The sequence below is a fragment of the Angustibacter luteus genome, assembly GCF_039541115.1.
GTDB classification, from domain to species: domain Bacteria; phylum Actinomycetota; class Actinomycetes; order Actinomycetales; family Angustibacteraceae; genus Angustibacter; species Angustibacter luteus.
On the sequence record NZ_BAABFP010000005.1, the window covers coordinates 738,846 to 849,623 of the forward strand.

Sequence of the window (110,778 nt, forward strand, 5' to 3'; positions counted from 1 at the left end):
GCCGGCGGGCACGAGGTGCTCACGCTGCGCGGGCCCCTCGCCCGACAGAGCCTGCGGCTGGGCGTCCTCAGCCTGCCGACGGCACAGGACCGGCTGGCCTGGCTCGTCGCCCACGTGGACGAGCTGCCGGGCAGCGGGATCATCTACACGCTGACGGTCTCAGCAGCGGAGGACCTCGCGTCCCTGCTGCGCGCCAGCGGTCACGAGGTGCGCGCCTACACCGGGCGGACGGACCCCGCCGAGCGCATCGAGGCCGAGGACCTGTTGCGCCGCAACGAGGTCAAGGCCCTCGTGGCCACCAGCGCCCTCGGCATGGGATTCGACAAGCCGGACCTCGGCTTCGTCGTGCACGTGGGCGCACCCTCGTCCCCCATCGCCTACTACCAGCAGGTAGGTCGAGCCGGCCGCGCCACCGAGCGGGCTGACGTCCTGCTGCTGCCCGGGCGCGAGGACGGCGACATCTGGCGCTACTTCGCCAGCGCCTCCATGCCGCGCCGCGAGGACGCGGCGGCCGTGCTCGCCACCCTGCGGGCCAGCACCTCGGCCATGTCCACGGCGGCGCTCGAGACGGTCGTCGACGTCCGCCGCACCCGGCTCGAGCTGCTGCTCAAGGTCCTGGACGTCGACGGGGCCCTGACCCGCGTCTCCGGCGGCTGGACGTCGACCGGCGAGGACTGGTCCTACGACGAGGAGCGCTACGCCCGGGTGGATGCGGCCCGTCAGCGCGAGCAGCAGCTGATGCTGGACTACGAGGCGACGGCCGGTTGCCGGATGGCCTTCCTGCAGACCGCCTTGGACGACGACACCGCGGCGCCCTGCGGCCGGTGCGACCGGTGCGCCGGGGCGTGGTTCGACGCCGACGTACCCACAGGCGCCCGGGAGCAGGCCGACGGGCAGCTCGCTCGGGTCGGCGTCGAGATCGAGCCACGCGCGCAGTGGCCGAGCGGGATGGGGCGGCTCGGGGTCCAGGTCAGCGGTCGGATCGCCGCCGACGAACGCCCGCTGACCGGGCGGACCGTGGCCCGGCTGACCGACCTCGGCTGGGGGCAGCGGATCCGCAGCCTGCTCGACGGTCCGGATGCTCCGGCGCCGGAGGGGCTGCGCCAGGCGGTGGTGGCCGTCCTGCGGGACTGGGGCTGGCAGCGCCGTCCGGTCGCGGTGGTCTCGGTCCCGTCCCGTCGCCATCCCCAGCTGGTCGCGTCCGTCGCCGAGTTCGTCGGTGACCGCGGCCGGCTGCCCTATCTCGGTGCGCTCGAGCTGGTCGACGGCGGCCCGACCGGGGAGCCCGGCGGCAACAGCGCCTTCCGGCTGGCCGGCGTGTGGGACCGCATCAGCGTGCCAGCCGCGGTCGCCGACCAGCTGGCCGGGCTCGACGGCCCGGTTCTGCTCGTCGACGACCTCGTGGACTCGCGCTGGACGGCGACGATCTGTGCCCGCGCCCTGCGCCAGGCGGGCGCGGACGACGTCCTGCCGCTGGCGCTGGCCTCGGTCGGCTGAGCCGGCTAGCCGCAGGCCCCAGAGCCGATGCTGCTCAGCACCGCCTTGCGTACCGCGGCGCCCGAGCCCCCTGGGGGCGCCTGGATGCCGACTCCGTACCGCTGCGACCCCGCCGTGTACAACCACATCGAGTACGTGCTCGGAGCCGACGAGCCGGCCGCGGCCTTGGACGGACTGAGCGACCAGGACGGTGCGTCCGTCCCGTCGGCGAGCGCGACGGTGCCGTGCGTCGCGCGGCCGCTACCGGCCACCAGCCCGGTGTCCTTACCGAACCGGGCCACCAGCTGGTCCAGCACCTCACGGTCGCTGGCAGTCTCGTCCTCGGACCACGGGTAGACGGCGACGGTGCTCCATCGCGGGCTGCGGGGGGCGCGGTCGTACCGCAGGGCTGCCTGCGACTTCGGGCCCTGGACCGAGTCGCGGACGAAGCCGGCAGGCACGCTCAGGTGGACAGCCGCGGCGTCGGTGCCGGTCGTCGTGCACAGCGGGGAGGCCAGCGTCTCCAAGGGTTTCGCCGCCGCGGGAGCGGGATCGGTCCCGGCCGCTTTCGCGGCGTGGTCGGCGGCGCTGCAGGCCGCCAGGGTGGTGGGAAGCAGGAGTGCGAGGGCCAGGCACGTGAGCGCCCGGGCGCCAGCTGATGAGGACATGCGGCGCATTATGCCCGATTCCGGACACAGCGCGACAGCGTCGGAGACAGCCAGTCACGAAGCCCGGTGAGGCAGCCGTCAAGCGGCGGCGACGCGGGCAGCCTCGTGCGCCAGGACCAGAGCATCCGCATCAGCACACGCCACATCGGGCTGGACGCCGACGCCCTCCCAGTTGGTCCCGGAGACGGGGTTGACGCCGCGCCCGGTAGGGACGGTGACCTCGAGGTGCGGGTGGACGGTCCACCCCTCGTACGGCTGGGCTCCCCCACCGCTCGGCTCCCCCACGACGACGGCCCGACCCAGCTGCTGCAGGTCGTAGGCGAGCTCCTCGGCACCCGAGAAGGTGCGCCCGTCGATCAGGACGTAGACGGGCTTGGTCCCCCCGAAGCGCGCCCCCGGTACGTGCGGCAGCGTCCAGGACTGGTCGTCGCGCTCACGCCGTTCGCCGTCGCGCCAGTGCATCGTGTTCAGGTGGGTGCGCTCGTCGAGCAGGTAGCTGCAGATGAACGCCACCGTGTCCGGGTCCCCGCCGCCGTTGCCGCGCACGTCCAGGATCAGGGCGCTCGCGGGGGCGACGAGGGTGAGCGCGGCGGCCAGCGGCTGGGCGGCCCAGGCCAACGGGAACAGCGCCGGCGACAGCTTCAGCAGGGCCACCCCGCCATCGAGGAGCCGGACGAGCGGGACGCCACCCAGCGAGACGTCGAAGTCGCTGCGCATCCGGGACAGCGTGGCGGCGCCCTGCTCGGCGGGCACCGGCACGTGGTGGTGGCGCAGGCCGAGGTGGCCGTCCCCGTTGAGGGAGCGCAGGTCCTGCGTGACCAGATCAGCGAGCTGCTCGGCGTCGGCCCCGTCGTACCCGCCGTCGGCGAGCCGCTGACGCAGCAGCCGCGCCAGGTCCGCGCCGACGTCCGGGAAGACGTAGTGCTGGTCGACCAGGCGGGCGGACTCCTCGATGACCTCGGCGATGAGGGGCGGGCTGACCTGCTCCGTAACGGTGTTGGCGGGGCGGATGGTCGACGAGGTCATGCGAGAACTACAGCGCACCGACGGCTAAGTGTCAAGAATCCTGTACGCTTTGGACATGGACGACGAGCAGGTGGTGACGACACCCGCGCAGCACGCGGCACTAGGCCATCCCCTACGCCAACGGCTGCTGCTGGCGCTGGGGCAAGGACCCAGCACGATCAGCCGTCTCGCGGGCCAGCTGCAGGTCGGAAAGGGCAGCGTCGCGCACCACCTCAGGGTGCTGCGCGAGGCCGGCCTGGTGGTGGCGGCCGAACGCCGCCAGGTGCGCGGCGGCACCGAGCAGTACTACCAGCGCACGACCCGTCGCCTGGTCAGCGCGGACCCCCAGCCCTCGCACACCGCCGCCGTGCTCAACGCAGTCGCGACCGACATCGCCGCGTCGCCGGTCGAGACGACCTTGCAGCTGCGCCAGGTGCGACTGTCCGCCAAGCAGGCCCACCGGCTCACCGAGCTGCTGACCCGGCTCGTCGACAAGGTGGAGGAGGCTGACACCGACGAGCCGGTGCACGGCGTGCTCGTCGCGGTCTACCAGAAGGCCGACGAGCCCCGGGACCCGTCCTCCTGAGTCGAACGACCAGGTCAGCCGGACCGGGGGCGGCCACGACGACGCGCGATGGCCTCGCGCATGGGCGGGACGACGACCCCGGCCCGGGCCAGCCGGGCCCGCACCTTGCGACGGGTCACCAGGATGCCCGTCACCCCGATCGCCCAGATCACGTACTGCACGCACCAGGCGAGCTTGAACGAGTCCAGGTCGTACGTCGCGGCGCGACCGACCCCGCCACCGTCCGAGACCGCATCGAGCACCACGCCGACACCCAGGATGGTCACCAGGGATGCGACGAACCCCCCGATGTTCACGATGCCCGTCGCACTGCCCAGCCGAGCCCGGGGGTTGAAGGTGCGGGCGAAGTCGAAGCCGATCATCGAGCCCGGGCCACCGATCGCGAGGGCCCCGACGAGCATCAGCAGCAGCCAGAGCGGCGCCCGACCGGGCCAGGCCAGCACGGCCGTCCAGGCCAGCACGGTCACCGCGACGATGCCGAGCACCAGCCACGACCGGCGCAGCGGGTGCCTGGCCACCAGCCGGCCGAAGATCGGGCCCGCCGCCATGGCCGCCAGCACGAACACGGTCATCAGGGCACTGGCCGCGCGCGGGGACTGCCCCTCGCCGGACACGAGGAACGGGAAGCCCCAGAGCAGCGCGAACACGGTGCCGGAGAACTGGGTCGTGAAGTGGGTGAACAGGCCCAGCCGGGTCCCCGGGTGCATGAACGCGGCCGCCAGCTGCCGACCCACCTCGCGCATCGTGGGCGAGCGACGTAGCGGGCCGTGACCAGGTGGGGTGTCGCGGACGAACACGAACGCCAGCACGGTGACGAACAGACCCGCCGCTGCCGCCACCAGGTAGGTCGGCGTCCAGCCCGGCCCGTGCAGCAGCGCCACCAGCGGGATGGCGCTCAGGATCTGCCCGAGCTGGCCGGTGAGTCCGGTCAGCTGGGTCATCAGCGGGTTCAGCCGGGCCGGGAACCAGGCGACCACCAGCCGCAGCACGCAGACGAAGGTCATGGCGTCGCCGGCGCCGACCAGCACCCGCGCGGTGATCGCGCCGGGCATCGTCGTGGACACGGCGAGCAGCGCCTGCCCGAGCGACATGACCAGGCCGCCCACCACGATCAGCCGCTTGGAGCCGAAGCGGTCCAGGGCCACCCCGACCGGGATCTGCAGGCTGGCGTACACCAGCAGCTGCAGCACCGCGAACGTCGCGAGCGCACTCGCCGAGGCGTCGAAGCGCTCCGCCGCGGAGATCCCGGCGACGCCGAGCGACGTCCGCTGCAGCACCGCGATGACGTAGGCCGACAGCCCCGCGCCCCAGACCAGGAACGCCCCTCGAGGGATGCGGGCTTCGGTCGGAGGAGAGCTCACGCAGGCATTCTCCCGCTCTCCCCCGATGCCGCCGAGCCAGGTTCAGCCCGTGGACTCAGCCGGGCTTCAGCTGACCCGCTCCACCACGTGGCCACGCGCGGCCTGACGGGCGAGGTAGGTGTCGCGCTTGTCCTCGAACCGCGCGGCGGCGGCCTCGAGCTGGTCGAGCAGGTCCGCGAGCTCGGTGCGCGCCTGCTCACCCTCGGCGCTCAGGCCCTCGCGGTCCCACACCTTCCAGGTGCGCAGGACGGGCGCGAGCACCTCGTCCTTGTGGATGCGCAGGTCGTAGATGCCGGCCATGGCGATCTGGATGGATCGGCGGCCGAAGTCCTCGATGGTGTGGCCGGGCATCTGGAAGGTGGAGACCACGTCGCGCACCGCCTGGACGGTCTGGTCCGGTGCGATCTCGAAGGCCCCCGCCAGCAGGTTGCGGTAGAAGACCATGTGCAGGTTCTCGTCCTGGGCGATGCGCGCCAGCATCTGCTCGCAGTACGGGTCCTGGGTGTACTTGCCGGTGTTGCGGTGCGAGATGCGGGTGGCCAGCTCCTGGAAGGAGACGTAGGCGACCGAGCGCAGCATCTCGTCGTGGTCCTGCTCGAAGCCCTGGCCCATGTGGTTCATGCGCTCGCGCTCGAGCTGCTGCGGGTCGACGGCGCGGGTGACCAGCAGGTAGTCGCGCAGGGCGATGCCGTGGCGACCCTCTTCCGCCGTCCAGCGGTCCACCCAGGTGCCCCAGGCGCCGTCCCGGCCGAAGGTGTCCGAGATCTCGCGGTGGTAGCTCGGCAGGTTGTCCTCGGTGAGCAGGTTCACGATCAGCGCGGTGCGCGCCGTCGGGCTCATCTTGGATTGCTCCTGGGTCCAGGGCTCGCCCTCGAAGATCCCGTCGTAGTTGCGGCCCTCGCTCCACGGCACGTACTCGTGCGGGAACCACTCCTTCGCGGCACCCATGTGCCGCTCGAGCTCGCGCTCCACGACCGGCTCGAGCTCCTGGAGCAGCTGGAGCTGCGTGAGTTCCTTCATGGGGCACCACCCTACGTTGGCGTAACCTACGCTTCCGTAGGTTAGTGTGCCCGCTACCCGGGCGTAGGTCCAGCCCAACGTACTGCGACGCGCCGCTCGCAGGGGGAATTCACAGGACTCTCACGTGCCGGCTCGGTAGCGTCGCCCCCATGAGCGCCACGATCGTCGCCCGCGACCTCGCCGCCGGGCACGGTGCCCGAGCGCTGTTCAGCGGCCTGGACCTCGTGGTCGCTCCCGGCGACGTCGTCGGCCTCGTCGGTGCGAACGGCGCGGGCAAGTCCACGCTGCTCCGGCTCCTGTCCGGCATCGACAAGCCTGAGGACGGCCAGCTCTCGATCAGCCCGCCCGGCGCCCTGCCGGGCTACCTCCCCCAGGAGCTGGACCGACGTCCGGGCGAGTCCGTCCGCGACCTCGTGCACCGCCGCACCGGCGTCGCGGACGCCCAGCACCGCCTGCACGTCGCCACGCAGGCGCTCACCGAAGGGCTCGCCGGCGCGGACGACGAGTACGCCGAGGCACTCGAGGTCTGGTTGCACCTCGGCGGAGCCGACCTGGACGAGCGGGCCGAGCAGGTGGTGTCGGAGATCGGCCTCGGGGTCGGCCTGGACGCGCCGACGGCGAGCCTGTCCGGCGGCGAGGCCGCCCGGGCCGGGCTGGCGTGCCTCCTGCTGTCCCGGTACGACGCGTACCTGCTGGACGAGCCGACCAACGACCTCGACCTGGCCGGCCTGGCTCAGCTCGAGCAGTTCGTCCGCTCGGTGCGCGCGCCCGTCGTCGTGGTCAGCCACGACCGCGAGTTCCTGTCCCGCACCGTGAACCAGGTGGTCGAGCTGGACCTGGCGCAACAGCAGGTCGGCGTCTACGGCGGCAGCTACGACGACTACCTGCGCGAGCGCGAGATCGCCCGGCATCACGCGCGCGAGGCCTTCGAGCAGTTCGACCAGACCCGCGGCCGGCTCGCCGACCGGGCGCGGATGCAGCGGGCCTGGGCCGACAAGGGCACCCGGAACGCGCTGCGCAAGGCGACCGACGGCGACAAGAACGTCATCCACCACAACCGCGAGACCGCGCAGAAGCAGGCCGCGAAGGCCAAGCAGACGGACCGGTTGATCGAACGGCTGGACGTCGTCGAGGAGCCGCGCAAGGAGTGGGCGCTCCAGCTGGACATCGCGGCGGCCGGGCGATCGGGCTCGGTGGTCGCGACCGCGCGCGGCGCCGTCGTCCGCCGCGGCGGCTTCACGCTCGGGCCACTCGACCTGCAGCTGGACTGGGCGGACCGGGTCGTGGTCACCGGGCCCAACGGGTCGGGCAAGTCCACGCTGCTGGCCCTGCTGCTGGGCCGCCTCATCCCGGACGAGGGAAGCGCGGGCCTGGGCTCTGGCGTCCTGGTCGGCGAGGTCGACCAGGCGAGGGCGGCCTTCGACGGGCCGGACCTGCTGCTGCACCGGTTCGCGGCGCACGTCCCGGACTGGCCGACCGCCGAGGTCCGCACCCTGCTGGCCAAGTTCGGTCTCGGCTCCGAGCACGTCCTCCGCGCCTGCGAGACCCTGTCCCCCGGTGAGCGCACCCGGGCCGCGCTGGCCCTCCTGCAGGCACGCGGAGTGAACCTGCTCGTCCTCGACGAACCCACCAACCACCTCGACCTGCCCGCGATCGAGCAGCTGGAGCAGGCGCTGGACACCTTCGGCGGGACCGTGCTGCTGGTCACCCACGACCGGCGCATGCTGTCGACCGTGCGCTCCACCCGGCACTGGGCGTTGGACGGCGGGAGGTTCAGCGAGCAGCCGGCGGGGGCGAATCAGCCGAGGCCGTGACGAGCGAGCCGAGCGCGCGGATCAGTGCCGCGTCCTGCTCCGGCTGAACGGATCGCAGGTCGAGCAGGAGTGCGCCGCGCTCGACCCGGCCCACCACGGACGGCGTCCCCTCGCGCAGCGGCCGGGCCCACCGCGACGGAAGCTGCACGGCCCAGCTCGGCAGTGGTTGCTCCGGCGCGCCGCCGGCCCCGACCGCCCCGGCGGACGGCACCACCACGGGCACCACCGCCGGCTCACACCCGCTGTCCCGCACCGACTGCGCGATGCGTTCGGCCCGAGCTCGCAGCTCGTCAGCGTCGACCTCCAATGCCCGGACGACGGGAGCCACCGGCCCGCGCAGCGTCGCCTCCAGGGCGGCCAGGGTCAGCTTGTCGACCCGCAGCGCTCGGGCCAGCGGATGCCGGCGGAGCCGCTCGACGAGCTCGGCGCCGCCCAGCATCAGCCCGGCCTGCGGGCCGCCGAGCAGCTTGTCACCGCTGCCGGTGACCAGGTCCGCGCCGGCGCGCAGCGCGGTCGCGGCATCGGGCTCGTCCGGCAGCAGCGGGTGCCGGCGCAGCAACCCCGACCCGAGGTCGGCCACCAGCGGCACCCCCCGCTCGCGCAGCACCGGCGCGAGGTCCGCGACCGGCACGCTGGCGGTGAAGCCACGCACCACGAAGTTCGACGGATGGACCTTCAGCACCAGGCCGGTGTCGGCGCCGACGGCGTCCACGTAGTCCGCCAGCGCGGTGCGGTTCGTCGTGCCGACCTCACGCAGTCGCGCGCCCGTCGACGCGAGCAGGTCGGGCAGCCGGAACCCGTCGCCAATCTCGACCATCTCGCCCCGCGAGACGACGATCTCGCGCCCCGCGGCCAGCACCGTCGCGGCCAGCACCAAGGCAGCGGCCCCGTTGTTGACCACGTGCACCCCGCCGGCCTCCGGAACCGCCTGCGCCAGTGCGGCCAGCGCGCCGCGTCCCCGGCGGGCCCGGGTGCCGGTAGCCCGGTCGAACTCGACGTCCGTCGTCCCGGACGCCGCCACCACCGACGCCACGGCCGCGTCGGACAGCGCCGCCCGACCGAGGTTGGTGTGCAGCAGCACGCCCGTGGCGTTGATCACCGGCACCATGCCGGAGGCGTTGTGCGGCAACGCCTCCAGCACAGCCGGCACGACCTGTCCGGCGGGCAGCTCGGCACCGCGGACCCGGCCCAGCGCGGCGACCACCAGCTCCTTGACGATCCGCGGGCCGAGCTCGGCCACCGCCGCCTCGAGCCTGGGGTCCGCGAGCACAGCATCGGTGCGCGGGACGGAGCGGCGCGGATCCGTTGCGGCGGTGGACATCCCGGCAGCCTACGAGGTCCGGTGCACCTTGTGCGGCGCCGCCTGGGCCAGCGGCTTGACGACCAGCAGGTCGATGTTCACGTGGGCGGGCCGGGTCACCACGAACGCGATGGTGTCGGCGATGTCGTCCGCCGTCAACGGGTTCGCGACGCCCGCGTAGACGGCGTCCGCCTTGGCCTGGTCGCCACCGAAGCGCACCAGCGAGAACTCGTCCGTGGCGACCATGCCGGGCGCCACCTCGCTGACCCGGACGGGCCGGCCGTTGAGCTCGAGCCGCAGCGTCTGGGCCAGGGCGGCCTCAGCGTGCTTGGCGGCCGTGTAGCCGCCGCCGTTCTCGTAGACCAGATGGCCGGCGATGGACCCGGTGACGACCACGTGGCCGCCCGCCCCGGCCTCGAGCGCCGGGAGCAGCGCCTTCACCATGCGCACGGACCCGAGCACGTTCACGTCGTACATCCGTCGCCAGTCCTCCACGTCCGAGGTCGCGACCTCGTCCATCCCGAACGCGCCACCCGCGTTGTTCACCAGAACAGCCACGTCCGGCAGGTCCGCGGCCAGCGCTGCCACCGACGCGTCGTCCGTGACGTCCAGGGTGACGGCCCGGACGTGCTCGACCTCGCCGGCCAACGCGTCCAGGCGGTCCCGTCGGCGGGCCGCGGCGACGACGTCGTACCCTTCGGCCGCCAGTCGTCGGGCCGTGGCGGCACCGATCCCGCTGCTGGCTCCCGTGACGACTGCGACGGGTCGTGGGTGGGCAGACGTCGGCCCGGCCTCAGGGGTCATGAGGGAACCCTACGGCCGGGCCGACGCGGACGCTCAGGTCGCCGGTGCGGCCAGGAAGAACGACACCTGGCCGTCGTTCACGTTGGCGTCGAGGGTCTGCTCGTCGAGCAGCGCCGAGGCCTGCTGCTCCAGGTACACCTGCACGCCGTCGGCGTCGATGACGTCGTCACCGGGGACTCCGCCGTCCACGACGCTCAGCTCGAGTCCGTTCTCGCCCGGGGCGAGCCGAAGGCCGGCGTGCTCGGGCGCCTCGGGGGTCTGGGTGAGGCCGCGCACGACGTCCACTGCCTGATCGGTCAAGGTGAGCACGTTCGCTCCTGTCGATCGGGATCATTCGGTCACGTCCACCTTGCCCACGAAGGGGCGCCGCGAGTCAAACCGACCTGCCCCGGCCCTGCTCAGTCCCGGGCGTGTCGCGCGGCGCCGCGTGGTTGACTCAACCTCCTCGGGAGAACGGAGGCCTGGCGTGTCCAGGATCTTCGCGAGCCTGATCCAGGGGGACTTCAGTGGCGGCGACCACCGCAACTTCGAAGCCGTGATCTGGACCGGTGACCAGCTGCAGCACTGGTTCCGGGACAACAGCGAGGGCCATGAGTGGCGGCCCGGCCAGGTAGTCGTGCCGGCTGGCGCGGCCGGGGCCGGTTGCCTGATCCAGTCCGACTTCGCCGACGGCGACCACGGCAACTTCGAGGTCGTCGTGCCGATGACCAACGGCAACGGAGGGCTCGAGCTCGTCCACTGGTTCCACGTCAACACCGACGTCACCCTCCCCTGGCAACGCGCCGGCACCATCGCCACCAACGTCGCCGGACCCGGCTGCCTCATCCAGTCCGACTTCGCCGACGGCGACCACGGCAACTTCGAAGTCGTCGTCCCCGTCAACAACGGCAACGGAGGGCTCGACCTCGTCCACTTCTTCCACGACAACACCGACGTCACCCTCCCCTGGCAACGCGCCGGCACCATCGCCACCAACGTCGCCGGACCCGGCTGCCTCATCCAGTCCGACTTCGCCGACGGCGACCACGGCAACTTCGAAGTCGTCGTGCCGGTGCCCTGGGGCGACGGGCAGCAGCTCCGGCACTTCTTCCACGACAACACCGACGTCACCCTGCCCTGGCAACGCGGCCAGTTCGTCACCGACTCCGCGAACGGCTGGGCGAGCCTGATCAGCAGCGACTACGGCGAGGACCACCGCAACTTCGAGCTCATCGTGGAGGAGCGCGCGCAGAGCGTCATCGGCTACTTCCACCCCAACGAGGACGTCGGCGCGCCCTGGCTGCGCAACGGCGTGGTGCGGTGGGAGGAGTACCCCGTGAGCATCACGAGCACCCGCCGGATCTGCCAGCTGACCGGCGAGCACGACCGGACCGGCTGGGACGGCGAGGGCGACCCGCCGTTCGCCCACAACCGCACCGAGTCTGCCTACCGGGTCCGGGGCACCGACCTCGGCGTCTCGTTCCCGCACCGCGGCCGCACGTACTTCCTGTTCGGCGACACGCTGCGCAACAACCAGCCCGCGGACTGGGACAACCTCGACCTCGTGGCGTATACCCAGGACACCACCCCCGAGGACGGCCTCGACCTCGCCTTCTTCTGGGAGCCACCGCGGATCAGCGACGGCATCAGCCAGCGTGGTTTCGAGGTCCCGCTGGACGCGGTCAGTGCCGGCGACCACCTGTACGCGTTCTTCTCGACCGACCACCGCAGCTACGGCGGCAGTGAGCTCATGGGCCGCTCGGTGATCACCCGGTGTGACGACGACGGTTTCGCGTTCCGCCTGGTCCGTGAGCTGTCCCGGCACAAGCTCGTCAACGTGTCCGTCCAGCGCGGCCCGCTGGACGCGCGCGCCGCGGACGGCGTGGGGCTCCCCGCGGGCACCGACGTCCTGTGGATCTGGGGCAGCGGGCGCTACCGGTCGAGTGACGTCTACCTCGCCGTCGTGCCGTTCGCCCAGCTCGAACCCGGCCCGTTCGACGTGCGCTACTTCGCAGGGACCCGCACGTCCCCTCGCTGGAGCCGGTCCGAGGACGACGCCACGCCCCTGTTCCACGACGGCTCGGTGGGCGAGCTGTCGGTCCGCTGGCAGCCGGCCCTGCACCGCTACGTCGCGACCTACAACTCGGACAACCTGCGCGGCATCCACCTGCGCAGCGCGCCCGCGCCGTGGGGGCCCTGGACGACGGCACCGGTCATGCTCTTCGATCCATGGGCACTGGACGACGCGGCGGACCCGTGCTCAGGGCGCGGCCTGGGCCGCTTCATGCACCTTCCGTGGACGACCCGGGTGTGCGACCACGTCCAGGACGACATGTTCGGTCACCGGCGCGACGACGAACCCGGCGGTGAGTACGGGCCGTACCAGATCGCCGACCTGACCCGGGCTCGCGGCGGCGGCGCCGACATCTACTTCACGCTGTCGTCCTGGAACCCGTACCAGGCGCACCTGATGACCGCGTTCATCGACCCGGCGGTGCTGGGCTGAGGCCCCACGGCTCGTCGATGGTCAGGGCTCGTCGATGACGTGCACGGCGGCCTCCTCGGCCGACGCGCCGGCACCGTCGATGCCGGCGTCGTAGCCGACCAGGTCCTTCTCGGTGTCCTCGCCGAAGCCCTGGTCGGGGTCGACCAGCCGGCCCGCCCGGCGGTCGCCGACCTCGTCGCCCCCGTCGAAGCCGTCGTCCAGGTCGTCCACGGCGTCCGGGTCGTCACGGTCCGGGGCGACGTCGGCGAGCGGGTCGTCGAACGCGGCGCTCGGGTCCGGCTCCTCCTGCGCGATCCGCTGGTCGAGGCTCTCCCCCTGGCGCGCCTCCTCGAACGTCGTCCCGAAGGACTCGACGCCCCGGGGCTTCTCGGGTGGGCTGTAGCCCTCGTCCAACGGGTCGACCAGCCCGCGATCGTCCAGGCCGTCCTCGGCGCCGGGCTGGTCCTCGTCGTCGACGCTGAACACGCCGCTGCTGTCGATCTCGCTGTCAGGCACGTCTGTCATGACCCGAGCCTGCCACCATCGCGCCCCCGGCGCGCAGGGACCGAAGCCCCTGGACGTCGCGGACGGTCAACCCCAGGGCGTCCAGGTGTTCCAGCAGCGGCACGGCGACCCGGCGCGAGGTCTGCCAGACGTCCCGGACCGCGCCCACCGCGAACCCGGGTTGCAGGGTGCCCAGCAGGTCCGCTGCCCGCTGCCGCGCCAGGGGTGTCAGCACGACCCCATGGCCGCAGTCCACGAGCTGGCCGGCCCGAACGGCTGCGGCGACCTCGCGGCGACCCAGCCCCAGGTCAGCCAGCCGTTCCGCCGACGCCGCCGGCACCGGCTCGCCGGCCCGGTCCAGCTCGGCGACCAGCGCCGTCACCGCCGAGCCCACGTCACCTGGCAGGCGCTGCGGGTCGTCGTCCTCGCGCCGCACCCGTCCACCGGCGATCGTCAGCGGTGGCCGGACCAGCTGGGGCAGCACCTGCACCGACGGCAGGTGCAGCTGCGCGCGCGCCACCTCCAGCGGCAGACCGCGGTCCAGGGGGTGCTGGTCGTCGTGCCGGCCGACCAGGGCGCTCAGCCGCTCGCCGAGCTCGACGCCGTACCCGTCGTGCACCAGCCACTCCCCCGGCTCACCGAACTCCCCGACCTGCCGCGCCGGCAGTCCCATCGCCACCAGGTGCGTTCGCGAGACCACCCGCCGCCGAGCGAGCTCTTGCGCGACGTCCGGCGCCCCGGTGACCGCGGTCAGGTCCGCGGCCCGGGCGCGCGCCGCCCCGCGACGGCTCAGCGCCGGCGGATCGACGTCCAGGACCGTGACGCCGCTGAGGACCAGCCCGCGCCCGGGGTCTCGCAGCAGCCCGACGTCGCCCTGGTGCAGCGGCAGGGCGCGCTCGAGCCTCAGTCGCCACAGGTCGCCGGCCAGGGGGCGCACGTGGGCGGTCACCTGCGCCGATCCCAGGTGGAGCACGGCAGTGGTCGGCGCCCGCTCCGCCATCGTGGGGCACCGGACGTCGATGGTGTCGGTGCGCCAGAACGCTTCCGGCACGGTCAAGGCGTCACCCCGGCGCACCTGGTCGCGGGTGATCCCGCGCAGGTTCACGGCGACCCGGGCGGCGGCCTCGACCGACGCGTGCGACTGCTCGAGGCTCTGCAACCCGCGGACGGTCGCCGTGGTGCCGTCCCCCAGCGCGAGCCGGTCACCCTTGCGCAGCGTGCCGGCGCCGAGGGTGCCGGTGACCACCGTCCCGGCACCCTTGATCGAGAACGAACGGTCCACCCACAGACGCACCGGCGCGGTCCGGTCCGGCGGGGGCAGGCTGCGCACGAGAGCCAGCAACGCCGACCGGACGTCGTCCAGCCCCTGCCCGGTCCGCGCACTCGCTGCCACGACCGTCGCCCCCGCCAACCCGGTGTGCTGCAACCGTTCCCGGACATCCGTGACGACCGGTGCGGGATCGGCGAGGTCGGCGCGCGACACCACCACGAGCCCGTGCCGAACGCCGAACGCCTCGATGGCCTCCACGTGCTCCTGGGTCTGCGGCATCCACCCCGCGTCGGCCGCGACGACGAGGACGACGGCAGGCACCGGGCCGAGCCCGGCCAGCATCGTCGGGACGAACCGCTCGTGGCCGGGCACGTCGACGAACGCCAGCGTCTCGCCGTCCAGCGTCGTCCAGACGAAGCCGAGGTCCAGCGTGAGGCCGCGGCGCTGCTCCTCGGCGTACCGGTCGGGCTCCTGGCCGGTCACGGCGCGGACCAGCGCGGACTTGCCGTGGTCGACGTGTCCTGCGGTGGCCAGCACGTGCATCACCGCGCCAGCCTAGGTGGCGGAGGCGGACGGGAATCGAACCCGCCAGACCGAGGTGCTCGGTCTCGTCGGTGTTGAAGACCGCGGGGACCACCAGGTACCCAGACGCCTCCCCGCGACCGTCGTGCTGGCGGACCGCGGCAGGCCCGAGGCTACCGGGCCACCCGCTCCAACTCCCCCGTGATCATGCACGTTCGCCCTGGCGTCCGGGGCGAACGTGCATGATCACCGCGGGGAGGTGGGGTCAGTGGTCGCTGGAGGTCTTCCAGAGGTTGATGCCCGCCTCGATCGCGTGCCCGTCGATGGCCTCGAGCTCGTCGTCGCTGAAGCCGAGGTTGTCGAGCGCGGCGACGTTGGCCTCGAGCTGGCCGACGCTGCTGGCCCCGACCAGGACCGACGTGACCCGGTCGTCGCGCAGCGCCCAGGCCAGCGCCATCTGGGCCAGCGACTGCCCGCGCGCCGAGGCAATCTCGTTGAGCGCCCGCACGTGCCGGAGCGACTCGTCGGTGAGCAGCTCGGTCGACAGGGACTTGCCCTGGCTGGCCCGCGAACCCTCCGGCACACCGTCCAGGTACTTGTCGGTGAGCATGCCCTGGGCCAACGGGGAGAACGCGATCGCGCCGACGCCCTCGGCCTCCAACGTGTCCAGCAGGCTCTCCTCGACCCAGCGGTTCAGCATCGAGTACGACGGCTGGTGGATCAGCAACGGCGTGCCCATGGCCCGCAGGATCGCGGCCGCCTCGGCGGTCCGCTCCGGGGAGTACGACGAGATACCGGCGTACAGCGCCTTGCCCGACCGCACGGCGTGGTCGAGGGCGCCCATGGTCTCCTCGAGCGGGGTCTCCGGGTCGAACCGGTGGCTGTAGAAGATGTCGACGTAGTCCAGGCCCATCCGGGTCAGCGACTGGTCCAGCGAGGCCAGCAGGTACTTGCGGGAGCCCCACTCGCCGTAGGGCCCGGGCCACATGTCGTAGCCGGCCTTGGACGAGATGACCAGCTCGTCGCGGTAGGGCCGGAAGTCGGTGGCGAAGTGGCGGCCGAAGTTCGTCTCGGCGCCGCCGTAGGGCGGCCCGTAGTTGTTGGCGAGGTCGAAGTGCGTGATGCCCAGGTCGAACGCCCGGCGCAGGGTCGCCTGCTGACGCTCGAACGGGACGTCGTCCCCGAAGTTGTGCCAGAGGCCGAGCGACACGGCGGGCAGCTGCACCCCGCTTCGCCCCGTCCGTCGGTAGGTCATCGAGTCGTAGCGGTCGTCCGCGGCGCGGAAGGGTGCAGGGATCATGGCGCCAGTCTGCACCGGTCCGGCCAGGACGCACGACGGCCCCCCGCAGACTGCGGGGGGCCGTCGTTCAGTCTGACGAGATCAGATGGCGGTGACGTTCTCCGCCTGCGGGCCCTTGGGGCCCTGGGTGATCTCGAACTCGACGCGCTGGTTCTCGTCCAGCGAGCGGTAGCCCTGGCTCTGGATCGCCGAGTAGTGCACGAAGACGTCGGCGCCGCCGCCGTCCTGAGCAATGAAGCCGAAGCCCTTCTCAGCGTTGAACCACTTCACAGAACCCTGTGCCATGCCGTCTCCTCCAGGGGACGTACTGCGACCGACACTGTGCCGGTCTGGTGTGCGGTCATACATCCCCACGTTGGAGCTGTGGCCCTAGCGAGCGGAGCCCGTGAACATCAGCGCCCGGGGCGGATACGCCACCCCCAGCGCCGATCAACGCAAGAAATCTGAACTGCAGCACCGACTATTATGCCATGCAGGGGGCTCAGCGCCAGTGTTGTCACCCGGTCGATTCGCTCGAGAACCAGGTCAGGACAGGACCCGCAACCGGATGGTCTCGGGCATCTGCTCCAGGCGCTCGACGATCTCCGGCGTGTAGTCGGCGTTGACGTCCGTGACCAGGTAGCCGACGTCTCCGCGGGTGCTCAGGTTCTGCGCCTCGACGTTGACCCCGTGCTCGGCGAACAGGGCGTTCACGGTGGCCAGCACCCCCGGCACGTTGCGGTGCATGTGCGCCAGCCGGTGCGACCCGGCCAGGTCGCCGGCCCCGATCGGGGGCATGTTGACCGACAGGGACGTCGAGCCGCCCTGGGCGTAGCCGATCAGCTTGCCCGCGACGAAGCGCCCGATGTCCTGCTGCGCCTCCTGCGTGCTGCCGCCGACGTGCGGGGTGAGGATCACGTTGGGCAGGCCGCGCAGGTCGGAATCGAAGGGGTCCCCCTGGCGCTTCGGCTCGAACGGGAAGACGTCGATCGCCGCGCCGGCGATGTGACCGGACCGGATGTGCTTGCCGAGCGCCTCGGTGTCGACCACGAAGCCGCGGGACATGTTCATGAAGAACGAGCGCGGCCGCATCGTCGCGAACTGCTGCTCGCCGAACATGTCCTGGTTGCCCGGACGTCCGTCGACGTGCAGGGAGATGACCTCGGCGGTCTCGAGCAGCTCGCCGAGGCTGCCGCAGCGGCGGGCGTTCCCCATCGCCAGCCGGTCCTCGGTGTCGTAGAAGAACACCGACATGCCGAGTGCCTCCGCGACCACGGACAGCTGAGAGCCGATGTTGCCGTAGCCGACGATGCCCAGCTTGCGGCCGCGCACCTCGTGCGAGCCCTTGGCCGACTTGTCCCAGATTCCCGCGTGCATGGCGGCGTTCTTCTCGGTCAGCCGGCGGGCGAGCGCGATGATCGCGCCGATGGTCACCTCGACCACGCTGCGGGTGTTCGAGTACGGCGCGTTGAACACGGCGACGCCGTTCCCGGTCGCTGCGGTGAGGTCGATCTGGTTGGTGCCGATGCAGAACGCGCCGACGGCCTGCAGCTGCGGCGCGCCGGCCAGCACCTTCTCGGTCAGGAAGGTCGTCGACCGGATGCCGAGCAGGTCGATGCCGGGCAGGGCGTCGATCAGCTCGTCCTCGTCCAACGCTCCGGAGCGGGTCTCGACCTCGTGGCCGCTGGCTCGCAGCAGCTCGGCCGCGTCGGTGTGGATGTTCTCGAGCAGCAGTGCGCGCACGCCGTCTCTCCTGGAGCGTCGTCGGAGGTGGTACCTCAGGGTACGAGGACTGCCCGCAGGACGAGACGCCGGTCCACCTCGTGGACGCCCGTCGCCCTAGGCTGGGCCGGGTGAGCGAGGCAGACCAGCCGCCCAGCCGGCCCTCCGTCGTCCAGGACCCGGACGACCCGCTCGGCTACACGATGCTGGTCTCGGGGGTGCCGAGCAGCTACGTGCACCTCGGCGACCCCACCCGGCTGGAGTTCGAGTACGTGCGGTGGGCGGGCGACGTCATCGACGTCATGGCCGCCGAGGGCGAGCCCGTGCACACGGTTCACGTCGGAGGGGCAGGCTGCACCCTGGCCCGGTACGTCGCGGCGACCCGGCCGCGCTCCCGACAGATCGTGCTGGACGACGACCCCGCGGTGATCGAGCTGGCCCGGCAGACGTTCGGTTACAGCCGGCGCAGCGGCTTCCGGCTCCGCGAGGGCGACGGTCTCGAGGGACTGCGTCCGCTCGAGTCCGGGCACTTCGACCTGGTCATCCGCGACGCGTTCGCCGGCGACACGACTCCCGCGCACCTGACGACCACGGAGTTCGTCGGCCAGGCCGCGCGCGTGCTGAGCGCGGACGGCCTGTACGTGGCCAACATCGCCGACCGTCCCGGGCTCGGGCTGGTCCGGCGCGAGGTCGCGACCGCCTTGACGCTGTTCTCGCAGGTGGCGCTCGTCGGCGAGACCCAGCACCTGCGCGGCCGGCGGTACGGGAACGTGCTCCTGCTGGCCTCGCGGCGGCGGCTGCCCATCGCCGACCTGACCCGCCGGGTGGTCAGCGGTCCGGTACCGGCCCGCGTCGTGCCGCCCTCCGACGTCCGGCAGCTGGCGTCCGGCGCCGACCCGATCACCCCGCCCTAGGCAGTGGCCCGCGGGGGTAGCGCCACCGGCGCCACCGGCACGACCTGCCGGCGCAGCTCGGCGCGGCGCAAGCCTTCGGCGAAGAGGCTCATGTCGAACCACGTCGGGAAGGCGCGGGCCAGCCGGCTCGGGCCGATCAGGCGGGCGTGGCCGTCCGCGACGAGCTCGCGGAACGGCACCCGCCCGTTCAGCCACCGGTGCATCTGGGCCGTGTCGGCCTGGACGGCCAGGTCCACGTCGTGGCCCTGGTCCTCGCGGCAGACGGTGGCGCCGCTCGAGTCCACCGCGAGCCAGCCCTCGGCCGCGCCGGGCCCGGTCAGGGCGAAGTGGACGACGGTGCGCGTCGCCGGGAGCTTGGCCGGGATCGCGTGCTGGTGCAGCCGCCAGATCACGGACAGACCGTCGCAGTCCTCGTCGGTGGGGTCGCCGAACACCCACTCCGCCGCCCAGTGCCCCATCGCCCAGACGATCGGGGTCAGCCCCTCACCCGCCTCGGTGAGGACGTACCGCCCGGGCCGGCCCCGCGTCGAGACCTCGCGGCGCACGAGTCCCTGCCGCGCCAGCTGCCGTAGCCGCTGGGTGAGCAAGGTCCGGCTGATCCGCGGGATGCCGCGGTGGATCTCGTTGAACCCGGTGGCGCCGACCATGAGCTCCCGGATGACCAGCGGTGTCCACCGGTCACCGAGGACGTCGACACCCATCGCGATGGGGCAGTAGTCGGAGTAGCTCGTCCTCATGGCCTCCATGGTCGCCCGGCCACCGAGCGCTGGGTAGTGCATTTTCTGTACTGCTTGGCAGGCGTCGGCCGGGGCGCGCAGCACCGGATATGCGGTGCTTCAGGCGGTTTCGATCGCACGACGCGGGCCGACGGCGGCGGTACGGCATCGCCACTCGTCGGGGCTACCCGGTGCGACGGACGCTACGTGCGACGGACGGGCACCGGAGCCGTCCGCACCACGACGAGAGGTCTGTCATGCACTCCGCACTCACCGCCCCGTACGCCGCCGAGGTCGTCGCCAGCCGCCTGATCGAGGCGCAGCGACGTCACCACGACACCGGACGGCGCCCCCGCCGTCGGTGGATCCGACGCGGGCTCCCCCGGTGACCGCCGCACTGCAGCTGTTCGGTGCGACGGCCATCGGGGTCGGCCTGCTCGGGACGTACCTGGCCGCACAGCGACGCCTGGGCTGGCTGGTGTGCATCGCCTCGACGGTGATGTGGCGGCCGGCGCTCACCCAGGGGCGGCAGTGGGCGGCCGTCGCCAACTGCGGCCTGTCGATCGCGATCTGCCTGCGCAACTACCGCGCGACCAGTGGCCGGGACGCGCCGGCTCAGGCTCCGGGGTCCTCTTGACCGCCGGGGGCCTCGGCCTTGAGGTAGCGCTCCACCTCGGCGGCCAGCTCGTCCGCGGACGGCAGCTTCGCGTCGTCGGTCGCCAGCAGGCTGCGGCGCTCCTGACCGCCCACGTAGGCGTCGTACTGCTGCTCCAGAGCGGTGACCACGCGGGCGACCTCGTCCGAGCCGGCGACCTGCTCGGCAATGGCCTCGCGGGTCTGCTCGGCGGCACTGAGCAGGTCCGAGCGCGGGACCACGAGTCCGGCGTAGTCGCTGAGCGAGTCGAGCAGCACAGCGGCCGCATCGGGGTACGGGGTGTCGGACAGGTAGTGCGGCACCTGGACGACGAAGCCCAGTGCCGGGTGCCCGGCCTCGCCCAGCCGCAGCTCGAGGAGCGCGGCGGCCGAGCCCGGGATCTGCACGGTGCCCGGCCAGCTCTGGCCCTGCGGCACCAGGTCGGCGCGGTTGGCGTGCCCGATGACGCCGAGCGGACGGGTGTGCGGGACTGGCATCCCGATCGCGTGCAGGCCCACCGTGGAGGACACGTCGAAGTGCTCGATGAGCTCGGTCACCGCGGCGGCGAAGCGTTCCCACTGGGTGTCCGGCTCCGGTCCGCGCAGGAGCAGGAAGACCTGCCCGTCCCGGTCCCGCACGGCGTACAGCACCAGCTCGGGGCGCTCGAACGAGGCGTAGTGGTCGTGGTCGTACACCATGGCGGGGCGCCGCGACCGGTAGTCGACCAGCTGGTCCGCGTCGAAGGTGGCGACCGGCTCGTGCGGCAGGGAGCCGAGCAGGTGGTCCGCGACGAGGCGTGGGGCCGAGCCGGCGTCCACGAACCCGTTCAGCGCGTGCACCAGCACCGGGCCCGGGCCGGGCACGAGGTCCGGCGAGGGGTCGGCGAGCGTGTACAGGCTACGAGGGTCGAGCACGTGGTCCTCCGTCAGCGGCGACGTCGAAGGTGACCGGGTGGTCGCGGGTGCCGCCTGCCGTGGTCAACGCCGACGGCGGCCAGAACCATCCCTGCCGTCAGGCCGGGCGGCAGTCCTCGTCGCGCGACGTCACGGGCAGCGGGCGACCGGCGTGGTCGAGCCGGAGGCGACGGGGGTTGGCGACGCTCTGGCTGGTCCGGGGACGCTCGCCACCAGACGCGGCGACGATGGTGGTGTCCTGGCTCACGAGTGCCTCCCAGCGGTTTTCTGTTGAAGACTTGACCATTCTGGCAGACGCGGAGACTGCCTCCGCATCCGGGGCCCTCCCCGACCCTGTGGACAACGTCGGCGGCGACCCGCGCACCTTCTCTACGGTCGGTGACATGAGGACCCCACGATGAACGGTGCCAGCTTCAGCGTCGTGCCCGCCGTGCTCGAGGCGGAGGCATCGCGGCTCGAGGCCGCCGCGCACGCCGTCCGCGACCTGCGTGAGCACCCCGGCGTGCTCCGCGGGCGCGCCCTGGACAGCGGCGACGACGAGCTCGCTGCCGCACTGGTGGGTTTCGCCTCGGCCTGGCAGGACGGGCTGGACCGGGTGGCGTCGCAGGCCACCCGGTGGGCGCTGGTGATGCGTACGGCGCGCGACACCTACCTGCGAACCGAGCACGCGGTCGCGTCCATGTCCTGGACGGGCCGATGAGCGGGCCGGCCCGATGAGCGGGGCGCCGACCCTGGCCGAGGCTCCGCCGCGGGCGTTCCCCGGTGCCTCCTGCGGGGCGGACGTCGTCCCCGGGCGGGTGTCGAGGGTGCTGGACGTCGCGACCGAGCTGGAGCAGGTCTGCGACGGCCTGCTGCGGCTGTCCGCGTTGATGCAGCGGATCGCCGTCCCCGGCTGGCAGGGCCGGGCTGCGCGCTGGTGCCAGCACGCGATCTCGTTCGACTCGCGCCCGGTGGGTCGAGCCGGGTCCGTGATGGCCCAGGCCGCCGACCACCTCCGCCAGCACGCCGCCGTCCTGGCCCGGGCGCAGCAGGTCGCGCAGGACGCGGTGACCGCCGACCTGCAGGCCGCGCGGGTGACCGCCGACTGGGCGCGCGCGGGCGCCGCCGGCCGCGACCCGATGGCGGACACCCGGATGATGCTGACGGAACAGGTCGACCGCGCCCGGACCCAGGTCCGCGCCAGCGGGGCCGATGCGGCGGCCGCGCTCAGGTCGGCCCGTGACCTCGCTCCACAGCACTCGACGCTCCAGCGTCAGCTCAGCCGCGCGCTGGACTCCGCCGAGGACATCGACGTCGGACTGGTCAAGGGAACCGCCGACCTCCTGGCGCCTCTGCTGCTCACCTCCGTGCAGCAGACGGTGAACCCCACCGGCTACCGGGGTGACGATGCGGCCCAGGCGCTCCGGGGAGCCGCGACTCATCCGGGCAGGACCACCCGCGCGCTGCTCGACCTCGACACCTGGGACGAGAGCAAGACGGTGTGGGGCGCGAGCCTGGTCCCGGCCACGCTCGTCACCGTGGCGACTGCCGGCACCGGGTCGGCGGCTCGGCTGTCCACGTTCGCGGCGCGGGTGCACTCGATGGCGCCGGGCGCCGAAGGACTCGCACTGCGCACGGCGATCCGCGAGCAACGGCTGTACGGCCGCGAAGGGCTGAGGGTGCGGGACCTGACGCCGTACGCGAGCGAGCCCAGCCGGATCGGCACGGTGACCCGGCTGGCACCGCTGGACCACGCGGTGGCGAAGGCGGTCGCCCGAGACGCTGCGCACGCCGAGCCGGGCGTGACGCCACGGATCGAGCGGGTGGCCGACCGCCTGGGCGGCACCCGGGAGTACCCCGACACCGTGCTCAAGGGCGGGGCGTCGCTGAACCGGAAGCTCGCCGGTGACCTGGCCGGGGCCAGCGGGCGCCCGGCCCCGGTGGCCGGGCGGGTCAACGACGCCGTGCGGTACACGATCGTGTACCCCGACGACGTCTACGTCGCCCGATCGGTGCAGACCGTCGAACAGCTGCGGCACGAGGGGTTTCAGGTCGTCGAAGCCAAGTCGTTCTGGGGCAAGGAGCGCTACCAGGGGCTCAACATCACGGTGCGCGACCCGGTCAGCGGCCGGCTGCTGGAGGTGCAGACGCACACCGCGGACAGCTTCCGCGCCGGCGGCGAGACGCACGCCGACTACGACCTCTACCGGGACGTCGGTATCGACCCCGAGCGCAAGGCAGCGCTCGAGCGGGTGATCGGCGACCGCTACCGGCTGGTGCCACCCCCGCCGGGCATCGGTGACCTGCCGGCTGCACTCGCCCGGCTCGGCCAGGACGCACCGGCCACCTCGACCGCACCCGGACTGCTCAGCCACGACCCGCGCGCGGTCGCGCAGAACGCGGCGGCGACGCTCGGCGCCACCGGGGCGACGCGGGCGAGCGCGACACCCGCCGACGAACCGTGACCCGGTCCCCCAGCGGCGGGACCCGCGGGCGGGCCACGAGCCTCCCGCTCTGACAGGATCATCCGGGTCGAGTCGAGCGAGGGAGCGGACGAATGGGTGCACTGGACGGACGCGTGGCACTGGTCACCGGGGCGGCACGAGGTATCGGCGCCGCAACGGCACGTCGACTGGCGGCGGACGGCGCGAAGGTCGCCCTGCTGGACCTCGACGAGTCGGCTGCAGCCGCCACCGCCAAGGACATTGCGTCGGAGGTCTCCGCGGACGCGATCGGGGTCGGTGCGGACGTGCGGGACCCCGAGGCGGTCCAGCGCGCGGTCGACACGGTCGTCGAGCGACTGGGGGGTCTGCACATCCTGGTCAACAACGCCGGCGTGACCAGGGACAACCTGCTGTTCAAGCTCAGCGAGGAGGACTGGGACACCGTCATCGGCGTGCACCTGAAGGGCGCGTACCTGATGAGCAAGGCCGCTCAGCAGCACTTCGTGGCGCAGAAGCACGGCCGGATCGTGAACCTGTCGAGCGTCTCGGCGCTGGGCAACCGGGGTCAGGCCAACTACTCGGCGGCGAAGATGGGCCTGCAGGGGTTCACCCGCACCCTCGCGATCGAGCTCGGCCCGTTCGGGGTGACGGTGAACGCGGTGGCACCCGGCTTCGTGGTCACCGAGATGACCGATGCGACTGCGGCCCGGTTGGGCATCACCCCGGACCAGCTGCGGGAGGTGAGCGCGCAGGCGGCGCCGGTGCGGCGGGTGGGGTACCCCGATGACATCGCGAACGCCATCGCGTTCTTCGCCAGTGACGCCGCGTCGTTCGTCACCGGGCAGACGCTGTACGTCGACGGAGGCGCCAAGCTCTGACCTACGGACGCAGGGTCTCGTCCCGGGTGAGGCCCTGCTGGCGCAGCGACTCCACGATCCCGTGGCCGTTGGACGCCTGCACCCAGGGCACGTCGGCTGTCGTCGCGGAGACGCGCTGACCCACCCGGGGTGTCGGCGTCCCGTGCGTGAGGACCTGCTCGGTGAGGCCGAGCTGGCGGATGGCGACCAGGCGGATGTGGTCGGGCCGCGCCCAGGCGAGCTCCTCGTACAGGGCGGGGTCGTGCTGGCCGTCGTCGCCGACCAGCACCCAACGCATCTGTGGGAACTCGTCGACGAGCCGGCGCAGGGTCCGGCGCTTGTGGTCCTGCCCGGACCGGAACCAGCCGTCGGGGGTCGGACCCCAGTCGGTCAGCAGCAGCGGTCCGTCCGGGAACCCGCGCCGCCGCAGGAAGCGTTGCAGCGCAGGGGCCAGGTTCCAGGCACCGGTCGAGACGTAGACCACGAAGGCTCCGGGGTGGTGCCGGGTGAGGGTGCGGTACAGCTCGGCCATCCCGGGGACCGGCCGCCGCGACTCCTCGTGCCGGACGAAGGTGTTCCAGAAGGCCAGGAACGGTCGCGGCAGCGCGGTCACCAGGACCGTGTCGTCGATGTCGCTGATGATCCCGAGCCGCTCGTCCGTCCCGACGATGCGGATGGGCGCCTCCGCCACACCTGCTCCGCTGATCCGCATCTCGGCCGTGGTCCAGCCCGGTTCGAGCGCGACCTCGACCACGACGTCGATGTACCCGCCGCGGCCGGACTCGACGACCTGCCGCCGTCCGCCGACGTCCACGACGACCGGCACCCCGCCCAGCTTGGCGCTGACGAAGTGCCGCCAACCGCGGACCGCCACGTCGCTGCGCTGGCCCACCCCGGGCGGGGACAGGAGCACCCGGCCGAGCACGCGGGCGTTGGACGGCGTGCCGTAGCCGACGTAGGGGATGACCCGGGGACGCCAGCCGCGACGGAACAGGAGCCGGGCGAGAGCCCGCTCGAACGCGTCCTCGGTGCGGGCCGCACGGTGCATCTGCTCGTCCGCTGGCGTGCTCACGGCCCCACTCTAGAAGGGTCGCCGGGCGCGCACCGGGGAAGGACGGCCCGTACGGTGAGGCGGTGAGCGAGCGACTCGAGCTGGACGTGGCGGACCTGGACCGGTGGGCCACCTACCCGTGGCTGACGGCGGTGGTGGTCCCCCGGCCGATCGCCTGGGTGTCCACCCGGTCGGCCGCCGGGGTGACCAACCTGGCGCCGCACTCCTTCTTCACGGTCGCGTCCGCGGAACCACCGGTGGTCTCGTTCACGTCGGTACGCACCAAGGACTCGCTCACCAACATCCGTGAGACCGGGGAGTTCGTCGTGAACTTCGCCCCGCGGACCCTGGCCGAGCAGGTCAACCGGACCGGCACGGACTTCCCGCCGGACGTCGACGAGCTGGCGGCCGCCGGCCTCACCGCCGAGTCGAGCCGGTTGGTTCGACCCGTCCGGGTGGCCGAGTCGCCCGTGTCGCTGGAGTGCGTCTTGGCCGGCGAGCACTCGTTCCGCGACGAGCGGGACCACGGCAGCACCGTCGTGTTCGGGCGCGTCGTGCACCTGTCCGTGTCGCGTGAGGTGCTGGCCGCGGACGGCCTGCCCGACGTGCGCGCGCTGCACCCGGCCAGCCGGCTCGGTCGTGACCAGTGGGGAGCCCTGGGTGAGGTCTTCGAGCTGGCCCGCGAGCCGTACCACGAACCGGCCGAGAGGTGACCCGTGCTCAAGCCGACGGCCCGCCGTGCCGACAACTCAGCATGAGTTCTGCACTGCGCCATGCCCTGCGCGTTGGCCTGCGCCCTGGCCTGCTGCTGCTCGCCCTCGTCGGCGTGCTGGCGGGGCTGCAGTCCGCCACCACCACCGCGACGGCGACCGCGACGGCGTCGTCCTCGGCCGCCACGTCGGCCGCGGCTCCCAGCGCGCTGCACCCCTACAGCGACCCGACGGTGTTCCCGCTGCGCAAGCCGGCCTCGGTGTCCTGCGTGCTGTCGAACTGCCCTGGGCCGTACCACGGCCACTGGGCCATCGACTTCGGCGGCACCAAGGGTGACCCCGTGCACGCGGCCGGCGCCGGCGTGTTCCACGTCGGCGCGATCGACCGGTCCTGCCCGGACGCGGGCGTGACGGCCGGCACCTGGGCCTGGGTGGACCACGGTGCCGCCGGAGTCACGCGGTACAACCACCTGGACTCGATCGTGGCGAAGGACGGTGCGCTCGTCACCCCCGACACCGTGATCGGCACCATGGGGAACTGGGGCAACACCAAGCCCTGCCGGGTCAGCTACCTGCACCTGGAGTTCCGCGCGGAGCGGCTCAGCGGACCGTTCCGACCGATCCCGTCGATGAACGCCTGCCTGTCGGGCGTGCCGGTCGCCTTCCCGTCCGAGTTCGGGTACTCGTCCTGGAACTCCATCCCGGTGGACCAGGTCCACACACCAGCGGTGACCAGTGACTGCCTGGCGCCGGCGGCGACCCCGAACCGGCCCACGCTGAGTGCGCAGCGGGGTTCCCGGTCAGTGCTGGTGGTCCCCTCGGCGCGCCCGGCGGGGGTCGGGCTCGTGCGGATCAAGGCGGAGATGTACCACCCGAGCCTGCACGCGTACACGCTGCTCAAGTACCGGGACCTGCCGCCCACCCAGCGCGCGACGACGTTCGGTGGCCTGCTGGACGGGCGGACCTACCGGTTCAGCGCGGCGTACCACAACGCCTCGGGATGGAGTGCCTGGTCGACGACGCACTCCGCCATTCCCGCTTCGGTGCCGACCACCCCGCGGTACCGCGGTCTGTCGGCATCGAGCACCACGGTGAGCCACCTCTGGTACCGCAGCACCAGCCTGGGCACCTCGGCCGCCACCTACCAGGCAGCTCGGCGCTGCACGGTCGGCGGCACGTTGCGCCCGTGGTCGTACGCGACCGTGCCGACGCCTGCCATCAGCTACCAGTGGCGCAACCTGCCCCGCGGCACCGTCTGCCAGGTCACCGTGCGCGCGCACAACCCGGTCGGGTGGAGCGGCTGGTCCCCCCGGCACTCGATCCGCACCAAGCGCTGAACCGGACCGCGGGAACGCCGACGCCGGACGACGCGGTGCGTCGTCCGGCGTCGGGTCGTGCCGAGCCTCGGTGCTGAGGCCCGTCAGGCGATCTTGAGGAGCGCGAGCTCGTCGTCGTACTCGGCGGCCAGTCGCTGGATCAGGGCGGTGTCGTCGTCGGCCACAGCCTGGTTGACCCGCTCGATGAACGTGATCTCGAGGGCAGTCTTGGTGCTGGACATGGGATCGTCCCCTTCTGGTGGGGCCCCGTCGTCGCCGGACATCGTCGTCGTGATCAGCGCCTCGTGCGCTACGGCAGGACTGGTGGCCCACGACCCAGCGTACGGGCCGTCACCACGGCGGGGCGTGGAAGACAACGGTGTCAGACGGTGAGTCGCCTCACACGCTCAGATTCCTTGCCAGTCGGGCTTTCCGTCCCAGACCTGCTCGTAGTACCCGCGCAGGGTGAGCAGGCCGGCCGCCTCCGGGTCGAGCAGCACTGTGACGTGCGGGTGCAGCTGCAGCACGGACGCCGGGCAGGAGGCGCTCACCGGACCCTCCACCATCGCTGCGACGGCGGCTGCCTTGGCCGCCCCCGAAGCCAGCAGCACCAGGTGCCGAGCCTCGCTGATGGTGCCCAGGCCCTGGGTGATCACGTGGTGCGGCACGTCGTCGACGCGGTCGAAGAACCTGGCGTTGTCCTGCCGGGTCTGCGCGGTCAAGGTCTTCACCCGCGTGCGCGAGGCGAGCGAGGAACCGGGCTCGTTGAACGCCAGGTGCCCGTCGGTGCCGATCCCGAGCAGCTGCAGGTCCACTCCCCCGGCGGCGGCGATGGCCTGCTCGTACTGCCCGCACGCGGCCGGGACGTCGTCCGTGTCACCGTTGGGCCCGTGCACGGCCCCGTCCGCGAAGTCGACCCGGCCCACCAGCTCGCGGTCGATGACCTGGCGGTAGGCCTCGGGGTGCCCCGCCGGCAGCCCGACGTACTCGTCGAGCGTGAACGCGCGCGCCGCGGCGAACGACACCTGGCCCGCCTGGTGCGCGTCCACCAGCGCGTCGTACACGGGCAGCGGACTCGACCCGGTGGCCAGGCCGAGCACCGCAGAAGGCTTGCGGCGCAACAGGTCCGTGATCGCCGCGGCGGCGAGCCCGGCCCGGGCGGCCGTTGTCGGCAGGATGACGACCTCCACGGTCAGACCACCTCCACGCCGTCGGTCAGGACTCGGCCGACCTCCAGTGCGTCGTCCAGCACGACGAGGTCCGCAGGGTCGCCGGGCCGCAGCCGACCCAGCTCAACTCCTCGCTGCTCGCAGCCCAGCAGGCGCGCCGGTCCGGTGGTCGCGGCCCGGATCGCGGTGAGCTCGTCGGCGCCGACCCGGACGGCCTCGCGGATCGACCCAGCCAACGTCGTGATGCTGCCGGCGATCACCCCGTCCGCGTCCCGGGCCACTCCCGCCCGCACGGTCACGGTGCGTCCGCCCAGCTCGTAGTCCCCGTCACCCTGACCCGCTGCGGCCATCGCGTCGGTCACCAGGATCCAGCCACCGCAGGCGGCTGCCAGTGCCACCCGCAACGTCTCGTCGGCCAGGTGCACGCCGTCGCAGATCAGCTGGACGACGACGTCCGGGCGGCTCAGCGCAGCACCGGCCAGGCCGGGCTCACGGGCGGCCAACGGGGCCATCGCGTTGAAGAGGTGGGTCACGGTGCGGGCGCCGGCGTCGAACGCCGCGTGGGCGTCGGCCGCACTGCAGGCGCTGTGCCCCAACGAGACCAGCAGACCGTGCGCGGCCGCCCAGCGGACCACGTCGACGGCATCCGGCAGGTCGGGCGCGAGGGTGAGCCCCACCACCGCGGACTCCCCCACCAGGGCACGCAGCTCGTCCACCGCGGGCGCGCGGAGGTGCTCGGGCGCGTGCACCCCGGCCCGCTGCGGTGAGAGGAACGGCCCCTCGAGAGCGGCGCCGAGCAGTCGTGCCGTCGCCGGAGCGTCCGGCCGCTGCCTCGGGGTCGCGGCCTCGCCCCGGGCCCGGACGTCCACGTGCCGCAGGGCCGCGGCAGTGCGCTCCGGTGCGGCCGTGACGAGGTTCGCCACGAACGCGGTGACGCCGTCGCGAGCCAGCGCCTGAGCGGCGCGCGCCCAGCCGTCCTCGTCGGCGTCCAGCAGGTCCACGCCGCCGTACCCGTTGACCTGCAGGTCGACCAACCCGGGAACCGCGGTGCCGGTGGCCGCCGGCGGCAGACCGACGGCAGTCACCCGGCCGTCCGTCACCTCGACGTCACCGGGCACCAGGACGTCGTCCACGACGGCGCGCGCGACGCCCAGCCGGCGGGCGCCGCTCACGACACCTCCTGGGCCGTCGTCTCCGACACGGCGACCGACGAGGCGGCGACCGCGGAACCGGCGACGGGGGGCGAGACCAGGCTCTCGCGGGCCAGCACCGCCGCCCCGACCGCAGCCACCGGCGACTGCGTGGGCAGCAGCGACACCCGCTCCGACAGGCGCATCGCGGCGAGCAGGGGCGACTGCTTCTCGGCGGCCACGAGCTCGCGGCGCACGGCCGCCAGCAACGGCTGACCCACCTCGGTCACCCCACCGGCCAGCAGCACGCTCTCGACGTCCCAGGCCAGGACGAGCAACCGGACCGCGGCGGCGACACCACCACCAAATGTCCGGACCGCCTCGACGGCCTGCGCGTTCCCGGCGGCCGCTGCCGACCACACCGACCCGCCGCTGGCCGCGGGTGTGCCGGTGGCACGCCAGGCCGCGGACAGCGCAGAGCCCGACGCCACCGTCTCGAGGCAGCCGCGCTGCCCGCAGGAGCACCAGGCGCCGGCCGGGTCCACCGGGATGTGCCCGATCTCCCCCGCCGCCCCCCGCGACCCGCGGTGCAGCTGGCCGTCCACCACGATGCCGGCCGCGAGGCCGGTGCCGATGCTGAGCACGGCCAGGTCGGCGTGCGCCGAGCCGGCCAGCCGGTGCGCGCCGACCGCAACCGCGTTCACGTCGTTCTCGACGGCCACGGGTACGGCCAGCCGGTGCTCCAGCGCCGCGGCGAGGTGCACCGGGTCGGCGCCGAGGTCGAGGTTGACCGCGTGCGAGACCGAGCCGTTGGTCGGGTGCACCAGGCCCGGGATGCCGACGCCGACGCCGCGCAGCTGGGACGGCGCGGTGCCGGCCATGGCAGCGGCCTGGCGCACCGCCTCGACGGCGGTCGTGACGACGCCCTCGGCGCCGCGCCGGGTGGGCAGCCGGACCTGCCCGACCACCCGGTTCGCGGCGTCCACGACCACCGCGAGCGCCTTGGATCCCCCGATGTCGACCCCGGCGTAGAGGTCTGCGGTCACGGAGCGACCCCCGCGAGCAGCTCGTCGAGCGCAGCCGAGCTGGCCGCGCTCGCACCCCAGGTGCGCAACCGGCCCTGCTCGCTGGGGTCCTGCGCCGGCCAGCCCATCTCGACCACGACGGCGTCCGGTCGGCGGCGCAGGACCTGCTCGATGACCTGCTCGGCCCAGGCGTGCCGGTGCCCGTCGCGGACCAGGACCACGACCGGCTCGGGGCCGAGGTCGTGCCACGGCTCGTCGCCGCGGACGACGTCGCGGACCGGCGTCCCGCCCAGGACCAGGCCCGCGGCGGGTAGCCCCCAGGGGGCGTGCCCGACCGCCTCGTTCGTGCCGGTGACCAAGCGCAGGACCTGCGCACCGCGCAGCGAGCGGTCGAGCCCCAGCGCGCCGTCGACGGCCTCGAGGGCCGCCCGCCGGCTCGCCTCGGGCTGCGGAGCGGAAGTCGACGCCGCCCGCAGCGCGGCCACCTGCTCGACCGCCCGGTCCACCCGCCCGGCCGCCTCGACGAGCCGCTCGCGGGGCAGGTCACCCGCGTCCACGGCAGCGACGATCGCGTCCTGCACGTCCTGGACCCGCTCGTCGGTGAAGGACGAGCCGAGGCAGAGCAGGTCGACGCCGGCCTTCAGCGCGAGCACCGCGGCAGCGGGGATGCCCCGACCACCGCTCGCGCCGACCATGTCGAGCGCATCGCTGACCAGCAACCCGTCGAAGCCGAGCTCGTCGCGGAGCAGCCGGGTCGCGGCGGCGCTGAACGTCGCGGGGACGTCTGGCTCGACGGCCGGCAGCACGACGTGCGAGGTCATCACGGCCAGCGCACCGGCCCGGATGCCGCTGGCGAACGGGGCGAGCTCGCGGGCGCGCAGGACCGACATGGGCTGGTCGACCGTGGGCAGCGCCAGGTGCGAGTCGGCGGTGGTGTCGCCGTGCCCGGGGAAGTGCTTCAGGCAGGCCCCCGACCCGGCGCTCTGCACGCCCTCGACCCAGGCTGCGACGTGCCGTCCGACCAGGACGGGGTCCGCGCCGAAGCTGCGCACGCCGATGACCGGGTTGTCCGGGGTCGAGTTCACGTCGGCGACAGGACCGAGGTCGAGGTCGACGCCGTGCTCGAGCAGCTGCGTGCCGACGTCCGCGGCCACCGCGCGGGTGAGGTCGACGTCGTCCACCCGGCCGAGCACGGCGTGCCCGGCGTGCGGGCTGCCCTCGAGGTAGTAGAGCCGGGTGACGTCGCCGCCCTCCTCGTCCAGCGAGGTGATCGCGCGCGGGTTCGCCTCGTGCACCGCGCGGTTCAGCGCGGCGATCTGCGGGCGGTCCACGATGTTGGTGCCGTACAGGCAGATCCCACCGAGGCCCTGCTCGAGCCGCCGCCGCGCCCAGCCGGGCAGCGTCGGACCGTCGAACGAGGCCAGCAGGACCCGGGCCGCGATCCCTCTCACGTCGTCCACGTCAGCCCTTCACCGCGCCGGAGACCAGCCCCGAGGCCATCCGTCCCTGGACGAACAGGAAGAACACGATGACCGGGATCGTCATCAGCGTCGAGCCGGCCATGATCGCCCCCCAGTCGGTGCCGCTGTTGACCTGGCGGAAGGAGCGCAGCCACACCGGCAGCGTGAGGTGGTCCGGGCGGTTCATCAGCACCAGGGCCAGGACGAACTCGTTCCACGCCTGGATGAACGCGAACACGCCCGTCGCGACGAGGCCCGGCCCGATCAGCGGCAGCGTGATGGAACGGAACGAGCGCAGCCGCGAGCAGCCGTCGATCATGGCGGCCTCCTCCAGCTCGACCGGGATGCCTGCCACGAAGCCTCGCAGGGTCCAGATGGTGAAGGGAAGGACCGCCGCCACGTAGACGGCGGACAGGCCAAGCACCGTGTTCGTCAGGTGCCAGCCGTCGAGCAGGCGGAAGAGCGAGATGATCATCGCCTCGCCGGGCAGCATCTGGATGGCGATGATCAGGAAGATGAAGCCACGCCGGCCGAGGAACGTGAACCGGGTGATGGCCAGCGCGGCGAGCAGTCCGATCACCAGGGCCACGGCCACCGCGACGGTCGTCACCGACAGGCTCACCCGCAGGGCGTCCAGGAACGGGAACTGGGTGTCGCGCTTGAGCACCGTGCGGAAGTTGTCCAGCGTCGGCGAGATCGGGGCGAACGTCGGGTCGACGCTGCGGATCTTGCGGTTGGGCAGCAGGGCCGTGCTGACCATCCAGTACACCGGGAAGACCGAGACGACGAAGACCACGAGACCGGCCACCGTGAACAGCACCCGCTGCACACGCTTGCGGGTCCGGCCCCGACCAGCGGCCACCGAGCGCTGCGAGGCGCGGGCGACACCCTCCAGCGGGCTCGCCGGGAAGTCGAGCGCGGCACTCATGACACGTCCTCCTGGATGACCTGTCGCACGTAGACGAACGAGACGGCCAGCATGATGACCACGAGGATCACGGCGATGGCGCTGCCGGTGTCGAACCGGCCCTGCGCGACACCGAGCTGGTAGATGTACACGCCGATCGTGCTGGTCTTGGCCGTGATGCCGCCGGCGTCCTGCAGGGCGAAGATCTGGGTGAAGACCCGTAGGTCCCAGATCACCGACAGCATCGTCAGCAGCATGATGACGGGGCGCAGCAGCGGGTAGGTGATGAGCCGGAAGCGCTGGAACGCCGAGGCGCCGTCTAGCTCAGCGGCCTCGATCAGCTCCTCGGGCACCTGGGTCAGACCCGCGTAGAGCGTGAAGGCCACGAACGGGATCGACTGCCAGGTGATGACCACCGTGGCCACGAAGAAGAAGGAGATGGGCTGGATCAGCCACGAGTGGCCGAGCATGTTCATCCCGGCGGCGCTGAGCAGCCAGTTCAGGACGCCGTACTGGGTGTCGAACATCCAGCCCCAGATGACGATCGCCGTCAGGGCGGGCATGGCCCAGGCCAGCAGCAGACCGACCGTGACGGTGAGCCGCATGAACTTGCCGAGCTTGGTGAGCAGCAGGGCGACCAGCATGCCCAGTGCCATCGTGATCGCCACGTTGACCACGCAGAACACGGCGCTGCGGGCCAGGACCGTCCAGAAGGTGGGGTCCGTCAGCACCGCGCGGTAGTTGGCGAGCCCCACGAACTCCGGTGGGGCGCCGAACACCTGCGCCCGTCCGTACTTTTGCGTCGACATCACCAGCAGCCGCACCAGCGGGTAGCCGGTGAGGACGACCAGCAGGACGAAGGTCGGCGCGAGGAACAGGTAGGGCAAGGGTGAACGGCGCTTGATGCGAGCTGCGACGGCGCCGCTCACCCTTGCCTCCCTGGTGCGATGGATGGTGTCTCCTCGGTCGGAGCCCATCATCGCGAAGGGCTCGTGCTGTTCAGGTCGTGCTGTTCAGGTGGAGCTGCCGGACGACGGTCAGCGGTTCAGCGCCGCCGTGATCTTGGCGTCCGCCGCGGTCGCCAGCTGCTGCACGTCGCCACCCTTGGCGATCTGGACGAACAGGTCCTCGAGGATCTTGTCGGACTCGACGTTCGCCCAGCCCGGAGCGGCCGGGGTGCTCTTGGTGTTGCTGGCGGCCTGGCCGATGGCCTTGGCGACGTCGTCCGTGCCCAGGGCGGGGAACAGCGACTTCTTGGCCGGGATCAGGCCGGCCTTGGCCATCTCGGTCTGGTAGCCGTCGCTCAGCAGCACCTTCATCAGGCCGTAGGCCAGGTCCTGGTGCTTGGACTTCGCGGCGATCGCGATGTTCGAGCCACCGAGGAAGACCGGAGCGGTCTGACCGGCACTGGCACCCGGGAGCGCGAAGACGCCCAGGTTCGCCTCGGCCTTGGGGCAGCCGGCCTTCGGGTCCAGGATCGAGCCCTTGACCCAGCCCGGCGCGGACAGCATGCCGATCTGGTTGGCGCAGTAAGGAACCTGCGGGTCCGTCTCGTTGCCGTCCTTGGCCGCACCGGACGCGTTCGCCATGACCTGCTGGACCTGCTTGAGGCCGGCCACGGACTCCGGCGTGGACAGGGAGCCCTGCCACTTGCCGTCCTTCTGCACGGCGAGGTCGCCGCCCGCGGACCAGATGTAGGGCAGCGCGTTGCGCCAGTCCTGACCCGGGAAGTAGATGCCCGAGAACGGCTTCTTCGTGCTCTGGGCCTTGAGCTTGGTGCCGGCCGCGATGTAGTCGTTCAGCGTGGTGGGCACCTCGAGGCCGGCCTTCTTCAGCAGGTCCTTGCGGTAGAACACCAGGCGCGAGCCGGCGTAGTAGGGCGCGGCGTAGAGCTTGCCGTCGTAGCTGCCCGCGTCGACGAAGCCCGAGAGCAGGTCGTCGCCGCCGAGCTCGGCCTTCTTGTCACTGATGTCCTTGAAGGCGCCGGCCGACGTGAACGCGACCGCCTGGGTGTTGCCGACCTCGACGACGTCCGGGCTGTCGCTGCCCGACAGCGAGGTGGTCAGCTTGTCGACGAGACCGTCCCAGACCTGCTGCTCGATGACGAGCTCGGCCTTGGGGTTCTCCTTCTCGAACGTGGCCTTGGCGTAGTCCCGAGCCGCCTGGGGCGTGTCGGTACCGACGAGCCAGAGCCGGACCTTCGTCTTGCCTCCCGCGGTGGCCGCGTCGTCGGACGAGTCCGTCGAGCTGCCACAGGCGGTCAGGGCCACCGCCGCAGCCAGAACGACTGCGGCAGACCGGATGTGCTTCACGTGGATCCTCCTGCACTGATGTGAGCGAACGCCGGACGGCGATCGCCTGGGCACTGCTGGCGCCTTACCTGGTGGTGCACAGCGCGGGTCAGGAAACCCCGAGCTGACCGGACAACACGAGAACCGCGGCACCGGTGAGGACGACGTCCTCGCCGAGCGCGGGGAGACGGAGGTCGACGTCCTCGCCGACCACGGGCATGCACCGGCGTCGCAGGACGCCGAGCGCGGTGTCGAGCAGCGGGCCGCCGAGGAGCTCGGCCGGACCACTGAGCACGACCTCGCGCAGATCGAGGGCGCTGATGATCGGGGCGATGGTCGTCCCGAGGTACCGACCGGCGCGGGTCAGCACCTTGCGCGCGGCCGCGTCGTCCAGGCCCTCGAGCGCGTGCCGCAGGGCGGGGGCGGACAGGATCGTCTCGAGGCAGCCCGTGCGCCCGCAGGCGCACTGCTCGCCGCGCTCGTCGATGGTCATGTGGCCGATCTCGCCGGCCGCCAGGTGCTGACCGGCGAGCAGCATCCCCTCGATGAGCAGGCCGGCGCCGACACCCTTGCCGACCCGGACCAGCATCAGGCCGTGCTCCCCGGCGTCCCCGAAGGTGAACTCCCCCAACGCCGCGGTGTTCGCGTCGTTCGCCACGTGCACGGGCAGGTTCAGGGCGTTTCCCAGGACCTGTGCGAGCGGCAGCGCCGTCCAGCCGAGGTTGGGTGCCTGCAGGACGACGCCGTCCTCGTCGACCAGGCCGGGGGTGGCGACGCCGACCCCGAGCAGGGGACGGTCCGTCAGCGCGAGCAGGTCGCGGCACAGGTCCACGACCAGCGCGACGGCGGCGTCGCCGGTACGGCCCTCCAGGGCCACGTCCCGACGCTCCAGGATGGCGCCGCTGAGATCCACCACCGCTCCGCAGAGCCGATCCTCGTCGGACAGGTCGACGGCCAGGATGTGGTTCGCCTCGCTGCGCAGCCCCACGAGGGTGGCCGGCTTGCCGACCCGGCTTCCCGGCTTCGCCCCGAGCTCGCTGAGCAGCCCGTCGGACATGAGCTCGGAGACCAGGTCGCTGATCGTGACCCGGGTCAGCCCCGTCTCACGGCTGAGGTCGGCCCGCGAGGACGGCCCGGCGTGGAACAGCGACTGCAGGACCAGCGACCGGTTGTGACTGCGGGCGTGCTCGGGCAGCACCTTCGCCGTCGGGCGCAGGTTCCGGCGCAGTCCGGACCGCGTGCTGGGGAGCGTCACGGGGGTTAGTAAAGACTCCTCGCAAATAATCTGTCAAGGGGTCTAACAAATTCTGTGGATCACGAGAGGGACACGTTCCGCAGAGTGACCACGGCGGTGCCCGCCTCGTCGGACGCCGCGAGGTCGACGTCCGCCTCGATGCTCCAGTCGTGGTCCCCCGCCGGGTCGTCCAGGACCTGCCGGACCCGCCAGGTCGCCGACGTCTTCTCGACCTGGAGCAGCTGCGGACCGCGCGCGTCGGGCCCGGTGCCGATGTCGTCATGGTCGTCGAAGTACGGGTCGAGGGCCGCGCGCCAGCGCTCGGCGTCCCAGCCGGCCCCCTCGTCGAGGGCGCCCAGGTCGCCCCAGCGGCGCAGGGCAGCCAGCTCGACCCGCCGGAAGAGCGCGTTGCGCACCAGCACCGTGAAGGCTCGGGTGTTGGCGGTCAGCGGTCGGGGCGCGGCGTCCACCTGGGCCGGCGCGTCCGGGCGGTTCGGGTCGACGAGCTGCTCCCACTCGTCGAGCAGGCTCGAGTCGGTCTGCCGGACGATCTCGCCCAGCCACTCGGTCAGGTCGACGATCGCCTCGCTGCGCATGGCCTCGGGCACGGTGCGGCGCAACGCCTTGTAGGCGTCGGCCAGGTAGCGCAGCACCAGCCCCTCGGACCGGGACAGGCCGTAGAGGTTGATCAGCTCGCCGAAGCCGAGGGCGCGCTCGTGCATGTCCCGGACGACGGACTTCGGGGACAGCTCGTAGTCCGCGACCCACGGGTGCCCGGCGCTGTACGTCGCGAACGCGTGCTCCAGGAGCTCGGCGAGCGGCTTGGGCCAGGTGACCTCCTCCAGGAGGTCCATCCGCTCCTCGTACTCGATGCCGTCGGCCTTCATCTGGGCGACGGCCTCGCCGCGAGCCTGGAACTGCTGCGCGAGCAGGACCTGCCGCGGGTCGTCCAGCGTCGCCTCCAGCACCGAGAGCACATCGAGCGCGTACGTCGGCGCCTCGACGTCCAGCAGCTCCAAGGCGGCCAGGGCGAAGGTGGACAACGGCTGGTTGAGGGCGAAGTCGACCTGCAGGTCGACGGTCAGGCGGGCCCGTCGCCCGGTCTCGTCCGGCTGCGCGAGCTGCTCCACCACCCCCGCCGCCAGCAGCGCCCGGTAGATCGCCACGGTCTGCCGCACGTGCCGCAGCTGCTGCGGGCCGGCCTCGTGGTTGTCCCGCAGCAGGTGCCGGAAGTGCGACAGGGTGTCCCCCGGGCGGCTGATCACGTTCAGGACCAACGAGTGCGTGATCCGCAGCCGGCTCTTCAGCGGCTCCGGCTCGGCCTCCACCAGGCGCTCGAACGTCTCCTGCGACCAGGTGACCTGGCCCTCCGGTGCCTTCTTGCGCTGCACCTTGCGGCGCTTCTTCGGGTCGTCGCCCGCCTTGGCCAGGGCGCGCTCGTTCTCGATGACGTGCTCGGGTGCCTCGACGATCACGTACCCGCTGGTGTCGTAGCCGGCCCGGCCGGCGCGGCCGGCGATCTGGTGGAACTCGCGGGCGTTCAACCGGCGCTGGCGGTGACCGTCGTACTTCGTCAGGCCGGTCAGGACCACCGTCCGGATCGGCACGTTGATGCCGACGCCCAACGTGTCCGTACCGCAGATGACCTTGAGCAGACCCGCCTGGGCGAGCTGCTCGACGAGCCGGCGGTACCGCGGCAGCATCCCGGCGTGGTGAACCCCGATCCCGTGCCGCACCAGCCGCGACAGCGTCTTGCCGAAGCCGGAGGTGAACCGGAACGCCCCGATGTGCGCGGCGATCGCGTCCTTCTGCTCACGGGTCGCCACGTTGGTGCTCATCAGCGCCTGCGCCCGCTCCAGCGCGGCAGCCTGGGTGAAGTGCACGACGTAGACCGGGCTCTGCCGGGTGGTCAGCAGCTCGTCCAGGGTCTCGTGCAGGGGCGTCAGGACGTAGCTGTGGCTGAGTGGGACCGGGCGCTCGGTGCCCGACACCACGGACGTCGCCAGGCCGGTCCGGCGGGTCAGGTCGCCGGCAAAGAACGTGACGTCGCCCAAGGTCGCCGACATGAGCACGAACTGCACCTGCGGGAGCTCGATGATCGGCACCTGCCAGGCCCAGCCGCGCTGCGGGTCGCCGTAGAAGTGGAACTCGTCCATCACGACCTGGCCGATGTTCGCGTACTCGCCCTCGCGCAGCGCGAGGTTGGCGAGCACCTCGGCGGTGCAGGCGATGATGGGAGCGCCGGCGTTGACGGCTGCGTCACCGGTCACCATGCCCACGTTGGCGGAGCCGAACTGCTGGCACAGGGCGAAGAACTTCTCGCTGACCAGCGCCTTGATGGGCGCCGTGTAGTAGCTGCGCCGACCGGTGGCCAGCGCCGCGAAGTGCGCGCCCGTAGCCACCAGCGACTTCCCGGAGCCGGTCGGGGTCGACAGGATCACGTGGCTGCCGCTGAGGATCTCGATCAGGGCCTCGTCCTGCGCCGGGTACAGCTCGATCCCTTGCTCCGACGTCCAGGTGGTGAAGGCGTCGTAGAGGGAGTCGGCGTCGGGCGCCTCGGGAACCAGGTCGGTGAGCAGCATCGGTCCCCCATCGTGCCCGGTCCGCGAGCGGGAGTATTCGGCGGGCGGCCGGTCGCCCTAGTCTGACCCGCACGGGTGACGTTTCGGCCATTCGTGGGACAACGGTCAAGTTCGGGTCACCGCTGGACGACGGACCGTCAGGATCTCGGCTCGCGACCGCGGCCGTGCGAGGGGTGGACACCCGTGACCGACGACGTCGTGCTCGAGCTTGACCAGAACCCGGTGGGCCGGCGTGCCCTGCTGCTCGCGGTCGCCGGTGCCGGCGCCGCGGCGAGCGCGGTCGGCACCCTAGCCACCGCCGCACCGGCCCAGGCCGCGCCGCCGACCACCGGTAGCTACTACGTGAACCGGACCCAGGCCACCCTGCTCGCCCAGCGGACCACCGGGGGTGCGACACCAGCCCTGGTCGCGTCGATCACCCGGCTGGGCGCCGCGAAGTGGCTCGACTACCAGCTCAACCCCGCGCGGCTCAACGACGCCACGTTCGAGCGCATCGCGACCCGGTTCGCCAAGCAGTCCATGCCGATCTGGCAGGTCCGCAGCCTGCTGGAGGAGGGCGGCCTCAAGGGCTGGGAGCACAAGTTCCAGATCCAGTGCGAGCACGTGGCCCGGCTGTGCTGGTCCTCGCGCCAGCTGCAGGCGGTGATGACGGACTTCTGGACCAACCACCTCAACGTGGCCGTCATGTCCGACGGGGTCGACGAGTCCCGGGCCCACTACCAGTACACGATCCGCACCAAGGCCCTCGGCAAGTACTCCGACCTGCTGCTGGCGGCGAGCCAGCACCCCGCCATGCTCACGTTCTTGGACAACCGGTCCAGCCGGAAGGCGCACCCCAACGAGAACCAGGGCCGTGAGCTGCTCGAGTTGCACACGCTCGGCGTCGGGAACTACACCGAGACCGACGTCCTGAACAGCACCCGGGTGCTCACCGGGCTCAGCGTGGAGAACGAGTCCGGCGAGTTCGAGTACAAGCCCTGGTACCACTGGACCGGGGCGGTCAAGGTCCTCGGCTGGAAGAGCGTGAACAACAGCCGCCCGGCCGGGCTGGCCGTGGCCCGGTCGATGCTCACCTACCTCGCGCACCACCCGGCGACCGCGCGCCGGGTGTGCACGAAGCTGGCCCAGTACTTCGTCGCCGAGACCCCGCCGCCGGCGCTGGTCTCACGCATGGTGACCACCTACCTCAAGAACGACACGGCCATCGCCCCGGTGCTGCGGATGATGTTCCTGTCCGCGGAGTTCCGGGCCAGCTGGGGCGCGGTCACCCGGCGCCCGCTGGAGGCCACCGTCGCCAACGTGCGCAGCCTCGGTCTCGGCATCGACGCCACCGGCTACGAGGGCGTGAAGGCGCTGGTCTACGCGATGGGCGAGGCCGGGCAGTCGCCGATGAACTGGCCGACGCCGGACGGCTATCCGCTGGCCTCGGCCGCCTGGGGCTCGACCTCGGCAACGCTCGAGCGCTGGAACTTCACCAGGTCGCTGACCGCCGGCTGGTGGCCGACGACCCTGACGCGGCCGAACCTGCTGACCTTCGTGCACCCGGCGGCGCTGCCCACGACCCACGGCCCCCTGGTGGACGCCGTGGCCACGAAGCTGTTCGGCCGGACGCTGGCCGCCGCGGACCGCACGGCCGTGCTCACCTTCCTCGGGGTCACCGCGACCAGCCCGCTGCGGGCGGACTCCGCCGCCGTCACCTGGCGCCTGGCCGAGTGGGTCAGCCTGCTCCTCGACTCCCCGTACCAGCTCTACCGATGACCACGAGGGACGCCATGAACCAGTCCGAACTGCCGAGCACCGACTGCAGCGGCTGCGAGGAGGGCCGTCGAGCGCACCGGCTCTCGCGCCGCAGCCTGCTCACCGGCGTGCTCGGGGTGGGCGCGGCACTGGCTGTCTCGGAGCACCTCACCGTGCGCTACGCCGACGCGTCCACGTCGGCCGGCACCGACGTGCTGCTGGTGATGTTCCTGCGCGGCGGCTTCGACGGGCTGAGTGCTGTCGTGCCGGTCGGTGACCCGGACTACTACAAGGCCCGGCCGAGCATCGCCGTCCCGCAGGCCAGCACCATCGCCCTGGACTCGCGGTTCGGGCTGCACCCCGCGCTGTCCGCACTGAAGCCGTTCTGGGACAACGGGACCTTCGGGGTGGTGCACGCCGCGGGGATGACCAGCCCCAACCGATCGCACTTCTCGGCCATGGAGGAGATCGAGCGTGCCGCAGCCGGTTCGAGCATCCGCACGGGGTGGCTGGACCGCACGCTCGGCCTGCATCCGGAGCCGGTCGCCCAGGCCCCGTTCCGGGCCACCACCATCGGGGGCCGCTCACCCCGCTCGCTGGCCGGCCCGAACCCCGAGGTGAGCATGCGCTCGATCGCGGACTTCGCCCTGAGCGGTGCCTCCAGCAGCGCCGACCGGGCGCGGTGGAGCGCCGCGCTGACCCAGCTGCACGCCTCCGCCACCCCGACGGTCGGGGACCCGGCCCGATCGACGGTCGCCGGCCTGGCCAGCGCCGCCGACCTCGCGAACGACGGCTACCAGCCCGCCAACGGGGCGAGCTACCCGAACAGCGACCTCGGCAAGGCCTTCAAGGACGCGGCCCACCTGATCAAGTCGCCGCAGGCCGTGGCCGTGCTGACCATCGACGAGGGCGACTGGGACATGCACGCCGGCCTGGGCACCGTCGGCAAGGGCTGGATGCACGACAAGCTCGCCGACCTCGGCGGCTCGCTCGCGGCGTTCGGCACCGACCTGGGTGACGACCTCGCGCGGGTCACCCTGGTCACCATGAGCGAGTTCGGTCGGCGCACCAGCGAGAACGCGTCCAACGGCGTGGACCACGGCTGGGGCAACGCGATGCTGATGTTCGGCGGCGGGGTCCAGGGTGGCCAGGTGCACGGCACCTGGCCGGGGTTGTCCGCGGACAACCTGGTGCAGGGTGACCTGCGGGCCACCACGGACTACCGGGCCGTGCTGGCCGACGTCCTGGTGAACCGTTGCGGCGCGACCCTCGACGAGGCGCGGACCGTGTTCCCCGGTTGGACCGGCACGCCGCTCGGCACCACCAAGCCAGCCGGCTGACCGGCGCGCTCCACCACCAGCTCGTCCGGCGCGCTGGGCGCCAGCCACGGCGGCACACTGGGCGGATGCTGACGCTCGAGCTGGCCCGACGCCTGCAAACGGCTGGACTGACCTGGACGCCGTGCCCCGGCGACCGGTTCGCCATCCCGGACCGCGACATGGACGACGACGTGTTCGTCCTCAGCGACATGACGGTGGAGGTGCACGACCTGCCGTCCGGTCGGGTGATCGGGTTCAACGGCACCACCGAGTGGGCGCTGGACGAGGTGGCCCAGCGGGACGCGCTGTGGATCCCGCGCGAGGACCAGCTCCGCGAGCTGCTCGGCGACCGGTTCGTGCGGTTGGAGTCCGTCGGCGCCGGCTTCGCCGTCGTGGTGAGCGCCGGGGCGGGCGACGGGACCCTTCGCGAGGTCGACGTCGACGCCGAGCGCGCCTACGCCCGTGCGCTGCTCATGGTGCTGGCGGACTGACCGGGACGCGACCGGCGGATCAGGAGGCGCGACGCAGCGGGTGCGTCACCCGCGCCTGCACGGTGCGGCGGGCCTGCTCGCGGGCAGCGCGCGCCACCTCGGCGAAGTACTCGTCGGGACTGATCCGGCCGCGCAGCCAGCTGAGGCCACGCTCGTCCACGACCTTGTCGCGCTTCACCACGATGGGCCTCCTTCGTCCAGGTCGATGATACGCCCCGCCACGCCTGTCACAGCTGACCTTGGGCCGCGCCGAGCAGGTTGGCGAGCACCCGCACCAGCTCGACGTCGTCCTCACTGAGGTCGCCCAGCCCCGGAGCGTCCACCGTGAGCAGGCCGAGCGGCACCGGCCCCGCCGTGACGGCGACGGCCACCACGGTGCGGTAGCCGGACCCCGTCGTCGGGGTGACCATCGGGCTGGCCGCGACGTCGTCCACGAAGACGAAGTCGCCCTGGCGCACGATGTCCAGCACCGCATCACCGTCGGGCGTGCCGCCGCTGAACCGCGGCCGCGGCTGCATGGACCGCCCGCCCCAGCTCTCCCGGGTCAGGCCCAGCCCGTCGCCGTCCAGCCGGTAGAACGCGCTGCGCGCCTCCGCGGCCGTCAGCGTGACGGCGGCGTCGACGACGGCCTGGGACACCTGGCCGGCAACGTGCGCGCGGTCGGCGTCCGAGCTGGTGCTCACCAGCTCACCCAAGTAGCTCGTGATGGGAGCGAAGACACCGTTGATCGTCAGGGTCAGCGCCGCCTCGGCGTCCACGGCGACCTGCTCGAGGGTCTGCCGCTGGCGGCGGAAACGCTGCTGCTGCAGCAGGTTCGTCAGGACGGCGATGCCGGCGAGGACCGCCCCGACGGCGAGCAGCCAGGTACGCGTCTGCCCGCGGGTCAGGGCCGCCTGGGCCGACACGAGGAAGGTGGCCATGGCCGCGACCACCGCGGTCGAGGTCAGCGCTAGCCCGCTCGCGCGCCTGGTCCACCAGGGCTCGCGCGACTGGCGAACGTCGGATCCAGGCACCCGCCGACCCTAGCGGGACGGTGCGACAGAACGGACGTATGGGCGACGTCCCCGTCCGTCCTCACGGTCGCTAGCGGCCGAGGACGTGCTTCCCGGCCGGCTCCGCGGAGGCGGCGAACCGACCGGCGCCGAACGTCGCGACGTCGGGGTCCGGCGCCTGGCCCTCCGCGAGGTCGGCCAGCACGATGCCCATGAGCGCGGAGAACTTGAACCCCTCGCCGCTGTCGCCGCACGCGACGACGACCCCGCCGGGCAGCGTGTCGATGATGAAACGGCGGTCCGGCGAGTCCGTCCAGCTGCAGACCTGCGCGTCCAGGACGCGGGCCGGGACGCCGGTCAGGTCGCGGGCCACCCGGTCGCGCGTCGCCGCCACCACGGCCTCGTCCGGGGTCCGGTCGAGGTCGCCCTCCACGTAGTCCCGCAGCGGACGGTCCAGACCGACCTTGTAGCCACGGCCCGGGGTCGGCATCGCGTACAGGCCGGGCTCGACGCCGTCCCGTCCGTCGGGGCCGTGCCCGTCGAGACGTGGACCGTCGAGGCGTGGACCGTCGAAGAGGCAGGGCAGGTCGTCCGTGGCGGTCCCGCCGCTCGGCTCACCGAAGTGCACGACCTGCTCCAGGTGCGGACCCAACGGGATCGACAGGCCCACCATCTCGAGCAGCGGGGCTGCACCCGGCCCCGGGGCGAGGACCACCACGTCGGCATCCAGGGCGCTGCCGTCGTCGAAGGACAGCCGCACTCCCCCGCTGGTCGTGCGGACGTCGACCACGACCTGCCCGGTCCGGACGGTCCCGCCGGCGGCCGCCAGCAGTCCGGCCTGGGCCGCCATCGACTCGGCCGCGAGGACCGGGCCGGCGTCCTCCTGCCACACGGCGTCCCGGCCGTCCGGGCGCAGGCCGCGGAACAGCGTCGCCACGTCCGCCGCGGCCACCACGCGGTGACCGACCCCCACCTCGTCGAGGGCGGCCCGCACGGCCGGCAGGGACACGTCGTCGCGCCACAGCAGCCCACGGCGCAGGTGCACGGTCCGGCCGCTGCGGCTCGCCAACCGCTCCATCGCCTCCACGCTGCGCTGCGCCAGGCGCACCCGCACGGCGTCGGGGTGGGTGAGCCGCCACAGCCGGGTCGGGCCGGGCGACGACGACAGCGGGTTGGCGATCCCGTGCCGGTCGACCAGCACGACCTCGTGCCCTCGACCGGCCAGCTCCGCCGCGGCGGGCAGACCCCAGGCACCCGCCCCGACCACGACGCACTTCACGCGGGCGAGTCTAGGCAGCCGTGCCGCCCGTTCAGGCGACGGGCAGCGCCTCGTTCACGGTGACCGCGATCTGGCGCAGCACGTGGTCGGCCTGCTCGTGGCCCACCTGGCAGGTGCCGGCCGCGTGGTGGCCGCCGCCACCGTTCTCCAGGCAGATCGCACCCAGGTCGACCGGCGAGGTGCGGTCCAGGATCGACTTGCCCAGGGCGAGCACGGTGTTCTGCTTGTTGCGTCCCCAGATCACGTGCGCGGAGACCCGGCACTGCGGGAAGAGCGCGTAGACCATGAACCGGTTGCCGGCGTGGATGACCTCCTCGTCGCGCAGGTCCACGACCACCAGGTCGCCCATGACGGTGCTGACCCGGTGCAGCTGCTCGACGAACTTCTCGGTCTGCTCGTGGAACAGCTCGACGCGCTCGGCGACGTCGGGGGTGGCCAGGATCTGCTCGACCGAGTCCTGGTGCAGCACCTCGTCGATGAGCTGCATCATGAGCTGGTAGTTGGAGATGCGGAAGTCGCGGAAGCGGCCCAGTCCGGTGCGGCTGTCCATCAGGAAGTTCATCAGCGTCCAGCCGGACGGGTTCAGGATGTCGTCCAGCTCGTACTGCGCCGAGTCGGCCTGGTCGACGGCGCGCATCAGCTCGTCGGAGATGTTCGTGAACACCTCGGCGCCGCCGTAGAAGTCGTAGACCACGCGGGCCGCCGACGGCGCCTCGGCGTCGATCACGTGGTTCGCCCGCTGGCCCGCGTTGCGCAGGGTCTCGCTGTGGTGGTGGTCGAACACGATGTGTGCGTCCGCGGCGTAGGGCAGGTTGGTCAGGATGTCCCGGTCGGTGACCTCGACGACGCCGTCCTGCACGTCCTTGGGGTGCACGAAGGTGATGTCGTCGATCAGGTCCAGCGAACGCAGCAGCACCGCGCACACCAGCCCGTCGAAGTCGCTTCGGGTGACCAGCCGGTACTTGCCACTCATCGGTGTCCTCAGTGTCCTGTGCGTCGCTCGGATAGGGGCTGTCTGCGCCCGCACCCTCTCAATCGGCGGACCCGCACACCCTGTCGATCCACCGAACGGGTGACGTCGAGGGTCGCGCCCGGCCGCCGGGGGCGGCAGTCTGGGCTGGTGAGGTCACCGGACGAGCGCAGCACGCCGCGGGTCCTGGTGGTCGGCGCGGCGATCGTGGACGACCTGGCTCGTCCTGGCCGGCTCCTGGCCGCCCGTCGGACCCGGCCGGTCGAGACCCAGGGGCTCTGGGAGCTGCCCGGCGGCAAGGTCGAGCCGGGCGAGGCCCCGCAGCAGGCGCTGCACCGTGAGCTGGTCGAGGAGCTGGGGGTCGAGCTGCGCCTCGGCGACGAGCTCCCCGGCCCGGACGACGGCTGCTGGCCGATCTCCGCCCGGCTCACGATGCGCGTGTGGCTGGCCGAGCTGTCCGGTGGTGCGCCCACGCCGGACGACGCGCACGACGCCGTCCGCTGGCTCACCGCGGCGTCCTTGGACGACGTTCCCTGGGTGCCCGCGGACGTGCCCGTCGTGGACGTGCTGCGGACCCTGCTGCTCAGGTAGCCGTCATCGGGATCCCGAAGAGCGGGAAGACCCGCTCGGTGTCCAGGAACATCGTGAACTCGACGATCCGCCCGTCGCGGATCTCCAGCACGTGAAGCGACCACGGCTCGAACGCGCCGCCCGGCCCGCTGGGCCGGTACTGGGCGAACGCCGGCTTGCCGTTCGCTCGCGTCGGCACCAGCCGCGACCCCTTGCACTCGATCCCGGGGCCGGTCCACCAGGTGAGGATGTCGTCGCGGCCGGACAGCCACATCTCGTACGGCGGCATCGACTGGGTGGCGTCCTCCTTGATCAGGGCGGTGAGCGCGGGGATGTCGTAGCGCTCGAAGGCGTCCAGGTAGCGGGCCAGCAGCTCCGTGTCCTCGTCGTCCAGCTCGGGGAGCACGTCGGTATCTGTCGGCTCGCGCTCGGCCATCGTGGCGCGCGCTCGCTGCAGGGCGCTGTTGACCGACGCCGTCGTCGTCTCGAGCAGCTCGGCCACGTCGGCGGCGGGCACCGCGAGCACCTCGCGCAGGATGAGGACCGCCCGCTGGCGCGGAGGCAGGTGCTGCAGCGCCGCGATGAAGGCGAGCCGTACGGAGTCACGCGCCACCGCCAGGTCGGCCGGATCGCTGGAGGACGGCAGCACGCGGTCGTCCGGGATCGGGGTGATCCAGGTGGCCTCGGGCAGGGTCCCACCGGCCGGCGCGGAGGCCGAGACGGCGGGCCCGAGGTCCATCGGGCGGGCTCGGCGCTGGCGGCCGTCGAGGGCGTCGAAGCAGACGTTGGTCGCGATCCGGTACAGCCAGGAGCGCAGGCTCGAGCGTCCCTCGAACTTCGCCAGGGCCCGCCAGGCCCGGATCATCGTGTCCTGCACCGCGTCCTCGGCCTCGAACGCCGAGCCCAGCATGCGATAGCAGTACCCGGTGAGCTCGAGCCGGTACTGCTCGAGCTGCTCCTCGGCGGGCGCGCCGGTCCGGTCGAACGCCAGGTCGGTCATCGGGTTCCCTCCCCTGCCGCGGCCTTCGCGGCTCGTTTGGCCTCCTGCTTGGTCGAGCGCACCTTGAGCAGCGACGCGGCGTCCACCACATCGGCCACCGACCGGTAGCTGCCCTCCTCGCCGTAGGACCCGGCGGCCTCGCGCCAGCCGGCCGGCTGCACGCCGTACCGCTTGCCCAGCAGCGCGACGAAGATCTTCGCCTTCTGCGCACCGAAGCCGGGCAGCGCGGCCACGCGCGCCAGCAGCTCCTCGCCGGTGTCGACGTCCGCCCACACCGCCTCGGCGCGACCGCCGTACTCCCGGACCAGGACCTGGCACAGCTCCTGCACGCGGGCCGCCATCGAGCCGGGGAACCGGTGCAGGGCCGGGGGCGTGCGGAACAGCTCGACCAGCGCGTCCGGGTCGAGCGCGGCGATCTGCGCGGCGTCCAGGGCGTCGGCGTCCCCGCCCAGCCGCTCGAGCAGCACGGACGGGGAGGTGAAGGCCTTCTCCATCGGGATCTGCTGGTCGAGCAGCATCCCGGTGAGCAGGGCGAGCGGGTCCCGGTCGAGCAGGTCGTTCCCGGCGTCGGTGGTCGCGAGGTGCATCCGCCCATCCTGTACCCGACCACCGACAACGACTAGCCCGAGCGCGACCTCGGGTGCGCGCAGCCTCCTAGACTCGGCAGGTGCCCTCGCCCTCCCTGCCGCTGCCGACCGCGGAGGGCGCCCAGGTGGTGGTGGCCGCGCCCGCACCCGGGCCGGGCAACTGGGCGGGCGCCGCGAGCGCCGTCCTGGTGGACGGCACCACGTACCTGACCTACCGGGTCCGTCGGCCGCTCACGGACGGTCGCGGTGTCGCAGTGGTGGTCGCCCGCTCGGACGACGGCGTGCACTTCGAGCCGGTCTGCGCCGTGCGCCGTACGGAGTTCGGCGCCGAGTCGTTCGAGCGACCGGCCCTGGTGCCGCTGCCGGACGGCGGGTGGCGGCTCTACCTGTCCTGCGCCACGCCGGGTTCCAAGCACTGGTGGATCGACTCGTTGACCGCGCCGACGGTCGAGGAGCTGCCCCGGGGCGAGCGTCGCCTGGTGCTGCCCGGGGACGAGCGGACGGCGGTCAAGGACCCCGTCATCGAGGTGGGCCCGGATGGCTGGCACCTGTGGCTCTGCTGCCACCCGCTGACCGAGCTCGGCGAGGAGGACCGGATGAGCACCCGGTACCTGACCAGTGCCGACGGGCTGGAGTGGCAGGACCGGGGCGAGGTGCTGACCGGCCGGGCGAACGAGTGGGACGAGCGGGGCGCTCGAGTCACGACCGTGCTGTGCCGCGACCCGTTGGCGGTGCTGTACGACGGGCGGCGCGATGCGGCGTCCAACTGGTACGAGCGCACCGGGGTCGCCGTCCAGCGGGACGGACGGCTGGAGGCGCTGGACGGCGTCCGGCTCGGTTCGCCGCACGGCGACGGCGCGCTGCGCTACGCCTGCGCTGTACGGCAGCCCGACGGCCGCACCCGGTTCTACTTCGAGGCCGCCCGCGAGGACGGCGCGCACGACCTGATGACGAGCCTGGCCTGATGACGAGCCTGGCCTGATGAGGAGCCGCGCCTAGGGCTGCCGCCGCAGGGCGAAGGAGCCGCGGTCCTCGACCGAGCGCCAGTCCGCGTAGCTCTGCCCGCTCACCTGCTCGAGCAGGTCGATGTCGTCGGCGAAGGCGGGCAGCAGCGCGGCGCGCTCCCCGGGCTGCAGCCGCGGCCGCGGGGTGTGCGCGTCCCCGTGCAGCGCACGGATCAACGGCCGGCTCAGGTCGCGCCAGCGCTGGGGGTGGGTGAACGCGCCGAGGGTGGCCCCGGTCCGGACGGCGCGCCCCAGCAGGGCGGCCCGCGCCCCGGGGGTCACGTAGGGCCGCTGGTTGTCACGCGGCACCTGGGTCACGACCCCCGGTGTGATGCCGACGAAGGCGCTCACCCGGTCGAGCGTGGCGGCCGGCGCGTCGACGACGTCCCGGTACCGCAGCAGGAGGATCCGCTCCCGGTCCACCCGGGCGTGCAGGTCGGCCAGCTGACGGCCGTAGAGGCCGAGGTCGCGGTAGCGCCAGAAGGGCGCCCAGCCGACGTGGATGCGCTGCGGCTCACGGGCGAACGCGGACAGGAAGTCCGGGTCCGGTTCCAGTCCGTCGGACCACAGGTGCATCCAGTTGGAGTACGCGCGGTCGATCGGGTCGCGGAGCACGACCACCAGGCGCACGTCAGGCAGCTCCTCGGCGATCCGCCGCCGGGCAGTCGGGCTCCACAGGTAGAACGGTGTGCTCTCACCCCGGACTGCACCCTCGGGGGCAGCCGCGAACAGTGCCTCGTAGTCGGCCCGGCGCCAGACCCACTCGCGGTTGCTGTGCGCGTCCCCGGGCCCGGTGTAGGTAGGCGGTGGCGCGTCGTCGCACAGGTAGTACTTGGGCTCCTTGAGGTGCGGGGCGGCCGGCGAGGTCAGGTGCACCTCGGGGTGCCGGGCCAGGGCGGCGTGCAGGGCGGAGGTGCCGGCCTTGGGGGCGCCGACCAGGAGGAAGTCCGGCTGCGGCGGGCGGGGCTGGCTCACCCTGGCGAGCGTATTGTCTAGTGCTGCAGGTGACTTCGGCTTCTCACGATGCGGATACCGGAGCGGGCCGCAGCCACGTGAGGACGTCCTGGATCACCGTGTCCCAGTAGCCCCACTCGTGCTCGCCCGGCCGCAGGTCCGCCGTCACGTCGACGCCAGCACGCCGCGCCGCGTCCAGGAAGCGCTCGTTGTCCGGCAGCAGCCTGTCCTCGGTCCCACAGGTGACGTACAGCCGTGGCAGGGCCGCGCGGGCGTCGTCGTCCAGGCCATTCAGCCGGGTGAGCAGGTCGGCGTCCGTGCCGGTGACGTCCGCCCCCGCGAACACCGCGTCGTTGATGTCGGCGTGCATCCCGCCGCCCCCGACCCAGGCCGCCAGGTCGAGCGCCCCGGACAGGCTCGCGGCAGCGGCGAACCGCTCCGGTGCGGTCAGCGCCCAGCGCATCGCGCCGTAGCCGCCCATCGAGAGCCCGGCGACGAACGTGTCCTCACGGCGGTCCGAGACGCGGAAGAACGCCTGCACCACCTCCGGCAGCTCCTCGGTGAGGAACGTCCAGTAGCGGCCGCCGTGCGCCTGGTCCTGGTAGAAGCTGCGCTGCACCTGCGGCATGACGACGGCGATGCCGTGCGCCGTCGCGTACCGCTCGATCGACGTGTACCTGGTCCACGCGGTCGCGTCGTCACTGAGCCCGTGCAGCAGGTAGAGCACCGGGAACGGGCCACCCTGCGAGTCGGCGGCGTCGACCCCGATCTGGCTGGCGGCGTTCTGCGGCAGCACCACCGACATCGAGGTACCGACCTCCAGGACGTCGGACGAGAAGCTGCACTGGATGAGAGCCATGGTCGCCGCCTCAGCTCCGGTCGTACGCGCGGTAGGCGGCGGCGAGGTCCTCGTCGCCGTGGCCGGCCTCGACGACCTGACGCTGCAACCCGCGCAGCGCGTCGATCAGCGCCGGGTCCAGGCCGACGTCGCGGGCCGCCGCCGCGATCAGGTCCGCGTCCTTGAGGCCGCCGTCGATGCCGAACGACGGCGTGAAGTCGCGGGCGATCATCGCCTTGCCCTTGAGCTGCACGTACGGCGCGTCCATCGCGCCGCCACCGATGGCTGCCAGGAACAGGGCCGGGTCCAGGCCCAGCTCGCGGGTGAGTGCCACCGACTGGGCGATGCCACCGACGAGCGAGATGACGAACGCGTTGGCGGCGAGCTTGAGCCGCGACCCCTCCCCCGCGGCGCCGAGCCAGACGACGCGGGAGCCGACCGCGTCCAGCACCCGGCCGATCCGTTCCCGCACCTCGTCGGCGGCCCCGGAGGCCAGCACCACCAGGGCGCCCTGCTCCGCGGGCTGCTTGGTGCCGAGCACTGGTGCGTCCACATGCACGAGCCCGAGCTCGTCGCACACCCGGCCGAGCCGGTCCGCACCCTCGACGCCGACGGTGCTCATCTGCAGCAGCACGGTGCCGGGAGCGAGCGCCGCACCGGCCTCACGGAGCACCCGCTCGACCGAGTCCGCGTCCCACAGCATCGTGACGACAATGTCGGCGCCCTCGACCGCGTCCGCGACACTCGCGCACACCTTCGCACCGTCAGCGGCCAGCGGCCGCGCTCGTTCCGGCGTCCGGTTCCAGACCCGGAGGTCGATCCCGGCGCGGGCGATGTTGCGCGCCATGCCCGCACCCATCGTGCCGGTTCCCAGCAGCGCCACGGCCTCGGTGTTCTCGCTCATGGTCCACTCCTACCGGGTCCCGTGCCGTCGCGCACCCGCGGGGGTCTGGTCGTGGGGCCAGCGGAGTGGGACCGTCAGGGCATGAGCGGCGACGACACGTACGTGTACCGCCAGTCCTGGGAACAGGAACGAGCGCGGCTCGAAGGCCTGTCGGAGCAGTTCGACGCCGGGACGTTCCGCCACCTCCAGGACCTCGGCGTCACCGCAGGCTGGCGCTGCTGGGAGGTCGGGGCGGGGGGCGGCAGCGTCGCGACGTGGCTCGCGGACGTCGTCGGGCCGTCCGGGCACGTCCTGGTGACCGACATCGACACCCGATTCGTCGACGAGCTGGCGGACGACCACGTCGAGGTGCGCCGGCACGACGTCAGCGAGGACGACGTCCCGCACGCGGAGTTCGACCTGGTGCACGCGCGGGCGGTCCTCGAGCACGTCCCGCAGCGCGAGCGCACGCTACGCCGGTTGGTGACGGCGCTGCGCCCCGGCGGTGTCCTGCTGCTGGAGGACGTGGTGTTCGGCGGCACCCACCTGGCGCTCGTCCAGCCCCTGTTCGTCCCCGCCGCCTCGGCCGGGGTCCTGTCCCGCGCGATGGCGGCGGTGGCCGGTGCGTTCCGGGCGGCCGGGGCCGACCCGGAGTACGGCCTGCTGCTGCCGGAGCGGCTCACGGACGCGGGCCTGGTGGACGTTCAGGCCGAGCTGAGCACCCTGCTCATCCGCGGCGGCAGCCTGGACGCGCAGTTCTACCGGCTGAGCCTGGCCCAGCTGAGCGACCGGATGATCGCCTCCGGCCTGCTGGACCCCGTCGAGGCGTCGGCCCTGGACGAGATGCTGAGCGACCAGGACACGCACTGGCCGTCGATCGGCATGCTGAGCGCGTGGGGCCGACGGCCGGACTGAACCGGTCGGTCAGCTGGCCGTCCAACCGGTCCACCGGTCGACGTCGACGACCAGCACCGGGCCGTCCGGCCGCTGCTCGACGTACTGCGGGTAGCGAGAGGCGAGCCGGTCGAGGGCGTCGCCGGCCTCGACGTCGTCCGGCGCCAGGACGCGCGCCCGACCGTCCGCCCGCACCCACCACAACGTCGTCCAGTCGTCTGCGTAGTGGTCCACGAGGAGCGCGACGGCCGGGTTGGCCGCGATGTTGGCGAGCCGGCGAAGGTCGTTGCTGCGCTTGGGCTTGTGGTCGACGGCGCTGACCACGCGGTCGCCGTCGACGGCGAAGACCAGGGGGACGACGTGCGGTCGTCCCTGCGCGTCGACCGTGGCCAACCGCGCGACCCGGGCGTCGGCGAAGCGGGCACGGGCCTGCTCGCCGTCCAGCGTGCTCACGTGCCCTGGAGGTCGGCGATGGCGTCCTCCCAGGCGGCCAGCTCGCGCTCGACGGGACCGCGGCCGTTCGACGGCAACCAGTGCACCACCCGGCTCATCCCGGCCTTCTCGTACTCCTCCAGCACCTTCGGGTCGGCCGGCACACCCATCACCGAGACGGCGACCGGGCGGTCGGCCCGGGCCCACAGCTCACGGGACCGCTCGAGCACCTCGGGCCGGTGGTTCGGGAACCAGGCGTCGCCGAACGCCAGCACCCGGTCCAGCACGGTCGGTCCGAGGCCGCCGACCAGCACCGGCGGGTGCGGTCGCTGGGCCGGCTTCGGCCACGACCAGATCCGGTCGAAGTCGACGAACTCGCCGTGGTAGGTCGCCTCGTCCTGGGTCCAGATGGCCTTCATCGCCTCGACCCGCTCCTTGAGCACCGTCATCCGGCGACGCGGATCGGTGCCGTGGTTCTCCATCTCCTCGCGGTTCCACCCCGCACCGACTCCGAACTCAAGCCGTCCACCGCTGAGCGCGTCGACGCTCGCGACCTCCTTGGCGGTCGTGATCGGGTCGCGCTCGATCACCAGGCAGACGCCGCTGCCGACCCGTAGCCGGCTGGTGGCCAGGGCGGCCGCCGTCAGCGTCACGAACAGGTCGTAGGTGTGCCAGTACTTGCGCGGCAGCTCACCTCCACCGCCGTACGGCGTCCGGCGTTCGGCGGGGATGTGGGTGTGCTCGGCGAAGAACAGCGACTCCTGACCGTGCTCCTCCACCATCACCGCCAGCGCGTCCGGGCCCATGGCGTCGTGCGTCGCGAAGTACCCCACACCGAAGTCCATGACGTCACCGTAGGCACGGTGGTCGGGGAATGCGAGGGGGCACACGAGAGCCCGGGCCCGGCGCGATGGCCGGACCCGGGCTCCTCGGGCTCATACCGTGTTCGAGCGGTGTTCGGGCGGTGGTCAGGCAGTGCTCAGGCGAGCGCCTTGGCCTTCAGGCTGGCGAACTCGTCCTGGGTGATCGCACCCGAGTCCAGCAGGTCCTTGGCGTGCTTGATCTGCTCGGCCGGCGAGGTCGATCCGGCGACGCTCTTGATGTACGCGTCCTGCTGTTCGACCGCGCCCTTGACCGCTGCTGCCTGCCGCTCCGCCATGCCGCTGCCACGGGCGATCAGGTACACCAACGAGGTGAGCAACGGGAGCACGATCAGCAGCACGATCCAGATCGCCTTGACCACGCCCGAGGTCTCCCGGTCGCGGAACAGGTCTCCGATGATCGCGAACAGCACCATGAGGTAGGCGATGAACGCGAACGAGATGATGATGAACCAGACGACATCCCAGAAGGACATGACCCATTCCTTTCGTCACGCGCCGGCGGACCGGACGCGCAAAAAGACCTTCGACCGTCGAAGGTCCCAGCGCCAACGGTGACGAGTAACAGGCGGCTCGGCATCACCCGTGACGGGTGATGCCCAGCCGAGCAGGAAGGTCACCGGTCCTCGAGGACCCCCTTGAGGAAGGCCGCCTGACCCAGGTGCTCCAGGTCGTCGTCGATGACGCTGACCAGCCGCACGCCCAAGGTCACCGGCGGGTCCCAGCCCTCGTCGACGACCCGGTCCAGGTCGGTGTCGGTGAGTCCGTCGACCGCTTGCCGGGTCACCTCGATGACGTCGTCCAGGTAGCCGGTGAGCAGCGACGCGTCGTTCACCTGCACCTGACCGACCTGCTCGCTGGTGTGCCCGTAGCCGGTGTCGTCGGACCCCAGCGCCAACCCGAACCGCTCGTGCCACCCCCGGGTCCGCCAGACGTCGTCCGCACCGAGCGCGTCACCGACGTGGGTGTCCGCGACCCGGGCCGCGTGCCAGACCAGCCAGGCGATCGAGTTCGACCGACCGTCGAGCCGCTCGTTCGCCAGCTCGGGGCTGAGCCCGTCGCAGACCTCGTGCCCGCGCTCGGTGATCCGCCCGATGGCGTCCTGGAGCACCCCGATCGCGTCCATCAGCCCCACACCTCCTGCGCCGTCTCGACGACGAGCCGCAGCTTGGCCAGCTGGTCGTCCCGGGTGAGCGCGTTGCCCTCGACGGTGGAGGAGAAGCCGCACTGCGGGGACAGGCTCAGCTGCTCGAGCGGGACGAACCTCGCGGCGTCCTCGATCCGTCGCTTGAGGTCGTCCTTGCTCTCCAGCTTCGGGTTCTTCGTGGTGACCAGGCCGAGGACGACCTGCTTGCCCGGCGGGACGAACCGCAGCGGCTCGAACCCGCCGGAGCGCTCGTCGTCGTACTCGAGGAAGAAGCCGTCCACGTCCAACCCCCCGAACAGGGCCTCGGCGACGAAGTCGTAGCCCCCGGACGCCGCCCAGGACGATCGGAAGTTGCCCCGGCACAGGTGGGTCGTGACGTGCAGACCCTCGGGGCGGCCGGCGATCGCCGCGTTGATCGTGCGGATGTAGCGCTCGTGCTGGTGCTCGGCGTCCTCGCCGAGGCCGCTCATCCGCTCACGCTCGTGCGGGTCGTTGAGGTAGGCCAGGCTCGTGTCGTCGAGCTGCAGGTAGGTGCAGCCCAGCTCAGCGACGGCGCGCAGCTGCGCCGCGTAGGCCCCCGCCAGGTCGGACCAGAACTGCTCGAGGTCGGGGTAGACCGAGCGGTCGATGGACGCCGCACCGCCGCGGTAGTGCACCATGCTCGGCGACGGGATGGTCAGCTTGGCCGTCGCGCCGGTCTGCTCGGTCTGCTTCGCCAGGAACCGGAACGCGTCCTCGAAGATGGTGCGCGGCAACGAGATCGGCTCGTCGACCCGGAGCCCGGCCGAGGTGAAGTCCAGGTCGCCCTGCGCGTTGTGGAAGTGCACCTGGAGCTCCTCGTCGGTGCGGTGCACGCCGCCGAGCTGGTAGATGAAGTCCATGTGCCAGGACGTCCGGCGGAACTCGCCGTCCGTCGCGGACCGCAGGCCGAGGTCGGCCTGCTGCCGGACCACCTCGGTGATGCACTCGTCCTCGACCGCGCGGAGGCCCTCGTCGTCCAGGTCGTTGGTGCCGCGCGCGGCCCGGGCGTCGAGCAGCCGCTGCGGTCGGAGCAGGCTGCCGACGTGGTCGGCGCGGAACGGCGGTGTGCTGCGTTCTGTCATGGTCCGTGCCTACCACTGAACCGGCTGATCCGCGCTGGCGACGGACAGGACGGCGTCCGTGGGCTAGCGTGCGATGGTGACACCCGCGCAGCTACGCGCCTTCTCGGCAGTGGTGCGACAAGGATCGGTCAAGGCGGCGGGCGTGGAGCTGGGGGTGTCCGACGCCGCCGTCTCGCTGCACGTCGCCCAGCTGCGCAAGGAGCTCGGTGACCAGCTCTTCGTGCGGACGTCGTCCGGGCTGGCGTTCACGCCGGGCGGGCTCCGGTTGGCCAGCCGGGCGGCCGAGATGCTCGGGCTGCAGGACCGCACCATCCTCGAGGTGAGCCAGGCCGCCGGTGGACGGCGGATGCTCCGGGTGGCTGCGTCGAGCCTGTTCGCCGAGCACGGCGCGCCGGGCCTGATCCAGCTGTTCACCAGCCGGGCGGACGACCTGGACGTCGAGCTCAGCGTGAGCCGGCCCGAGGACTTCGAGCGGCTGCTGCTGACCCGCTCCGCCGACGTGGCAATCGGCCCGGTGGCCGGCCCGGTCGACGCCGCGTTGCAGCGCACCGAGTTCCTGAAGTACCAGAGCGTCGTCGTCGTCGGCGCCACGCATCCGCTGGCCGGTGGCCACGCCTCGATGGACCAGCTGCGCGAGCAGACCTGGATGCTCGGACCCTCAGCGGCGCAGGGACTCGGCTCGATCGCGGCCATGCTGCGTCGCATCCGGGTCCCGGAGCAGAACCAGCGGATCTTCCAGAGCGACGCCGCCGCGCTCGAGGAGACGTCGCGCGGGCGCGGGGTCGCCCTCACCGTGTCCTTCGTGGTGGCCCGGGACGTCGCCCAGGGCCGGCTCGTGCGGGTGTCCGGTCAGGGGCTGCAGGCGGATGCGGTGTGGAGCATCATGACGCTGCGCCAACCGGCGGATGCGGTGGCAGAGCTGACCCGGTTCGTCACCACCCCCCGGGCGACCCAGGCGATGCTGCGCGGGTCCGGGGTGAACATCAGCCACTTCAAGCCGTCGGTGCACGTCACGCTCTGGAGCTGAGGCTCCCGAGCTCGGCGACGACCGCGGCGAGCGAGTCGAACGTGTCGGCCGCGAGCAGGTCGTCACAGTAGGGCAGCGCCGCCGCCATCGTGCCCACCAACGGCTCGAAGCCCGGGGCGGCGGCCCGCGGGTTGATCCACACGACCCGGTAGGCGCGACGGCGAAGCCGGGCCATCGCCCGGGCCAGGTCCTGCGGCGGTTCGCTGTCCCACCCGTCCGAGCCGATCACCACGACCCCACCGCGCACCGCCTCGGCGTGGTGCGAGGCGAGCAGGGCCTGCACGCTGGCCGCGATCCGGGTGCCGCCGTAGCGGTCGCTGACCTGCGCGGTGGCCTGCTCGACCGCGACGACGGCCGACCGGTGCCGCAGCACCGTGGTGAGCCGGGTCAGCGAGGTGGCGAACGCGAACGCCTCGCCCCCGACGCCCAGCACCAGGGCTCGCATCAGGTGCACGTAGGGCGTCACCTGCGGCTGCATGGACTGGCTGACGTCGCACAGCACGACCACCCGGCGCGGCTTGCGGACCGGTCGGACCCGGACCAGCTCGACGGGGTCCCAGCCGGTGCGACGCGACCGCGCGATCGTGGGGCGCAGCGCGACCTCCCGGCCGCCGGGGCCAGGGCGGCGGCGGCGGGTGCGCCTGGTCGGCCACCCGGCCAGCTGCTGCTCGAGCCACCGGCCCAGCAGCTGCGTCTGCGCCTCGCTGAGCTGCTCGAAAGGCAGCCGCGAGAGGGCCTCCAGCTCGCTGACGACCCGGAGGGGGACGGCCTGGTCGGCGTCAGTCGCCGAGGGGTCGTCCGGCAGGGCCACCACGGAGGGCAGCGTCACCCACGGCAGCCCGGCGCCGTCCGCCTCGTCCTGGTTGGCCCGCGGGACCGGCATCAGCGCGTCGCCGGGGGACGCGTCGGGCGGGCGCTGCGGGGTCCGGTTGGCCCGCCCGATCGCGATCACCGCGTCGTCGAACACGGCAGCGAAGACCGCGTCGAAGGCGGCGAGCTCAGACTGCCGGCGCACCAGCGTGACCCGCGCTACCCAGTACAGCCGGCTCGGCGAGGTGGGCAGGCTCGCGGCCAGGGCCCGGGTGAGGTCCTCGGTCGCGGTCAGCCCCACGGCGACCCCACCAGCGCGCAGCTTCGCGGTGAGCGAGGCGGCGAAGGCGGCGCGGTCGACCCCGCGCAGCAGCGGCTGGCTCATCCCGTGCTGCCGGGCTGCCCCAGCGTCGCCCCCTCGACCGCCGCGATGATGCTCGCCCGGTCGTCGGGAGTCTTGGCCAGGGCACTCAGGCTGCGGACGACGTCCTGCGGCACCAGCTCCGCCGCGCCGAGTGCCGCCAGGGCCGACACCCAGTCGATGGTCTCGGCCATCCCGGGTGGCTTGTCCAGGTCCAGGCCGCGCACCCGTCCGACGAACTCGGTGGCCGACCCGATCAGCGGTTCGGTCGCCGCCGGCACGGCGCGGCGCAGGATGTCGGCGGCCCGGGTCGGTTCGGGGAAGTCGATCCAGTGGTAGAGGCAGCGCCGGCGGAGCGCGTCGTGCAGCTCGCGGCTGCGGTTCGACGTCAGGACGACGACGGGACGCCGCTGCGCTACGAAGGTGCCGATCTCCGGGATCGTCACCGAGGCCTCGCCGAGGAACTCGAACAGCAACGCCTCGAACTCGTCGTCCGCCCGGTCGATCTCGTCGATCAGCAGTACCGGCGCGACCGGCCCCTTGGCCCGGATCGCCTGCAGGATGGGGCGTTCCTGCAGGAACTCCTCGGTGAACAGGTCGGCGTCCGACAAGGTCTCGTGCCGTGACTCGGCCAGCCGGATGGCCAGCAGCTGGCGCTGATAGTTCCACTCGTACAGGGCCTCCGAGGCGGTCAGCCCCTCGTAGCACTGCAGCCGGATCAGGTCGGCGCCGAGCGCGCGGGCAAGGGCCTTGGCGGCGGCCGTCTTGCCGACGCCAGGCTCACCCTCGAGCAGCAGCGGCTGCTCGAGGGTCAGGGCCAGGTGCAGCGCGGTCGCCATGCCGTCGTCCACCAGGTAGTCGACGGCGTCGAGCTCACGGCGGACGTCGTCCGCGCTGGTCCACGGCTGGGTCATGAGGCCGCCCCGGCGTCGGGTTCGGCCCGCAGCAGGGCCTGGTAGTCCTCCCAGGTGTCGACGTCGACCGGTACCGGGCCGGGCACGGGCACCTCGCGCACGTCGTAGCGGCCGGAGTGCAGCAGCCGCCAGACTCCCTTGTCTCCGTGCAGGTCGGTGAGGTCGCCGAACACCGTGCGCGCGAACCACATGGGGTGCCCCCAGCCGTCGTCGTACCGGCAGACTGCCACGTCGGGGAGGGTGCTGTCGCCGGCCGCACCGAGCAGGTCGGCGACGGATGACGGCTGGACGCCGGGCTGGTCACCGAGCATCAGCACGAGCCCGTCCGAGGCGGCCTCGACCACGACCAGGCTGGAGGCGATCGACGAGCTGCAGCCCGCGCCGTGGGCCTCGTTGCGGACGACCACCGCGTCGCTCAGGTCCACCTCGGCGCGCACCTGGTCGTAGCTGCCGCCCAGGACGACGACCAGCTGGTCGAACCCGCAGGACCGGGCGGTGGTCAGCGCCGACTCCAGCAGCGGCGCACCGCGGTAGGGCAGGAGCTGCTTGGGCTGCCCCAGCCGGGTCGACGAGCCGGCGGCCAGCACGAGGCCGGTGACCTGCACCGGTCAGGGCCTGACCTGGGCGGAGTACCGGTCCCGGCATCCGGTGGCGCAGAAGTAGTGGTCCCCGTCGCCGTCGTGCAGGTGGATGGCGTCGGCCCCGACCACGACGGTCATCCCGCACACCGGGTCGATGGCGACGTCGGCGACGGGGGCGGGGATCGGGTCGGCGGCGCCCACACCGTCCACCCGGACCGCGCGGACCACGTCGGCCAGGATCGACAGCGCGATCTCCTCGGCGGTGCGCGCCCCGATGTCCAGCCCGACCGGGGTCCGGACCCGGGCGCGCTCGGCGTCGGACAGCCCCATCTCGTCGAGGACCGCTGCCCCCCGGCGCCGGCTGGCCACCAGCCCGATGAAGGGCACGCCGCCGTCGAGCGCCGAGCGGATCGCCTCGACCTCACCACTGCCATGCGAGGCGACGACGACCGCCGTCGCCCCTGGGGTAGAGGTGGTGGAGGCGCCGGTCGGCGCCGTTCGGCCGACGAAGCCGAGCTGCGCGGTCAGCGCCAACAGCGCCGTGGTGATCGGGGTGTCCCCCACCACGCAGACCAGGGGCGCGGGCAGCTGCGGCTCCAGGAAGATCTCGAGCGCGCCGCCGGACAGGCACGGGTTCACCACCACCCGGGCGCTCGGCGAGTCCGGGAAGTGCTCGGCGTCGTCGGGCAGGACGCGCAGCAGCACGGGGTCGCCGTCCGCCAGCGCCTGCAGGGCCGCGGTGCGCACCGAGCCCTGGGCGCAGTGCCCGCCGACGAACCCCTCGATGGTGCCGTCCGCGTGGACGACCGCGTCGTCCCCGGGGCGGGCCGACGTCGGCTCCTGGGCGCGCACGACGGTCGCGTGCACGAACGGCACCCGCGCCGAGGTGAGCTCGGCGACACGAGCGCTCATCCGATGCGTCACGTCACCTCAGATCGGCGGGGTCGCGTTGCCCTGCATGGCGTCCCAGACCCGCGAGGGGGTGAGTGGCATGTCGGCGTGCCGGACGCCGTACGGCTGCAGCGCGTCGATGACGGCGTTCACGATGGCCGGCGGCGAGCCGACCGTCGCGGACTCCCCCACGCCCTTGGCCCCGATCGGGTGGTGCGGTGACGGGGTCACCGTGAAGCCGGTCTCCCAGTCCGGCACCTCCAGCGCGGTGGGGATCAGGTAGTCCATCAGCGAGCCGCCCAGGCAGTTGCCGTCCTCGTCGAACGCGATGATCTCCATCAGCGCCATGCCGACGCCGTCGGTGAGGCCGCCGTGCACCTGACCCTCGATGATCATCGGGTTGATCCGGGTGCCGCAGTCGTCCACCGCGATGAACCGGCGCACCTTCACCTGCGCGGTCCCGGGGTCGATGTCGACCACGCAGATGTACGCGCCGTGCGGGTAGGTGAGGTTCTCCGGGTTGTAGCAGATCTGTGCCTCGAGCCCGCCCTCGACGCCGTCCGGCAGGTCGCCGGCGCCGTGCGCCCGCATCGCGATCTCCTGGATGGTCACCGCCTTCGTCGGGTCGCCCTTGACGTGGAAGGAACCCTTGTCCCAGTCCAGGTCTGCGACCGACACCTCGAGCATCCCGGAGGCGATGATCCGTGCCTTGTCCCGGACCTTGCGGGCCACCAGGGCCGCTGCCGCTCCGGAGACCGGCGTCGAGCGGCTGCCATACGTGCCCAGCCCGAAGGGCGTCTGGTCGGTGTCCCCGTGCACGACGTCGATGTCGGCGGGCGGGATGCCGATCTCCTCCGCCACGATCTGGGCGAACGTGGTCTCGTGCCCCTGCCCCTGGGACTGCACGGACAGCCGGACGACGGCCTTGCCCGTCGGGTGCACCCGCAGCTCGCAGCCGTCGGCCATGCCGAGGCCCAGGATGTCCATGTCCTTGCGGGGTCCGGCGCCGACCGCCTCGGTGAAGAACGCGACGCCGATGCCCATCAGCTCACCGCGCTCGCGCTTCTCGGCCTGCTCGCGGCGCAGCTCGTCGTAGCCCGCGATCCGCATCGCCTCGCGCATGGTGGGCTCGTAGTCGCCGGAGTCGTACACCCAGCCGGTCTTCGTCGTGTACGGGAACTGGTCGGGCTGGATGAAGTTCTTGATCCGCAGGGCGACCGGGTCCATGGCGAGCTCCAGCGCCAGGCAGTCCACGATGCGCTCGACCAGGTACACGGCCTCGGTGATCCGGAACGAACAGGCGTAGGCGACGCCACCGGGGGCCTTGTTGGTGTAGACGGCCGTCATGTGGCAGTAGGCGGCCTCGATGTCGTAGCTGCCGGTGAACACGCCGAAGAAGCCGGCCGGGTACTTCACCGGCGCAGCGGTGCCGTTGAACGCTCCGTGGTCGGCGAGCACGTTGGTGCGGATCGCGAGGATCTTGCCGTCGCGGGTCGCCGCGATCTCACCGCGCATCACGTAGTCGCGGGCGAAGCCGGTGCTGACCAGGTTCTCCGACCGGTCCTCCATCCACTTCACCGGCTTGCCGGTGACGATGCTGCCGACGATGGAGCACACGTAGCCCGGGTAGATCGGCACCTTGTTGCCGAACCCGCCGCCGATGTCCGGCGAGATGACCCGGATCTTGTGCTCGGGAAGACCGGCCACGATGGCGTACAGGGTGCGGTGGGCGTGCGGCGCTTGGGACGTCGACCACAGGGTGAGGCGGCCGTCGATCCGGTCGTAGTCGGCGACGGACCCGCAGGTCTCCATGGGCGCCGGGTGCACGCGGGGGTAGACGATGTCCTGGCTCACCACGACGTCGGCGCGGGCGAAGGCGGCCTCGGTGGCCGCCGCATCGCCGGTCTCCCAGTCGAAGCAGTGGTTGTTCGTCTTGCCCTCGAGGTCGTCCCGGATCACCGGCGCGTCGTCCGCGAGCGCCGTCCGGACGTCGATGACGGGCTGGAGCATGTCGTACTCGACGTCGATCAGCTCGAGCGCGTCCCTTGCGGCGTAACGGTCCTCGGCGACGACGAAGGCGACCTCCTGGCCTTGGAAGCGGACCTTGTCGGTGGCCAGCACCGCCTGGACGTCGTTGGACAGCGTCGGCATCCACGCCAGGCCGAGCCCGGCCAGCGTCTCACCGGTGACGACGGCCTTGACCTTCGGGTGCGCCTCGGCCGCGCTGGTGTCGATGCTGACGATCCGCGCGTGGGCGACCGGTGAGCGCAGGATCGCCAGGTGCAGCATCCCGGGCAGCTGGACGTCGTCGAGGTAGTGCCCCTTGCCGCGCAGGAAGCGTGGGTCCTCCTTGCGCAGCATCCGGCCGTGCCCGACGGGGGTCTGGTCGTTGTCGTCGTACGTGCGCGGCGGGCGGTTCTCGACGGTGGTCACGACTCGCTCCCGGCGCCGACGGTCTGCGGGGTCTCGCTGCCACCGGAGGGGTCGGCCTCTTCCAGGACCCGTTCGACGACCTCGTCGCCGGTGAGGGCGCCGGAGGCGGCGGCAGCCGCTGCGGCTCGTTCGTGGTCGGCGGCCCAGTGGATGGAGCGCACGATGGTCGCGTAGCCGGTGCAGCGGCAGATCTGACCGGAGATGGCCTCGCGGATCTCGCCGTCGGTGGGGTCGGGGTTGCGGTCGAGCAGGGCGCGGGCGGTCATCATCATGCCGGGGGTGCAGAAGCCGCACTGCAGTCCGTGGCAGTTCATGAAGCCCTGCTGCACCGGGTCCAGCTCGGTGCCCTTCTCGAGCCCCTCGACGGTGCGGACCTCGTGTCCGCCGGCCATCGCGGCCAGCACGGTGCAGGACTTGACCGGCTCGTCGTCCAGCCAGACGACGCAGGTGCCGCAGTTGCTGGTGTCGCAGCCCCAGTGGGTGCCGGTCAGGCCGAGGTGGTCGCGCAGGTAGTGCACGAGGAGCAGGCGCCCCTCGATCTCGCTGGTGACCTCGTCGCCGTTGACGCTCATCGTGACCTGCATGCTCAGGACTCCTCACCGGTGGCGCGGGCGACGGCGCGGCGCAGGGCCCGTCGGGTCAGCTCGTCGGCGAGATGACGCTTGTACTCGACGCTGCCGCGTCCGTCCGCCGTCGGCCGGCAGCTCTGCGCGGCGATGGCACCGGCGCTGGCGTAGGCCTCCTCGCTGGGGACCTGGCCGCGCAGGGCCTGCGAGACGGCTGCGATGCCGGTGGTGTTGGGCCCGACGGCGGCCAGTCCGACCCGGGCGTCGCTGATCACGCCGCCGTCCAGCCAGACGGCCGCGCCGGCGGAGACCACGGCCCAGTCCCCGGCCCGGCGCTCGACCTTCTCGTAGGCGCTGGAGCCGCCCGGGCGGATCGGTAGCCGGACCTCGACGAGCATCTCGTCGTCCGCCACGGCGGTCTCGTAGGGGCCGCGGTGGAACTCGTCCATCGTGACCACCCGCTCCCCGGAGCTGCTGCGGATCACGCACTCGGCGGCCAGCGTGGTGCAGACCGCCGACAGGTCCTCGGACGGGTCCGCCTGGCACAGCGAGCCACCGAGCGTCCCGCGGTTGCGGACGATCGGGTCGGCGATCACCCGCTCCGCGTCGCGGACGATCGGGAAGTGCGCCGCGAGGTCGTCCGACTCGAGGAGCTCGCGGTGCCGGGCCATCGCACCGATCCTGATCCGGGTCGGCTCGACCGTGATGTAGCCGAGCTCGTCGTGCAGGTCGTTGATGTCGATCAGGTACTCGAGGTTGGCCAGCCGCAGCTTCATCATCGGCAGCAGGCTGTGCCCACCGGCGACGAGCCGGGATCCGCTGCCGAGCCGTTCCAGCAGTCCGATCGCGTGGTCGACGCTGGTGGCGCGCTCGTAGTCGAAGGGGGCGGGAACCTGCATGGCGGTGCTCCTCGCTGCCGGAGGGCGTCATCGACCTCGACGTGGCCGAAGTATGCGCCCCTACCCGACTCCGCTGTCAACGGTCACCTAAGCGATTACTTAGGTGGCCGTTGACAGTCGGTCCTGAGGGGCCGACGCTGCCGGTCCGTACGTGCAGGCGAAGGAGCCGTCGTGGCGGGACCGAGGTGGCTGGATGCGGTGCTCGCTGCCGTGATGGTCTTGTCCGCCCTGGTGCACGGTGGACGGCTGCTGCGCGCGTCCCGCACGCGGGAGACGGCGCCGGCGCGCATGGACGTCGACGTCGCGCACGTGGCGATGAGCACCGCGATGGCGACCATGCTGACGGTCGGGCTGGGCGCCGGCGCGTCGCTCGTGTGCGCTGCCGCCTTCGTCCCGTTGACCTGCTACTTCGTGGCGCGGGCGAGCCAGTCGCTGACCGCGCCACAGGCCGCGGCGCGCTCGCGCCTGGCCGGTGCCGCGGCGCCCGTGCGGCACGCGACCGGCGGGTTCGCGATGGTCTTCATGCTGGTGACGGGCGCCGGCCTGGCGGTCACGGCGGGGTCTGTGCCCTCCGGCCACGTGCACACCGCCCTCGCGGCGTCGACGTCCCTGACGTCCGCCGGTCCGGTTGCGAGCTCGTCGACGCCCGGCCCGGTGAGCGTCGTCCTGGTCGGTCTGCTGCTGGGGACGGCGCTGTGGCAGCTCGCCGGAGCCCGCCGGCCCTCGCTGCGGGAGGGCTGCCAGGTGACGATGGGCCTCACCATGGCCTACATGCTGGTGGTCATGGCCTGACGCTGTGGAGCCACTGGGTAGCGTGGCGGCATGCGCATCGCCATCGCGGGAGCCCACGGTCAGATCGGTCTTCGACTCGGCAGCCTGCTGGCCGGCCGTGGCGACCTGGTGGTCGGGCTGCACCGCAAGCCGGAGCAGGAGCAGGCCCTGCGGGCCGCGGGGGTGAGTCCGTCCCTGCTGGACCTCGAGGCGACGACGGTGGACGAGCTGGGCGATGCGATCGACGGGTGCGACGCCGTGGTCTTCGCCGCCGGCGCCGGGCCGGGCAGCGGTCTGGCGCGCAAGGACACGGTCGACCGGGCGGCGGCGCTGCTGCTGGCGGACGCGGCCGAGCGGGCAGGCGTGCGCCGGTACGTCCTGGTGTCGTCCACGGGGGTTGACCGGGTCCGGGACGGCGCCACGCCCGACGGGATGGACGACGTGTTCGTCGCCTACCTGCGGGCCAAGCTGGCCGCGGAGGACGACGTGCGCGGGCGTGACCTCGACTGGACCGTCCTGCGTCCCGGCCGGCTCACCGACGAGCCAGGGACCGGGTCGGTGACGCTGTCGGACGCGGTGCAGTACGGCGACGTCCCCCGCGACGACGTCGCCGCGGTGGTCGTGGCGCTGCTTGACGAGCCGCGGTCCGCGGGACTGGTGCTTGAGCTGGTCCGCGGTGACGTGCCGATCCGGCAGGCGGTCGCGGACGCCGTCCGCTGACGATCAGGAGGCAGCCGCCTCCGGGACGCCGTGGTCGGCCACCCAGGCCCAGACCAGCAACGCCTCGGCCCTCCTCGAGCGACCCTCGTCGCCCGCGGTGCCACCCCGGCACGCGCAGCGGCCCTCGAGGTGGGCCAGCGACCCGACCTGCTGGCGCAGTGCGCACTCCCGGTGCTCGTAGTGCAGCTCGGCGCCGGAGGCCGTCAGGACCGGGATCGCGGTACCGCTGTCGCCGGCGACGAAGGCCTCGCCGCACCCCAGGCACTCCTGCCCGACGGGGACGTCGATCTGCAGCGCAGTGAGCAGCTGCCCCTCGTCGTCGTAGCAGTCGGCCGACCTCCACGGATCACCGAACCAGCCGTGCAGCTCCTTCCTTATCGCCAGATCGTCACCTGCAGTCTCCATCGCGGTGTCATGGCTCATACCCGTCGATGCTGCCACCGTGCACGACCCCTGACCAGAGGGCAGCACCACGTAACGTGGGAGCCGGGAGGAACTCATGGCCAAGCTCATCTACTCGGCGATCGCCTCGCTGGACGGCTACGTGGCGGATGCCGACGGCGGCTTCGACTGGGCCGCCCCCGACGAGGAGGTGCACCGGTTCGTCAACGACCTCGAGCGGCCGATCGGCACCTACCTGTACGGCCGTCGGATGTACGACGTGATGGCGGTCTGGGACAACGACCCGTTCCTAGCGGGGCAGCCGGAGGTCATCCTCGACTACGCACGGATCTGGCGAGCCGCGGACAAGGTGGTCTTCTCCCGCACCCTCGACGGCGTGACGGGCTCGCGGATCCGGATAGAACGCGACTTCGACCCGGCCGCCGTCCGCCGACTGAAGGAGTCCGCCACGGCCGACCTCAGCATCGGTGGTCCGGAGCTCGCCGGCCAGGCGCTCGGCGCCGGGCTGGTGGACGAGGTGCACCTGATCCTGTGCCCGGTCCTGGTCGGCGGCGGGAACGCCGCTCTGCCGGCTGACGTCCGACTGCCGCTGAGGCTGGTGTCATCCCAGCGGTTCGGCAGCGGCGTCGTCCACCTGCACTACGAGGTCGTGGCCGGTGGAGCCGGTCCGTCCTGAGTCGCACCGTCCTTGCGGCTGAACACGAAGGCGATGAAGGCCAGGGCCGTCGCGGGCAGCAGCAGGATCCCGATCGAGAGCAGGCCGAGCAGCATGCACAGGGTGAACAGGATGGCGGCGACGAGGATCATCCAGCTCCGGCCGGTCATCGCCCCGCCGACGCTGAGCGCGCACGCGATGACCACCGCGGCGGCGTAGCCCCACGCCACGCCGACGTCGTCCTGCTGGGAGAGCACGAGGCCGTAGACCACGAGGAAGAGCACGCCGAACACCGCGGCGACCACGGCCGGCCTCCCGGCGCGGGCGGAGGTCGGGTTCAAGCGCGACGCTCCCCGACGGCCTTCTTGACCAGGAAGAAGGGCAGCACGAACGCGGCGATGGCACCCGCGAGCCAGATGATCAACGCGGCCAGGATCCAGGTCGTGAGGCCGTCGATCGTGATGCCGTCCGAGATCAGCACCGTGACGATCAGCGCGACGAGCGTCGAGACGATGCCGACGCCACCACTGAAGGCAGAAGCGTTCTTCTGCACCATGTTGGTCATCATGGGCGACAGGATCGCCTGGACGAGAGCGAAGATCACGGCCACCAGGATGTAGTCCCGCGCGTCCACGGTCAGGTCGGTCAGCAGCAGGTTGGCCACGATGATGCCGATCAGGGCCGACAGGAAGTACACCAGGATGCGGATCAGGAATCGGATCACACGGGTCACGGTAGTCCCGTTGATCACCGACGTCGATAGCGACAGGCTGGGGCGATGGGCAAACCACCAGAGGACGTCGACGCGTACCTCGAGACGTTCCCCGACGACGTCCGGGATGTCCTCGGGCGGATCCGCCGGACCGCGCACGACGCGGTGCCAGGGGCGACCGAGAAGATCAGCTACGGCATACCGACGCTGGTCCTGGACGGGCGCAGCCTCGTGCACTTCGCCGGCTGGAAGCAGCACGTCAGCCTCTACCCCGCGCCCGACGATCACGCTCTGGCGCAACGGATCGAGCCGTACCACAACGGCAAGGGCACGCTGCGCTTCCCGCTGGACCGACCGGTCCCCTACGACCTCGTGGCGGACGTGGTGCGCGCGCTGGCCGCGTCCCGGGCGGACTAGCTAGCCCTGCGGGCGGCCGGCGATGTTGACCAGCCAGGCGACCCCGAACCGGTCCGTGCACATCCCGAAGCTGTCACCCCACGGCGCCTGCTCGAGCGGGACGGCGACCGTCCCGCCGGCCGAGAGCCCGTCCCAGTAGCGGCGCAGCTCGGCGTCGTCGTCCCCGCTGAGCGACACGGAGATCGCCGTGCCCGGGGTGTACTCCATGTGGTTCGGCGTGTCCGCAGCCATCAGGGTCAGCCCGGCCGGCGTCTCCAGCATCGAGTGCATGACCTTGTCCTGCTCGGCCGGGTCCTCGCTCGCCTGCATCTCGCCGAAGGTGCTCAGCGTGAGCTCGCCGCCGAGCACGGACTGGTAGAACTCCATGGCCTCACGGGCGTTGTCGCGGAATCCGAGGTACGGGTTCAGACGGTGGCTCATGGGCGGTCTCCTCCGGTCGACGTCGTCTCGCTACCTCACATCCTGCCCATCCTGGCTGCCCAGCAGAAGGGCCACGTGGTCCGGCACGTAGCGCAGCTGGTCGCGGGGCGGACGCTGGTAGCCCTCCGGCTCAGGACGCTCGGGCAGGTCGATCGGCGCCCCCTGCACGGGCCGGTACGGAATCGTCGAGAGCAGGTGGGCGATCATGTTCAACCGTGCACTGCGCTTGTCGTCGCTCTCGACCACGAACCACGGGCTGCGCTCGGTGTCGGTGTGCTCGAACATCTCGTCCTTGGCCCGCGAGTAGTCCTCCCACCGGGTGATCGACTCGAGGTCCATCGGGGACAGCTTCCACTGCCGCAAGGGGTCCCGCAGCCGGGACTCGAACCGGCGCTGCTGCTCGGTGTCGCTCACCGAGAACCAGTACTTGCGCACCAGGATGCCGTCCTCGATCAGCATGTCCTCGAAGGCGGGGCACTGGCGTAGGAACAGGTGGTGCTGGGCAGGCGTGCAGAACCCCATGACCCGCTCGACCCCGGCCCGGTTGTACCAGGAGCGGTCGAACAGGACGATCTCGCCCGCGGCCGGCAGGTGCTCGACGTACCGCTGGAAGTACCACTGCGACTTCTCGCGCTCCGTCGGCGCGGGCAGCGCGGCGATGCGCACGACGCGGGGGCTCAGGTACTGCGTGATGCGGGTGATCACGCCACCCTTCCCCGCTGCGTCGCGACCCTCGAAGACGACCACGACCCGGCTTCCGGTGTCCTTCGCCCACAGCTGCAGCGTGACGAGCTCGGCCTGCAGCCGGGACAGCTCGGCCTCGTAGACCTTCTTGGTCAGCTTCGTCATCGGGCCTCCCACCCGTGGGCGTTCACGCTCGGCGCTTGGCGTTGGTGCTGGCGTCGGGGACGAGCTCCACGTGCGGGCGCGACTGCCAGAGCGCCCACTCGGCGCTGACCTCCCCGGCGGTACGGATCAGCCGGGGCAGGTGCTCGTCGAGCAGCCGCTCGGTGGACGTCTCGGCCGCGTGCACGGTCACGTTCATCGCGGCCCGGACGGCGCCCGCGCCGTCGCGCACCGGCACGGCGATCGAGCGCACCCCCGGCGCGAGCTCCTCGTCGGCCAGCGCCCAGCCCCTGGCCCGCACCTGGACGAGGTCGTCGGCGAGCTGCTGCGGGGAGCGCCCGATCGACGGCGGCAGGCCCGAGCGGCTCGGCTCGACCAGCGCGGCGTCCAGCTCGGCGGGCGTCAGCGCCGCCAGCAGCACCTTGCCCTGGGACGTCGACACGGCCGGGAAGCGGGTGCCGATCTCGACCCGCAGCGCGATCAGCTTGGGCACCGACACGCGGGCGACGTAGACGATGTCGGACCCGTCGAGCTGCGCCATGGACGACGACTCCCCGGTCCGGGCGACCAGGTCCTGCAGGTGCGGACGGGCGATGTCCCACATCCCCTGCGAGGCGATGTAGGCCATACCGAGCGCGAGCACCCGCGGGGTCGGCTCGAACACGCCGTCCACCGAGCGGACGAAACCCAGCTCCTCCAACGTCTTCAGCAGCCGCCGCGCCGTCGGACGGGCCAGTCCGGCGGCCGCCGCGACCTCGCTCAGCGACAGCCGTCGGTGATCCACGTCGAAGCAGGTCAGGATGTCCAGCCCGCGGGCCAGCGCCTCGACGAAGTCCGGACCCGTCCCCCGCCCTGCCATCTGCTCGCTCAGCTCCCGTCGTCCGCAGTCAGCCCGAAGACGCTGCCACGGGCCTGGTGCGTGGAGTCCGACTTGTAGGCCGTGTACTGGTACGGGTTGTCCAGCACCTCGTCGCGCGGCCGGTCCGGGTTCATGCCACCGGTCCAGTCGTCCTCGCCGAGCGTCGAGCGCAGGTACTCCACGGTCTGCTCCACCTCGCTGCGCACGGCGGCGAGGTCGGCGCCGACCAGGCGGTGCTGGTACTTGACCACGCGACCGTCGACCAGGACGGTGTGCACGTCGCCGCGCTGGGCCTGGAACGCCACGTGGCCGTAGGGGTTCAGCAGCGGGAACGACACCGGCGAGCCGTCGTTCTTGATCAGCACGACGTCGGCCTTCTTGCCCGGCTCGAGGCTGCCCAGGTCGTCGCGGCCGAGGGCCTGCGCCCCGCCGCGGGTCGCCCACTGCACGACGTGCTCGGCCCGCAGGTGCACGTTGGTCACCGTGTCGCCCTTGATGTGGGCCTCGAGGTGCTCGCGGGAACGGTCCGCGCCGAGCGTGGTCCGCATGGCGGAGAACAGGTCCCCGCTCCACCAGACGCTCGTGTCCATCGACAGGGACACCGGGATGTCGTGCCGGCGGACCTGCCAGGTGGGCGGGTAGCCCTGGCCGGCGCTCTGCTCGGACTCCGTGGACACCGAGATGCTGCCACCGGTCGCCGCGATGCGGTGGTACGAGTCCGGCTCCAGGGTCGCGGCGTGCACGTAGACGCTCTCAGGGGTCATGAAGCCGTTCTCGTGCATCAGCTTGATGCCCGCGTCGTTCGTCGCACCCCACACGCCGGCGTGCGTCGTGACCGGCAGACCCAGCTCCCGGGCCACCTCGAAGGCGGCGCGCTCGGGGAACTCCGGGTCACCGGTCACGTCGAAGGCGAGCTGGAAGCCCAGCATGTCGCCGGCTCCCGTCCGCCGACGTTCCAGGAAGGCCCGCACCGCAGGGTCGGCGGTCCACTCCCACGGCGCGGCCTGGATGTTGCCGTAGGCCAGCACGAACCGGCCGGGCACCGCCTGCAGCGCGTCCACCGCGGCCTCGGCGTGGTCCACGCTCTGCAGCCCGTGCGACCAGTCCACGGTCGTGGTGACCCCGGCCTCCAGCGCGTCCCAGGCCGAGACCAGGTTGCCGGCATGCACGTCCTGCGGGCGGAACGACTTCCCGTGCTCCAGGTAGTACCAGACGAAGTACTGGGTCAGCGTCCAGTCCGCGCCGTAGCCGCGCATCGCGGTCTGCCACATGTGCCGGTGGGTGTCGATCATCCCGGGCATCACGATCCCGCCGGACGCGTCGATCTCGAAGGTGCCCTCCGGGACGTCGAGCGCCGCACCGACCGCGGCCACCCGGTCGTCCACCACCAGTACGTCGGCGTTCTCCAGCACGGTGCCCGCGTCGTCCATGGTCAGCACGGTCCCGCCGCGCAGCACGACCGGCCGGCCAGGCTCGGGCGACGACACCTCGGTGTGCACGTTCGACACGACTTCCTCCGTGGGCAGCTCGGCAACGGACGAGTGTCCGCTCAGCGGTCGAACTCACGATGATCCCGCCTCCGCGCCCTGTCAACCCCCTCCCCGACGTGATGAGTTGCCGAGCCTTGACAGCCGCGTGAGGGGCCGCGCAGACTCGCCACGTACGCGGACGTATGTCCGCATCGCGGCTGAGGAGGTCTGCGCCGGATGACGCGGGCAACGACAGGTGACGACGGGCCGGCCCCCACGGGCCCACTGGCCGGGCTGCTCGTCGCCGACTTCTCCCGGATCCTGGCCGGCCCCTACGCGACCATGCTGCTCGCCGACCTCGGCGCGGACGTCGTCAAGGTGGAGGGTCCGCGCGGTGACGACACCCGCGGCTGGGTTCCTCCGGTGCACGACGGGGTCTCGACGTACTTCCTCGGCGTCAACCGCGGCAAGCGCTCGATCGCCCTGGACCTGCGGGACGAGACGGACGCCGGGCTGGCCCGCGAGCTGGCCCGCCGGGCCGACGTGGTGATCGAGAACTTCAAGCCGGGTGGCCTGACCAAGTACGGGCTGGACTACGACACCGTGTCCGCCGCGAACCCGGCGGTGATCTACAGCTCGATCAGCGGCTTCGGCTCCGGCGCCGGTCGCGAGGTCCCGGGCTACGACCTCATGGTGCAGGCGATGAGCGGCCTGATGAGCCTCACCGGTGACCCCGCCGGACCGCCGTTCCGGGCCGGCATCTCGGTGTTCGACGTGATGGCCGGCAACCACGCGACCATCGGCATCCTCGCCGCTCTGCACCACCGGGACGCGACCGGCGAGGGCCAGCACGTCGAGGTGAACCTGCTCTCGTCGGCGCTCACCGGCCTGGTGAACCACAGCTCGGCGTACGTGGCCGGTGGGACGGTGCCGTTCCGGATGGGCAACGCGCACCCCAGCGTCTTCCCGTACGAACCCCTTCCCACCGCGGACGACGACCTGATCGTGGCCGCTGCCAACGACGGCCAGTTCCGCAAGCTGTGCCAGGTGCTGGACATCCCCGAGGTCGCGGACGACCCGCGCTTCGCAGGCAACAGCGACCGGACCGCGAACCGCGAGGTGCTGCGGCCGATCCTGGAGGCGCAGCTGCGCCGCCGCGGCGCCGTCGAGTGGTTCGACCTGCTGGTGAGGGCCGGCGTGCCGAGCGGCCCGATCCAGACGATCGACGGCGGTTTCGCGATGGCGGAACGGTTCGAGCTCGACCCGGTCGTGTCCGCGGGCGAGGGCGAGCGGGCGGTCCCGACCACGCGGCACCCCGTCCGGTTCTCCCGCACGCCGGCGAGCTACCGGCTGCCCCCACCGGAGCTGGACGAGCACGGCGACGAGCTGCGCGGGTGGCTGACCGAACCACCAGCGGAGGACGGACGTGACTGACCAGGAGCAGCCGGGCCACCCCACGACGCCCAGCTATCCCACGGCCTTGGGCGCCTCGACCCGCGACACGATCACGCTGCTCGGCCAGGACCTCGCCGCCGACGTGATGGGTTCTGTGGGGTTCGGGGAGCTGTCCTTCTGGCTGGCAACCCAGCGCCGTCCCAGCCCCGGCGAGGTCCGCGTCTTCGAGGCGGTGCTGGCCGCGCTGGCCGACCACGGGTTCACCCCGACGGCCATCGTGACCCGGCTGACCTACCTGTCCGCACCCGACTCGGTCCAGGGGGCGCTCGCGGCGGGACTGCTGGGCGGCGGCTCCCGGTTCCTCGGCGTCACGGAGGACACCGGACGATTCCTGCACGACGTGCTGGACTCGGTGGACGGCGACCTGCCGGCCGACGAGGCGGCGTGGGACGCGCTGGCCGTCACCACCGTTGCCGCCCAACGGGCCGAGGGGCGCTTCGTCCCGGGCCTGGGTCACCACGTGCACAAGGACGGCGACCCCCGCACGCCCCGGTTGATGCAGATCGCCCGCGAGGAGGGGCTGTTCGGTCCGCACCTCGCGCTGTTCGACGCGATCGGCCGCGTGCACGCCCAGGTCCTCGGGAAGACGTTGCCGCTCAACGGTGCCGGTGTCTGCGGGGCCGCGCTGGCCGATCTCGGTCTGCCGCTGGAGCTGCTCCGCGGGTTCGCCCTCCTCGCGCGCACCGCCGGCCTCATCGGGCAGCTGGCCGAGGAGCTGCGCCGGCCGGTCGCCAACGAGGTGTTCCTGGCCGTCGACCTCAACAACCGCAGCGTCCCGCCGGAGCCCTACGTCCCCGACGTCCCCTCAGCAGGAGGTCCCTGATGGCCGAGCTCGTCGCCGTCATCGCGTCCACCCACCACCCGTTCTACCTGCGGGCCAGCACCGCAACCGGCGAGGAGCGGCCGCCGTTCGCGGACGAGTGGGTGCGCAAGGTCGAAGGCTTCCGCGAGACGCTGACGAAGGCCAACCCGGACGTGCTGCTGATGGTGGGCTCGGACCACTTCCACCAGCTGTGGCTGGACAACATGCCGCAGTTCCTCGTCGGTCACGCCGAGCAGTACGACGCCAACTGGTACAACGAGGAGCGCGAGTTCGGGCTGCCGCGGATGCACATGCGGGGCGACCGTGAGCTCTCCGGGTACCTGCTCCGCGAGGGTCTGGACGCCGGCTTCGACCTGGCGTTCAGCAACGAGCTGCGGATCGACCACAGCGTGACCTGCCCGATCATCACGCTGCGCCCGCAGAACGACCTGCCGATCGTCCCGGTGTACACGAACATCTTCGCCCCGCCGCTTCCCCAGCCGAAGCGCTTCGTGCAGCTGGGGCAGGCGATCCGGCAGATGGTCGAGGCCTGGCCCAGTGACAAGCGGGTGGCCGTCATCGGCACCGGCCACCTCTCGCTCGAGCTCGGTGGCCCGCGCCAGTTCGGTCCGCACGGCCCCGACCCCGAGTTCGACGCCCGGGCCGTCGAGTGGATCGCCTCGGGCGACCTGGAGGGCTGCCTGTCCGAGGTGACCCTGGACAGCCTGCACGCCCCGGGCAACGCCACCCACGGCTTCATGGACTTCATGCTGATGATGGGTGTCGCCGGTGAGGGCCGCAAGGCCGACTACGTCGACACGCTCGACCTGTTCCACACCATGGAGGCGTACTTCACCTGGTACCCGAACGGAGCGCCGGCATGAGCAAGTACCTGGTCAACAAGTTCCTCTTCACCGTCGACCGGGACCCCGAGCTGGTCGAGCAGTACCGCGAGGACCCGCGGGGCACGGTCGCCTGGTGGGAGCAGGAACGGGCGAACCACCTGCTGAGCTGCACCACTCCCGAGGCCTCCACCTGGCTGGCGTTCGAGGACCACGAGCGCGAGGCGCTGGCGACCCACGACCACGTCGCGCTGTTCGAGCTCGGCGCCCACCCGTTCCTGACCCTCACCCTGTTCATCGCGATGTTCGAGCGTGACTACGACGAGCCCCTGGGGTACCAGCTGCGCTACGGCGAGGCGCTGAAGCACCTCAGCCTCCCGTACGCCGACATCGCCACCTGAACCCGTGCGCGCCGTCCAGCTGCACGAGGCCGGCCACCCGCCGGTGGTCGGCCACTGGGACCCGCCGCAGCCCGGCCAGGGCGAGGTGCTGGTCGACGTCCTGGCCGCGCCGATCACTCCGCTGGACCTGTTGTGCGCCAGCGGTTCCTCGTACTTCGGCGTCCCCCGCACGCCCTACGTGCCCGGCGTCCAGGGCGTCGGGACGGTGGACGGCGAGCTGGTGTGGTTCGCCACCAGCGCCGGTATGGCGCCGGGCGACGGCAGCATGGCCGAACAGACCGCCGTCCCGCGGACCGCCACCGTCCGGCTCCCCGACGGTGCCAGCCCGACGGTGGTGGCAGCCCTGGGGCTGTCCGCGGTCGCCGCCTGGATGGCGTTGCGGTGGCGCGGCGAGCTGGTGGCCGGCGAGCAGGTCGTGGTGCTCGGCGCCGGTGGGGTCGTCGGACAGGCAGCGGTGCAGATCGCCCATCACAGCGGCGCCCGGCGGGTGGTGGCCGTCGCGCGGTCGCTGCAGGCGCAGTCCCGGGCCGCCCAGGCCGGAGCCGATGCGGTGGTCGCCCTGGACACCGAGGACGTCGCAACCCTGGCCGCCCGCATCGCCGACGCCTGCGACGGCCCGGCGGACCTGGTGCTCGACCCGCTGTTCGGGGCGCCGGCCGCCGCCGCGGCCCGCACCCTGGGGTCCGGTGGACGGCTGGTGAACCTGGGCTCCTCCGCCGGCGAGACCTGCCCCCTGGAGTCGGCCACCCTGCGCAGCAAGTCGTTGCGGGTGCTCGGCTACACCAACAACGCGCTCACCCACGAGCAGCGGCGCGAGGCCCTGACCGCGGTCGTCGACCTCGCCCTGGGCGGCCACCTCGCGGTCGACCACGACGTGGTGCCCCTCCACGAGGCCACGGGCGCCTGGCAGCGGCAGTCCGAGGGCACCCGGCACGCCCGCGCCGTCCTGGTGACCGACCGCTGAGACAGGTCGCCGGGTGGGCTACGTGGCTGGGTGGCGCAGGTCGTGCAGGGCGCGCAGGTCACTGGCCAGCCCGGCGGGCGCGCGGGCCTGCAGTCGGGCACTGGTGCGGACCGGATTGATGGACGTCGTCGTCACGCGCGCGAAGGCGGCGCCGAGAATCGCTCGGGTCAGGTGCAGGTCCTCGTGCGCCCGCAGGTCGGGCCAACCGCCCGCCTGGTGGTAGGCCGAGGCCCGGACCCCGAGGTTGGCGCCGTGCACGTGCGAGTGCGAGCCGTCGGCACCGATCTTCTCGCCGTAGCGGGCCTGCCAACCCACGTGCGCGACGTCCAGCTCGACGGTCCCCAGCACGAGGTCGGCCCCGGCGTCCGCGAGTGCCACCTGGTGGTTGATCCAGTTCGGTGGCACCTGCGAGTCCGCGTCCGTGCTGCACACCCAGACGCACTCCGGTTCGAGGTGCGGCACCAGGGAGAGCCCCACCCGCACGCCGAGCTGACGGGCCCGGCCGACTCCCCCGCCGCCCGGCGCGTCGACGTCGATCACGGCGGCGACCACCTGGGGGAAGGCGGTGAGCACCACCTCCGTCCCGTCCGTGCAACGGTCGAGGACGACCACCACGTGCACGGGCAGGGCACTGGCCCCCGCGGCCACGGCCAGGGTGGCCAGGCAGTCCGTCAACCGCTCGCGCTCGTTGCGGGCCGGCACCACGACGACGACCGCGGCCACGTCCGGCACCGGAACGCCCAGGCCGCTCACGGTCGGGCGGGAAGGGTGAACTCGGGGAACCGGTCCCAGGCCCGGTGCAGCCCGAGCGCAGCGACCAGGTCCTTGCGATGGGCTGCGGTGGCGACGTCGGCGACGAGGACGCCGGCCCGGTCGAGCTCGATGCCGGCGGCGGTGAGCGCCTCGACCCCGTCGCCCCACGCCCCGAGGGCCTTGCAGTGCCGGTACATCTCGTGCAGCAGGACCCGCACCTTGATGTCGTCGGCGCCGCTCGTGCCCGTGGCGACGACGACGGCGTCCAGCTCGATCGAGCGCACCGTCAGGAACGTCCGGTCGACGGGCAGCCGGGTCTTGCCCTTGCTGACGAAGCCGCCGTGCGGGGCGATGACGAGCAACGTCGCCCCGACCTTCTCGACCGCGGCCTGCAGCTTCGCCACGCCGGCCAGGTCCGCGCCGTCGGAGACGATCACGCCGACCTGGCGTCCGTCGACCGGGCCCGGCACGGTGACCAGCTGGGACAGCGCCGGGGACGGGTTGACCGTCGCCGGCTCGCGAGCGGCCGTCGGGACCGGCAGACCCAGTCCCTCGGCGACGGCCGCGCAGAGCTGGGCGTCGACGCAGGCCAGGACGGCCAGCTCGCGTTCCTTGACCGACTGCTCGTAGACCTTGCCGAGCTCGAAGGTGAACGCCTCCACGATGTGCGTCTTCTCGACGTCCGTCATGCTGGCCCAGAACAGGGTGGCCTGGGTGAAGTGGTCGTCGAACGAGACGGGAGCCACGTCGGACACCCCGGTCTGCCGCACGACCTCACCGACCACCGGCCGCTGCAGCTGGACGTAGCCGCCGCGGTTCTTGGCAGCGACCTTGGGCTCGCCGCCCTGCAGCGAGTTGGGCAGGTACGCCGCGACGCCTTCGTGCACGGCCGTCTGGTGCATGCCGTCGCGCAGGTTGTCGTTGACCGCGGCATGCGGGCGGTTGATCGGCAGCTGGCCGAAGTTGGGGCCGCCCAGCCGGGTGAGCTGGGTGTCCAGGTAGGAGAACATCCGCCCCTGCATCAGCGGGTCGTTCGTGACCTCGATGCCCGGCACGAGGTGGCCGGTGTGGAACGCCACCTGCTCGGTCTCCGCGAAGTAGTTGGTGGGGTTGGCGTTCAGCGTCAGCCGCCCGAGGGGCTGCACCGGCGCGAGCTCCTCCGGCACGATCTTCGTCGGGTCGAGCAGGTCGATGCCCTCGAACGTCTCGTCCTCGGTGTCGGGGAACACCTGCACGCCCAGCTCCCACTCGGGGAACGCGCCGGCCTCGATGGCGTCGGCGAGGTCGCGGCGGTGGAAGTCGGGGTCGGCACCGGCAGCGATCTGCGCCTCCTCCCAGACCAGCGAGTGGATGCCGAGCACAGGCTTCCAGTGGAACTTCACCAGGCTCGAGGTGTCGTCGGCCGCGACGAGCCGGAACGTGTGGACGCCGAAGCCCTCCATCGTCCGGTACGAGCGCGGGATGGCCCGGTCGGACATGGCCCAGAGCGTCATGTGGGTGGCCTCGGTGTGCAGCGACACGAAGTCCCAGAAGGTGTCGTGCGCGGACTGCGCCTGCGGGATCTCACGGTCCGGGTGCGGCTTGCCCGCGTGGATCAGGTCCGGGAACTTGATCGCGTCCTGGATGAAGAAGACCGGCATGTTGTTGCCGACCAGGTCGAACGTCCCCTCGGGCGTGTAGAACTTCGTCGCGAACCCGCGGACGTCGCGGGCGGTGTCCGCCGAGCCTCGCGAGCCCAGCACCGTGGAGAACCGGACGAAGACCGGCGTCCGCACCCCTTCGGCGAGGAAGGCGGCCTTCGTGACGTCGCCCGCCGTGCCGTAGGCCTCGAACACGCCGTGCGCGGCGGCACCGCGGGCGTGCACGACGCGCTCCGGGATGCGCTCGTGGTCGAAGTGGGTCATCTTCTCGCGGAAGTGGAAGTCCTCGACCAGCAGCGGCCCCCGCGCGCCGGCGGTCAGCGAGTGCTCGGTATCGGGCAACCGGGTGCCCTGGGCCGACGTCAGGAACGTGCCGGACTGGCCGCGGTAGTTGCTGCGCGGGTCGGCGGGCCGGCCAGCAGGGCCGACGGACGACGGTGCCTGCTGGTCGGGCTGGCGACGGTCGGCTTCGGGCATCGGTGACTCCTCGATCGGTACGGATCGGGCGCCACCTTCTGGACACCGGCTGTGGTCGTGCTCCTCGACCCTACGGTCGATCGCCCGTCGCCGCCCGCCAGGCCGCACAGCACCGCTCCGACTGGCGGCTTCGTGGTTCGCGGCTGAGCATGACCGAGGAAGATGCGGTGAACCGAACTCGGCAGAAGGGCAGGCGCATGCGTGCTGACGGCTTGCGAGAACCCTTGCGACAGCGATTGTCCGAGGTCGCTGGGCCGGACGTGGACGCGGCACTCGCCCTCGCTGCGGACCTCACCGAGCTCGTCCCCAACCCCGCCGGCGGCGACACCGCGCAGCGCTGGGCGCTGCTGAGCGCCCTGGCCACGCGAGACCTGACGACGGCGCGGGTCGCGGAGGCCCACCTGGACGCCGTCGCCATCCTGCAGGAGGCCGGCGCGGCAGAGGACCTCATCGGGACCACGTGGGGGGTGTTCGCGGCAGAGGGCCCAGGCGTCGCGCTCACAGCCACCGCGACGTCGCCGGACGTCTGGCGACTGGACGGCGTGAAGCCCTGGTGCTCCCTGGCCGGACGCTTGTCGCACGCGTTGGTGACCGCGAGGGTCGGCGACCAGCGTCGGTTGTTCGCGGTGGCCCTGCAGCAGCCCGGCGTCGTCGTCCAACCGGGTGCCTGGCACTCCCGGGGGCTGACCGACGTCCCCTCCGGCCCGGTGGCCTTCGACGACGTCCCGGCCCGGCCGGTCGGCGAGGCCGGCTGGTACCTGACCCGCCCGGGTTTCGCGCACGGCGGCATCGGGGTGGCGGCGTGCTGGTACGGCGGAGCGGTCGGCGTCGCGCTGGCGCTGTACCGGGCCGCCTCGGCCCGCGAGCCCGACCAGATCGCCCGCTGGCACCTGGGTGCCGTCGACCTCGACCTGCACACGGCCGAGCTCGCGCTGGATGCCGCCGCGGTGCAGGTCGACGCCGGGCTCGCGGACGGCACCGCCGGGCAGCTGCTGGCGGTGCGCACGCGCTCGACCGTCGCCGCGGCTGCCGAACGGGTGCTGGGACGCGTCGGGCACGCCCTGGGGCCGGCGCCACTGGCGCTGGACGCCGACCATGCGCGACGGGTCGCCGACCTGACCGTCTACCTGCGACAGCACCACGCGGAGCGGGACGTCGCGGCGCTGGGCGAGCAGCTGCTCAGCGCCGGCCGCGCACCGTGGTGACCTTCCAGCACACGGACGCCGGGACGCCGGAGGCGCACTGGCGTGACTGGCTGCGCACCCGTTCGCTGCCTGGCCTGGACCCGGACCGGCTGCTGGCACCGGGCGGGAGGCTGCTCGTCCTGGCTGCGCACCCGGACGACGAGACGTTGGGCGCCGGCGGTTTGATCGCGATCGCCGCGGAGCGTGGTCTCGACGTCGACGTGGTCATCGCGACCGCGGGCGAGGGCTCGCACCCGCAGTCCAGCACGCTGCGCGGCGACCTGGCCCGGCTGCGGTCGCGCGAGGTCGTCCGGGCGGTGACACAGCTCGCGCCCACCGCCTCGGTCCACCTGCTGGACCTCCCCGACGGCGGCCTCACCGAGTGCGCGGTTGCCCTCGCCGACCAGCTGTCCCGACTGGCTCGACCCGCGGCCTCGCCGAGCGGACGGGCGGTGACGGTGCTGGCGGCGCCGTGGCGCCGCGACGCGCACCCGGACCACGAGGCCGCTGGGGCGGTCGCCGCCGAGCTGGCCGGCGCGCTCGAGGTGCCGCTCCTGGAGTACCCGATCTGGGCATGGCACTGGGCCGAGGTGGGCGACGTCCGGGTGCCCTGGGGCACTGCCATGACCCTGGGACTGTCGCCGAAGACGTTGCAGCACAAGCGTTCGGCGATGGCCTGCCACGAGAGCCAGACGGAGCCGCTGTCCGCCGAGCCGGGCGACGAGGCCCTGCTCAGTGCGGCGGTGCTCGCGCACTTCGAGCGCGAGGTCGAGGTGTTCTTCGCCAGCGACCCGTCGGCGAGCCTGCCGGCCGGGTACTTCGAGGACTTCTACGCCGGCGCCGGCCCGGACCCCTGGGGGTTCGAGACCCGCTGGTACGAGCAGCGCAAGCGGGCCCTGACCCTCGCGAGCCTTCCGCGGCAACGGTTCCGGCGCGCCTTCGAACCCGGCTGCTCGACCGGCCTGCTGACCGCGGAGCTCGCGACTCGCTGCGACGAGGTGATCGCGCTGGACGTGGCCGCGACCGCGGTCGAGCAGGCGCGCACCCGGACCCGGGACCTCGCCGGGGTGCAGGTCGCCCGCGGCGCGATTCCCGACGACTGGCCGGCTGGGACGTTCGACCTGATCCTGCTCAGTGAGGTCGCCTACTACTGCGCGGGCGCCGACCTCGACGACCTGGTCCGGCGGGCGGGCGACTGCCTGGCGGACGACGGGGTGCTGGTTGCCTGCCACTGGCGGCACCCGGTCGACGACTACCCGGTCGGCGGCGATCTCGTGCACGCGCGCCTGCGCCAGCACCCGAGGCTGCGCCTGCTCGCCGCGCACGAGGAGGAGGACTTCCTGCTTGACGTCCTCGTCCCGGTCCAGACCTTGAGCGTGGCTCGTCAGGCCGGCCTCACGGACTGAGCAGCGTCCGCGGGCAGACCCTCGTCTCCCCCTAGGTCCCCTCGACCGCGGCCAGGATGAGCTCGACGGTCTCGTCGACGTGACTGATGAAGGCGACGTGCGAGCTGCTGATCTCGACCGTGTGCGCGCCCGCCCGGGCCGCCATCGCTCGTTCGGCGACGGGCGGGATGGCGTTGTCGTTGCTGGCAACCAGGTACCAGCTCGGGATCGTCTTCCAACCCGCCGGACCGGACGGCGTCCCCAGGCAGGACAGCGCCACGGGCCGCTGGCTGACGGCCATCACGGCGGCCTGCTCGGCCGGCAGGTCGGCGCAGAAGAGCTCGTGGAAGTACTCCGGGTCGATGTAGCCGTCGCCGTCGCCCTCGGGCGCCCCAGGGTAGGGACGCACGAGGAGGTGCTCGGGGAGACTGTTCGACGCGCCGTCGAGCGCACCTGCCGCGCCCAACGTCTCGCCCTCGTCGGGGACGTAGGCAGCGATGTAGACCAGCGCCCGAACGTTCGGCGCACCGGCGCTGGCATTGGTGATCACCGAGCCGCCGTAGGAGTGCCCGACCAGGACGACGGGGCCTTCGATCGTCGCCACGAAGCTCCGTACGGAGTCGCCGTCGCTGATCACCCCGCGCAGCGGGTTCGCCGGCGCGTAGGCGGTGTAGCCGAGCGCCGACAGGCGTTGGATCACCGATGACCAGCCGGACGCATCGGCGAACGCGCCGTGGACCAGGACGATGGTCGGCTTGGAGTCTGGCTCTGCCATGGTGGCCTCACGTCTGTGGGTCGGGCGACTGCGGAGGTGGACCTTCAGCATCGGCCGCACGCGCAGGTCTGTCTACGCCCGCCCACCTCGTGGACACGGCGCGTGCACTACTCCTTCGGCCAGCTGCTGACACCCGAGGACCTGCAGGCCGAGCAGGACTACCACCGGGAGATGCGCTACCGGCACAACCGGCTGCTCGGGCACGGCGTGGTGCAGGGACTGGGCGTCACCATCGGCGACGGCGCAACGGTCGTCGTGGGAGCCGGATCGGCGATCGACTCGTGCGGCCGCGAGCTCGTCCTCACCGGCGACGCCGTCGTCGACGTCACGGGTACGTCGCAGCCCGAGGGGCCGCTGGACCTCACGGCAACCTGGGCTCAGGAGTCCCGTCCGGTGAGGCGCCGGCCGAGTCCGTGGTCCTGGCGCGGTTGACGGTGTCCGGCGGTGAGGGCGCAGGCGCAAGGCTTCCGTAAGAACGTGAACGCGTCCGGACGACCTCGCGCGACCTACGGTGGCGGGATGCGCATCGTGGTGACCGGTGGCCAGGGGTTCATCGGACGGCAGGTCGTACCGGCGGCCACCGAGCAGGGTGACGACGTGCACGTCCTGGACCTGGCCGACGGCTGCGACGTCCGCGACGCCGACTCGACACGAGCGGCGCTCGCGGGCGCCGACGTGGTCGTCCACCTCGCTGCCAAGGTCGGCGTGGAGCAAGGCCTGGACGACGTCGCCGACTACGTCTCGCACAATGCCGTCGGGACCTCGGTCGTCCTCGCTGCGGCAGCCGCGTGCGGCGTCCCGCGCGTGGTCCTGGCCAGCTCGATGGTCGTGTACGGCGACGGGATCGCGCGGTGTGCCGAGCACGGCGAGGTGCGCCCGGCCCCACGCCGGGCCGTCGACCTGCGCGAAGGCAGGTTCGAGCCGCCCTGCCCCACCTGCGGGGCCGCACTGTCCCCGATGCTGGTCGGCGAGGACGTGCCCGCGGACCCACGCAGCGGCTACGCCTTGACGAAGGCCTGCCAGGAGCAGCTGGCCGAGCTCTGGGCCCGTCAGAGCGACGGATCCGTTGTGGCACTGCGGTTCCACAATGTCTACGGCCCGGGCCTGCCGCGCGATACCCCGTACGCCGGCGTCGCGGCGATCTTCCGGTCCGCCGTGCTGTCGGGCCAGGCACCGGTGGTCACGGAGGACGGCGCGCAGCGCCGGGACCTGGTCCACGTCCGGGACGTTGCGCGGGCCTGCGTGGTGGCGGCGCACACGGACGTCGTCGCGCCCGGCACGCTGCGGGCCTACAACGTCGGGAGCGGCACCGTCCGCACGGTGCTCGACCTCGCGACGGTCATGAGCGACGCCGCAGGCGGCCCGCCGCCGGTGGTCAGCGGACAGGGGCGGCTGACCGACGTCCGGCACATCACGGCCTCCAGCGAGCGGGCAGCACGCGAGCTCGGCTGGCGGGCGACGGAGGACTTCGCCGCGGGCGTCCGCGAGCTGCTCAGCGAACCGGGCTGACATCCGGCCCACCGGGCAGCGTGATGTCGAACCGGCAGCCCGGTGGCACGTTGCTGACGCTGACCTGACCGTCGTGGGCGGCCACGATGCCTTGGGTCACGGCCAGGCCGAGCCCCCCGCCGCCGTCCGGGCCGCTGAACCGGGCGGACCGGCCACGCCAGGCCAGGTCGAAGACCCGGGACAGGTCCTCCGCTGGTATGCCACCACAGGCGTCCTGGACGCTGATCCGGATGCCGTCGGCGACCTGCTCGGCGTGCACCGACACCTCGCCCTGGGCTGGTGTGTGGTGGACGCCGTTGATCAGCAGGTTCGTCAACGCTCGGGAGATCTGGCTCGGGTCGACGGAGGCGACCAGGCCGGGATCGACGTCCCCGCTCACGACCACCTTGCGGATCTCGGCGACGGGCGCCACGGAAGCCACCGCGTCCGACACGAGGTCGCGCAGGTTCATCCGCTCCGGGTGCGGCGGCAGCGCGCCGGCATGCAGGCGCGAGAGCAGGAACAGCGTGTCCACCATCTCGGACAACCGGTCGGACTCGATCCGCAGCCGTTTGTGGTACTCGCTGGGATCGTCCAGCACACCGTCCTCGAGCGCCTCGGCCATCGCCCGGATCCCGGCCAACGGCGTGCGCAGGTCGTGCGAGACCCAGGCCACCAGCTCGCGACGCGACGTCTCGGCAGCCCGCTCACCGTCGCGGGCCGCACGCAGCGCGGAGTCCGCGGCGAGCAGCCGGTCCTGCACGCAGGCCAGCTCACTGGACACCATCCGGGCGCCCCGCGGCGGTTCGCTGCCACCGACCTGGCTGGCCGTGAGGGCCAACGAGTCGGCCGCCTGGGACACCGCGCGCGCCAGCCAGAAGGCCAGGCCGCACGCCAGCGGGAGGGCGGCGGCCAGGGTGAGCGCGACCACGATCCCGTCGTGCGTCGACAGGAACATCACGTGCGAGTCGACCGCGACGGCCGCTCCGACCGCAGCGAGGACGACGACCGAGATCGCCACCAGCAGCGTGGCCAGCCCTCGGCCGTGCAACCGCCGGATCGTCAGCTGGCCGGCGAAGCCCACGACGAGCACGCACGCCGCGGCGATGGCGACGACCGTGACCTCGTCGGTGCTCACGCGGCCTCGTCCCACCGGTAGCCGGCTCCCCACACGGTGACCAGCCGGGTCGGGGCCGACGGGTCGTCCTCGACCTTCTCCCTCAGCCGACGCACGTGCACGGTCACGGTCGAGTCGTCGCCGAACGACCACCCCCACACCCGGTGCATGAGGACCTCCCGGGAGAAGACCTGCCCGGGGTGCTCCACCAGGAAGGCCAGCAGGTCCAGCTCGCGGGTGGTGAGCTGCAACCGCTGGCCGGCGCGGGTGACGACCCGCGCCGCCGTGTCCACCACCAGGTCGCCCGAGGCCAGCGTGGTGCCGACGACCCCGGCGTCAGGGGCGCTGCGCCGCAGCAGTGCCTGGACGCGCAGCAACAGCTCGCGCGGGCTGAACGGCTTCGTGACGTAGTCGTCGGCGCCGGTCTCGAAGCCGGCGATGCGGTCGATCTCGTCCCCGAGCGCGGTCAGCAGGATGATCGGCAGCAGGCTCGTGAGCGGGTCGGCACGCAGACGTCGACAGACCTCGAGCCCGTCCGGCGGCCCCATCATCACGTCCAGCACGGCGACGTCGACCTGCTCGCGCCGCACGATGGCGAGCGCTGCCGCACCGTCGACGGCGGGCACGGGGGTGATGCCGGCCCGGCGAAGGTAGTCGCACACCACCTGGGAGACCGTCGGGTCGTCGTCCGCCACCAGCACCGTCGGCATGCTCGCCACTGTAGGTGCGCCCGACGCCCGCCACCACGGTTCTCGCCGCCAGTGCCCGTGCCGCAAGGATTCCGTAAGGCGATGGACGCGGCCGTCCGCCCGGACCGGCCCCTAGCGTCGAGGCATGCAGGTGGATGTGGTGCTGCCGTGCCTCGACGAGGCGCCGGCCCTGGCGAAGGTGCTCGGTGCGGTGCCGGCGGGGCTTCGTCCGATCGTCGTGGACAACGGATCGACGGACGGTTCGCCCGAGCTCGCCCGCGCGCTGGGGGCGCGGGTGGTGCTCGAGCCGCGACGGGGCTACGGCGCGGCCTGTCATCGCGGACTGCTGGCGGCGACGTCGGACGTCGTCGCGTTCTGCGACGCGGATGCCTCGGTGGACCTGCACGACGTCCTCGCCCTCGCGCAGTGGCTGTCGGACGGCCGCGCCGACCTGCTGGTCGGACGGCGGGTCGCGGCGCCCGGGGCCTGGCCGGCACACGCTCGGCTGGCCAACGCCGCGCTGAGCCTGCCGATGAGCCTGGCCGCCCGCCACCGGCTGCACGACCTCGGACCGGTGCGGGTGGCCCGGCGCGAGGACCTCCTGGCGCTCGGTGTGCGTGACCGGAGATCCGGCTACCCGCTCGAGACCGTGCTGCGCGCGGCCCGGGCCGGGTGGCGGGTCCGTGAGGCACCGATCGCCTACTCCCCCAGGCTGGGTCGCTCGAAGGTGACCGGGACGGCCCGGGGCACGCTGCGTGCGGTCGCCGACATGTCCGCGGTCCTGGCCTACCAGGGCTGGGTGCGATGAGCCGGCTGACCCTGCTGGTGCTGGCCAAGGCGCCGGTACCGGGACGCGTCAAGACCCGGCTGACCCCCGCGGTCAGCGCCGTCGAAGCGGCGGAGCTGGCCGCTGCCGCGCTGGCCGACACGCTCGCGGTGGTCGCCTCCAGCGCCGCCCGGCGACGAGTGCTCGTGCTCGACGGTGAACCGGGAGCCTGGGTTCCCGAGGGCTTCCAGGTCGTGCCACAGGTCAGCGGAGGCCTCGACCGCCGGCTGGCCGGCGCCTTCGCAGGGGTGGACGGGCCCGCGTTCCTGATCGGCATGGACACCCCGCAGGTCACCGCGGAGCTGCTGGACGTCGACCTGTCCGCCGCAGGGGCCGCCATCGGCCAGTGCGAGGACGGGGGCTTCTGGGGCATCGGGCTGGGACGGCCCCGGCCGTCGGTGTTCCTCGGGGTGCCGATGAGCACCAACCAGACCGGACGACGGCAGCGGGCTCGGCTGGTCGAGGCGGGACTGTCCGTGCAGGACCTGCCGGTCCTGCGGGACGTGGACACCATGGCGGACGCCCGGCACGTCGCCGCCCTGGCGCCGGGATCACGATTCGCGGCCGCGCTGGGCCGGGTGGCGGGGCCACGCGGCAGTGACTTCCCGGTCGAGCACCTGTACGACGACGCCGTCCGCGCGGGCCAGTCCCTGCGGCTCGTCGCCCTGGACGGGCAGCCACCGCCGTTCGACATCGCGCGGTGGACAGCAGCGGCCGACCCGGTCGACCTCGCGCTCCTGGAGCGCTGCGAGGGCGTGATCCTGGACGTCGGTTGCGGCCCGGGGCGGATGGCGGCCGCCATCGCGGGCCTCGGCCGCCCGGTGCTCGGAGTGGACATCGCCCGCGGGTCGGTGGACCGCACCGCCGCCGCCGGCGCCCTCGCGCTGCGGCGGTCCGTCTTCGACACGCTGCCCGGCGAAGGTCGCTGGGACACCGTCCTGCTGGCGGACGGCAACCTCGGCATCGGCGCCGATCCCGACCGGTTGCTGCGACGCGTGCGCGAGCTCCTGCGGCCCGGCGGTCTGCTCCTGGTCGAGCCCGAGCCCGCCGAGGTCGACGAGCGCGTGCAGCTGTGCCTGCACACCGCCGACGGAGCCGTGGCGAGCGAGACCTTCGACTGGGCGCGGATCGGCGGCTCGGCCGCGGTGGGCCGCGCCGAGCGGCTCGGGTTCAGCCTCGAGGAGCGTTGGGAGGCAGCGGGTCGGCTCTTCCTGGCGTTTCGCCTGACGCCCGACGGCGCCGAGCCACTTCGCTGACGAACGCTCCCCCGACGACGAGCAGGCACAGCGCCGCCGTGACCAGCAGGATGTTGCGCCGGTAGTCCCACGGGTCCACGGACGGGTTCGCGGTGGGCAGCCGACCGAGCAGCTGACCCAGCCACAAGGGCGCCGACATGACGATCACGGAGCCGCAGACCAGGAAGGCCACCGTCACCGCGGCTCGGGCGCGGGCCGGGACGACCCGCGTCGCCAGCCAGCCCAGCGCCACGACTGCAGGGGCCAGCACCAGGTCGTGGGCGATGACGACGGCCGCGAGCCAGATCGCCACCGCGACCGGCGGGGTGACGACCCCGCCGGACAGCACCAGCCAGGCGGCCCAGCCCATTGCGGCGACCCCCAGGACGCCGAGCAGGACCCGCCAGCGACTCATGAGGCCTCGATCCGCATGAGCCACTTCGTCTGCAGCACACCCGGCCGGTTCGGCGCGATGAGCCGCAGCGGGTAGCCGTGATCGAGCGCCAGGTCGGATCCGTTGAGCCGCAGGGCCAGCAGCGTGTCCGGATGATCGGCCTGCGCCGGCGTCAGGTGCGATGACCGGTAGATCCCGTGCGGTTCGAGCGATCGGACGGTGACATCGGCGGACGGATCGACACCGGCGAGGGCGAGGACGTCCCGCAGGCGCACCCCACCCCACCGCCCGGTGGAGCTCCATCCCTCGACGCAGGCGATCGGCAGCGCGACCTCGTGCTGGGCCATGGCGGACAGGTCGGACCGGCTGAGCCGCAACGGGTTCGTGCCGGTGACCTCCAGCCGCCACGAGTCGGCGACGGCCAGGTCTCGGACACCGGCCGCCGTCGCTGTCCGGTTGACCGGCAGGCCCTGCGGTCCGACGTCCGGGCGGCGTGGTGCCAGCAGGGCGAGGCGTCCCAGGCCGGGCAGCGTCTGCCCGATGGTCACCAGGGTGACTGCTCCCACCGCCCCCGTCGTGGCGAGCAGCAGGCCACGACGACTGAGGCCGACAGGGTCGTCCGGCGTGGCTCGGGCGTCGTCAAGACTGGTCCGCAGCGCGGCCGCGATGACGTCGGCCTTGACCGCGAGGTGCAGCAGGATCGACCCGACGAGCGCCCACGCGACGGCGTAGTGCGCCGCCGGGAAGAAGAACGACCACGGGTACCACTGGACGGTGTTGAGTATCCCGGTGGTGACCTCGAACAGCATGCAGGACACCAGGACTGCGACCGAGAGCCGCTCGAGCGCGTGCTTGAGCCCGCTCACGGGGGGCCACTGGAGCAGCAGCGGGTAGACGCTGAACAGCTTGACCAGCACGAGAGGCACGCAGGCGATCCCGAACGCGACGTGAGCGCCCTGGGTGACCTGGTAGCCCCACGTCGGGTTCGGCGGCAGCGGCAGCCAGCCGACCGGATGCTGGTGCAGGTGGCTGATCATCCCGGTGACGAAGCAGACGCCCACCGCGATGCCCAGCGCCCGGCCGACCCGGGCGGTCACCCGGGCGTCGCGGCGAGGACTGGACACCTGCGGTGGCTGGGGAATCCTCACGCCTCGACGGTAGGCATCACCCGGCGCTGCGACGAGGTGTCGGCACCTTACGGAATGGCGACGTCGGCCACTCAAGACCCGGCGGACCGGCGTCCGGCTGGAAGTCTGAGGGAGTGCCCCGACGCCGCTCCCCCATGCTCGCCGTAGCCGGTGGCCTCGCCGTCGCCGCCCTGCTCGTGCTGGAGCAGGCGGGCAGCGAGCGGGGCCACGCCCTCGCGCCGCTCGTGCTCATCGGCTTGATGTTCGTGGCCTACGCCTTGGCGGCCGTCGAGCTGCAGCGGGTGGCGGTCAGCACGTGCCTGCGGCTGTCCCTGCTGGGCGGCGCGCTGCTGCAGGTGATCGCCCTGCGGGTGCGCCCGCTGAACGGGGATGACTACCTGCGCTACGCCTGGGACGGGCGGGTGCAGGCGGCCGGGATCGACCCGTACCGCTACCCGCCCGGCGCGCCGCAGCTGGCCCGGCTGCGGGACGCGTGGCTGTTCCCGGACGGGGTGACCCCGCGGTTGAACCACCCGACCGAACGCACCATCTACCCACCCGTGGCGCAGGGATGGTTCTGGCTCGTCCACGTGCTCACCGGAGGGCATGGTCAGGGCCGCGGGCTGCAGGTCGGCGCCGCCGTCCTGGCCGTCGCGACGTCGGTCGCGATCGTCCTGGTGCTACGCCGGGTCGGCGGGGACCCGCGTCGGGTTGCCTGGTGGGCCTGGTGTCCGACAGTGGTCATCGAGACCGGCGGCAACGGGCACGTCGACGTGGTCGCCTCGTTGCTCGTCGTGGTCGCCCTGGGGCTGTTGGCCGGCCGGCGCTGGGTCGGTGCCGGGGCGGTGCTGGGCCTCGCGATCGCGACCAAGCTGCTGCCGGCGCTCCTCGTGGTCGCCGTGCCGCCACGCCGCGCCGTCCGCGTCGGCGCCGCGGCCGTCCTCGCCGTGGCGTTGGTCTACCTGCCGCACGTCCTCGTTCTGGGGACCGGGGTCACCGGTTTCCTGGGCGGCTATCTCGGTGAGGAGTCCCACCAGCAGTTCGACCTGCTGAAGCCCCTGCTGCCGGACGTCGTCGTGCGACCGGTCGGCTGCGTCCTGCTGGCGGTCACCGCCCTGCTCGTCTGGCGGCAGACCGCCCGGGACGACGTGGCCGGTCTCCCGCCGAGGCCCTGGGTGCACGGCGCCACCATGGTCGGCGTGGCGTTCATCCTGCTCGAACCGCCGTACCCCTGGTACGCGCTGCTCCTGGTTCCCCTCGTGGCGCTGGGCGCCCGACCTGTCTGGCTGGTGGTGGCGGCCGCGATGTACCTCGTGTACGCGGCGGCACCGCTGGGCCACGCGTACTTCGGCACGCGGGTCATCGGCTATGGCGTCGCCGCCCTGGTGGTGGCGGCGGGGTGGGCTCCCGCGCGCCGCGAGGTGGCTCGCTGGTCCCCTCGCCTGGCCGCCCTGCAGCCGGCCAGGCGTCAGAAACCCCACTCGGGGCGGTAATCGGGGTTGGAGCTGTAGGCCAGCCCGAGGGCCCGCACGGTGTCGCACCAGGGCCGCGTGCCGGTTGGCGCGCACAGCTGGCAGACCCAGGTGACGGACGACGGTCCACCATCGTCGGGCGCGCGCCGGTGTGGATGCAGGTCCAGCAGTGCGCCATGAGCCCGAGCGAGCTGCAGGATCCGGTCGCGCACGTCCTGCCAGGTCGGTTGCGCGCTACCGGCCGGTGCGTCGCCGAACATGGTCGCGGTGACGGCCCTGCTGCCCGCCATCACCGACGAGAGGAACGGCAGCTCCTGCCCGACGAACTGCTCGGCGTCCCCGGCGCGGCCCGCCTCGCCACCCAGCTGGTCCGCGATCCGTACGGCGTCCGCGATCGCTGATCGGATGAACGCGACCAGGTCACCACGAGGGTCGTCCGGTACCTCGGTGCCGCTCACGTGCCCCTCCGCTTCGTCGCGCCGCTTCATCCCTCGTTAGATCGCTCGCTGCGACCTCAGTGCAGCGGCACCGAGGGCACGGGCGCGCCGTCCACGTCCTCCAGCAGCTTCGACTCCTCCCGCTTGCGGGGCAGGAAGTACGCCGGGATCAGGGTGAGCGTCACCAACCACGCCGCCACCCAGAAGGTGTGCGAGAACGCTGCGGCGGCCGCCTCCGGCGCCAAGGCCGGCGAGGCGGGGACGTTGTCGATCAAGGCGTTGGTCAGCACCACGGAGAAGATCGCGACGCCGACCGAGCTGGAGATCTGCTGGTTGATGTTGAGCAGCGTCGAGCCGCGAGCGACCTCGTGGTGCTTCAACGTCTTCAACGCCGACGTCATGATCGGCATCATCGTGGCGCCCATACCCAGGCCCATGAGGAACAGCACGGGGATCAGGAAGCCCCAGTGCGAGGAGTCCGCCGTGATCTGGGTGAGGCTGAACATCCCGATGATGATGGCGACCAGCCCGAAGGGCACGATCCGACCCACCGGGTACCGGTCGGTGAGCGCACCGGCGATGGGCATGGTGACCATGGCGCCGATGCCCTGGGGAGCGACCAGCCAGCCGGCGCTCAACGGGGACTCGCCCTGCACCTGCTGGAGGAACTGCGGGACGAGCAGCAGCCCACCGAAGAAGGCCGCCGCGAAGATGAACATGGTGATCAGCGACACGCTGAGGTTGCGGTTCTTGAAGAGCCGCAGGTCCAGCAGCGGGTGCTTGGGCTTGAAGCTGTAGAACACGAACGCCACCATCAGCGCCAACCCGATCAGGCCGGGAAGCAGCACCTTGGCGTGCCCGATGCCGCCGGCGCCAGGGATGGACGAGATCCCGTACAGGAAGAGCGCGAGCCCCGGGCTCATCATCAGCATGCCGACGAAGTCGAACGTCTCGGACGGGACCGGGTTGTCGCGCTCAAGGGCGATCCAGGAGTAGACCAGCGCGACGATCCCGATCGGCACGTTGATCAGGAAGATCCAGTGCCAGCTGAAGTGGTCGATCAGCCAGCCGCCGAGGATGGGCCCGAAGATTGGGCCCAGCAGCATCGGCACCCCGAGGATCGCCATCAGGCGACCCATCCGCGCCGGACCGGCCGCCCGCGTCATGATCGTCATGCCGACCGGCATGAGCATGCCGCCACCAAGCCCCTGCAGCACGCGGAACCCGATCAGCATCTCGATCGAGGACGCGGTCGCACACAGGATCGAACCGAGCGTGAAGAGAGTGATCGCGAGCATGTACAGCCGCTTGGTGCCGAACCGGTCGGCGGCCCAGCCCGACAGCGGGATGACCGTGGCCAGAGCCAGCGTGTAGGCGGTGACGGTCCAGGCGACCGCGGAGTAGGCCAGCGGCTGACCGTTCTTGGCGAACTCGGTCTGGAACGTGCGCAGCGCGACGTTCACGACCGTGATGTCGATGATCGACATGATCGCGCCGAGGACGACGACCCCGGCTACTTTGAGCACGGCGCCGTCGATCTTCTCGGGGTACTCCATGGTGGTCCCAGCTGGCGAAGTCACGGGCACCTCTTCACGGTCCGGCAGGCGATGGCAGCTTCTCTGAAAACCTTCGAATCAAGGCTAGCGCGTGGCACCGACAGGCCACGATGGGATATCTCGACGGAATACCGATAGGACTCCTGCCACCGTCATCTTTCATCGGTCCGCTGGGGCCTGCGGCAACTGATATGACGACGCGAGACCGAGCCTCTCGTACGTGGGGCAACGCCTCGTTGCTGGAACTGACCGTCACCCGCCCCGCGCCACCCGGTCAGGCCCACTTCGGGGCCGCCTGGACGAGCGCAGCACGGCCGGCGGTCGTCCCCAGCCTCGGCCCCTGCATCAGCTCCCGCTTCGGCGTCCGCGAGTGGAGCCACCAGGGCAGGATGCGTCTCGTCGTGGACGTCCACCAGCCGGGGTCCGCCAGCCGACGTGTCATACCGCCGGTGTTTCGCAGGGCCGCCCGGAGCCCGCGCGGTGGGAGAGCTAGATCCTCTGCGCAAGCCGATCGAGGAGCAGGATCTGCGCGATGGTCATCGCCTCGATCTCGGCCGGGTCGACGCTCTCGTCGGAGGCATGGATACGTGCACCCGCGACGTCCTCGGGCCCCCACAGGATGAACTCGGCTCGGGGCGCGACCCCCTGCAGCGTCTTGAGCAGCGGGATGGAGCCGCCCGAACCGGCCTCGCCGACCGGCTTGCCGTAGGCGTCGGCCAGCGCAGCCCGGGCCGCTGCGTAGCCCGGACCGTCGGTGGCACAACGGAACGGCGGCGCCTCCTTGGTGCGTTCGATCGAGACCTGCGCCCCCCACGGCGCGTGGGACTCCAGGTGACGGACCAGCGCGTCCAGTTCGGCCACCGGGTCCGCACCCGGCACGATGCGCATCGAGATCTTCGCCTTGGCCTCGGGAACGAGCACGTTCGAGGAGCCCGCGATCGACGTCATGTCCACCCCGATGGCCGACACGGAAGGCTCCGCCCACAGGGTGTCGGCGATCGACCGCTGGCCAGTCACCTGCACACCCTCCAGGAGGTCCGCACTGTCCGCGAACTCCTGCGAGGACATGTCGACGCCGTCCCAGCTGAACCGTGAGACGCCCTCGACGGCGACGTTGCCGTCGTCGTCCTGCAGGCTGGCCAGCAGGCGGGCCAGCGACATCATGGCGTCCGGAGCCGCGCCGCCGAACACCCCGGAGTGCAACGGGTGCTCGAGGGTTCGCACCGTCACGACGCAGGCGACATCACCACGCAGCGTCGTGGTCAGCACCGGTTCACCGACGCGCAGGTTCCCCATGTCGGCGATGACGAACAGGTCGACGTCGAACAGCTCGGGGTGGCTCTCGACGAACTCCTCGAGGTTGCTGTTGGTCTCCTCCATCCCCTCGACGATCAGCCGGACGGTGCAGGGCGGCTTTCCGTCGAAGGCGCGGAGCATCCCGAGGTGCATGGCCAGACCGCCCTTGTCGTCGGCGACCCCGCGGCCGTAGATCCGCCCGTCGTCCTTGCGGGTCGGCGTCCACGGGTCGCTCGTCCAGCCCTGCGCCATCGGCGCCGGCTGGACGTCGTAGTGCGCGTACAGCATGACGACCGGCGAGCCAGGCGGACCAGCGATCTCGCCGTACACGGGCCGGTACCCGTCGGGGACATCCATCAGCTGGGCGTTGGCGAATCCCGCGCCCCGGAACAGCTCGAGCGTGCGCTGGGCCATCTCCTCCACCGGCTCGGGCGGGTAACCGGGGAAGGCGACGGACGGCACCCCGACCAAGGACATGAGGTCTGCCATCACTTCTGGCATCAGGTCAGCGGTACGAGCCCTGGCTTCCTGGATGTCCATGTCTCCCCCTCAGATCACTTCACAACAGCCGCGATGGCCAGGCCGACTGCGACCACGCTCACCCAAGAGACCAGCATTGGGATGGTGAAGGAGTGCCAGACCGGTACCTGGCTCAGCTTCGTCGTCCCGGTCTTGTCGATGGCCACCGCGGCGATCTGCGAACCGTTGGCGGGGAACAACCAGACGCCGACCAGGGACGGCCACATCGCCGTGATGATCGCCGGTGACATGCCGGCGGCCAGTGCGATCGGGACGAGCGTGCGGGTGGTGGCGGACTGGCTGGTGGTCAGGCCGCAGACCAGGAACAGCGCGACCGCGAGGAACAGCGGGTGATCCTTCACCACCGACCCCATCCAGTCGATGATCTGCGGGTTTCCCGCGATGAAGGTGTCGGCCATCCACGCGATGCCGAACAGGGCGATCGCCGCCACGATCCCGGCCGAGAGGAGCGGCTGCTCGAGTACCTTGGCCGGTGCGATCTTCCCGACCAGCAGGATGATCAACGCGACGGTGAACATCGCGAGCTCGATGACGACCGTCATGCTCAGCGGCCCGGCGTCCTCGCCCGTTCCCACGGTTGGCCGAAGGTCCTCGAACAGGCCCATGATGACGATGAAGGCGACACCGGCCAGAAAGATCAGCGCACTGGTCCGCCCGTGGGCCGCGGCTTCGGCGGTCTCTTCAGCGCTAGGCGGCTCGGCTGTTGCAACCGAACCCACTGACGTGCGCGCCGCGGCCGCCCGCGCCGCGGACTGGGTCTCGGCGGGCAGCCCCGCCATGACCTCCTCCGGCACCTCGACCTCACCCGCGGCGACCAGCCGAAGGTACTCGGGGTCGTCCTTGAGCTCGGCGCCGATCCGTTGCTGCACCAGCGAGGTGACGATGCAGGCCACGATGGAGGCGGGGATGGTGATCATCAGGATGTCGGTCAGCGTGAAGTCGTCCGGCAGGAGCGTCAGGTAGGCCGCCATCGCCGCCGACACCGGGCTGGCGGTGATGCCGAGGGCCGAGGTCACGGTCGAGGATGCCAGCGGGCGCTCGGGCCGGATGCCGTTGCGGTAGGCCGTTTCGTTGATGACGGGGATGAGCGCGAAGTAGATGTTCGACGTGCCGGCTCCGACAGTGAAGACGAAGGAGACCAGCGGCGCGACGAGCGTGATCCGCTTCGGGTTGGCCCGGATGATCCGGGAGGCGATGGACACCAGCCAGTCGATGCCACCGGCTGCCTGCATGGCCGACGACGCGGTGATGACCGCGATGATGATGAAGAACGCGTCAACCGGTGGGGTTCCGGGGTCCATCTGGAAACCGAAGACCAGCACGGCCGTGCCGGCGACGCCCCACAGGCCGAGACCGATGCCCCCCATCCGCACGCCGAGGAAGATCGCGGCGAGGACAACAAGACCTTCGAGAGCAACGACGAAGTTATCCATGCGGTGCCGTCCCAACGCTTGTCGCAGGAAACCCGCAGCCCCACTGTGATCTCATCCAAAGGTGAAATCAAGAGGCTGGGCCCACCAAGATCAACATCGCGAGAACCGTTGACGCGACGCGTAGGCTGACCGCGATTTCCCTGGTTCGTGGCGCGGCTGAGAGAACGGATCGACTGGTGGGATGGCTCAGGTGAGTGGGGCGACGGCGGGCGCGGGACGCGCCAGCGGGGTTCTCGCCGCGACGTGCCTGTCCACGTTCGTGGTGAACGCCAACACGTCCGCCGTGAGCATCCTGCTGCCCGCCATCAGCGAGGACACCGGCATGGACGTCTCGACCCTGCAATGGGCCGTGACGGGGTACTCACTCGTCGGTGCCGCGGTGATCGTGACCTCGGGCTCCCTGGGCGACGTCTTCGGGCGCAGACGCGTGTTCCAGCTCGGACTGTTGCTGTTCGTGGCGTCCTGCATCCTCATCGCCCTGTCGACCACCGGCGGCGGGGTGATCGCCGGCCGACTGATCCAGGGCGCGGCGGGCGCCACCATCCTGGCCTGCGGGCTCAGCCTTCTCTCCGTCGCCAACAGCGGACAGGCGCAGCTTCGCGCGGTCTCTCTCTGGGGCGCCGCCGCCGCTGTGGGCGCCGCGGCTGGCCCCCTGCTCGGCGGCCTCCTGGTGGACCTGACCGGCTGGCAGGGGCTGTTCTGGGTTGACGCCGGGATCGCGATCGCCTGCATCGTCCTGACGGCGGTAACCGTCTCGGAGTCGCGGGACCCGCAGCGGTCTCGCTCGATCGACTACGCGGGCACCGTTCTCGTCGCGCTGACGTTGGCACCACTCATCCTCGCGCTGAGCAAGGGCAGCGACTGGGGCTGGTTCTCGGCAGCCACGCTGGGATGCCTGGCCGTCTCCATCGCGTCGGGGTTCGCGTTCGTCGCCGTGGAGAAGCGCGTGTCCGTCCCGCTGCTCGACCTTGCGCTGCTGCGCAACCGGATCCTGGTCGGCTCGACCATCGCCATCCTCATCGGCGCCGGCACGATCAACGCGCTGATGTACCTGCTCAGCCTGTACTTCCAGGACCCCTCCACCTTGGACTTCAGCCCGCTCGAGGCGGGTCTGGGCACCCTGCCAGCCACCGTCGGCCTCGTCGTGGTGGCACCACTGATCCCCCGCCTCGCTGCGAAGCTCGGCGGCCGTCAGGTCATCGGCGTGGGCTTCCTGGTCACCACGGTCGGGTTCGCCGCGCTTGGCCTGGTGGACTCGTCATGGAAGTACGCCGCGTTCTTGCTGCCGCTGGTCGCGGTCGCGGTGGGGATGGGCTTGTCCAACGGGCCGGCGTCGTCCGCGTCCACCGCCTGCGTCCCCGCGAACCAGGTCGGGTCCGCTTCGGGGGTATCGAACATGGCCCGTTACGTCGGCGCTGCTGTGGCAACCGCGTTGGCGGCCAGCATCTTCAGCTCGGTCATCGCCGACCGCACGGCCGAAGGCAACCCACCCGCCGACGCTCTCGCCTCGGGACTGGCGACCGCGTCCTGGGTGATGGCCGCCTTCAGCTTCGTCGGTGTGCTGATGGCCGTCGTCATCGGACGCCACCGCGCCGCGCGCGGCAGCCTGGGCGACTCCGCGGCCGCGGCGGCAGCGCACACGCACACGCTGCCGACCACGGCGACGGCCTCACCCACCGAGTAGAGGGCACGGCACCCGACCTACGTCGAGCGCCTGAGGTCAGGCGAGCGCCTTGGCCTTCAAGGCGTCGAACTCGGCCTGCGTGATGGTCCCGGCGTCGAGCAGCGCCTTGGCGCTGGCGATCTGCTCGGTCGGTCCCTGGGACGAGCTCGCCACGTGCTTGATGTACTTCTCCTGCTCCGACCGCTGCTGCGCGGCGGCCGCCGCCTGCCGCTCACTCATGCTCCTGCCGCGGGCGATCAGGTAGATCAGTGCGCCGAACCACGGCACGAAGACGAGCAGGATGACCCAGCCCGCCTTGCCCCAGCCGCTGAGGGACTGGTCGCCGAACAGGTCCCACAGGCAGCGGAACCACACCATCAGCGCCGCGATCCAGATGAAGAACCAGAAGCTCCACAGCAGGACCTCGCCGAAACTCGTCGTCATTGCGTCCATGGTCATTCCTCTTTGAGTTGGACCAGGCGGCGTCCAATGAGCGTCGCCTGCACAGCGTCCCAGCACAGCCCGGCCAGATCACGCAAGACGTGGTGGCGTGTCGAGACCTACCTGCGGGGGGGGCTCTACAGTGCCGGGCATGACCGAGAGCGGAACGGGCTGGCGGGTAGTTGACGGTGTGACCACGACGTGGTTCGACGCGTCCTCGCTGAGCGAAGGCGCCGCCTTGGCCGGGCGCGTCGTGGAGCTGTCGGCCGACATCGTGGTCGACCTGCGGGCGACCGGCGTCCGGGTGCGCCTCGACTCGGACGAGTACGCCGATGCAGTCTCGGCAGCCGCGCGGGTTCTCGGGCTGCCCCCCAACCCGGCCGTGCTGCAGTCCCTCAGCGTCGTGGTCGAATCCGCCAACCCGCTTGGGGTGCGGCAGTTCTGGCAGGGCGTGCTCGACTACGCGCCCGGGGAGGACGGCGGGTTGACGGACCGGTTGCGTCGCGACCCCGCGATTCGTGTCCGGCAGTCGACCGAGCCCCGGCCGTTGCGAAACCGCCTCCACCTCGACGTCGTGCGACCGGCTGCGGCGGTCGAGCAGGCGAGTCCGGGTGAGGCATCAGGACCGTACGGGGTCTGTCACAGCGACCCCGACGGCAACGAGGTCGACCTGGTCCCCGGCGCGGCACTCGGCGAGAGTGTCGGGACCGCCGACTGGCAGGCGGTGTTCAGCGCGATGGCGTGCTACCGCATCACCTCGCCCACGCAGCAGCGTGAGCTGGCCGCCGCGGCAGCGGCACTGGCAGATGACGCTGGCTTCCCGCTGCTGGTCGACCTGCGGCCCGGGCTCGTGATCTTCGACAGCGGCAAGGACCAGGCGGACGACGACGCGCATGGCCTCGAGCTCGACTTCACCGACCTCGCGGGACGTCTCCAAGCCGCTGCCCGCGAGCTCGGAGCCACCGCCGATCCGGGGCTGCCGCGCTTCGCTCAGCTCTTCTTCGACGCTGCCGACGTCGACGCGGTGCGCGCGTTCTGGATCGCCGCACTCGGATACGCCCAGGATCGGCGAGCCGGGGTCAGCGACATCTACGACCCGCGGCGGTTGAACCCGGTGCTGGTGTTCCAGGAGATCGACGCGTCCGAGACCGAGCGGCGTCGGCAGCGCAACCGCATCCACGCCGAGCTCGCGGTGCCGTCGGACGTGGCGCAGGCGCGCCTCGCCACGGCGGTCGCAGCCGGTGGCCGGCTCCTTGACGAGTCGGCGGGTCGCTGGCGGATCGCCGATCCTGAAGGAAACGAGCTGGTGGTCGTCAGCGGGGCCTGACCTCGCGCTGCCGTCGGCCCGCGCGGTGTCCGCGGGGTGCAGGCTCTCACCTGACTCGAGCGCCTCAGAACCTGAAGCGGGTCAGACCTCCTGGCTCCGTTGCCAGCACGACCGTCGCAGAGCGTGGCTCGATGCGATACACGTTCCACGGCGGTGGTCCCTGGGAGGGTGCATTGAAAGGGGCGGTGATGCCGGTCTCGCTCTTGTCCAGCTCCGCCGGCCAGCCATCGTCCGCCCACGCCTGCGCGATGCGCGCCAGCACGCCCGGTTCCGTCACCTGGGCGGCGTCACCTTCGACCACGACGTCTCCCTCGGGGATCGACAAGGCGATCGAGCATCGCGGATCGCGCGTGACGTTGCGGCCCTTGCGCGTGCCCGAACCCGTCTGGAACCAGAATGCGTCGTCCAGCCACATGGCCCCGACCGCAGTCACGTGCGGGCTGCCGTCCTCGTTGAGCGTGCTCAGCCAGGTCGTTCGCGCGTTGTGCGCGTCTCGAGCCGGCGCCGCCCGCGCGGTGAGCTTGTCGGCAACCGCACCCCAGCTGACCGGCGGCAACCCCTCGGCCTCGCCCAGGTTGATGATCTCCACAGCCGTCCCTCCATTCTCCGCGGACACCGTTACACGATGGTTCGACAGAGGTCAGACCCGCCGGGACCGGCGAAGTCATCGCCCATGACCGCCTCGCTCCTGTGCATCAGAACGCGCGCCGTTCCGTGTCGGCGCTGGCGGACCGTTCTGTTTGGTGACCCTGTCGGTGCAGTCGCCCGGGGGCCCCATGACCCTGTTCAAGCCCGGACAAGCGCAGAGGAGCTGCCCGGCGGGACCAGGCTCCACGCCGCCCCGGCGCTGATACGTGGGGCGCGTTGACCGATGATGTCCTGGCCGATCCTTCTGACCGACGACGACGTAGGTGCCTGCAATGAGCGCGACCCGCCCCGCTCCCCGTCCCTGCACGCCGAGCGACCACGAGTGGCTCTTCCAGCTGCACGACGCGGCCCATCGCGATCTCGTGGAGCGCGCGTACGGTCCATGGGAGGACGGACAGCAGCGCGCCTTCTTCACGCCGCTGCTCGATGAGTTCGACGTCTTCCTGTTTGAGCACGAGGGCGTACCGGTCGCCTCGGTGTACTTGGGCGACCGCGACGGTGACGTGTGGATTGAGCTGGTCGAGGTCGACCCGAGGCATCAGGGCCGTGGGATCGGCACCGCCGTCCTCTCGTGGACCGTTGAGCGCGCTCACACCCAGGGCAAGGGCGTCCTCATGCAGGTCCACCGGGTCAATGCGGACGCCCGGCGGCTGTACCTGCGCGAGGGGTTCGAGCAGGTCGACCAGAACGACACCCACGACTTTCTGCGCCACCCGTGACTGGGTAGGACCGGCATGCTCACAGAGCACCACCACTCAGCGACAGCGTGGCTGTTCGATTTCGACGGAACGTTGACTGACTACGACACCGCTGACCGGGCCGCTGTCGAGACACTTCGGCTCCGCTACTTCGCCGACGTACCTGCCGACGAGTTCCATGCTGCATCGGTGACGGCACGAACCGCGTTCTATCGGACGTGGGCAGCTGGCGACGTCAGTCGAGGTCTCGATCAGTCCCGTGTCGCCGCTCTGTGCAACCGCTACGACCGGGCCAATCGCACCGATCAGGCGGTCGACACCTACCGCGCTGCGCTGCTGGCTGAGACACGACCAGTGCGGGGTGCTGAGGCCCTGTTCGCGCATTTGGCCTTGTCCTACCGGCTGGGCATCGTGACGAATGCCTACGACGCCGCTGCGCAGCGTGCCCGCATCGTGGCGACGGGACTCGACCGGTGGGTCGAGGTTGTGGTGGTGGCGGTTGAGGTCGGCTACTTCAAACCGGATCCCCGCATCATGGTTGCCGCCGCCGAGGGGTTCGGTGTCAGCCCTGCCGAGTGCGTCTACGTCGGGGATTCGCACGAGTTCGATGTCGCCGCTGCAGACGCGGCGGGGATGCATCCCATCTACATCGGGTCTGAGAACGGCCCGCTCGATGCGCCGTGCTTTGCCGACGTGCAGGAGCTGCACCAGTGCCTTGGGACATGAGCGCGGCCAGTCACATTCCGAGCGAACGGTCCTGCTCCAAGGATCATTGACCACCCCCTGGCGGATGCCCCGCGCACTGCCACAATCGAGTTGGGCCCCGACCCACAGTCGAGAGGATGACCATGCTCAAGCTGAACAACGGCGTCGAGATGCCGCCGATCGGCCTCGGCGTCTTCCAGACCCCACCGGAGGAGACGCGAGCCGCCGTGGAGGCGGCGCTCCAGACGGGCTATCGCCACATCGACACGGCAGCGGCATACGGCAACGAGCGTCAGGTCGGCGAAGCCATCCACAAGTCCGGCGTTGCTCGCGACGAGGTCTTCATCGAGACCAAGATCTGGATCAGCGACTACGGCTACGGGCAGACCCTCCACGGCTTCGACAAGAGCGCCGCCAAGCTCGGCGTCGACCAGATCGACCTGCTGATCCTGCACCAAGCACTGCCCTCCGACTTCGACAAGACCCTCGAGGCGTACCGGGCGCTGGAGACACTGCTCGCAGACGGCAAGGTCCGCGCGATCGGGGTCAGCAACTTCATGGCCGACCACCTCACCGCCCTGCTCGAGAAGGCGAAGGTCGTCCCAGCGGTGAACCAGCTCGAGGTCCACCCCTACTTCCAGCAGCGCGAGGTCCAGGCGTTCGGCGCCGAGCACGGCATCCTCACCCAGGCGTGGTCGCCCATCGGTGGCATCACCTTCTACCGCGACGGCAGCCACGGCAGCACCCTGGAGAACCCCCGCATCGGTGAGATCGCCGCGACGCACGGCAAGACGCCCGCCCAGGTGATGCTCCGCTGGCACCTCCAGCAAGGTCGCTCGGTCATCCCCAAGTCCACCAAGCTCCACCGCATCGCCGAGAACTTCGACGTCTTCGACTTCGACCTCACGGCCGACGAGCTTGGCGCCATCGACGCCCTCGACACCGACCGGCGCGGCGGCCCCGAGCCATCCGACATCACGCTGGAGAACTTCGGCCGACCCATCCCAGAAGCGTGAGCAGCAGCTCCACGCAGCCGGCGCCCCTCGCGACGACACCGGGCCGAATCGCCTGACGTACCTGCGAGGCGAGTCAGCGCCCGGTCGCGGCGGTATGACGCAGCTGTCGAACGCCGGCTTGTACTGAACTTCGTGTCGATCGGCGGACCCGACGTTCGTCCGTGGCCTGTTTCGAGGGCCACGACTCCGACTACGTCGAGGGCACTGCCTCCCCCTGAGCCAAGCGCGTCGAGTGACGCGGAACCGTCGTCCCACAGGTGGCAGACGACGTTTCCGCGTCACTCGATGGTCGGGCGGCTACTTGACCTCGGACCGCCGGACGAGGAACAGGCCGACGGTGAGTGGGAGGACGATCCAGAGCAGGCCCGACACGCCTACGTTGGCCCACTGCTCGCCGGTCAGGTTGCCATCGAACAGGAATCCCTGGGCGTAGTTGAAGTCCACCCACGGCTGGATGTCGGCGAACCACTGCTGGCTCGTCGCCAGCAGGCCGGTCAGCCCGGCCAGCACGAAGCCGTAGACGAAGTAGGCCACGACTGCGCCGGCCGAGTTCCGGATGAGCAACCCGAGCATGAAGCCGATCAGCAGCCCGAGCACATTCGCGAGAATGATCGACAAGGCCTGGTTCAAGGAGATGTCCCAGACCGTGTCCACCCCGGCGATCGCGGAGCCGACGATATTGCCGATGGCCCCGATGCCGAGCGCGACCACGATGGACGCCGCACCCAGGACGATCGAGTTGATCATCTTGGCCATGATCACACGGGACCGGTTCGGGACGAGCGTGAACGTCGTCAGACCGCTGCGCTGGCTCCACTCGCTGGTCACCGAGAGGATCGCGATGATCGGCAGGATCACCACCATCGGGAAGCCGATCGCCGCTCCGAACGAGTCGTAGGTCAGCTCGTTTGTCGGCGCGAACACGATGACCGCGCCGGTGGCCAGGACGGCGCTGATCCCGATGCTGGCGACCAGCCAGAACCCTGATCGGGTGTCGAACATCTTGGTGAGCTCGACCCAGAGCACCCGGGTGAACGGGATCTTGGCCGGGACCGGCCGGGTCGGGCGGACCCGGCCCACGGTGGGTGCTGCGGTCAAGGTGGTCATGCTGCTGCTCCTTCTCGGGATGTGTCTGCGGTGAGCTCGAGGAACATCTCCTCGAGCCCGGCGCCGTCGGCGGTCCGCAGCTCGCGCAGGGGTACGCCGGCAGCGTGGGCGGCCTTGCCGACCTCGTCGGGGTCGGCGTCGGCGCGGAAGCCGTCGTCGCCCATCGGGACGACCTTGATCCCGGACGCGGCCAGGGCGCTGCCGAGATCGGCGACCGCCCCGGCTCGGACGATCGTGCCGGCGGAGGCGAGCAGCTCGTCCTTGGTGCCCTGCGCCACGATCCTGCCGTTGCCGATGACCACCAGGTCGTCGGCGATGACCTCGATCTCGTGCAGCAGGTGCGAGGAGAGCAGCACGGTGCCGCCACGGTTCGCGAACCCACGCAGCAGCTCACGCATCCAGCGGATGCCCGCCGGGTCCAGCCCGTTGGCGGGCTCGTCGAGGATCAACACCTCAGGGTCGCCGATCAGTGCGGTCGCGATCCCGAGTCGCTGGCGCATCCCGAGCGAGTAGTGACGAACCCGGCGGCCCGCCTCGGTCTCGGTCAGGCTGACGGTGTCGAGCATCTCGTCCACTCGCGACAGTGGAAGGCCCATCGTGCGAGCCGCGATGCGCAGTGTCTCCCGGCCAGTACGGCCGGCGTGCTGTGCCGACGCGTCGAGGAGGACACCGACCTCGAGGCCCGGGTTCGGCAGGTCGGCGTACCGCCGGCCCAGCACCGTGGCCTGCCCGGCGCTGGGCGGCGTGAGCCCGACCATCACCCGCATGGTGGTCGACTTGCCGGCGCCGTTGGGGCCGAGGAAGCCGGTGACCCGGCCCGGTCGGGCCGAGAAGGTGACGTCGTCGACGGCCCGCAGACCTCCGTACAACCTGGACAGCTCAGTCACTTTGATCATGCGTCCAGCGTCGCCGACCGACCGGTCGCGCGCATCGGGGCTGAGACCCCACCCGCCCCTGACCGGACCCTGACGCGTGTTCGGGGTCACCCCTGACTCCTGTCCGCCCAGGAGCGACAGGTCGTGGTGACCTGTCGGCAGATGCATCTGAGGCCCTGGCGGACCCGGCCTCGTCCATGCAGCGCTTCGCGGCGGAGTGACGCAGGCCCGGATCCCGGCAGATCTTGTTGATCGCGGCCGGTCGTGCGTCCCGGTTGCCCTGTCAGCCTTGGCGTCTGCCGAGTGGCCATCGTTGACAGCGATGCCCGTTCGATTGATCGCGTGAAGGATGAGGGAACGTAGGCCTCGCGCGGGCACGCCCCCACGGGGGATCCTGGGGCCGTGGACACCCAGTGTGTGGTGGTGGGGGCCGGGGCGGCGGGTCTGGCGGTGAGCCGGGCTCTGTCGGAGGTTGGCGTCGAGCATCTGGTCCTTGAACGGCACGACGTGGCCGATACCTGGCGGCGCCAGCGGTGGGACAGCTTCACGCTGAACACGCCTGACTCGATGAACGACGGGCTTCGCGCAGGGCCGGGCCTGGGGACGACATGCCCGCGGGACGAAGTCGTCCAGCTGTTGACCGAGCAGGCGCAGGCTCTCCCGGTTCGTCCTCGCACGGCGGTGACGGCGGTGGACAGCATTCCCCCGGGCTTCCTGGTCTCCACGCCGGATGGAACCCTGTCCGCCCCGACCTTGGTCTTGGCCTCTGGCCTGCTGAACGTGCCTCGAAGGCCTGCCCAAGCGGGGCTCGTTGCGCCACGGGTGCATCAGCTGCACGCCTCTGACTATCGATCTCCCAGCCAGCTGCCTGATGGCGCGGTGCTCGTCGTGGGAGGAGGACAGTCCGGGTGCCAGATCGCCGAGGACCTGGCCCTGGCCGGACGCACGGTCTATCTGTCCACGAGCCGGGTGGGCCGCATCCCGTGGCTCTACCGAGGACGTGAGTCGCTTGCCTGGCTGGTCGACTGCGGCTTCTGGGATCAGCGCCCGCAGGACCTGCCCCACCCGACCGATACGGCACTGACCGTCCCACTGCTGGCAGGGGGACGCAGCCTCGACCTGCGCATCTTGTCCGGTCTCGGCGTGCGGCTGGTAGGCCGCTTCGCCTCGGCCGACGGCGAGACGATCGGATTCGAAGGTTCCCCTTCGGCGTACGCGGCCCAGGCTGACGACGCTTGGGCCAGGCTCAGGTCCCTGATCGACCACCACATCGAGGAACACGACATCGTGGCGCCCGACCCTGCAACGGCGGACCGGCCGGGCGGTCCGGTGCCAGATCCCGGCGCGGCCGTCCTCGATCTGCACTCAGCGGACGTGACCACGCTGATCTGGAGCACCGGTTTCACGGGTGACCTGTCCTGGGTCAATCTTCCCCTGTTCGGTCCAGACGGCCGACTCGAGCACGACGGCTGCGCAGCCCCCTGGCCCGGCCTCTGGTACGTGGGATTCCCCTGGCTGACCCGGCGATGCTCCGGCATCTTCCACGGGTTCTCCCGCGATGCCCAAGACATCGTCCACGGAGTGGTCCACGAGCTCGACCGCTGACCGGCGGTCCGCTCGTCCAGCCGCTTGGGAGTCAGATGGAAGTGCCCCCGAAGGGACGAGGCACAGCGCCAGCAGCGGGACCTGCCGGGTGCATGCGGCTACATGACGCACGCCCTCATCGCGGCAGATCCGGGCGAGCGTAGCCGCCCTCAACGCGGCAGATCCGGGCGATCGGACCCGGCTCTATGCGCCGAGGGCGGGGAAGGTCCAGTCGCCGGTCAGGATCTCTGGGCGCGGGCGATAGAGGCGGACGATGTAGTTCCAGCCGTCAGTGATGGGCAGGGCGTTGTTACCCTCGCCGCCGAAGCGCACCGTGACGCTGCCGTCGTTGTTGCGGGCGGCGGTGATGTTGTTCACGCTGTACGCCCCCTGCTCGTTGGGTTCGAAGAACCCTTCGGCGTTGTAGACCGAGATCGACCAGAAACCGTCGACGGGAACGTCGCCGACGGTCAGGTCGTACTCGCCAACCGGGAGGTTCGGGAAGACACCCACGTATGTCGCTTCGGCGTCCGGTAGGCCGCCCCACCCGGCAGCCGAGCCGATGAGGTGGTGCACAGCATCGACGTGCTCGCGGCGGCCGAACATCTCCGAGAACGCACTCAGGTCGGAGGCCAGAGCGAGCAGCGCGTTGCGGGTGCGGTCGAGGCTCTCGGTGTCGTAGTCGGGCAGTTCGAACGTCCGACCTGACGTGGCCTGCAACGCGAACCCGTCCTGGACGGCGGCCACGGCGGCGAGATCGTTGGGGTTGGTGGGATCGACGAGCGTGCGGGCGGCGACGACGACATAGGGGGTGTCGAACTCTTCGACGGTGAGTTCGTAGCGACCGGCGTCGTGAAAGACCTTGTTGATGTAGTGGTCCTCGTTGACGATCATCACCGACAGGTACCGCTCACCGGAGTCCGGGACGGTGAGGGTGGCGCCCTGTGAGATGTCGACGACTGCGAAGCTGTAGAGCGTGTCACGGTTCATCCGGATCACGGTCTGCTTGTCGATCTCCGCGGGCTCGCGGTTGTGCGAGAACACGTTCACCCCGCCGGCGTCGCGCTGCAGGCCAGCCATCATCCGGTGGGTCTCGGCCCGCTTGAAGTTGTCAGCGTTGACCTTGATCTGCGTCATATCGTCGACACTACTGACCGCCGTCACGGCCAATTCACCCCCACCGGGTGAAACCAGCCGGGGGTCATCACCCAGCAGATGCCGCCGTCCGCTCATCGGCACGACCGTGCGGCGATCGGCCGCAGGTCCCGTTGTTGTAGTTGTCCCTTTCGCTGGGCTCAATCCGGCCAGAGCACAGGTCGACGCCTCTTGGAGTTCTGCCGTGCTGCTCGTTCGTGGGCCACTACTCTGCTCGCGTGCGTTGGGCGAACGAAGCTGAGCTGCTTGCGGCGTTGTCCACGTGGGAGCCCCTCCCCGATGAGGATGACCCTCGTTGGGACGATGACGAGGTCTGGCGGGACGCGGAACGGTTGATCCAGGCGGCCGACGCGGCGGGAGACGCCGGTTGGCGGGAAGCTGCCGTCCGTGTTTTCGAGCATGCTGCCGACTGGGACCTGAATGGCATGATGCCGCACATCCGCCACGGACCTGAGAGGGCTTACCCCGAGGACAGCGGCTCACAGGAGTTCGCGCATCGACTGGAGCAGCTCGCCGGGCACGTGCGGGCGGGAACCCGGCTGTGGATCGTCAGGGAGCTGGGCTTACTACGGCAGTTGTCGAGCCTCCCGGTCATCCTGGAACGACTGACCGATCCGCACCCCCGCGTGGCAGACACGGCTGTCGACTCACTGCACATGCTCGCTCAGGTGTATGCCGAGGCCGTCACGGAGTTGTGGAGTCGCGAACTGGGAGCTTGATCGCACCTCACAGCGGGCGATGAACGCCGCGGGCCGGTGAGGACGTGACCACACCCCACGCGGCAGATCCGGGCGAGCGTAGCCGCCCTCAACGCGGCAGATCCGGACGCTCCGCGTGACATCCTTCGCGCGTGCAGATCCGCTGGTTCAAGCGACGCTGGGACGAGACCCGTGGCGACGGCTTCGACTCATGGGGCGCGGCGACGTACTTCTTCGAGGTCACGAAGGAAGGATGGCCGTCGCGTCAGATTGAGGTCTACGACAGCGGTCCCACGCTTCGCTACGGCCCTGACCATCTGGAGGACGAGTACGGCCGGCTCGGGCAAGCGCAGCTCGACGAGCGCGAGGACTGGTCCGATTGGGCCATTTCATCTGACGAGTTCGAGAACATGTGGTCTGGGGACGCGTAGGTCACTCGGATCGGCATGACCGCGCACGATCCGAGGCATGAAAGGGCGCTACGAAGGTCCTCCGGGGAAGGTCGCGGGTCCACCGCCGGGAAGGGAAACCCACCTGCGTCCGGAGACCCCGGTCAACTGCCAGGCTTCGTACTGCTCGTCGTGAGGAACGTCGAGCATCAGTCCTGACTCGAACACAAGTCGTAGCGCACCATCCTTGAATCCCACGCTCACCAGGAGCTGCTGCCCGACCAGGGACATCAAGACCTCGGATGTCCAGACCGTGCCGTCCGCCATGCGCGTCACCACAGCAGTCTCAGTGCCCGGTGCGGAGACCGCCCGTACCGTCGCGGCGGCCTCAATCGACAATACGGACCCTCCCGCGAAGTTCAGCACGACCACAAACTCGTGGACGTCAACCGACTCCAACGCACGCTTGCGAAGGCCGAGCCACCACCTGTCATCAAGTTCCTGCTCGACCTCACTTCCCATGGCCGCGAGTGTGACACCGGACGTGGCCTCACACGACCACTGACGCGACCCCCACGACCGCACGCCATCCGCGGCAGATGAGTGCGTTCACACCGCGTGTCGTCACCCTTCTGCTCGGTAGGCAGCGGTGCCTCCGAGATGATGCCGTCATGACCTCGACCACCGCGTTTGACCGTGTCGGCCACATGGTCCGCGTCCCCGTGGCACTGGCTGGCGAGAAGCATCGGTTCTTGGTCGACTCCGGCATCGGCGTCACCGTTGTCTCGCCCCAGATCGCCGCCCGTTCCGATGTACGCCTTACGGGAGAGACCTTCACCGGCCGCCGCATGTCCGGGCAGGAGCTCACACTCCCGATCGTGCAACTCCCGGAGCTCAGGCTTGGCGACTACTCGATCCACGGGCATCGTGCCGTCGTCGCAGACCTCGGTCCGGTCGATGGTCCGACTGGGTTCGCCGGAATCTTGAGCCCGCGGTTCTTTGCGGGAAACGCCGTTACGACCGACCCCGACGCGATGAGCCTGACCGTGCGCCCCGTGGCCGGATTGGATGAGCAGGGCTATGTCATTCCACTCCAGATGCGCGCGGAGGGCCCTGCCCTGACCCCCTTCGCTGTCCTGATCCTGCCCAGCGGACGGGAGATCGAGGTCGAGGTCGACACCGGTTCCCAGAACACCATCCTCGACGTGCAGTACCTGGACGAGTGCGGAGTGGATCTTGCGCACGCATCGGTCACCACGACGACGGGCGTTGACGAGACGGGGCATGAATGGACACGACACTGGAGCACGATCGCCGGCCAAGTCCACCTCAAGGGCGCACCCGAGACCGCTCAGCCCGAACCGCGAGTGCAGTTCCAGGAAATCATTCACGACGGACTCATTGGCACCGACTACCTTGAGCGCTACCGCGTCACCCTCGATGCAGTCGGGGCCCGCCTCATCCTCTCTCCGCGAACCACAACAGCGCCCTAGAAGCGCACGACCATCCGCGCGCACATCGGCATGAGAGTGAAACTGCGGCGCCCGACGCGGGAAGTGACGCGCCCTCCCGTGCAGATTCGCAGGTCTACTGGCACCCATACTCGGCGCTGGTCACCTCCGCACAGGAATCACCCGAAGCGAGGCGCGCGACGTGCTCTGGACCGACAACGCCGCCGAGCAGTACGGGCTTCTCGTCCTCGAGCGAGAGTGGAGCTCGCGTCGCGATGGCTCCTGGATCGCCGAAGCGCAGATTGCTGCCCTGCTCTAGCCAAGCGGCGCCAGATCGGCAGCAGGCACGCCCAGGCATCGTCGGGGTGTATCGCCGTAGCCAGTCGATCCTGCGTCCATCTGGACGGAAGGACGCACGCCCCGTGCATGCGTGGATCGCAGTGCGCTGAGCTGATATGCGCCTGACCGCATGCAGCAAGGAGCCCCGACCCAGTTGGGTCGGGGCTCCTTCCTGTCGTCATGTCCGGCTGACCGAATCTCGGACATTGCTGTCCGCGTCAGCAGGGCATTCGGCGACCGTTGACTCAGCTGCAGCCGGAGGTGCTCCCGCAGCCCTCGCAGACGTAGCAGGAACCGGCCGGGCGCATCTTCGTCCCGCAGGTCATGCACATCGGCGCGTCGGCCGCCTTGCCCTGGAACTTCTCCAGCAGCTCGGCCGAGGAGTGGACACCAGAGACGATCTTCGCCGAAGCAGCACCCGCACCTGACTTC

The 110,778-nt window shown here is 71.6% G+C and carries 114 protein-coding genes, 1 tRNA gene and 2 pseudogenes (2 of these 117 running past the window's edge); 44 read left to right on the forward strand and 73 right to left on the reverse strand.

Annotation, left to right across the window (positions count from 1 at the left end):
- Positions 1-1,497: the 3' portion of a RecQ family ATP-dependent DNA helicase gene (locus tag ABEB17_RS12645; protein ID WP_378226969.1), read on the forward strand. The gene continues 663 nt to the left of window position 1, outside the view; 1,497 of the gene's 2,160 nt are visible here — the last part of the coding sequence; the start codon falls outside the window, past its left edge; it ends in the stop codon at positions 1,495-1,497.
- Between the two features lie 5 nt (positions 1,498-1,502).
- Here the strand turns inward: ABEB17_RS12645 and ABEB17_RS12650 are convergent, their stop codons facing one another.
- Positions 1,503-2,144: a hypothetical protein gene (locus ABEB17_RS12650; RefSeq protein WP_345717047.1), complete on the reverse strand. Its 642-nt coding sequence runs from the start codon at positions 2,142-2,144 to the stop codon at positions 1,503-1,505.
- A gap of 78 nt (positions 2,145-2,222) precedes the next feature.
- Entirely contained in the window at positions 2,223-3,170 is a 948-nt protein-coding gene (locus tag ABEB17_RS12655; protein WP_345717048.1) for a S41 family peptidase, read from the reverse strand.
- Positions 3,171-3,225: 55 nt separating this feature from the next.
- Here ABEB17_RS12655 and ABEB17_RS12660 point away from each other — a divergent pair, with 55 nt between their 5' ends.
- A complete protein-coding gene (locus ABEB17_RS12660) occupies positions 3,226-3,735 on the forward strand; it encodes an ArsR/SmtB family transcription factor (RefSeq protein WP_345717049.1) in 510 nt (169 codons plus the stop codon).
- Between the two features lie 14 nt (positions 3,736-3,749).
- On the opposite strand, the gene ABEB17_RS12665 is transcribed toward ABEB17_RS12660, so the two are convergent.
- Both ABEB17_RS12665 and ABEB17_RS12670 read right to left on the reverse strand, forming a co-directional pair.
- The gene (locus ABEB17_RS12665) at positions 3,750-5,096 is read right to left on the reverse strand and encodes an MFS transporter (protein ID WP_345717050.1); all 1,347 of its coding nucleotides are present in this window, start codon (positions 5,094-5,096) and stop codon (positions 3,750-3,752) included.
- A 66-nt stretch (positions 5,097-5,162) separates the two neighbouring features.
- Positions 5,163-6,116, reverse strand: a complete 954-nt coding sequence (locus ABEB17_RS12670; protein WP_345717051.1) for an acyl-ACP desaturase — start codon at positions 6,114-6,116, stop codon at positions 5,163-5,165.
- A 149-nt stretch (positions 6,117-6,265) separates the two neighbouring features.
- Here ABEB17_RS12670 and ABEB17_RS12675 point away from each other — a divergent pair, with 149 nt between their 5' ends.
- Positions 6,266-7,930, forward strand: a complete 1,665-nt coding sequence (locus ABEB17_RS12675; RefSeq protein WP_345717052.1) for an ABC-F family ATP-binding cassette domain-containing protein — start codon at positions 6,266-6,268, stop codon at positions 7,928-7,930.
- Here the strand turns inward: ABEB17_RS12675 and selA are convergent.
- From selA to ABEB17_RS12690, 3 genes are read right to left on the reverse strand one after another with little or no spacing between them, the layout of a single operon-like run.
- A complete protein-coding gene (gene selA / locus ABEB17_RS12680; RefSeq protein ID WP_345717053.1) occupies positions 7,890-9,251 on the reverse strand; it encodes an L-seryl-tRNA(Sec) selenium transferase in 1,362 nt (453 codons plus the stop codon). The genes ABEB17_RS12675 and selA overlap by 41 nt on opposite strands.
- Before the next feature lie 9 nt (positions 9,252-9,260).
- Positions 9,261-10,034, reverse strand: coding sequence for an SDR family NAD(P)-dependent oxidoreductase (locus ABEB17_RS12685; RefSeq protein WP_345717054.1), 774 nt, complete (start codon positions 10,032-10,034; stop codon positions 9,261-9,263).
- 33 nt (positions 10,035-10,067) lie between these two features.
- The gene (locus ABEB17_RS12690; protein WP_345717055.1) at positions 10,068-10,334 is read right to left on the reverse strand and encodes a hypothetical protein; all 267 of its coding nucleotides are present in this window, start codon (positions 10,332-10,334) and stop codon (positions 10,068-10,070) included.
- 166 nt (positions 10,335-10,500) lie between these two features.
- Here ABEB17_RS12690 and ABEB17_RS12695 point away from each other — a divergent pair, with 166 nt between their 5' ends.
- A complete protein-coding gene (locus tag ABEB17_RS12695; RefSeq protein ID WP_345717056.1) occupies positions 10,501-12,519 on the forward strand; it encodes a DUF4185 domain-containing protein in 2,019 nt (672 codons plus the stop codon).
- Between the two features lie 21 nt (positions 12,520-12,540).
- On the opposite strand, the gene ABEB17_RS12700 is transcribed toward ABEB17_RS12695, so the two are convergent.
- From ABEB17_RS12700 to serA, 6 genes are all read right to left on the reverse strand, one after another.
- Positions 12,541-13,023 (reverse strand): DUF5709 domain-containing protein, encoded by a 483-nt coding sequence (locus tag ABEB17_RS12700; protein ID WP_345717057.1) that lies wholly within the window; start codon positions 13,021-13,023, stop codon positions 12,541-12,543.
- The gene (gene selB / locus ABEB17_RS12705) at positions 13,007-14,815 is read right to left on the reverse strand and encodes a selenocysteine-specific translation elongation factor (protein WP_345717350.1); all 1,809 of its coding nucleotides are present in this window, start codon (positions 14,813-14,815) and stop codon (positions 13,007-13,009) included. Before selB ends, ABEB17_RS12700 begins: the two co-directional genes overlap by 17 nt.
- 17 nt (positions 14,816-14,832) lie before the next feature.
- Positions 14,833-14,928, reverse strand: a tRNA-Sec gene (locus ABEB17_RS12710).
- A gap of 131 nt (positions 14,929-15,059) precedes the next feature.
- Positions 15,060-16,094 carry an L-glyceraldehyde 3-phosphate reductase gene (gene mgrA, locus ABEB17_RS12715; RefSeq protein ID WP_345717058.1) on the reverse strand — a complete coding sequence of 345 codons (1,035 nt, stop codon included), beginning with the start codon at positions 16,092-16,094 and terminating at the stop codon, positions 15,060-15,062.
- An 81-nt stretch (positions 16,095-16,175) separates the two neighbouring features.
- Positions 16,176-16,379 (reverse strand): cold-shock protein, encoded by a 204-nt coding sequence (locus ABEB17_RS12720; RefSeq protein ID WP_345717059.1) that lies wholly within the window; start codon positions 16,377-16,379, stop codon positions 16,176-16,178.
- A gap of 240 nt (positions 16,380-16,619) precedes the next feature.
- Positions 16,620-17,816 (reverse strand): phosphoglycerate dehydrogenase, encoded by a 1,197-nt coding sequence (gene serA, locus ABEB17_RS12725; RefSeq protein ID WP_345717060.1) that lies wholly within the window; start codon positions 17,814-17,816, stop codon positions 16,620-16,622.
- Positions 17,817-17,926: 110 nt separating this feature from the next.
- On the opposite strand from serA, the gene ABEB17_RS12730 reads away from it, so the two are divergent.
- A complete protein-coding gene (locus ABEB17_RS12730) occupies positions 17,927-18,709 on the forward strand; it encodes a spermidine synthase (protein ID WP_345717061.1) in 783 nt (260 codons plus the stop codon).
- Here ABEB17_RS12730 and ABEB17_RS12735 read toward each other — a convergent pair.
- Positions 18,706-19,446, reverse strand: coding sequence for a winged helix-turn-helix transcriptional regulator (locus ABEB17_RS12735; RefSeq protein ID WP_345717062.1), 741 nt, complete (start codon positions 19,444-19,446; stop codon positions 18,706-18,708). The genes ABEB17_RS12730 and ABEB17_RS12735 overlap by 4 nt on opposite strands.
- Positions 19,447-19,810: 364 nt before the next feature.
- On the opposite strand from ABEB17_RS12735, the gene ABEB17_RS12740 reads away from it, so the two are divergent.
- Positions 19,811-20,062 carry a hypothetical protein gene (locus ABEB17_RS12740; protein ID WP_345717063.1) on the forward strand — a complete coding sequence of 84 codons (252 nt, stop codon included), beginning with the start codon at positions 19,811-19,813 and terminating at the stop codon, positions 20,060-20,062.
- Here the strand turns inward: ABEB17_RS12740 and ABEB17_RS12745 are convergent.
- Positions 20,041-20,973 carry a proteasome assembly chaperone family protein gene (locus tag ABEB17_RS12745; protein WP_345717064.1) on the reverse strand — a complete coding sequence of 311 codons (933 nt, stop codon included), beginning with the start codon at positions 20,971-20,973 and terminating at the stop codon, positions 20,041-20,043. The two genes, ABEB17_RS12740 and ABEB17_RS12745, sit on opposite strands and share 22 nt — an antisense overlap.
- A gap of 97 nt (positions 20,974-21,070) precedes the next feature.
- Positions 21,071-21,220, reverse strand: coding sequence for a hypothetical protein (locus tag ABEB17_RS12750; RefSeq protein ID WP_345717065.1), 150 nt, complete (start codon positions 21,218-21,220; stop codon positions 21,071-21,073).
- Between the two features lie 150 nt (positions 21,221-21,370).
- On the opposite strand from ABEB17_RS12750, the gene ABEB17_RS12755 reads away from it, so the two are divergent.
- The 3 genes from ABEB17_RS12755 (at position 21,371) to fabG (ending at position 24,274) form a co-directional block, all read left to right on the forward strand.
- A complete protein-coding gene (locus ABEB17_RS12755) occupies positions 21,371-21,673 on the forward strand; it encodes a hypothetical protein (RefSeq protein ID WP_345717066.1) in 303 nt (100 codons plus the stop codon).
- A gap of 13 nt (positions 21,674-21,686) precedes the next feature.
- Positions 21,687-23,417, forward strand: a complete 1,731-nt coding sequence (locus ABEB17_RS12760) for a putative T7SS-secreted protein (RefSeq protein WP_345717067.1) — start codon at positions 21,687-21,689, stop codon at positions 23,415-23,417.
- 92 nt (positions 23,418-23,509) lie between these two features.
- Complete coding sequence (gene fabG, locus ABEB17_RS12765; protein ID WP_345717068.1) at positions 23,510-24,274, forward strand: 3-oxoacyl-ACP reductase FabG; 765 nt, start codon at positions 23,510-23,512, stop codon at positions 24,272-24,274.
- A 1-nt stretch (position 24,275) separates the two neighbouring features.
- Here fabG and ABEB17_RS12770 read toward each other — a convergent pair whose 3' ends face one another.
- Positions 24,276-25,325: an App1 family protein phosphatidate phosphatase gene (locus tag ABEB17_RS12770; protein WP_345717069.1), complete on the reverse strand. Its 1,050-nt coding sequence runs from the start codon at positions 25,323-25,325 to the stop codon at positions 24,276-24,278.
- A gap of 62 nt (positions 25,326-25,387) precedes the next feature.
- Between ABEB17_RS12770 and ABEB17_RS12775 the strand changes: the two genes are divergently transcribed.
- Together ABEB17_RS12775 and ABEB17_RS12780 are read left to right on the forward strand one after the other, a co-directional pair.
- Entirely contained in the window at positions 25,388-26,017 is a 630-nt protein-coding gene (locus ABEB17_RS12775) for a flavin reductase family protein (protein ID WP_345717070.1), read from the forward strand.
- A gap of 41 nt (positions 26,018-26,058) precedes the next feature.
- Positions 26,059-27,351: a peptidoglycan DD-metalloendopeptidase family protein gene (locus ABEB17_RS12780; RefSeq protein ID WP_345717071.1), complete on the forward strand. Its 1,293-nt coding sequence runs from the start codon at positions 26,059-26,061 to the stop codon at positions 27,349-27,351.
- A gap of 83 nt (positions 27,352-27,434) precedes the next feature.
- Here ABEB17_RS12780 and ABEB17_RS12785 read toward each other — a convergent pair whose 3' ends face one another.
- From ABEB17_RS12785 to ABEB17_RS12830, 10 genes are all read right to left on the reverse strand, one after another.
- Positions 27,435-27,572: a hypothetical protein gene (locus tag ABEB17_RS12785; RefSeq protein ID WP_345717072.1), complete on the reverse strand. Its 138-nt coding sequence runs from the start codon at positions 27,570-27,572 to the stop codon at positions 27,435-27,437.
- Positions 27,573-27,737: 165 nt separating this feature from the next.
- A complete protein-coding gene (gene nagB / locus ABEB17_RS12790; RefSeq protein WP_345717073.1) occupies positions 27,738-28,520 on the reverse strand; it encodes a glucosamine-6-phosphate deaminase in 783 nt (260 codons plus the stop codon).
- Positions 28,521-28,522: 2 nt separating this feature from the next.
- Entirely contained in the window at positions 28,523-29,671 is a 1,149-nt protein-coding gene (locus ABEB17_RS12795; RefSeq protein WP_345717074.1) for an N-acetylglucosamine-6-phosphate deacetylase, read from the reverse strand.
- Complete coding sequence (locus ABEB17_RS12800; protein ID WP_345717075.1) at positions 29,668-30,675, reverse strand: ROK family protein; 1,008 nt, start codon at positions 30,673-30,675, stop codon at positions 29,668-29,670. The genes ABEB17_RS12795 and ABEB17_RS12800 overlap by 4 nt, the downstream gene beginning before the upstream one ends.
- Positions 30,672-32,114: a glycoside hydrolase family 3 protein gene (locus ABEB17_RS12805; RefSeq protein WP_345717076.1), complete on the reverse strand. Its 1,443-nt coding sequence runs from the start codon at positions 32,112-32,114 to the stop codon at positions 30,672-30,674. The genes ABEB17_RS12800 and ABEB17_RS12805 overlap by 4 nt, the downstream gene beginning before the upstream one ends.
- 1 nt (position 32,115) lies before the next feature.
- Positions 32,116-33,042, reverse strand: coding sequence for a carbohydrate ABC transporter permease (locus ABEB17_RS12810; protein WP_345717077.1), 927 nt, complete (start codon positions 33,040-33,042; stop codon positions 32,116-32,118).
- Positions 33,039-33,950 carry a carbohydrate ABC transporter permease gene (locus ABEB17_RS12815; protein ID WP_345717078.1) on the reverse strand — a complete coding sequence of 304 codons (912 nt, stop codon included), beginning with the start codon at positions 33,948-33,950 and terminating at the stop codon, positions 33,039-33,041. Before ABEB17_RS12815 ends, ABEB17_RS12810 begins: the two co-directional genes overlap by 4 nt.
- Positions 33,951-34,058: 108 nt before the next feature.
- Positions 34,059-35,333, reverse strand: a complete 1,275-nt coding sequence (locus ABEB17_RS12820) for an extracellular solute-binding protein (protein ID WP_345717079.1) — start codon at positions 35,331-35,333, stop codon at positions 34,059-34,061.
- A gap of 88 nt (positions 35,334-35,421) precedes the next feature.
- On the reverse strand, positions 35,422-36,567 hold the full coding sequence (locus ABEB17_RS12825; protein WP_345717080.1) for an ROK family transcriptional regulator: 1,146 nt from the start codon (positions 36,565-36,567) through the stop codon (positions 35,422-35,424).
- Between the two features lie 59 nt (positions 36,568-36,626).
- Complete coding sequence (locus tag ABEB17_RS12830) at positions 36,627-39,128, reverse strand: DEAD/DEAH box helicase (protein WP_345717081.1); 2,502 nt, start codon at positions 39,126-39,128, stop codon at positions 36,627-36,629.
- A gap of 183 nt (positions 39,129-39,311) precedes the next feature.
- On the opposite strand from ABEB17_RS12830, the gene ABEB17_RS12835 reads away from it, so the two are divergent.
- The 3 genes from ABEB17_RS12835 (at position 39,312) to ABEB17_RS12845 (ending at position 42,675) form a co-directional block, all read left to right on the forward strand.
- A complete protein-coding gene (locus ABEB17_RS12835; RefSeq protein ID WP_345717082.1) occupies positions 39,312-40,886 on the forward strand; it encodes a DUF1800 domain-containing protein in 1,575 nt (524 codons plus the stop codon).
- A 14-nt stretch (positions 40,887-40,900) separates the two neighbouring features.
- Complete coding sequence (locus ABEB17_RS12840) at positions 40,901-42,205, forward strand: DUF1501 domain-containing protein (RefSeq protein ID WP_345717083.1); 1,305 nt, start codon at positions 40,901-40,903, stop codon at positions 42,203-42,205.
- 65 nt (positions 42,206-42,270) lie between these two features.
- Positions 42,271-42,675 (forward strand): pilus assembly protein CpaE, encoded by a 405-nt coding sequence (locus tag ABEB17_RS12845; RefSeq protein WP_345717084.1) that lies wholly within the window; start codon positions 42,271-42,273, stop codon positions 42,673-42,675.
- Between the two features lie 19 nt (positions 42,676-42,694).
- On the opposite strand, the gene ABEB17_RS12850 is transcribed toward ABEB17_RS12845, so the two are convergent.
- The 4 genes from ABEB17_RS12850 to ABEB17_RS12865 form a co-directional block, all read right to left on the reverse strand.
- A complete protein-coding gene (locus ABEB17_RS12850) occupies positions 42,695-42,856 on the reverse strand; it encodes a hypothetical protein (protein WP_345717085.1) in 162 nt (53 codons plus the stop codon).
- A gap of 46 nt (positions 42,857-42,902) precedes the next feature.
- Complete coding sequence (locus tag ABEB17_RS12855) at positions 42,903-43,688, reverse strand: GAF domain-containing protein (protein WP_345717086.1); 786 nt, start codon at positions 43,686-43,688, stop codon at positions 42,903-42,905.
- A 70-nt stretch (positions 43,689-43,758) separates the two neighbouring features.
- Positions 43,759-44,946 carry an FAD-dependent oxidoreductase gene (locus ABEB17_RS12860; RefSeq protein ID WP_345717087.1) on the reverse strand — a complete coding sequence of 396 codons (1,188 nt, stop codon included), beginning with the start codon at positions 44,944-44,946 and terminating at the stop codon, positions 43,759-43,761.
- Between the two features lie 31 nt (positions 44,947-44,977).
- On the reverse strand, positions 44,978-45,919 hold the full coding sequence (locus tag ABEB17_RS12865; RefSeq protein ID WP_345717088.1) for an exopolyphosphatase: 942 nt from the start codon (positions 45,917-45,919) through the stop codon (positions 44,978-44,980).
- A 147-nt stretch (positions 45,920-46,066) separates the two neighbouring features.
- Between ABEB17_RS12865 and ABEB17_RS12870 the strand changes: the two genes are divergently transcribed.
- Entirely contained in the window at positions 46,067-46,507 is a 441-nt protein-coding gene (locus tag ABEB17_RS12870) for a (deoxy)nucleoside triphosphate pyrophosphohydrolase (protein ID WP_345717089.1), read from the forward strand.
- Here ABEB17_RS12870 and ABEB17_RS12875 read toward each other — a convergent pair.
- On the reverse strand, positions 46,500-47,486 hold the full coding sequence (locus ABEB17_RS12875) for a sigma-70 family RNA polymerase sigma factor (RefSeq protein WP_345717090.1): 987 nt from the start codon (positions 47,484-47,486) through the stop codon (positions 46,500-46,502). The two genes, ABEB17_RS12870 and ABEB17_RS12875, sit on opposite strands and share 8 nt — an antisense overlap.
- Complete coding sequence (locus ABEB17_RS12880) at positions 47,483-48,073, reverse strand: HhH-GPD-type base excision DNA repair protein (RefSeq protein WP_345717091.1); 591 nt, start codon at positions 48,071-48,073, stop codon at positions 47,483-47,485. The genes ABEB17_RS12875 and ABEB17_RS12880 overlap by 4 nt, the downstream gene beginning before the upstream one ends.
- 80 nt (positions 48,074-48,153) lie before the next feature.
- Between ABEB17_RS12880 and ABEB17_RS12885 the strand changes: the two genes are divergently transcribed.
- Positions 48,154-49,038 (forward strand): glycoside hydrolase family protein, encoded by an 885-nt coding sequence (locus ABEB17_RS12885; RefSeq protein WP_345717092.1) that lies wholly within the window; start codon positions 48,154-48,156, stop codon positions 49,036-49,038.
- A gap of 30 nt (positions 49,039-49,068) precedes the next feature.
- Here the strand turns inward: ABEB17_RS12885 and ABEB17_RS12890 are convergent, their stop codons facing one another.
- Genes ABEB17_RS12890 through ABEB17_RS12900 form a run of 3 tightly spaced genes read right to left on the reverse strand, consistent with a single transcriptional unit; the run spans position 49,069 to position 51,773 of the window.
- A complete protein-coding gene (locus ABEB17_RS12890) occupies positions 49,069-50,052 on the reverse strand; it encodes a sulfotransferase family protein (protein ID WP_345717093.1) in 984 nt (327 codons plus the stop codon).
- A gap of 43 nt (positions 50,053-50,095) precedes the next feature.
- Positions 50,096-50,890, reverse strand: coding sequence for an alpha/beta hydrolase (locus ABEB17_RS12895; RefSeq protein ID WP_345717094.1), 795 nt, complete (start codon positions 50,888-50,890; stop codon positions 50,096-50,098).
- 10 nt (positions 50,891-50,900) lie between these two features.
- Entirely contained in the window at positions 50,901-51,773 is an 873-nt protein-coding gene (locus ABEB17_RS12900) for an NAD(P)-dependent oxidoreductase (RefSeq protein ID WP_345717095.1), read from the reverse strand.
- Positions 51,774-51,854: 81 nt separating this feature from the next.
- Here ABEB17_RS12900 and ABEB17_RS12905 point away from each other — a divergent pair, with 81 nt between their 5' ends.
- Positions 51,855-52,667, forward strand: coding sequence for a methyltransferase domain-containing protein (locus ABEB17_RS12905; RefSeq protein ID WP_345717096.1), 813 nt, complete (start codon positions 51,855-51,857; stop codon positions 52,665-52,667).
- A gap of 9 nt (positions 52,668-52,676) precedes the next feature.
- Here ABEB17_RS12905 and ABEB17_RS12910 read toward each other — a convergent pair whose 3' ends face one another.
- The 5 genes from ABEB17_RS12910 to ABEB17_RS12930 form a co-directional block, all read right to left on the reverse strand.
- Positions 52,677-53,090 carry a TIGR03668 family PPOX class F420-dependent oxidoreductase gene (locus tag ABEB17_RS12910; RefSeq protein WP_345717351.1) on the reverse strand — a complete coding sequence of 138 codons (414 nt, stop codon included), beginning with the start codon at positions 53,088-53,090 and terminating at the stop codon, positions 52,677-52,679.
- Positions 53,091-53,095: 5 nt separating this feature from the next.
- Positions 53,096-53,923, reverse strand: a complete 828-nt coding sequence (locus ABEB17_RS12915) for an LLM class F420-dependent oxidoreductase (RefSeq protein WP_345717097.1) — start codon at positions 53,921-53,923, stop codon at positions 53,096-53,098.
- 134 nt (positions 53,924-54,057) lie between these two features.
- Complete coding sequence (locus ABEB17_RS12920; RefSeq protein WP_345717098.1) at positions 54,058-54,435, reverse strand: SHOCT domain-containing protein; 378 nt, start codon at positions 54,433-54,435, stop codon at positions 54,058-54,060.
- A 140-nt stretch (positions 54,436-54,575) separates the two neighbouring features.
- Entirely contained in the window at positions 54,576-55,085 is a 510-nt protein-coding gene (locus ABEB17_RS12925; protein WP_345717099.1) for a mycothiol transferase, read from the reverse strand.
- Positions 55,085-56,209 (reverse strand): 5-methyltetrahydropteroyltriglutamate--homocysteine S-methyltransferase, encoded by a 1,125-nt coding sequence (locus ABEB17_RS12930; protein ID WP_345717100.1) that lies wholly within the window; start codon positions 56,207-56,209, stop codon positions 55,085-55,087. Before ABEB17_RS12930 ends, ABEB17_RS12925 begins: the two co-directional genes overlap by 1 nt.
- A 76-nt stretch (positions 56,210-56,285) precedes the next feature.
- On the opposite strand from ABEB17_RS12930, the gene ABEB17_RS12935 reads away from it, so the two are divergent.
- A complete protein-coding gene (locus ABEB17_RS12935) occupies positions 56,286-57,236 on the forward strand; it encodes a LysR family transcriptional regulator (protein WP_345717101.1) in 951 nt (316 codons plus the stop codon).
- Here the strand turns inward: ABEB17_RS12935 and ABEB17_RS12940 are convergent.
- The 7 genes from ABEB17_RS12940 to ABEB17_RS12970 form a co-directional block, all read right to left on the reverse strand.
- Positions 57,220-58,431: a VWA domain-containing protein gene (locus tag ABEB17_RS12940; protein ID WP_345717102.1), complete on the reverse strand. Its 1,212-nt coding sequence runs from the start codon at positions 58,429-58,431 to the stop codon at positions 57,220-57,222. The genes ABEB17_RS12935 and ABEB17_RS12940 overlap by 17 nt on opposite strands.
- Positions 58,428-59,321: an AAA family ATPase gene (locus ABEB17_RS12945; protein ID WP_345717103.1), complete on the reverse strand. Its 894-nt coding sequence runs from the start codon at positions 59,319-59,321 to the stop codon at positions 58,428-58,430. The genes ABEB17_RS12940 and ABEB17_RS12945 overlap by 4 nt, the downstream gene beginning before the upstream one ends.
- Positions 59,318-59,926, reverse strand: a complete 609-nt coding sequence (locus ABEB17_RS12950; protein ID WP_345717104.1) for a nucleotidyltransferase family protein — start codon at positions 59,924-59,926, stop codon at positions 59,318-59,320. Before ABEB17_RS12950 ends, ABEB17_RS12945 begins: the two co-directional genes overlap by 4 nt.
- Positions 59,927-59,929: 3 nt before the next feature.
- Positions 59,930-60,814 carry an XdhC family protein gene (locus ABEB17_RS12955; protein ID WP_345717105.1) on the reverse strand — a complete coding sequence of 295 codons (885 nt, stop codon included), beginning with the start codon at positions 60,812-60,814 and terminating at the stop codon, positions 59,930-59,932.
- An 18-nt stretch (positions 60,815-60,832) separates the two neighbouring features.
- Entirely contained in the window at positions 60,833-63,154 is a 2,322-nt protein-coding gene (locus tag ABEB17_RS12960; RefSeq protein ID WP_345717352.1) for an aerobic carbon-monoxide dehydrogenase large subunit, read from the reverse strand.
- 68 nt (positions 63,155-63,222) lie between these two features.
- Positions 63,223-63,810 carry a (2Fe-2S)-binding protein gene (locus ABEB17_RS12965; protein WP_345717106.1) on the reverse strand — a complete coding sequence of 196 codons (588 nt, stop codon included), beginning with the start codon at positions 63,808-63,810 and terminating at the stop codon, positions 63,223-63,225.
- Positions 63,811-63,812: 2 nt separating this feature from the next.
- Positions 63,813-64,691, reverse strand: a complete 879-nt coding sequence (locus tag ABEB17_RS12970) for an FAD binding domain-containing protein (RefSeq protein WP_345717107.1) — start codon at positions 64,689-64,691, stop codon at positions 63,813-63,815.
- Positions 64,692-64,862: 171 nt separating this feature from the next.
- Between ABEB17_RS12970 and ABEB17_RS12975 the strand changes: the two genes are divergently transcribed.
- Positions 64,863-65,483: a DUF5134 domain-containing protein gene (locus ABEB17_RS12975; protein WP_345717108.1), complete on the forward strand. Its 621-nt coding sequence runs from the start codon at positions 64,863-64,865 to the stop codon at positions 65,481-65,483.
- A 30-nt stretch (positions 65,484-65,513) separates the two neighbouring features.
- Positions 65,514-66,182 (forward strand): SDR family oxidoreductase, encoded by a 669-nt coding sequence (locus ABEB17_RS12980; protein ID WP_345717109.1) that lies wholly within the window; start codon positions 65,514-65,516, stop codon positions 66,180-66,182.
- 3 nt (positions 66,183-66,185) lie between these two features.
- Here the strand turns inward: ABEB17_RS12980 and ABEB17_RS12985 are convergent, their stop codons facing one another.
- Complete coding sequence (locus tag ABEB17_RS12985; RefSeq protein ID WP_345717110.1) at positions 66,186-66,605, reverse strand: hypothetical protein; 420 nt, start codon at positions 66,603-66,605, stop codon at positions 66,186-66,188.
- A 76-nt stretch (positions 66,606-66,681) separates the two neighbouring features.
- Here ABEB17_RS12985 and ABEB17_RS12990 point away from each other — a divergent pair, with 76 nt between their 5' ends.
- Positions 66,682-67,260: a dihydrofolate reductase family protein gene (locus ABEB17_RS12990; RefSeq protein WP_345717111.1), complete on the forward strand. Its 579-nt coding sequence runs from the start codon at positions 66,682-66,684 to the stop codon at positions 67,258-67,260.
- Here ABEB17_RS12990 and ABEB17_RS12995 read toward each other — a convergent pair.
- Positions 67,224-67,580 carry a hypothetical protein gene (locus tag ABEB17_RS12995; protein ID WP_345717112.1) on the reverse strand — a complete coding sequence of 119 codons (357 nt, stop codon included), beginning with the start codon at positions 67,578-67,580 and terminating at the stop codon, positions 67,224-67,226. The two genes, ABEB17_RS12990 and ABEB17_RS12995, sit on opposite strands and share 37 nt — an antisense overlap.
- Positions 67,577-67,963 (reverse strand): hypothetical protein, encoded by a 387-nt coding sequence (locus ABEB17_RS13000; RefSeq protein ID WP_345717113.1) that lies wholly within the window; start codon positions 67,961-67,963, stop codon positions 67,577-67,579. Before ABEB17_RS13000 ends, ABEB17_RS12995 begins: the two co-directional genes overlap by 4 nt.
- A 54-nt stretch (positions 67,964-68,017) precedes the next feature.
- On the opposite strand from ABEB17_RS13000, the gene ABEB17_RS13005 reads away from it, so the two are divergent.
- Positions 68,018-68,368, forward strand: a complete 351-nt coding sequence (locus ABEB17_RS13005) for an iron chaperone (protein WP_345717114.1) — start codon at positions 68,018-68,020, stop codon at positions 68,366-68,368.
- Here ABEB17_RS13005 and ABEB17_RS13010 read toward each other — a convergent pair whose 3' ends face one another.
- From ABEB17_RS13010 to ABEB17_RS13025, 4 genes are read right to left on the reverse strand one after another with little or no spacing between them, the layout of a single operon-like run.
- Positions 68,369-68,788: a VOC family protein gene (locus ABEB17_RS13010; protein WP_345717115.1), complete on the reverse strand. Its 420-nt coding sequence runs from the start codon at positions 68,786-68,788 to the stop codon at positions 68,369-68,371.
- 30 nt (positions 68,789-68,818) lie between these two features.
- On the reverse strand, positions 68,819-69,637 hold the full coding sequence (gene ppk2 / locus ABEB17_RS13015) for a polyphosphate kinase 2 (protein WP_345717116.1): 819 nt from the start codon (positions 69,635-69,637) through the stop codon (positions 68,819-68,821).
- A gap of 22 nt (positions 69,638-69,659) precedes the next feature.
- A complete protein-coding gene (locus ABEB17_RS13020) occupies positions 69,660-70,493 on the reverse strand; it encodes an IclR family transcriptional regulator domain-containing protein (protein ID WP_345717117.1) in 834 nt (277 codons plus the stop codon).
- An 8-nt stretch (positions 70,494-70,501) separates the two neighbouring features.
- Positions 70,502-71,923, reverse strand: coding sequence for an amidohydrolase family protein (locus tag ABEB17_RS13025; protein ID WP_345717353.1), 1,422 nt, complete (start codon positions 71,921-71,923; stop codon positions 70,502-70,504).
- Positions 71,924-72,199: 276 nt separating this feature from the next.
- Between ABEB17_RS13025 and ABEB17_RS13030 the strand changes: the two genes are divergently transcribed.
- Genes ABEB17_RS13030 through ABEB17_RS13050 form a run of 5 tightly spaced genes read left to right on the forward strand, consistent with a single transcriptional unit; the run spans position 72,200 to position 76,426 of the window.
- Positions 72,200-73,396, forward strand: coding sequence for a CaiB/BaiF CoA transferase family protein (locus ABEB17_RS13030; RefSeq protein ID WP_345717118.1), 1,197 nt, complete (start codon positions 72,200-72,202; stop codon positions 73,394-73,396).
- The gene (locus ABEB17_RS13035) at positions 73,389-74,240 is read left to right on the forward strand and encodes a citryl-CoA lyase (RefSeq protein ID WP_345717119.1); all 852 of its coding nucleotides are present in this window, start codon (positions 73,389-73,391) and stop codon (positions 74,238-74,240) included. The genes ABEB17_RS13030 and ABEB17_RS13035 overlap by 8 nt, the downstream gene beginning before the upstream one ends.
- Positions 74,240-75,103: a DODA-type extradiol aromatic ring-opening family dioxygenase gene (locus tag ABEB17_RS13040; protein ID WP_345717120.1), complete on the forward strand. Its 864-nt coding sequence runs from the start codon at positions 74,240-74,242 to the stop codon at positions 75,101-75,103. The genes ABEB17_RS13035 and ABEB17_RS13040 overlap by 1 nt, the downstream gene beginning before the upstream one ends.
- Positions 75,100-75,462 (forward strand): hypothetical protein, encoded by a 363-nt coding sequence (locus ABEB17_RS13045; RefSeq protein WP_345717121.1) that lies wholly within the window; start codon positions 75,100-75,102, stop codon positions 75,460-75,462. The genes ABEB17_RS13040 and ABEB17_RS13045 overlap by 4 nt, the downstream gene beginning before the upstream one ends.
- A 4-nt stretch (positions 75,463-75,466) precedes the next feature.
- Positions 75,467-76,426, forward strand: a complete 960-nt coding sequence (locus ABEB17_RS13050; protein ID WP_345717122.1) for a quinone oxidoreductase family protein — start codon at positions 75,467-75,469, stop codon at positions 76,424-76,426.
- A gap of 18 nt (positions 76,427-76,444) precedes the next feature.
- Here the strand turns inward: ABEB17_RS13050 and ABEB17_RS13055 are convergent, their stop codons facing one another.
- Positions 76,445-77,179 (reverse strand): glycosyltransferase family 2 protein, encoded by a 735-nt coding sequence (locus ABEB17_RS13055; RefSeq protein WP_345717123.1) that lies wholly within the window; start codon positions 77,177-77,179, stop codon positions 76,445-76,447.
- The gene (locus tag ABEB17_RS13060) at positions 77,176-79,296 is read right to left on the reverse strand and encodes a catalase (protein WP_345717124.1); all 2,121 of its coding nucleotides are present in this window, start codon (positions 79,294-79,296) and stop codon (positions 77,176-77,178) included. The genes ABEB17_RS13055 and ABEB17_RS13060 overlap by 4 nt, the downstream gene beginning before the upstream one ends.
- Positions 79,297-79,556: 260 nt before the next feature.
- Between ABEB17_RS13060 and ABEB17_RS13065 the strand changes: the two genes are divergently transcribed.
- Together ABEB17_RS13065 and ABEB17_RS13070 are read left to right on the forward strand one after the other, a co-directional pair.
- A complete protein-coding gene (locus tag ABEB17_RS13065; RefSeq protein ID WP_345717125.1) occupies positions 79,557-80,501 on the forward strand; it encodes an acyl-CoA dehydrogenase family protein in 945 nt (314 codons plus the stop codon).
- Entirely contained in the window at positions 80,498-81,886 is a 1,389-nt protein-coding gene (locus tag ABEB17_RS13070; protein ID WP_345717126.1) for a PIG-L family deacetylase, read from the forward strand. Before ABEB17_RS13065 ends, ABEB17_RS13070 begins: the two co-directional genes overlap by 4 nt.
- Positions 81,887-81,917: 31 nt before the next feature.
- Here the strand turns inward: ABEB17_RS13070 and ABEB17_RS13075 are convergent, their stop codons facing one another.
- Entirely contained in the window at positions 81,918-82,640 is a 723-nt protein-coding gene (locus ABEB17_RS13075; protein ID WP_345717127.1) for an alpha/beta hydrolase, read from the reverse strand.
- A 102-nt stretch (positions 82,641-82,742) separates the two neighbouring features.
- On the opposite strand from ABEB17_RS13075, the gene ABEB17_RS13080 reads away from it, so the two are divergent.
- Together ABEB17_RS13080 and ABEB17_RS13085 are read left to right on the forward strand one after the other, a co-directional pair.
- On the forward strand, positions 82,743-83,072 hold the full coding sequence (locus ABEB17_RS13080; RefSeq protein ID WP_345717128.1) for a hypothetical protein: 330 nt from the start codon (positions 82,743-82,745) through the stop codon (positions 83,070-83,072).
- Positions 83,073-83,159: 87 nt separating this feature from the next.
- Positions 83,160-84,149 carry an NAD-dependent epimerase/dehydratase family protein gene (locus ABEB17_RS13085; RefSeq protein ID WP_345717129.1) on the forward strand — a complete coding sequence of 330 codons (990 nt, stop codon included), beginning with the start codon at positions 83,160-83,162 and terminating at the stop codon, positions 84,147-84,149.
- On the opposite strand, the gene ABEB17_RS13090 is transcribed toward ABEB17_RS13085, so the two are convergent.
- Together ABEB17_RS13090 and ABEB17_RS13095 are read right to left on the reverse strand one after the other, a co-directional pair.
- Positions 84,133-85,266: a sensor histidine kinase gene (locus ABEB17_RS13090; protein ID WP_345717130.1), complete on the reverse strand. Its 1,134-nt coding sequence runs from the start codon at positions 85,264-85,266 to the stop codon at positions 84,133-84,135. The two genes, ABEB17_RS13085 and ABEB17_RS13090, sit on opposite strands and share 17 nt — an antisense overlap.
- Positions 85,263-85,955: a response regulator transcription factor gene (locus ABEB17_RS13095; RefSeq protein ID WP_345717131.1), complete on the reverse strand. Its 693-nt coding sequence runs from the start codon at positions 85,953-85,955 to the stop codon at positions 85,263-85,265. Before ABEB17_RS13095 ends, ABEB17_RS13090 begins: the two co-directional genes overlap by 4 nt.
- A 130-nt stretch (positions 85,956-86,085) precedes the next feature.
- Here ABEB17_RS13095 and ABEB17_RS13100 point away from each other — a divergent pair, with 130 nt between their 5' ends.
- The 3 genes and pseudogenes from ABEB17_RS13100 to ABEB17_RS13110 form a co-directional block, all read left to right on the forward strand.
- A complete protein-coding gene (locus ABEB17_RS13100) occupies positions 86,086-86,742 on the forward strand; it encodes a glycosyltransferase family 2 protein (protein ID WP_345717354.1) in 657 nt (218 codons plus the stop codon).
- A pseudogene (locus tag ABEB17_RS13105) lies at positions 86,739-87,347 on the forward strand (TIGR04282 family arsenosugar biosynthesis glycosyltransferase); the annotation flags it as partial. The gene ABEB17_RS13100 and the pseudogene ABEB17_RS13105, both read left to right, overlap by 4 nt.
- A gap of 165 nt (positions 87,348-87,512) precedes the next feature.
- A pseudogene (locus ABEB17_RS13110) lies at positions 87,513-88,016 on the forward strand (methyltransferase domain-containing protein); the annotation flags it as partial.
- Here the strand turns inward: ABEB17_RS13110 and ABEB17_RS13115 are convergent.
- Together ABEB17_RS13115 and ABEB17_RS13120 are read right to left on the reverse strand one after the other, a co-directional pair.
- On the reverse strand, positions 87,931-88,410 hold the full coding sequence (locus tag ABEB17_RS13115) for a hypothetical protein (protein WP_345717132.1): 480 nt from the start codon (positions 88,408-88,410) through the stop codon (positions 87,931-87,933). The pseudogene ABEB17_RS13110 and the gene ABEB17_RS13115 overlap by 86 nt on opposite strands.
- On the reverse strand, positions 88,407-89,537 hold the full coding sequence (locus ABEB17_RS13120; RefSeq protein WP_345717133.1) for a molybdopterin-dependent oxidoreductase: 1,131 nt from the start codon (positions 89,535-89,537) through the stop codon (positions 88,407-88,409). Before ABEB17_RS13120 ends, ABEB17_RS13115 begins: the two co-directional genes overlap by 4 nt.
- 134 nt (positions 89,538-89,671) lie before the next feature.
- Between ABEB17_RS13120 and ABEB17_RS13125 the strand changes: the two genes are divergently transcribed.
- Positions 89,672-91,009, forward strand: a complete 1,338-nt coding sequence (locus ABEB17_RS13125; RefSeq protein WP_345717134.1) for a glycosyltransferase 87 family protein — start codon at positions 89,672-89,674, stop codon at positions 91,007-91,009.
- On the opposite strand, the gene ABEB17_RS13130 is transcribed toward ABEB17_RS13125, so the two are convergent.
- The 4 genes from ABEB17_RS13130 to ABEB17_RS13145 form a co-directional block, all read right to left on the reverse strand.
- Complete coding sequence (locus ABEB17_RS13130; protein ID WP_345717135.1) at positions 90,985-91,446, reverse strand: DUF6221 family protein; 462 nt, start codon at positions 91,444-91,446, stop codon at positions 90,985-90,987. The genes ABEB17_RS13125 and ABEB17_RS13130 overlap by 25 nt on opposite strands.
- 56 nt (positions 91,447-91,502) lie before the next feature.
- Positions 91,503-92,981 (reverse strand): DHA2 family efflux MFS transporter permease subunit, encoded by a 1,479-nt coding sequence (locus tag ABEB17_RS13135; protein WP_345717355.1) that lies wholly within the window; start codon positions 92,979-92,981, stop codon positions 91,503-91,505.
- A 489-nt stretch (positions 92,982-93,470) separates the two neighbouring features.
- Positions 93,471-94,817, reverse strand: a complete 1,347-nt coding sequence (locus tag ABEB17_RS13140; protein WP_345717136.1) for a M20/M25/M40 family metallo-hydrolase — start codon at positions 94,815-94,817, stop codon at positions 93,471-93,473.
- Between the two features lie 14 nt (positions 94,818-94,831).
- Positions 94,832-96,250: an anaerobic C4-dicarboxylate transporter gene (locus tag ABEB17_RS13145; RefSeq protein WP_345717137.1), complete on the reverse strand. Its 1,419-nt coding sequence runs from the start codon at positions 96,248-96,250 to the stop codon at positions 94,832-94,834.
- A 181-nt stretch (positions 96,251-96,431) separates the two neighbouring features.
- Here ABEB17_RS13145 and ABEB17_RS13150 point away from each other — a divergent pair, with 181 nt between their 5' ends.
- A complete protein-coding gene (locus ABEB17_RS13150; RefSeq protein ID WP_378226952.1) occupies positions 96,432-97,934 on the forward strand; it encodes an MFS transporter in 1,503 nt (500 codons plus the stop codon).
- Positions 97,935-97,970: 36 nt separating this feature from the next.
- On the opposite strand, the gene ABEB17_RS13155 is transcribed toward ABEB17_RS13150, so the two are convergent.
- On the reverse strand, positions 97,971-98,366 hold the full coding sequence (locus ABEB17_RS13155; protein ID WP_345717139.1) for an SHOCT domain-containing protein: 396 nt from the start codon (positions 98,364-98,366) through the stop codon (positions 97,971-97,973).
- Positions 98,367-98,505: 139 nt separating this feature from the next.
- Between ABEB17_RS13155 and ABEB17_RS13160 the strand changes: the two genes are divergently transcribed.
- Positions 98,506-99,681 (forward strand): VOC family protein, encoded by a 1,176-nt coding sequence (locus tag ABEB17_RS13160; protein ID WP_345717140.1) that lies wholly within the window; start codon positions 98,506-98,508, stop codon positions 99,679-99,681.
- A gap of 64 nt (positions 99,682-99,745) precedes the next feature.
- Here ABEB17_RS13160 and ABEB17_RS13165 read toward each other — a convergent pair whose 3' ends face one another.
- The gene (locus ABEB17_RS13165; protein ID WP_345717141.1) at positions 99,746-100,270 is read right to left on the reverse strand and encodes a pyridoxamine 5'-phosphate oxidase family protein; all 525 of its coding nucleotides are present in this window, start codon (positions 100,268-100,270) and stop codon (positions 99,746-99,748) included.
- Positions 100,271-100,601: 331 nt separating this feature from the next.
- On the opposite strand from ABEB17_RS13165, the gene ABEB17_RS13170 reads away from it, so the two are divergent.
- The 3 genes from ABEB17_RS13170 to ABEB17_RS13180 all read left to right on the forward strand — a co-directional run bounded on the left by ABEB17_RS13170 (position 100,602) and on the right by ABEB17_RS13180 (position 102,748).
- Positions 100,602-101,048 (forward strand): GNAT family N-acetyltransferase, encoded by a 447-nt coding sequence (locus ABEB17_RS13170; RefSeq protein WP_345717142.1) that lies wholly within the window; start codon positions 100,602-100,604, stop codon positions 101,046-101,048.
- Positions 101,049-101,063: 15 nt separating this feature from the next.
- Positions 101,064-101,753: an HAD family hydrolase gene (locus ABEB17_RS13175; protein ID WP_345717143.1), complete on the forward strand. Its 690-nt coding sequence runs from the start codon at positions 101,064-101,066 to the stop codon at positions 101,751-101,753.
- A 116-nt stretch (positions 101,754-101,869) separates the two neighbouring features.
- The gene (locus ABEB17_RS13180) at positions 101,870-102,748 is read left to right on the forward strand and encodes an aldo/keto reductase (RefSeq protein ID WP_345717144.1); all 879 of its coding nucleotides are present in this window, start codon (positions 101,870-101,872) and stop codon (positions 102,746-102,748) included.
- Positions 102,749-103,045: 297 nt separating this feature from the next.
- Here the strand turns inward: ABEB17_RS13180 and ABEB17_RS13185 are convergent, their stop codons facing one another.
- Both ABEB17_RS13185 and ABEB17_RS13190 read right to left on the reverse strand, forming a co-directional pair.
- A complete protein-coding gene (locus ABEB17_RS13185) occupies positions 103,046-103,855 on the reverse strand; it encodes an ABC-2 transporter permease (protein WP_345717145.1) in 810 nt (269 codons plus the stop codon).
- Complete coding sequence (locus tag ABEB17_RS13190) at positions 103,852-104,751, reverse strand: ABC transporter ATP-binding protein (RefSeq protein ID WP_345717146.1); 900 nt, start codon at positions 104,749-104,751, stop codon at positions 103,852-103,854. The genes ABEB17_RS13185 and ABEB17_RS13190 overlap by 4 nt, the downstream gene beginning before the upstream one ends.
- 381 nt (positions 104,752-105,132) lie before the next feature.
- Between ABEB17_RS13190 and ABEB17_RS13195 the strand changes: the two genes are divergently transcribed.
- On the forward strand, positions 105,133-106,335 hold the full coding sequence (locus ABEB17_RS13195; RefSeq protein WP_345717147.1) for a flavin-containing monooxygenase: 1,203 nt from the start codon (positions 105,133-105,135) through the stop codon (positions 106,333-106,335).
- Positions 106,336-106,518: 183 nt separating this feature from the next.
- On the opposite strand, the gene ABEB17_RS13200 is transcribed toward ABEB17_RS13195, so the two are convergent.
- Positions 106,519-107,451 (reverse strand): DUF1254 domain-containing protein, encoded by a 933-nt coding sequence (locus tag ABEB17_RS13200; protein WP_345717356.1) that lies wholly within the window; start codon positions 107,449-107,451, stop codon positions 106,519-106,521.
- 236 nt (positions 107,452-107,687) lie between these two features.
- On the opposite strand from ABEB17_RS13200, the gene ABEB17_RS13205 reads away from it, so the two are divergent.
- Entirely contained in the window at positions 107,688-108,188 is a 501-nt protein-coding gene (locus ABEB17_RS13205; RefSeq protein ID WP_345717148.1) for a HEAT repeat domain-containing protein, read from the forward strand.
- A 131-nt stretch (positions 108,189-108,319) separates the two neighbouring features.
- A complete protein-coding gene (locus ABEB17_RS13210) occupies positions 108,320-108,598 on the forward strand; it encodes a hypothetical protein (RefSeq protein WP_345717149.1) in 279 nt (92 codons plus the stop codon).
- 48 nt (positions 108,599-108,646) lie between these two features.
- Here the strand turns inward: ABEB17_RS13210 and ABEB17_RS13215 are convergent, their stop codons facing one another.
- Positions 108,647-109,078: a DUF6188 family protein gene (locus ABEB17_RS13215; protein ID WP_345717150.1), complete on the reverse strand. Its 432-nt coding sequence runs from the start codon at positions 109,076-109,078 to the stop codon at positions 108,647-108,649.
- Positions 109,079-109,227: 149 nt separating this feature from the next.
- Here ABEB17_RS13215 and ABEB17_RS13220 point away from each other — a divergent pair, with 149 nt between their 5' ends.
- A complete protein-coding gene (locus tag ABEB17_RS13220) occupies positions 109,228-110,049 on the forward strand; it encodes a retropepsin-like aspartic protease (protein ID WP_345717151.1) in 822 nt (273 codons plus the stop codon).
- A gap of 542 nt (positions 110,050-110,591) precedes the next feature.
- Here ABEB17_RS13220 and ABEB17_RS13225 read toward each other — a convergent pair.
- Positions 110,592-110,778, reverse strand: the 3' end of a protein-coding gene (locus ABEB17_RS13225) for a vitamin B12-dependent ribonucleotide reductase (protein ID WP_345717152.1). 2,723 nt of this gene lie beyond the right edge of the window; the window shows 187 of its 2,910 coding nt (coding positions 2,724-2,910); the start codon falls outside the window, past its right edge; it ends in the stop codon at positions 110,592-110,594.

What these genes read in the sequence shown, in the direction of transcription:
- ABEB17_RS12650 (WP_345717047.1), bottom strand. Translation starts at nt 2,144, where the DNA reads ATGTCCTCATCAGCTGGCGCCCGGGCGCTCACGTGCCTGGCCCTCGCA.
- ABEB17_RS13170 (WP_345717142.1), top strand. Translation starts at nt 100,602, where the DNA reads ATGAGCGCGACCCGCCCCGCTCCCCGTCCCTGCACGCCGAGCGACCAC.
- ABEB17_RS13160 (WP_345717140.1), top strand. Translation starts at nt 98,506, where the DNA reads ATGACCGAGAGCGGAACGGGCTGGCGGGTAGTTGACGGTGTGACCACG.
- ABEB17_RS13220 (WP_345717151.1), top strand. Translation starts at nt 109,228, where the DNA reads ATGACCTCGACCACCGCGTTTGACCGTGTCGGCCACATGGTCCGCGTC.
- ABEB17_RS13200 (WP_345717356.1), bottom strand. Translation starts at nt 107,451, where the DNA reads ATGACGCAGATCAAGGTCAACGCTGACAACTTCAAGCGGGCCGAGACC.
- ABEB17_RS13040 (WP_345717120.1), top strand. Translation starts at nt 74,240, where the DNA reads ATGGCCGAGCTCGTCGCCGTCATCGCGTCCACCCACCACCCGTTCTAC.
- ABEB17_RS12915 (WP_345717097.1), bottom strand. Translation starts at nt 53,923, where the DNA reads ATGGACTTCGGTGTGGGGTACTTCGCGACGCACGACGCCATGGGCCCG.
- ABEB17_RS12830 (WP_345717081.1), bottom strand. Translation starts at nt 39,128, where the DNA reads ATGCTGCTCACCGACCTGGTTCCCGAGGCGCCCGACGCCGACTCCCTC.
- ABEB17_RS12930 (WP_345717100.1), bottom strand. Translation starts at nt 56,209, where the DNA reads ATGACAGAACGCAGCACACCGCCGTTCCGCGCCGACCACGTCGGCAGC.
- ABEB17_RS13125 (WP_345717134.1), top strand. Translation starts at nt 89,672, where the DNA reads ATGCTCGCCGTAGCCGGTGGCCTCGCCGTCGCCGCCCTGCTCGTGCTG.
- ABEB17_RS12980 (WP_345717109.1), top strand. Translation starts at nt 65,514, where the DNA reads ATGCGCATCGCCATCGCGGGAGCCCACGGTCAGATCGGTCTTCGACTC.
- ABEB17_RS12840 (WP_345717083.1), top strand. Translation starts at nt 40,901, where the DNA reads ATGAACCAGTCCGAACTGCCGAGCACCGACTGCAGCGGCTGCGAGGAG.
- ABEB17_RS12780 (WP_345717071.1), top strand. Translation starts at nt 26,059, where the DNA reads ATGAGTTCTGCACTGCGCCATGCCCTGCGCGTTGGCCTGCGCCCTGGC.
- ABEB17_RS12905 (WP_345717096.1), top strand. Translation starts at nt 51,855, where the DNA reads ATGAGCGGCGACGACACGTACGTGTACCGCCAGTCCTGGGAACAGGAA.
- ABEB17_RS13185 (WP_345717145.1), bottom strand. Translation starts at nt 103,855, where the DNA reads ATGACCACCTTGACCGCAGCACCCACCGTGGGCCGGGTCCGCCCGACC.
- ABEB17_RS13020 (WP_345717117.1), bottom strand. Translation starts at nt 70,493, where the DNA reads ATGGCAGGGCGGGGGACGGGTCCGGACTTCGTCGAGGCGCTGGCCCGC.
- ABEB17_RS13095 (WP_345717131.1), bottom strand. Translation starts at nt 85,955, where the DNA reads ATGCCGACGGTGCTGGTGGCGGACGACGACCCGACGGTCTCCCAGGTG.
- ABEB17_RS12875 (WP_345717090.1), bottom strand. Translation starts at nt 47,486, where the DNA reads ATGACCGACCTGGCGTTCGACCGGACCGGCGCGCCCGCCGAGGAGCAG.
- ABEB17_RS12760 (WP_345717067.1), top strand. Translation starts at nt 21,687, where the DNA reads ATGAGCGGGGCGCCGACCCTGGCCGAGGCTCCGCCGCGGGCGTTCCCC.
- ABEB17_RS12660 (WP_345717049.1), top strand. Translation starts at nt 3,226, where the DNA reads ATGGACGACGAGCAGGTGGTGACGACACCCGCGCAGCACGCGGCACTA.
- ABEB17_RS12685 (WP_345717054.1), bottom strand. Translation starts at nt 10,034, where the DNA reads ATGACCCCTGAGGCCGGGCCGACGTCTGCCCACCCACGACCCGTCGCA.
- ABEB17_RS12945 (WP_345717103.1), bottom strand. Translation starts at nt 59,321, where the DNA reads ATGACCCAGCCGTGGACCAGCGCGGACGACGTCCGCCGTGAGCTCGAC.
- ABEB17_RS13115 (WP_345717132.1), bottom strand. Translation starts at nt 88,410, where the DNA reads ATGAGTCGCTGGCGGGTCCTGCTCGGCGTCCTGGGGGTCGCCGCAATG.
- ABEB17_RS12655 (WP_345717048.1), bottom strand. Translation starts at nt 3,170, where the DNA reads ATGACCTCGTCGACCATCCGCCCCGCCAACACCGTTACGGAGCAGGTC.
- ABEB17_RS12785 (WP_345717072.1), bottom strand. Translation starts at nt 27,572, where the DNA reads ATGTCCAGCACCAAGACTGCCCTCGAGATCACGTTCATCGAGCGGGTC.
- ABEB17_RS13215 (WP_345717150.1), bottom strand. Translation starts at nt 109,078, where the DNA reads ATGGGAAGTGAGGTCGAGCAGGAACTTGATGACAGGTGGTGGCTCGGC.
- ABEB17_RS13190 (WP_345717146.1), bottom strand. Translation starts at nt 104,751, where the DNA reads ATGATCAAAGTGACTGAGCTGTCCAGGTTGTACGGAGGTCTGCGGGCC.
- ABEB17_RS12955 (WP_345717105.1), bottom strand. Translation starts at nt 60,814, where the DNA reads ATGAGCGCTCGTGTCGCCGAGCTCACCTCGGCGCGGGTGCCGTTCGTG.
- ABEB17_RS12895 (WP_345717094.1), bottom strand. Translation starts at nt 50,890, where the DNA reads ATGGCTCTCATCCAGTGCAGCTTCTCGTCCGACGTCCTGGAGGTCGGT.
- ABEB17_RS13030 (WP_345717118.1), top strand. Translation starts at nt 72,200, where the DNA reads ATGACGCGGGCAACGACAGGTGACGACGGGCCGGCCCCCACGGGCCCA.
- mgrA (WP_345717058.1), bottom strand. Translation starts at nt 16,094, where the DNA reads ATGATCCCTGCACCCTTCCGCGCCGCGGACGACCGCTACGACTCGATG.
- ABEB17_RS13135 (WP_345717355.1), bottom strand. Translation starts at nt 92,981, where the DNA reads ATGGAGTACCCCGAGAAGATCGACGGCGCCGTGCTCAAAGTAGCCGGG.
- ABEB17_RS13075 (WP_345717127.1), bottom strand. Translation starts at nt 82,640, where the DNA reads ATGGCAGAGCCAGACTCCAAGCCGACCATCGTCCTGGTCCACGGCGCG.
- ABEB17_RS13005 (WP_345717114.1), top strand. Translation starts at nt 68,018, where the DNA reads ATGGGCAAACCACCAGAGGACGTCGACGCGTACCTCGAGACGTTCCCC.
- selA (WP_345717053.1), bottom strand. Translation starts at nt 9,251, where the DNA reads ATGTCCACCGCCGCAACGGATCCGCGCCGCTCCGTCCCGCGCACCGAT.
- ABEB17_RS13180 (WP_345717144.1), top strand. Translation starts at nt 101,870, where the DNA reads ATGACCATGCTCAAGCTGAACAACGGCGTCGAGATGCCGCCGATCGGC.
- ABEB17_RS12755 (WP_345717066.1), top strand. Translation starts at nt 21,371, where the DNA reads ATGAACGGTGCCAGCTTCAGCGTCGTGCCCGCCGTGCTCGAGGCGGAG.
- ABEB17_RS12965 (WP_345717106.1), bottom strand. Translation starts at nt 63,810, where the DNA reads ATGCAGGTCACGATGAGCGTCAACGGCGACGAGGTCACCAGCGAGATC.
- ABEB17_RS12670 (WP_345717051.1), bottom strand. Translation starts at nt 6,116, where the DNA reads ATGAAGGAACTCACGCAGCTCCAGCTGCTCCAGGAGCTCGAGCCGGTC.
- ABEB17_RS13140 (WP_345717136.1), bottom strand. Translation starts at nt 94,817, where the DNA reads ATGGACATCCAGGAAGCCAGGGCTCGTACCGCTGACCTGATGCCAGAA.
- ABEB17_RS12920 (WP_345717098.1), bottom strand. Translation starts at nt 54,435, where the DNA reads ATGTCCTTCTGGGATGTCGTCTGGTTCATCATCATCTCGTTCGCGTTC.
- ABEB17_RS12810 (WP_345717077.1), bottom strand. Translation starts at nt 33,042, where the DNA reads ATGAGTGCCGCGCTCGACTTCCCGGCGAGCCCGCTGGAGGGTGTCGCC.
- ABEB17_RS12985 (WP_345717110.1), bottom strand. Translation starts at nt 66,605, where the DNA reads ATGAGCCATGACACCGCGATGGAGACTGCAGGTGACGATCTGGCGATA.
- ABEB17_RS13060 (WP_345717124.1), bottom strand. Translation starts at nt 79,296, where the DNA reads ATGCCCGAAGCCGACCGTCGCCAGCCCGACCAGCAGGCACCGTCGTCC.
- ABEB17_RS13175 (WP_345717143.1), top strand. Translation starts at nt 101,064, where the DNA reads ATGCTCACAGAGCACCACCACTCAGCGACAGCGTGGCTGTTCGATTTC.
- ABEB17_RS13045 (WP_345717121.1), top strand. Translation starts at nt 75,100, where the DNA reads ATGAGCAAGTACCTGGTCAACAAGTTCCTCTTCACCGTCGACCGGGAC.
- ABEB17_RS12675 (WP_345717052.1), top strand. Translation starts at nt 6,266, where the DNA reads ATGAGCGCCACGATCGTCGCCCGCGACCTCGCCGCCGGGCACGGTGCC.
- ABEB17_RS12720 (WP_345717059.1), bottom strand. Translation starts at nt 16,379, where the DNA reads ATGGCACAGGGTTCTGTGAAGTGGTTCAACGCTGAGAAGGGCTTCGGC.
- ABEB17_RS13145 (WP_345717137.1), bottom strand. Translation starts at nt 96,250, where the DNA reads ATGGATAACTTCGTCGTTGCTCTCGAAGGTCTTGTTGTCCTCGCCGCG.
- ABEB17_RS12960 (WP_345717352.1), bottom strand. Translation starts at nt 63,154, where the DNA reads ATGCTGCGCAAGGAGGACCCACGCTTCCTGCGCGGCAAGGGGCACTAC.
- ABEB17_RS12880 (WP_345717091.1), bottom strand. Translation starts at nt 48,073, where the DNA reads ATGCACCTCGCGACCACCGACGCCGGGAACGACCTGCTCGACCGGGAC.
- ABEB17_RS12845 (WP_345717084.1), top strand. Translation starts at nt 42,271, where the DNA reads ATGCTGACGCTCGAGCTGGCCCGACGCCTGCAAACGGCTGGACTGACC.
- ppk2 (WP_345717116.1), bottom strand. Translation starts at nt 69,637, where the DNA reads ATGACGAAGCTGACCAAGAAGGTCTACGAGGCCGAGCTGTCCCGGCTG.
- selB (WP_345717350.1), bottom strand. Translation starts at nt 14,815, where the DNA reads ATGCACGTGCTGGCCACCGCAGGACACGTCGACCACGGCAAGTCCGCG.
- ABEB17_RS13025 (WP_345717353.1), bottom strand. Translation starts at nt 71,923, where the DNA reads ATGGACGACGCGGGCACCGTGCTGGAGAACGCCGACGTACTGGTGGTG.
- ABEB17_RS12970 (WP_345717107.1), bottom strand. Translation starts at nt 64,691, where the DNA reads ATGCAGGTTCCCGCCCCCTTCGACTACGAGCGCGCCACCAGCGTCGAC.
- ABEB17_RS12990 (WP_345717111.1), top strand. Translation starts at nt 66,682, where the DNA reads ATGGCCAAGCTCATCTACTCGGCGATCGCCTCGCTGGACGGCTACGTG.
- ABEB17_RS12925 (WP_345717099.1), bottom strand. Translation starts at nt 55,085, where the DNA reads ATGGACGCGATCGGGGTGCTCCAGGACGCCATCGGGCGGATCACCGAG.
- ABEB17_RS12735 (WP_345717062.1), bottom strand. Translation starts at nt 19,446, where the DNA reads ATGAGGACGAGCTACTCCGACTACTGCCCCATCGCGATGGGTGTCGAC.
- ABEB17_RS12865 (WP_345717088.1), bottom strand. Translation starts at nt 45,919, where the DNA reads ATGAGTGGCAAGTACCGGCTGGTCACCCGAAGCGACTTCGACGGGCTG.
- ABEB17_RS13085 (WP_345717129.1), top strand. Translation starts at nt 83,160, where the DNA reads ATGCGCATCGTGGTGACCGGTGGCCAGGGGTTCATCGGACGGCAGGTC.
- ABEB17_RS13010 (WP_345717115.1), bottom strand. Translation starts at nt 68,788, where the DNA reads ATGAGCCACCGTCTGAACCCGTACCTCGGATTCCGCGACAACGCCCGT.
- ABEB17_RS12700 (WP_345717057.1), bottom strand. Translation starts at nt 13,023, where the DNA reads ATGACAGACGTGCCTGACAGCGAGATCGACAGCAGCGGCGTGTTCAGC.
- ABEB17_RS12940 (WP_345717102.1), bottom strand. Translation starts at nt 58,431, where the DNA reads ATGAGCCAGCCGCTGCTGCGCGGGGTCGACCGCGCCGCCTTCGCCGCC.
- ABEB17_RS13155 (WP_345717139.1), bottom strand. Translation starts at nt 98,366, where the DNA reads ATGGACGCAATGACGACGAGTTTCGGCGAGGTCCTGCTGTGGAGCTTC.
- ABEB17_RS13150 (WP_378226952.1), top strand. Translation starts at nt 96,432, where the DNA reads ATGGCTCAGGTGAGTGGGGCGACGGCGGGCGCGGGACGCGCCAGCGGG.
- ABEB17_RS12900 (WP_345717095.1), bottom strand. Translation starts at nt 51,773, where the DNA reads ATGAGCGAGAACACCGAGGCCGTGGCGCTGCTGGGAACCGGCACGATG.
- fabG (WP_345717068.1), top strand. Translation starts at nt 23,510, where the DNA reads ATGGGTGCACTGGACGGACGCGTGGCACTGGTCACCGGGGCGGCACGA.